The organism is Microcoleus sp. D3_18_C2, assembly GCF_036702395.1.
GTDB lineage: Bacteria > Cyanobacteriota > Cyanobacteriia > Cyanobacteriales > Microcoleaceae > Microcoleus.
On sequence record NZ_JAUBTG010000009.1, the window covers coordinates 1 to 104,725 of the forward strand.

Below are 104,725 nucleotides of genomic sequence, written 5' to 3' on the forward strand. Positions count from 1 at the left end.
TGCCCAAAAATAGCTCAAAACCTCTGCCCTAGTATTTTTGGGTATTTATACTCATTGCAAAAGTGACACGCTCCCAATAAATACCTCCTCAAGAAATTCTTTAACAACCATGTAAAACCTGAGTTTACGTGGATTAAAGAGGCAGGTATTTGCCAAAAAATTACCCAGTATGCGTTTGATAACCTTGGGGATTCTTTCTCTAGATTCTTCTCAAAAAAAGGTGGCTATCCCAAATTCAAGAAGAAGGGGCATCACGATTCTTTCACTATTGATGCGAGTGGTAAGCCTATCCCTGTGGGCGGTACATCTATAAAGTTGCCGACAATCGGCTGGGTAAAAACTCACGAGGGATTGCCTCATACAACTTGCAAGTCAATTACCATTTCGCGCACTGCCGATAGTTGGTTTATCGCATTTGCCTACGAACAACATCATGAACCTACAATCAAAAGTCATGATGTTGTAGGAGTTGATTTGGGAGTCAAAGAGTTAGCTACACTTTCAACTGGCGTAGTATTTCCGAACCCAAAGCACTACAAAGCACATCTCGCAAAACTCAAGAGGTTGTCAAGGGTTCTTGCCAGAAAAGTCAAGGGTTCCGAGAATAGATACAAAGCCAAAATTCAATTAGCAAAGCATCACGCTAAGGTAGCAAATCTTAGAAAAAATACTCGGCATCAAATCACTACTTACTTATGCAAAAACCACGCAAAAATAGTAGTAGAAAATTTGAACGTTTCCGGGATGTTGGCAAATTATAAACTAGCTCAAGTAATAGCTGATTGTGGATTCCATGAATTCAAACGCCAGTTAGAGTACAAGGCTAAAAAGTTTGGCTGTGAAATAATCGTTGCCGACCGATGGTTCCCGTCGAGCAAGACCTGTTCAAACTGTGGACACATCCAAGATATGCCACTCAAAGAAAGGACTTATAACTGTGGAAGTTGTGGTCATTCGATGGACAGAGATTTAAACGCAGCAATTATGTTATCGCGGTTGGCTAAACCGTGAAAGCTTACTGAGGGATAACCGCTCCCATGCTCCCGATGAAGTAAGAAGCAAATGTCTAGACTTGTCTAGTATTTGTGTAGCAGAAATAGAAATTTTCCCAATCTCCTCATCTCCCGCTCTCCCGCTCTTCCGCTCCTCATCTCCTCATCTTTCAATCTCCCCCTTTCCGCATCTCCCCATCTCCCGCTATCCTCATCTCCCGCTATCCTCATCTCCCGCTATCCTCATCTCCCGCTATCCTCATCTCCCGCTATCCCCCTCGCGGAGAGAAGATCCGCCGGATTTGGTATAAAGGGCTTCAATTATTTTGGTTCGTACTGAGCCTTTTTTCTCTTGACAAGTAGATACACTTGTATATGCCTGCGGAAGGAACTTTTGCAGACATCTCGCCATCTCTATCCCTAAGTAAGTTATTTCCTAGGACAGATGGTAATTTTGTCAAATCATTGTTACCTTTTGTAATATATACTAAAGCCAGATGGGAAATCGGGCATCCCGAAACCAACGGTCGATCGCTGAAACAACTTACAAATCTGGTTAATCCAGGTGTTCAGTTTTAAGTCACCTTTACTTACAGAGGAGTCAAAGTCATGAGCCAACCAGCAGAATTGTCTTTGGAACAGCAATTTAGCCTGTGTTCCTTCAAAACACAGGTAAGTGACATGAGCCGCGAACAAGCTCAGGAGTTTTTGGTCAAGCTTTACGAGCAAATGATGCTACGAGAAACCATGTACCGCCATTTTCTGAAACACCACTGGGGTTTAGAACCTAACCCAGGTGTTGAGTAGCCAAGAGTCGCAGTCGGCGACCTCCGTCTCTTACTCTGTTCCCTCAAGCGGAAAGGAGTTGGGGGTGATGGGGCGTCACTCGAAGGCAGAAGCTAGAACGCATCTGTAAAGACGTGAGGAAAATTTGACAATTCCTTTGTGGATTTCACTGAATGTGGAAGTCGATGTCAGCAGTTTGTCGATCGACACCACTGGAGAGTGCAAAGATAATTTATCGCGTCTCAACTCGAAAATTGGACAACTATTAATAAAAAGTGTTAATTTTTTAACCACTTAAAATTTTTAACAAATTCAATATATTTTTGTTTATTTGCAGCGGATGAGGTTTGACAACAATGGCGCTAGTCGGACATCTGAGCGCGACCTCCGACTAGCAAAACCTTTAGTTTTCACATCACAATCCCTAGAACTGGCAACTGTGGCCTCTAGAAAGAGTTATTCCGGCTGACGTTCCAGAGTCGCCTCCATTGTACTTGTCAAGTAATGACCAGACATGATGCCGCTAGATTGGTAGTAGCGGTTCTCATCAACCCGGTGAAGGGTATCAAAACCCGTCCGCCGCTGGCGTTCGTCTCCCAATACCCAATAACGCTGGACGATCGACTGGGGAGCAATCCAACCTTCGCCCTCGACGCGGGCGAGTTCGCTGTGTTGGAGTACAAAAGTATACTGCCGTTCATCACTGTTGAGGTGTCCTCGGTACTGCAAAATAATCTCTTCGCGATCGCCTCCAGGAAATACGAGCTTTGTCACCATACTGAACCAATCTGTTCGGTTCCAGCTCACTAAAGTTTTGCCTTTAACCGTAATTGGCACGCCATTGCGCTCAATCCAGCTTCCTTCGAGCGTCCATTGGCCAGATTCCATTAAAAACGTGTGAGCCACAGTGCTGTTCCTATGCTTTTCCTGCTGGCTACAATGCTGGTGCAACAACGCACAGCCGTTGTCCCTCAGACTCTATGCTATCACGCCCAACTGTGCCAACAAGAGTTAATTTCTCCTAAAAGTACCGATGTCCGGGCACCAGTAACTTGAGGCAGATTGCCGGGAATGCCCCGAACCCGCCATGCGGCTAAAACCGCGAACGCGATCGCCTCTTTAAAATCTACATTCAAGCCTGCCTCTGAAGTAGTCAACACTTGCACTGGATGCAATTGAGATTGCAATCGGCGTTTTAAGTAGAGGTTGTGGCTGCCGCCCCCGCATAGTAAAACTCGATCGGGCATAGCCGGTAAAAAAGTTTGGTAACTGTGAACGATCGAGGCAACAGTCAGTTCTGTCAGAGTAGCCAGCACGTCAGCAGGACTGAGGTTGTAACCTTCGGCCTCGACCAAACACCTGTCAAAATAGTCTACACCAAATAGCTCTCGCCCCGTTGATTTCGGAGGTGGTTGGCGGAAGAACTCTGATGCGAGCCAATCCTCGACTAAAGCTTGACAGGGAGTGCCCGATGCCGCCCAAGCTCCACCTTCGTCGATCGTCTTAGTGCCGCCTGAGAAGTGCTGTACTGCCAAATCTAACAGGGAATTCGCCGGGCCTGTATCCCAGCCCGATATGCCATCCCCAAGACTGAAAATCTCAGACTCGTCATTCTTTCCCCCTTTTCCCCTGGCCGGAAGATAGGTAACATTGCCAATTCCCCCTAGATTTTGGATGCAGAGGCTGATGTTGGGTTCCGCCAGCAGGCAGGCATCAACTATTGACACTAAGGGTGCTCCTTGACCCCCGGCCGCAATGTCTGCCGATCGAAAGTTACTCACCGTAGTAATTCCTGTCAATTCCGCAATTAGCGCGCCCCGCCCGATTTGCAAGCTGTAGCCCATTAACGCACCGGCGCTGTCTTTCTGGGCTTTCCCAGCAGGTCGGTGGTAGACGGTTTGACCGTGAGAGCCGATTAATTCGGCTTTATCATATTCTGCTTGAATTGTCAAGGCTGCCCTGGCAAATTCTTGGGCGATGGCATCATCTAATTGGGCTAGTTCAGCCATTGACAAAGCTGAGCCACTGCAAACCGAGAGAATTTGCGATCGCAAATTAGCAGGATAAGGGAAAGTGTTGCCGGCCACCAATTGCACTTTCAAGTCTGTTTGGGAACCGACCACATCCACCAAAGCAGCATCTATGCCATCCACCGACGTGCCGCTGATCAAACCGATAACGCGGGTCATTCTATTTTAGATTTTAGATTTTAGATTTTAGATTGTTCAATTTTTCGATTTTTCGATTTTAGATGGTCGGGTGCGATCGGGCGATGAATATTATTTGAGGTCGATCGTCACGATCACCACAGTAATATTATCGCGTCCACCTTTATCCTTCGCTGCTTGAATTAAAGCATTTGCAGCGCCCTCGCAGGCGCGAATCGACTTCAGAGGCGAAGCTATCAAAGGATCGGAAAGTTCTTCAGTCAAGCCATCGCTGCAGAGCAGCAAGCGATCCCCAGGCTGCACGTCCACCGGCAAAATATCTATCTCCCGCAAATCATCGCGGCCCAAACACTGGGACAAAACGTGACGCCAAGGATGAGAGCGAGCCTGGTCAGGAGTTAGGGCCTTTCTTTTCACAGCCTGAGCCACCCAAGTCTGGTCTTCAGTAATCTGTTCCAAGCGAGATCCGTGCAGTCGGTACAAGCGAGAGTCCCCGATATTAGCGCACCAGGGTCGGCCCTCATCCCTAAACATGAGAACCACAGCCGTAGTTCCCATATCAGCACGCTCCGGGTGGTCGAGCTGATCCGTCAAAATTGCTTGATTGGCAATTAAAAAAGCCTTTTCCAACAACAGGGGAGAATCCTCTGGCCCTTCCCAATGTTCGAGCAAATAAGATTGAATCGCCTGAGTCGCAATCCGGCTGGCTTCTTGACCTCCGGCGTGTCCTCCCATTCCGTCGGCCACTATGAAAAATCGCCCGTCAGAGTCTATGTAGTACGAATCCTGATTTACGGAACGAACTAGCCCTGTGTCTGTCTTACCTGCGAAAGAGCGTTTCATCAGAAAAAATGGGTCTGAAACCCCGTCCTTGTAGGACGGCTTTACATAGATTTTTGTTAAGACGTACCATCTTACATAAGAGGTGCTACTATGTAAAACAGCACATTTAAAGTAAGCATGACACTAAAAGCCTTCAGCTATCGATTATACCCAACGCCGGAACAGGAAAATTTGTTGCGACGTACTCTGGGTTGTGCTCGTTTGGTCTACAACCGTGCTTTAGCCACAAGGACTGAAGCTTGGTACACAGAACAGAAACGAGTAGGATATGCTGAGACTTCTTCAATGTTAACCGAATGGAAGAAAACTGAAGAACTAGATTTTCTTAACGAAGTTAGCTGCGTGCCTTTGCAGCAATGCTTGAGACATTTACAGACGGCTTACACCAATTTTTTTGATGGGCGAGCAAAATACCCTAACTACAAAAAGAAACGTAACGGTGGCAGCGCAGAATTTACTAAGTCGGCATTTAAGTTCAGAGATGGACAAATCTACTTAGCAAAAAACACACAAGCATTGCCAATTCGCTGGAGCCGTATATTACCTGATGGTGCCATACCATCAACTATTACGGTAAAGCTTGCACCATCGGGCAGGTGGTCAGTTTCTCTACTGGTAGATGTAGAAATTGAAAAATTACCCGAAACAGGTAATCAAGTCGGTATCGATTTGGGAATTACCAGCTTGCTTACCTTGAACACTGGCGAAAAGATTGTCAATCCCAAAGGATTCAAAGCAAAGTATCGCAAACTTAGAAGAGCGCAGAAAGCTTTAAGTCGTAAGCAAAAGGGATCAAATAATCGTTACAAGGCACGACTTAAAGTAGCGAAAGTGTATCAAGAGATCACTGATGCAAGGAAAGATAATCTTCACAAGTTAACGACGCGGTTGGTGCGTGAAAACCAAACCATCGCCGTAGAAGACTTAGCTGTGAAGAATATGGTTAAAAATCGGAAACTCGCCGCTTCTATAAGTGACGCAAGCTGGGGGGAATTGGTCAGACAACTTGATTACAAGTGTGATTGGTATGGTCGCACTTTAATTAAGATTGATCGCTGGTTTCCGAGTTCTAAGCGATGTGGCAATTGTGGCCACATTGTTGACAAGTTGCCGTTAAATATCCGGGAATGGGATTGCCCTAAGTGCGGTACTCACCATGATCGTGATATTAACGCTGCGAAAAATATTTTGGCGGCAGGGCTTGCCGTATCAGTCTGTGGAGCGACTGTAAGACCCCAACAGAGTAAATCTGTTAAGGCTGGTGCGAAATCCCCGTCAGGGAAAGAAGCAGAAACCTAAGTTGTGAGTCTTAGGAATCCTCGCCCTTATAGGGCGGGGTGGATGTCAAATTGTAGATCGTATGATGGTAATCCCATCTTAAAATTTCGGTAAACCCAGTAAATTAAGCAGCACCTGCAAAAAAAACAGGATTTATACCCAAAATCAGAGGTTTAGCTGGCGAAAAACTTAGGCAGCAACCGGGTTTTTCGCCTCAAAGCGCGTAAGTGTTGTAAATTTTAGCAATCTGTGGTATGGCAGCCAAAACTTAACATTCGAGGTCAAATTTTGGCTGGCGAGAAATCTCAAACCTGAAATTTCAAATCCCAAATTGCCCCATTATGACATCCTGTCTAAACGATCGATCCGCTTGAACAAACGCATAAGAGCCAACCCTGCACCCGCAGCCAGCACGGCAACAGCGACAGCCGGCCAGACCTGATTGCTGACAAACAAAATTGTCGCCGACAAAGTAAAAGCACTCATCAGCAAAGCATAATTCGTGCCCATTTGAGCGCTGCTCATCCGGCGGAGCAAACGCTCTGTTTCGGCAGAACGGACGCGAATCCGCAAATCTCCCTGTTCGAGTTTATCAATAGTCTCCTCAATCCGGCGGGGCAAACCCAAAGCACTCGAACTCACCTGAGCCGCCTGACGGCCGATTTCATTAAAAATGCTGCTACTTGTATCATGGCCATTTCCATTAGTCATAAGCTGCATGGCAAAAGGTTGTGCCACCTCCATAAAGTTGAACTCGGGATCTAAACCTCGGCCCACCCCTTCGATGGTGGAAAAAGCTCGCATTACAAAAGTAAAAGTAGCTGGGAAGCGAAAAGGTTGATTGTAGGCAATATCGTAAAGGTCGTCGGTAATCGCGCTCACAGACTGATTTTCAAAAGGCTTGTCCATGAAGTTATCCAGCATATACTGGATGCTGCGGCGCACCGGACTCATATCACCCGTAGGCACCAAGGCTCCCAAATTGATCAGAGAATCCATAATCCGCTGTCCATCCTTGGAAGCAATGCCGTAGAGCGTCTCCATCAGTCCTTCGCGGACGTTCGACTGGATTTGCCCCATCATGCCAAAATCGTAGAAAATCAGACAACCGTCAGCACTAACTGCGATGTTGCCGGGGTGTGGGTCAGCGTGGAAAAAGCCGTCGTTGAGCAACTGGCGCAAATAAGCTTTTGCGCCCAACTGAGCGATTAATTTACGATCGATACCGGCCGCTTCCAAAGCTTCGTAGTGGCTGATTTTAATCCCCGGCAGGTATTCCAAAGTCAGCACTCGCGGAGCCGCGTACCGCCAATAAACCCTCGGCACCCGCACCCAGTCACAGTTGCTAAAATTGCGGCGAAAAGTATCAGCATTGCGGCCTTCATGGAGATAGTCAATTTCCAGCCACAGAATGCGACAGCATTCCTCATAAATCCCCATCCAATCGCGGCCGCGGCCCCACTTAGGATGGTTTTGAAAGTAGCGGGCTATTCCCTTAAGAATTTGCAAATCGATCTCGAACAGTTTCCGCAGTCCCGGCCGCTGCACCTTGACCACCACTTCCGGGCCCGAATGCAGTTGAGCTTTGTGTACCTGACCCAGACTGGCAGCAGCCAGGGGCACCGGGTCAAAGCTGCGGTAGAGTTCTTGAACAGTCTTGCCCAAGTCTTGCTCGACAATTACCTCTAACTGCTCGTAGCTGAAAGCAGGCACTTTATCTTGCAGCTTAGAAAGTTCCTCGACAAACTCTGCGGGGAACAAGTCGGCGCGGGTGGAAAATAATTGGCCGACTTTAATGAAAGTTGGCCCCAAATCCAAGAGTGTTTCTCGAACCCAGATAGCTTGAAAGCGCCGTCTGGCAACTTTCTTTTCTTCAGTCACGCCTCCCCAGTAGCTCCAATTTTTGCTGTCGAGCCACAGCGAAGCCAGCCAGAGCAAGACAAAGGCCCAAATGTCGAAGAAGCGCCGCTTCCGGGAGTATTTTTCGCGATTCCAGCGATAAGCTTTACTTTTGTAGGATTTACTAGGAGTTTTTTGCTCATCGGCTTCGCCAGTGTGCTTGGGGGAGCGCTGGCGATTAACAGAGTCATCAAGGAGAGCAGACACTTGGGTTCCCAAATTGCTTATTTTATGTTGTTGCTTTGATTGAAAGTAGGAGCGCAGGAGCGCAAAGCAGTGCGCTCACGTTGTAAATAATAGTTGTGGTCGAGTCGATCCCTAGGGCAAACTGCTGCGGTAACGCTGCAATTCCGATCGCACCAGAGCCACTTCGGCGCGCAGCTCGTCAATAGTCGCTTGCAAATCAGCGGGATGGATGTCTTGAATGGTGGTGGTGCGATCGGTGCCAGTTCTGGTCTGCATCGCCTCATCCGAAGCTCTATTGGCCCGTTCCACAACTCGATCGGTGAACTGCCGCAGGCGTTCTCTTTGTTCTGCGTCAAATTTGCCGAGTTCAGAGAAAGCGTTGGTGGCCGCGCTTTCTAATTGCTCGTACAGTGCTTCGGCAAGTGCTCTGCCTACAAAAAAAGCATGAACTGGGGGTTTACTCATAAAAAATATTCGGTAAGTGGGAAACTCAGAGTCTTTAGACCTGAGAGGAAAACGACTCGGCGGTTTCAACCGCCTTGAATCCCCTTTCGGGGTTAGAGGGGTATGGTTGCCCCTCCAATGGAGATACAGTTGTCTCCTTCCTCCCTTGCGGGGTAATGTTCGTGCAGACCTGGTTATAAAGGCTTGTTAGACCTGCAACACTGTCGAGCGTGACTTTAAAACTGTTTAATTGCAGATGACAGAGCGGAAAACTGGCGTCGCACTCAAGGAGTGTCGTGACCTGAATAACGTCTCCTCCTGAGAGGGGTCTGGTCAGAACAGCTTGTAAGAAATTACAAGCTCAGTGGCTTTAGCCCTGAGTTCCTGACAAAAAATCTCTGTGCGCTTCCGCAACAAATTATAACTTGCTTGTCCCCGATGATGCTTGCTCCCAAAGGAAGGAATTTTGGGGGAATTGACACTCCCACCCCGAGTGTCGGAGATGGGATTCTTGAGATTTAGAACAGTCTAACGCGCCACGGCGTAGCCCTAAAGCGTCGCTTACACTGGCTCAAATTCGAGGTTGGGGTTGCTTTGTACCAAAATGTTTGCAGCTTGGCAGTATTAATACGCGACATCACACCACCTCAGCGCCGCGCACATATTATAACATAATTTAAATCCAAATAGAAAACAGTCCTGCAATTTTTTGCGGGCATTTAGATTGCCGAGGGAATAGGAAATATTCGATAAACTCAGACGGCGACTGTTGGGATTTTCAGATTCGACGGAAGTTTTTGGAAGATAGTCGTTGGCTAGGTAGGGCCTTATTATCTCAACTACTGAGCGGATATTTGCTGACTCATAAAACCAAGTATTTGTCCGCACTTTTAACCAACAAAAACCATACTAATTTGTCGCAGGTTCGGGAAAAGGCATTGTGGGATCTGCCACAGGGGGTGGTGAATCAGGTGCGATCGAACTATCTGAATAGTTGTCACTGCCGCTTGGTATTGCAGGCTCAGGCGATCGCTCGATCGGCGAGGCTATTACTGGTGACGGGGATTCCGACGACGGCCAGGTTTCAGCGCTAGCACTCTCAGGGGCAGGTGGGGCGGGTGGGGCGGGCGGTTCTGGAGGCAGGGGCGCAACTTCCGGTACCGGTGCGGCTTCTGGTTCGGGCTCTGGCTCGATTTCGGTTTGAGGCTCTGGAATGAGGGACTCAGAAGGCTCCTCTGCGGGTTCTGGCGCCGGGGATGGCTCAGATTCCGCTTCGGGATCTGGGGCGGGAGTTTCCTCGTTTGGAGACTCAGAAAGTTCGGCGCTAGTTTCTGAGGACTCGATTTGTTCGGGAATGTTGCTGCTGTCTAAGGGGGGTTTGGGGAGCTTGTTGAGTTCGATGGGGTAGAGAGGGGTGCTTTCGACAGACGGCTGTCCGAACATCGGCTCTGATAAATCGCGGGATTTGAGCAAATCTTCGAGAGATGGGAAGGATTCAATTTTGGGACTATTACTGAGACTGGTGCTGTTGTAGTGCGATGCTAGGTCAAAACCCATCCAGCCTGCAATTGCAGCCGTTACCACAAATGCCACAAAAGTCAACTGCGGCGGGGGAGGTGCGGGCAATCTTAGACTTTGCTTGCCTTTTCTTTTTACTGATACTCGCTCTGTTTCTTGCAGCATGGTGAGCCAATTTTCCACTGTCTGAGGGCGGTTGTGGGGGTCGATTTCGAGTCCCTGAAGGATGGCTCGCTCGATTCCTGGGCTGAGGTTGGGCTGAAATTGCCGTAAGTCAGTCAAGGGAATGCGATCGCGCAGGGGTGCTGCTACGGGCGCCACGCCGGAGAGTAAGTAGTAGAGGGTGGCGGAGATCGCGTAGATGTCAGTGGCCGATGTACATTTACCGTCATGGAGGTATTGTTCGATCGGCGCGTACCCAGGGGAGAGCAAGTTGGTGTGGGTTTGCTTGGTGCCGGCGGTAAAGCCGCGAGCAATTCCGAAATCTATTAACATTACTACGTGAGAATCGGCTCGCCGGATAATATTTTCTGGCTTGATATCTCCGTGCAGCAATCCGCTGTGGTGAACTGTACTTAAGGCTGAGGCTATTTGCCGAATATAGTGCAGGGCCTGGGCTTCTGGGAGCGGCCCATCGGTTTCGACTATTTGGGCGAGAGTTTGGCCCGGAATGTAGTCCATTGCAATAAAAGACTGTCCGGCTTCTTCAAAAAAGTCGATTACCCTGACTATGTTGGGATGCTGACACCGCGATCGCTGTTGGGCTTCGGCAATAAACTGCTGCTGAAATTGGGCAGATTCTGGGTGTTGGCGCAGACTTTCGTTGAGGGTTTTGAGTACGACGGTTTGGTTTAAATGGGTGTGGATAGCTCGGTAAGTGATGCCGAACCCTCCTATCCCTAAAGTCGCGTTAATTGTGTATTTGCCCTGTTGCAGGACTGTTGCTGGCGCTAAGTTCATCTTCAGTTGATGCCGTTTCCCAAACTATGCTACCGCCTTTGGGTTATTTCGCAGAGTTAGGGGTGAGGTTCGATCGGCGCCCTAGTTTGAGCTTTAGCTCTGCTATATCTTTAATCTTGGCATCCCCACGTCATTTTATCTGTAGTAGCGTGAAACTTAACGCTCCGGCTTTCCAATAATAAAAATCCCGCTCTTGTGGAACGGGAAAGCCATCAGGGTGCATCTATAATATCTGACTCTAACTTGTGGGGGGTACAACCCCTCATTGCTTTAGCAAGTCTTTAAAATTAGCCGATTTTTGTAAAAATTTAGGTTTTATGTTGACTTATGAGCAATCTTATGATCGCTAAGATTGCCGGATGGCGATCTTGAGCTTGGGGAATTGACACTCTCACGTCTGATGTTGCTCCCAGAGTCAAACATTACAGACCAGATTACCTTTTTGGCTCTGATGAAGTTCAGGCGAGCGGCATAAAATAACAAAGAGGCATCGTATGGGGCTTAATCTTGAGACTGCACATGGCTCAAACCTTGTAAATAAAAAGGCTGTAAGCATTCTCCCGACATTTGTAGCCCATAGCCATAAATGCTTCAATCGCTGTTCGCGTTACACAGCAAGGCCTGGAGGCAAGCTCAAGTTCTCCGAAGGGGGGAACTTGAGCTTAAGTTGTCACAAATGGGGTCTTCCTAGTAACGAGAAGCGATAGATTAGCAATTAGCAGCAATTAGTAATTACTTATTCTTTGGTTTGAATATGTCTGTTAAACAATCACATTACGAGACTTTACTAGCAGAGTACAGCGAATCTTCTGCCGCGATCGCCCTGCTGAAAAAATATCGGGTTTACATGGAAATGATTCCGAGTATCCGCCGCGCCCATGAGAGTTTAATCACAATTCCTTTGCCAATTGCGCGCTTGCGGGACGGGGTTTCTTATGCCGGAAGCAGCGGCACTAGCATATCGCCCGGACAGGCAGTTTGTTTGCCCTGCGATTTGGCGATTTTGATGTGCGATCCTGAATGGAAAGTTAAAATTGGAGTGGAAATTTTGATTTTCATTCATCGTCCGGGCGAAGAGTTTTCTGAGTTGCTCGGCCGCTGGCGGCAGTCTCAGGTTTGGCTGGATAAAGGTTACGAATGGGTGATGCCACACCGCTACAGACATATTTACAGCGATGAAGCTGAGGCTGTTCATCCGCTATTTGTTTTGTTTGAGGAAACGCCGGAACTGGTTCAACGGGGTTTGATGGCGGCGGGTTTGCCGTTTGTGGTGGAAAGTTTCGAGTCGGGGAGTGAGGAAGTAGAGGAGGAAGAGTTTCTGGGTAGCGGGGAACTGGGAAGTATTGGTGAAGAGAGTTTTGATTTGTAGGGTGGGTGCGATCGCCTATAGCCATCCTATTGCTTGAAGTAAAGTAGATTTTTTTTTAAACCGCAGAGGGCGCAGAGGGCGCAGAGAAAGAGAAAAGAGAAAAGAGAGAAATATTGATGTTTTTGAATTCCGAATCGGGTTGTTATATGCAGATATTCAAAAATCTTTTGGGTGAGGAAAGGAATGTTTATGCTCCCCCTAGATTCAGGGAGTAACTCTAAAATCTACAATCTAAAATCGAATGACCCATCTAGCTGGGCCGGAAATGTTAGCTCTCATGCTGGCTGCGTCGCCTAATGTAAAGGTGTGTCTTGATATTTTCCCCTCCAGCATGATATCATCAGGCTGCTCTATTTGGTTTGTTAATTTAGATGGGTTGTTAATAGAAAATTTACTAAATGAACCGCAGAGAACGCAGAGACCACAGAGGGGAGAGAAAGAGCAAATTATAATTTATTGATATGAGTATAATTTTCTATTAAACTGGAGCTATTGAAATGATATTGTTAAAACCCTGGCGTTTATTTTTATTAGGTCTAGTTTTTGGGATGGCTGTAATTTTATCAAATTGCGGCACTCCTTCAAACACTGTTAGCAATAATTCTCCAAGTCCGACAACTCCTGCTCCGGTTCCGGCTGGGGCTTTAGTTTACGGTGCGGGCGGGCCGCCGATTAATCTGGAACCGGGAAATATTACTGATGGCAATTCGGTGATTGTTATCGACCAAATTTACAATCGCTTGACTGATTTTAAACCGGGAACTGTGGAAATTGAGCCGAGTCTCGCTACTGAATGGTCAAGTTCTAAAGATGGTAAAACTTGGACTTTTAAGTTGCGTTCCGGGGTAAAGTTTCACGACGGTACGGATTTTGACGCGGAAGCTGTTAAGTTTAATGTGGATCGCTGGTGGGATGCGAAAAATCCTAACGGTTTTCGAGAAGCGGGCAAGAATTATCCGATTTGGAAAAATCTTTTTGCCGGCTTTAAGGGAGAAAAAGATTCTTTAGTAAAAGATGTGACGGTTGTTGATAAGTTTACAATTAAATTTGTTTTAAATCGACCTTTTGCTGCTTTTCCGTCGGCGATTGGGTCGGGTTATTTCGGGATGGCGAGTCCGGCGGCGGTGAAAAAAGCGGGTGCTAAATACGGCACTCCGGGGTCGCTGGCGGTGGGTACGGGGCCTTTTGTGTTTCGGGAATGGCGATCGGGCGATCGCATTGTTTTGGAGAAAAATCCGAATTATTGGAAAACGGGTACGCCAAAAGTCAATCAATTGGTAATTCGTTTTGTTGATGATCCGGCGGCGAGACTGGCTCAGCTACGAGCTGGACAACTTGATTTTACTGTGGATTTAACGCCGGATCAATTGCAAGAAGTTCAGGGAGATCCTAATTTAGAAGCTGTTGTGCGACCTTCTTTTAATGTCGGTTATTTAGCATTAAATCCGAGTTACGAACCTTTGTCAAAACCGGAAGTCAGGCGGGCGATCGCCCAAACAATTAACAAGCCAGCAATAGTCAAAGCTTTCTGGGGAGAACTCGGAAAACATGATTCGCAATTTATCCCGCCTGCGCTGAATTGGGCGGCGTCCGATCGAGTTAAAGATGATGAATTTAACCCACAGCAAGCTAAAGCAATGCTGGCGAAAGCCGGTTATCCGAACGGTTTTGATTTGGATTTGTGGTATATGCCCGTTAGCCGTCCATATTTTCCCACGCCGAAGCCGATTGCTGAGGCTTTGGCGGCGGATTTGAGCGCGATCGGGATTCGGGTAAAATTGCTGACAAAGGATTGGTCTGCTTATTTAGCCGATCGGCTCAAACCTCCCGGCTTTCAAGCTTTTATGTTGGGTTGGACAGGAGATTATGGCGATCCAGACAATTTTTATTATCCTCACTTCGGGCCGGGTTCGACGGCGGATTTGGGAAATTGGAAAAATCCGAAAGTTCTGGAACTTTTGGATCGGGGGAGGGCGAGTGGCGATAAAGCAGCTAGGGCGAAAATTTATGCGGAAGTTAGCGAGATTTTGCATGGGGAAGCTGTGCGTTTGCCGATCGTACATTCACAGCCGCTTTTAGGGAAACGCAAGAATATTCAAGGTTGGATTCCGAGTCCTTTGGGGTCTGAGTCTTTTGAGGATGTTAGTAAGTCTTGAATATGGCAGATTTTCCTTGTATCTAATTGTGTAGGGGCGGGTTTTACCAACAATATAGCCCTAATACCGACAATCTCAAAAACCCGCCCTCTTCTCTTGGTGGTTCCCTAAAAAAGGGCGGGTTTATCTATATTTTTAGTCATGCCAAATATTGCTCATAAAAAAAAACCTACCAATCACATAATAATATGTGAAAAAGCCGTAAAATCCGAGCCGATAGAATCTATATAAAAAACATGATTAATTATATTGTAAAACGTTTACTAGGACTATTGCCCGTCCTTTTCGGAATCACTCTGCTAGTATTTATCTTTTTGCATTTGATACCAGGAGACCCAGCTACAGTGCTTTTGGGAGAACGGGGAACTCCCGAACAGGTGGAAATTTTGAGAGCGAGATTAGGTTTAAATCAGCCTTTACCTTTGCAATATTTTGCGTTTTTATGGAGTTTGCTGTGCTTGGATTTGGGAAATAGCATTATTAGCGGTATCCCCATAATTGATGAAATTACAAGTCGCTGGCCTGCTACTTTTGAACTGTCTGTGGTGGCGATGTTGGTGGCACTGGTTATCGGAATTCCGGCGGGGATTTTGGCTGCTGTTCGGAAAAATAGCTGGCTGGACAATCTAGCGATGAGTGGTTCGTTAATTGGCGTATCTTTGCCGGTGTATTGGTTGGGATTGATGTTGATTTATTTGTTTGCTGTTTATCTGAAATGGCTACCTCCTAGCGGGCGCATTAGTGTAGATTTAGGGTTTGGTTTTAAGTCGATTACGGGTGTTTATGTTTTGGATGCGTTGCTGAGATGGGATTTGGTGGCTTTGCGGGATGCGATCGCCCATTTAATCCTGCCAGCTTTGACTTTAGGAACTATTCCTCTGGCTATTATAGCTCGCATCACTCGTTCTGCGATGCTGGAAGTGCTTTCTCAAGATTACATCCGCACTGCGAGGGCGAAGGGATTGCCGGAATATTGGGTGATTTTGAAACACGCTTTGAAAAATGCGTTTTTGCCGATCGTCACAACTATCGGTTTGCAGTTCGGCACTCTTTTAGGCGGCGCTATTCTGACGGAAACGATTTTCTCGTGGCCGGGAATTGGTTCTTGGATTTATAGCGGTATTCTGACGCGGGATTACCCAATAGTCCAAGGTGGAGTAATTTTTGTGTCTGTGACTTTTGTACTGATTAATCTGGCGGTTGATATTTCCTATGCTTTTTTAGATCCGAGAATTCAGTACCGTTAATTAAAAGGATATCAGACACGAAATGCTTGTTTAACATCCGGCCGCAGCAAGTAGTAAATGCTAGCTACTGCAAAACCCAGAGTTAAAAAATTGACTGCTGTACCGCCGCTGCCAAACATTTTGACAATTTGCGCGAGGGTGGCGATGATATGGACAATTAACGTTCCCGTCCAAGCCCAATTTTTGAGTTGAAACAAACCCCAAGTTAAGAGTAAAGAGAGGAGGCCTAAAATAAAACTAATTCCAGCAAAAATTGCAATGAAGCCGCCAATTACAGTGCCAACTTTTGCCCCGCCGAAAGCCGCACCGAGACCACCAAAAATGCCAGCAAAAAGTAAGATGAACAAGCCGTCAAGGAGGCTGAAAATGCCGCTAATTAGCTGCAAAATTGCCAGAACGGTAACGCTTTGAGGACGATTCATTTTTGTTTATTTTCCATTTTTAAGGGGATTTGGAAAACATTTTACCCTGTTGTGGGCACAGGGCTGATATGGATTCAGGGTTTACGCACCGCTACCCGTGAAACCGGGTTTATGAGAATAAGTGTGTCCATAGTGTGCCGTTGCGAGATTCGCACTGGCATATATCCCGCAGCGAGGGGCTCACGAGTCGGCAATGACCGAGTTTAGTCGATCGCCCGCTGCCCGATCGGCCTTTGTTGCTGCTGAGGATCACGCCCCGATCTCCCAAAAATGATATTATTTATTAAAATATATTTTTATTTGCCAGCAGCCGGGAGCGATTTTGTTTAGATCCACCTCTTTTGGCTGAAAAAACTTAACATTTTTTAATAACTTGCAAAGATTAGCTATAATTGTTTACAGGTGCGGGTTGGGGAACTTTTTTGAAATCACCCGATCGGATGAGTCTGAAAGACGATGCCAAGCATCAGCAAAAATTTTACCTTTAAGGTAATCCTGAGATTAAATTAGGTGAGTCGGTATGATCGTTAGCCCTAAAAAGGAAACTGCTCAGGTCAAGGTGGAAGATACTCAGACTGTAGACACCAATCAGACTGTAGACACCAAGGCCGCAGAGACCAAAATTGCAGATAAAAAAACCGCCCAAAAGCAGTCTCCGAAGAAACCCGCGCGCAAACCGCAGCGGTGGGCGATTGGGTTGGTTGCAGCCGGGTTGCTAGCTGTACCGACCACAATATATATAGCAAAAAGCCGATCGCAGCCGAAAGTAGATGCGATCGCCACTATGACAGTGCCGGTGGAAGCGCAAAACCTCACGGTGCGGATCACGTCTAGCGGCACGGTGCAGCCCGTACAGCGCGTGAATCTCAGCCCCAAAGGCTCCGGCCGGATCGCAGAATTATTTGTCGAACAGGGCGATAAAGTCGAAGCAGGACAAATCGTGGCCCGCATGGAAAGCCGCGATGTAGAAGCTCAACTCGCTCAAGCTAAAGCCCGCGAAGCCAGCGCGCGAGCTAGACTGGCCAAAATCGAAGCAGGAAATCGATCGGAAGACATCGCCAGCGCCCGAGCGCGCTTAGAGCAAGCCGAGGCCAGTCTCGCGCAAGCCCAAGCCGGTAGCCGCGTTGAAGAAGTTGCAGGAGCCAGAGCCCGCTTGCAGCAAACTCAAGCTGGCTTACAGCGACTGCGAGCCGGCAGCCGCGTTGAAGAAGTCAGCCAAGGGCGAGCTCGTTTAGCCCAAGCTCAAGCTCGTTTAGCAGACGCTCAAACTGGTAGTGTAAAACAAGAAATTGCCCAAGCACAAACGCAAATTGACTCGAGTAAAGCCCAAGCCGAACTAACAGCTCAACGGGTGGAACGCAACCGACCTTTAGTTGAAGAAGGTGCTCTGGCTAAAGATAAACTGGATGAATTAATTAAAGAAAATCGCACTGCCCAAGCTAAATTAATAGAATCTCAAAAACGCCTGCAACAACTGCAAGAAAGTCGGGAGTCCCAAATTCAGCAACTGCAAGCTGCTGTGCAAGTCGAGCAGCAAGCATTGAACCAATTGCAAAACGGCACGCGCTCCGAAGAAATTGCGAGAGCCGAAGCAGAAGTTGCCGAAGCTAGAAGCAAATTAGCGCAGCTAGAAAACGGCAACCGTCCAGAAGAAATCGCCAAAGCCGAAGCAGCAGTTGCTGAAGCCAAAAGTCAATTGGCCGCACAAGAAAACGGTTCTCGCCCGGAAGAAATAGCTCAAGCTCAAGCTGAATTAGAGGAAGCTCAAGCTCAAGTACGCTTTCAAGAAGTGCAGTTAGAAGATACGAAAGTTCGCGCTCCTTTTGCTGGAATTATTACCCAAAGATACGCCATTCAAGGAGCTTTTGTAACTCCGGCCACTTCGGCATCGGAAGCTACTTCGGCAACTTCGACATCGATTGTCGCTCTAGCTAGAGATGTGGAGGTTTTGGCGAAAGTCCCGGAGGCTGATATCAGTCAAATTAAATCTGGTCAAGAAGTTGAAATAGTGGCTGATGCTTATCCAGATAAAGTGTTTAAAGGTCGCGTTAAATTAATTGCGCCGGAAGCTGTTAAGGAACGGGATGTGACGCTATTTCAAGTGCGAGTTGCCATTGATACGGGCAAAGATTCGCTGCAATCGGGGATGAATGTAGATTTGAGATTTGTTGGTCAAAAGCTGAGCAATGCTTTAGTTGTGCCGACGGTGGCAATTGTGACTAATAAAGGTCAAACGGGTGTGCTGGTTCCTGATGAGAAACAACAGCCGCAGTTTAAGCCTGTTACGGTTGGATCGACTATTGGCAACAAGATTCAGATTTTGGAGGGTGCAAAAGCGGGCGATCGCGTTTTTACCGAACTTCCTCAAGGTAAAAAGCTGGAGGATATTATCAAGAATCAGAAATAGGGCATAGGGCATGGGCCACAGGGCAGGGGGCCTTATTTATCTCGATCGCTCTAGGGTGTTTTCTTTCCCCGGACATCCCCCCTAACCCCCCTTCTTAAGGGGGGGACAAGAGCAGTCATTCGATTTTAGATTTTAGATTTTAGATTTTGGATTGACTTGCGCGAGATAAATTCGGGGGCTTGAGGATTTTAGATTTTAGATTTTGGATTGATTCCACGGATAAATCCGGGGGCTTGTACCATCAAGAAATTCTTGGTCAAAGTCCCTCTTAATAAGGGGGAGTTAGGGGATCTAGACTCGGCTACAAGCGAGTTTATTATGGGTTTAAATATTAAGTTGACACCAATAATCCCAGTCCCAAATCTAAAATCTAAAATCTAAAATCGAATAATCCAATCCCAAATCGAAAATCGAAAATCTAAAATCGAATAATCCCCAATCTAAAATCGAAAATCTAAAATCTAAAATCGAATTATGGATATTGTTGAAAGCGTCAAAATGGCTGTCACAACTTTGATGGCAAACAAGCTTCGCAGCACCTTGACGATGTTAGGAATTATCATCGGCAATGCTTCTGTCATTTCGATGATCGGTATCGGCGAAGGAGCTCAAACATTTATCGAAGGACAGGTTAACTCTCTGGGTTCAAACTTGCTATTTATTATTCCCGGAAGTCCTGAAGCACAAAGCCGCCCGGTGATTCCGCCCCAGACTTTAGTAGTGGAAGATGCAGAGGCGATCGCATCTCAAGTTGCTTCTGTCGAAGAAGTCGCACCAACTCTCAATGATAGTCAACTCGTTACCTACCGCAACAAAAATGTCTCATCTTCCATTGTCGGAACTACCCCAGAGTTTCTGACAGTCAGAAGCTTTGATGTTGCCCAAGGTCGATTTTTAAACAAATTAGATTTAGAAAGACAGGAAAATGTGGTTGCTTTAGGATCGGAAGCAGCCGAACAATTGTTTGGTAATACACCGCCACTTGGTCAATACATCCGCATCAAAAACTCGACTTTTCAAGTGATTGGTGTCATGCAGGCGAAAGGCTCAAGTTTTGGCGACAATCAAGATATGAATGTTTATTTGCCGCTGACAACAATGGCAAATCGGATCGTAGGTCGCTCGTCTCCCTACGGTACAAAAGTAACATTTATTTCGGTTTCCATTAAAGATGAAAGTATGATGCAAGCAGCCCAATTTCAAATAGAAAATTTGCTCAGGTTGCGTCATAAAATTACAAAAGAAGATGATTTTACTGTTCGCAACCAGAAAGATTTAATGAATACTTTGGGCAGTATTACTGGTGCTTTGACGTTGATGCTGGCTTTCGTGGCGGCAATTTCGCTGTTTGTAGGCGGCATCGGGATTATGAATATCATGCTGGTTTCTGTTACCGAACGCACGAAGGAAATTGGATTGAGAAAGGCGATCGGAGCTTCTCAGCAAGATATCCTAATTCAGTTTATGATCGAGTCTGTGATTTTGTCAGCGGCAGGCGGGGCGATCGGCACTGGATTCGGTATCGGCGGCGTGCTTTTAGTCGCTGCTTTTACTCCCCTGCAAGCTAGTGTTTCCCCAATGGCGATCGCACTTGCAGTCGGTGTTTCCGGCAGTATCGGCTTATTTTTCGGCATCGTACCTGCAAAACAAGCTGCTAAATTAGACCCGATTGTGGCATTGAGAAGTGCTTAAGAAGTCAATAGTCATTAGTCATTAGTCATTGGTTATTTGTTGGTTTCAATTACCAATGCCCGATGCCCGATGCCCGATGCCCGATGCCCAATTCTAAATTTCCAATTCCCAATTCCCAAATTATGAATTTTATTGAAAGCGTCAAAATGGCCGGTCAAACGCTACTAGCCAACAAAACTCGCAGCAGTTTAACAATGATCGGGATGATTGTCGGCAATGCCTCAGTAATTGCGATGATTGGAATTGGAGAAGGAGCTCAAAAATTTGTAGCAGGACAAGTTCAATCCCTGGGTACAAATGTATTAATCGTGAGGCCTGGAGTTCCCAACGCGAGGCGAAGTACCATCTCAAGTGCGCCTCAAACTCTCGTATTGCCAGACGCAAAGGCGATCGCAACTCAAGTCCCATCCGTTCAAGGCGTGTCAGCAGAACTTAACAGTTCTGAAATAGTTCGCTACAGCAACAAAAATGTTTCGTCTCTAATTTTTGGCACAATTCCAGAGTTTCTAGAAGTTAGAAGCTTTGAAATGGCAAAAGGGCGGTTTTTGACCGAACTTGATGTTAAGCAAAGTAACCAAGTTGTAGTGCTCGGTTCAGAATTAGCCGAGAAACTTTTTGGCAATACAAATCCCTTGGGCGAACAAGTGCGGATCAAAAATGTCAGCGTCAAAGTAATTGGAGTATTGGCGCCCAAAGGCACATCTTTTGGTACGAATTTTGATAATTCCGCCGCTGTGCCGATCACCACAATGGCCAATCGCATAGTCGGGCGCAAATCTCCCTACGGTTTGGCTGTCACGTCGATATTTATTTCGATTAAAGATGAATCGCAAATGGACGCGGCGCAATTTCAGGTAGAAAACTTGCTGAGATTGCGGCACAAAATTACTACCGAAGATGATTTTACTGTCAGAAATCAGAAAGATTTAATGGCAAGAATGGGGGCCATTTCCGGCGCTTTGACTCTGATGTTAACTGCTGTTGCCAGCATTTCCCTATTAGTCGGCGGAATTGGGATTATGAACATTATGCTTGTGTCCGTTAGCGAACGCACTCAGGAAATTGGGCTCAGAAAGGCGATCGGCGCATCTCAACAAGATATCTTGTTTCAATTTATTGTCGAAGCTGTGATTTTATCCGCTGCCGGAGGGATAGTCGGTACTTGCGTAGGTGTCGGTGGTATCTTGCTTGTAGGTAATTTCACGCCTTTGCAAGCTGGAATATCACCCGTGGCGATCGCCCTTGCTGTCAGTGTATCCGGTGCAGTAGGCCTCTTCTTCGGCGTTGTCCCCGCCCGCCAAGCCGCCAAACTCGACCCGATCGCAGCTTTGAGGAGTGCTTAATAAATATCTACTTAGTCCGTTACACAATCCGCTCATTTATGATATGGGAATAGGGGTTATATAAAAATTTAAAAAAAATGTTTTTTTGTAAAGATTTAACAAAATGGGACTGTTTGAGGAACTTTTTTAAAGAGTATTTTGACTTACATTTACAGCGCAAAAGTTCATCAAAAACCCATTAAATGTTAAAGATTTAATAAACCTTTATTGTGGCGTTTGCTTACGAACAACAAAGTTTAATAATATTAAATCTGGGGTAAACAGACTTAAGCATCTACAGAGTTTACGAAACCTTTGCGATTTAATCAAAATATCCAATAAATCAACATGGCATCCCTGACCCCTAGTCCTCAATTTGACTATCTCGAAGGAACCACCCAACCAGACAGATTTAACGCTTTGGATGGCAACGACATAATTTATGCCAACAGCGGAGACGACTATCTCGAAGGCGATGTCGGCAAAGACAAAATCTGCGGCGACCAAGGCAACGATACTATCATTGGCGGTGCAGACGACGACATCCTCTGGGGAGGCAAAGGCAGCGACCTAATTGGTGGCGATTCCGGCAACGATCTCATCTACGCGGGCGCCGGTAGCGATACCGTGAGCGGCGGCACAGGCGATGATATATTTGCCATTGCTAAAGGCAGCGGCGGCCCAACTTTAGCCACAGCCGATAACATCGCCGACTTCGGCAACGGCAATGACAAAATTCGATTGCTAGACGGCCTGGGCTTTGAAGATTTAAACATCCAGCAAGGCACCGGCGCTAACAGCAACAGCACCATAATTCAAGACAAACTCACGGGCGAGTATTTAGTAGTATTACCGGGAGTCAACAGCAACACAATCAACCGCGACCAATTCACCAATCAGCTATCGGGAAACCCTGTCATTGAGTGGAACGGAGTCATGCTGAATGCAGTGCGGACAGCCAACAGTGCGCCTCCTCTGGCCTCCCGCAACATGGCAATGGTTCACGCAGCCATTTACGATGCTGTTAACTCGATCGGCAAAAAATACAGCCCTTACCAGGTCAACATAGATGCACCAGCAGGCACATCAGCAGAAGCTGCCACCGCCGCAGCCGCCCATCGCGTCTTAGTCAGCGTCTACCCAGCGCAAGCAGCCACATTCAACGAAGTATACGCATCGTCTTTAGCTAAAATTACCGATGGCAAAGCTAAAGAAGACGGGATTGCCCTCGGACAGCAAGTTGCCGACCAAATTATCAGTTTGCGGAATACAGACGGCATCGCCAAAGTAGTGGAGTACAACCCCTCAAGCAACCTTGGCAGTTGGGTTCCGACTCCCCCCGCCCTTGCCGCCCCGCTGGCACCACAGTGGGGAGAAGTTACTCCCTTTGCCATGACTAGCGGTTCTCAGTTCCGCCCGCCCGGCCCGCCCGCCCTTGACAGCGCGAAGTACGCAGAGGAAGTTAACTACGTCCAAGAAATCGGCAAAAGTGACAGCCTCACACGCACCCCAGACCAAACAGTCATCGCCAAATTCTGGGCCAACGGCGCTGGGACGTTTACCCCTCCGGGTCACTGGAACCAAATCGCCGAAGAAACAGCGACTCTCACTGGTCAATCCTTAGAAGATAGCGCCCGCTTATTCGCCCTGCTGAATATTGCTCTCGCCGATGCAGCTATTAGTTGCTGGGATGCCAAGTACCAGTACAATTTATGGCGGCCGCTGACAGCTATCCGCCAAGCTGACACAGACAACAATCCCAACACGACAGCCGACCCCCTGTGGACGCCTCTGCTAACTACTCCGCCGTTCCCTGAGTATACCTCGGGCCACAGTACCTTTAGTGGTGCCGCCGATCCTGTTATGAGTGCTGTATTTGGTTCAGATTACGGCTTTGCCGATCGAGGCGATCCATCTGTCAACACTTTGCGAACCTACGAGAACTTCAGCGAAGCGGCCGACGAATCGGGTATAAGTCGAATTTACGGAGGGATTCATTTCATGAGTGCTAACGTAAATGGTTTGAGTGCGGGTAGAAATCTGGGGAATTATGTTCTCCAGAATTTCTTAACAGCCTAGGAAAGTTGGGACGGGTTTACGAGATTGCTGAGATGTTGCACCATTTTCAATAATCTTTTTAGGAACAGGCAAGATGCCTGTTCCACAAGAAATCAACTCTTTGTGGAACAGGCATCTTGCCTGTTCCTAATTATTCCAGCAGTTCTACAGTGCCGAGATACCCGTCTACTCGCACTTTTTGACCGTCTCGGAAGCGAGTTGTAGCTTCAGCAATATTCATAACTGCGGGAATTTTGTACTCGCGAGCGATTATTGCTCCGTGAGATAGTTGGCCGCCAACTTCGGCGATAATTGCTGTTGCTCCTAATAGCAGCGGTGCCCAACCTGCATCGGTGTAAGGAACTACTGCGATCGCATTTTCTCCTAAATCCGTGCTCGCAGTGCGGCAAATCTTGACAAAGCCTTCGACACTACCAATACTTGCTGGAATTCCCTGGATGATATTAGTTTCCGATGTTGCGGAGTCGATCGCCCTTGTCTGAGAATTCGGCAGCAAATTGCCGTAGACTACAGGGGGAATCGGGCGATCGCGATCGGCTTTTAACTGTTGGCGCCTTTGGCTAATTGTATCCTGAAAAGAAACACTCGCGCCGCTGCGAATCCACTGCTGAATTTCCCCAAATTCCAGATAAAAAATATCCCCGCTTTCCTGAAACACCTGCATTGCCAATCCGCAAGCTTCAATCTCCAAAAAAGTCCACCGTAAATGAGCCAACAACCGCGCGTAAATTTCGCTAATCTCGTTTTTGACAAGCGCTCTTTCTTGACATTTATCTAATCGCCACTTCTGCGAAAAAGTCAATTTTGTTTCACGCTTTTCAACTAAATTATTTTCGGCTTTTTGAGCCATATTTATTAGCAACTTTTGATAAACTTCCGGTTGTTCTCGCCAAGTAGGAACAGCAATATCCGTTCCCACCTCGCTCAAATATCCGTAAATATCAAGCCACTTTTCCAAATCTGCTTGTAAAGCCGGAGTTTCCGCAAATGTCTGTGCTAAATCTGCGACTGAACCAGTTTCGTCAGACTGCGAAACACCAGCTTGTCGCAATTTCTGAGCCAACTGCTGTAAAGCTCGCACCGAAGCAATTTCAGGAGCGCTGTCATTAGCCAGCCAGTCATCATTAACGCGAAAAATTGCCTTGCGAATAGCCAGCCCGATCGGCCCTAATATATTGTAGTAAGTAATCGGTTTCAGCCACTCCTGAATTTGCTCCGCTCTCTCCAACAATTCCAACAAATATTGATAATCGAGCCTTGGGCATTGGGCATTGGGCATTAATATTTCTTCTTCGCTCCAACCTCTTCCTTCTTCCTTCTTCCCTCTTCCTTCTTCCTTCTCCAAACTTTGCAGTGCCGGGAGGAAAATAGAACTACGATCGCCCTTAAATTCTGCATTGAGCGCCCTTTCTCGCTGCACCAGACGCCACAAACCAGGCAAAGAAGGCAAAATCTTCCCCAAAGGTGGCTTGCCCATCTTTTGCCCTCTCAGCAAAAATTCCAAACCCTGCTCCGGCAATCCCATCATCCGAAAAATTTCGCCCAACAAAGTCGCATTAAAATAGGCGTGAGAACCCAGCAAAGTTGCCGTTTCATTAAAGTTTAAGCCACTGGCGCGATCGCCCAAAACCACCTTGAAAATCTCCCCCCAAACCCCGCAAGTCAGCGGCCGATTAATCGACCAAGTTAGCGGGCGAATTGCACCGGGAATCACTTCTGCTGCAATAGTGCGCGTCCAAAAAGGCTGCAAATTAGTAATCGGGCGGCTTTGCAAAATCCAAACTTTTTCCCCGTCCCAACTCCACTCAATATCCTGCGGAATTCCGTGAAAAAATGCTTCAATTGCTTGGGCTTGTTTCACCAATTCTGCTAAAATGGATTGATCAATAATTGAATTACTTTGAACTTCAGTTAATTTTTTTTCTAATAATTCAGGTTGACTAAAATCAATTTCTAAATGAACCGGAGTACATTGTCCGCCGACAACAGCTTCTGCTCCTCCCGGTAAAGCTTCTATAATTACCTGGGAACCGCCATCTAAAGGATTGCGACTGAACATCACTCCCGCAAATTCGCTGTCAATATAAGGCTGAATTAATACAGCCATTTTGGTGTCTGGCAATTGTCGCTGTCGGCGGTAAGCCACAGCTTCGGAAGTCCAATAAGACTGGCGGCAGCGATTAATGCCGTCGAGTAATTCTGCTTCAGTGAAAACAGGGCCAATAGTTTGATATTGTCCGGCGGCTGAACTCGTATCGCCATCTTCTCCCGCAGCAGAAGAACGCACAATCATTCGATTTTGGATTTTGGATTTTAGATTTTGAATCAAAGCATGGGGAATTGACAATTCATCACTATTTCCTCGATACCCGATGCCCGATGCCCCATGCCCGATGCCCGCTTCTTGTGATAATATCCAACCAGCAGGTACGTTAAATCCGGCTCGTTTGAGTTGAGACAATTTAGCCGCTTTATCACCGCAGATTGCAGCATCTAACGAGTCATCAAGAGAAAACAATTGTTCTGATTTAGATAAAGCCATATCATCACCTTGACTGAAATTAATTGCTGCTAACAACAAAGCTAATCCTGCTGCTGCTAAAAATTCCGGCATTGATTGTCGCCACACCCAAACCCAGATTGGGGTACACAGACACCCGCAACGGGAAGCAAAGAGTCTCGCCCGATCGCCCTCACCCCACCACCGCTGTGCCAAACCCCACACCAGCAGCCCCCAAATGCCCGATGATACAGCCACCGGCGGCGAAAATACCAAAAGACCCCAAACAGCATTGGTCACGCCTCCACCTCCGGCGATCGCATATCTGCCCGCAACTAGAGGAATTAACAGGGCAAGTGCGATCGCAGGTGCATCCGGGAAGCAAAATCGCCCCGCCAAAACCGGCAAAATACCCCTGGCAATTTCCGCCAACACCGCAGCAATTCCCGCTAATTTCCCGCCGTGAATGAAAGCTGCAGACACTCCCACATTCCCCGTGCCCAGCGCCCTCAAATCTCGGCGGCTAAACACTCGCACCGCCCATCCCGTTAGCGGTAAAGCACCCAGGCTGAAACTCGCAGCCAACAGCAATGCTATTGTCCCCAACGGCATAAAATCTGCTCTCCTATTTTCAACCTCTAAACATTATGACGGCAATTCTGTCAATTTTTCTGTCTTCCGATATATCAACAAAACGGCATTAGCACTTAAGATAATGTAAAAGTAGAGTAGATAAGGATTTAGCCTAATGATAGATATCAGCGTGACCACTCCCATAGCAGTTGTTGTTGCACCGCTCAAGCGAGTAATGATTGAGCTGCTGATGCAGCAGCCAGCGCCGGAATTAAGTATCAGCTTGGCGACTCCAATAGGAGTTCTTATTGTTGGCTTTCTTGCCGCAGTTACGATCGGGTCGATCGCCTGGTACAACTCCAAGCGCCCACCCGGTTGGGAATCCAAAGAACGCCCTGATTTTGTACCGAAAGTTGATAAAGACGATTTGATTGCTGATGTTTCTGACTCCAAAGGTAAATAAAACAAAGTTTCTTTAGAGGAATAAAAGCAGGACTTGTGCATTAATTAATGAGAAAACTCGGTCAGTGCGAGTTTGTCATTGCCAGCCGGAGCGCTGCAATTTCAATGGTTCATTTTCCCATTTTTTGCACAAGTCCTAGAAATTTAAAATCCCCATCTAAAATATCAAATATCGGTAATGTGCGCCCTAAGCATCCTAAATATACAGGGCTTACGAAAAAAGTAAGTAGTTTTACATGATACATATAACGTAAGGTGCGCCATAAGCACCATAGATATACAGGACTTACGAAAAAAGTAATTTTAGAGGATTAATATAGGGTAAGGTGCGTCCAGCGCACCTAGAGATTCTGCGTCCAAGACAGATATAGAATTTCTGGATAAATACTTGTGAATATAGTGTAGGGGCTATTCTGAAAAAACCCCTACAAATCGGCGATACCGCGCCAGTTATGCTAGCTTATTTTTGCAGCGGATTGAGTTTCGTAACCGAGCTTTCCTTGGCATCTTCAGCGCTATCTTTCAGGAAAGCAGAAGCATCCTTAAAGGCGGCGCCTACTCTCTCTAAAATATTGGCATCGGGATCGCTGCGATCGAATACGGGTTGAGCCTTAGCCGGCTGTCCGTCTGGCGCTTCTAACAGAGTTTTATCTCCGCCGAGTTCGAGGTCGAACTTGTCAGTTTCCATCGGTGCAGAACCCGGATAAAGCAGCTTTGAGGAATTAGATTCAGCGGTAGTCGCAGCCAGGAGACGATCGCCGATAATCGCCAAATCAGCCCGATTCTTTTCTGCTTGAGCAGGGGACTGATTTACTTTAGGATCTGTGGAGGTTTTATAATTCGTGTATCCATCACCGCCACCCTTGTGAGGGTTATTCATTCCTCCAGCTTGAACGGGAGGATTCTCAGGCCGAGCTCCTCGAACATCGCCCGCATTGCAAGCGGTACTGGTAAACAGCAGCACACCTGCCATAAATACAGTCAACAATTGACTCAAAAATTGACCGATACGCAGTCTTTTAAAAAAAGCAGTTACAGTGTTCACAAAACTTTTCCAAATTTTTACTACTACTTGTTAAGAGTAAAAGTTAAGTCCCCATCCCTGCCTCTAACGGCGGTGATACTTTGGTGCCAGTTGCTATCGACTTTTTTATAACTTTAGAGGGATTTCATCAACGGCGGCTATTTTTCCAAAGCCAAGCATAATCATAGGGTGCGCCAGTTCCAATAGTTGGAGGAATTGAAGAGTTTTTTGTTTCTGACCCACCCTACAAGCTCCTAATTAGGGAATTGTTCGACTTTCGCTTCAGCTTGCAAAGTTAGCACACCAGATTCCACATTTAGCTGCTGAATTCGCAGGGACATTCCCTCAATTTCAAAATTTCGCAAGTTTAAAACCTCACCAGCTTTGTCCGCCAAAGCTTCAGTTAACTCCGGCGAAAATTCCTTGTTTTCGGGATACTCGACATCCTGAAGAGAAATTGCCCAACCGCCCGCTGCGATCTCAGGTTTTGCTGTAAAATAAATTTTTTCATTGGAGGCAGTTTCCTGCACCCATATCTCAGCATTTAAAGCGATTTTTCCGGCTAGCAATTGGCACTCAATAGTTTTAACGTCTATTGTCCGCAGTTGTCCGTCAACAGTAACTTTTAAGTTTTTCAGTTTCCTGCTGATGTATTCGGAATTAAAAGCGCGGTTGATATCGCTTTCTGTTAAAACTGCGCGCGCCCCACCGAAGGCAGGCCCGTTCAGTTCAATTTTGCCAAACATAGCGGTGAGGGGATTGACAGCAATATCCTTGACGTGAATTTGCAATTCTTCCACGCGCAAATCTTGCTGCATTACCAACCCTGTGCCCTCAACGGCAACGGCCTCTACTGAGCCCTGGGCTAGCTGGATCGGATCGGTGTTGACTGTGACAGACAAAGTTTCGGATTCGTCTAATTTGCTCGTAATAGCAATCTCTGCCACTTTGTCGATCGCCTGTTCCCCTAAACTTCTATTTTGTTGAAGCACGCTCAGAATTCCTAATAATATTGTTTTCAAAATAGTAGTTAATACCTAAGTCATTTACCGTCTTCCTCTCGGCTGGTTTCTCGTCTGAAAAAAACTTAGCCAAAGACAGAGGGTTTCCAGAAAATTGCTAAAATTAATCAGGTAGTCTTCGGCGCACTCTACATTGCCCGAAAGCATCCAGCATACAAGCCCCCAGATTCATTCCGAAAGCAGACTCAGGACCGGTGAAATAAGAAACCTGTATCCGATGAAACTTGCCGAACGTATTTATCGGTGGGGTCAATGCTTCAATTCTAAAATCTAAAATCTAAAATCTAAAATCTAAAATCGATTGACTCGGTTGCAAAGCGGTGAAAACTCAAAAACTCGGATTTTTGCCAAAAGTCTTTTCGAGAAGTTCGATCGCCCGGTACAATTAAGTTAAGAGCCGGCACCGCCATTTGCAATGAATCCAGAATCAACTCTCGCTAGACTACAAGCTACACTTCCCGACGGAAAACTGCCTTCTAGCTACGGGGTATACTTCAAAAACACCCTAGTAGCCCTATGTCACGCCCTAGAAGACCACATCTTGCAAACCAGTGGCGGGGACAAGAGCGAACTCCAACCCTTAGTTTTGGTAACGTTTCAGCAGGGTAAATGGTATTTACAGGAAGCCGATCGCTACCTAGATATTGCTAATGCCTCTAGGCGCGTTGTCATAGGTGCAGTAGCCGACAGCGGTTTCGCTACCCACAAAACCGGGCAATTAGAAAATGTATCTTTAATAAATCTCGATGAAAACGACCCCATAATCCAAGAATGGAATTTAATCATCCTCGCCCCGACATACAAAGCAATGGTGCTTTGTCGCGAACTTTCAGATCGGGAATACTTGCCCGAGGGCAAGCCAGAAGTAGATACAGAACGAAAGTTCTACGGTTTGTGGTCGTTTGACCAGTCTTTGGTGTCGGCTGCAGCAGAAATTTTTATAGAACAGACGCGACATTACAACTCTCCTCTGGCAGACACTTTGCTGGAAATGCACCACGAAATCCTGGCAACCAAAGGCCCGCCCTTGGCCGACATTAGTGGCGTGGTATCGCGGATAGTCACTTACCTGCAAAGTTCTCAGCAGCAAATGGTAGCAATTAACCGCCAAACCCGCGAGTTGTGGGAATTGGAAGGTCAAGCTTTGCGTGTCAGTCGTAATTTGAACGCTAACAAACTTCAAGCTTTTCTGCGAATGGCCCAGCGCGTGGACGAACGCGATACCTCAAATCCTACAGCGTCCTTGCAGGTGGCGGCTTTGTCGGAAACTTTGGGTCAACTGCTGGATTTGCCGGCTTTGCAGTTGCGGAGGCTGCGGCTGGCTGGATTGCTATTTCGAGTCGGCTTAATTTCGGCCCCGAATGAGGTGTTCGATCGCACTCCCGATGCTTTTGACGAAGCAACTTTCTCGTTTTGGCGCGATCGCAGTTTCATTGGTTCCCAACTGCTGCAAGCAATGCCGGAACTAGCACCTGTAGCGGAAATTGTCAAGCATAAACTTGAATATTGGGACGGCAGCGGCAGGCCAGAGGGTTTGCGAGCCGAAGCGATACCGATGACTTCGCGGATTTTGGGGTTAGTCGCTTATTTTCAAGAACTGACTCAACCACGTGGCGATCGTCCGGCTTTGAGTTTGAGCGAAGCTTTGGAACAGTGCCGCGAACTGTCGGGCACTCGCTTCGATCCGGCTTTGCTGGAAACTCTCAGCAACGTCGTCAGAATGACAGAAATTGGTTTGATGGAGTTACCAACTCGCCCAAGCCAACTGCCTAACGTGTGGTTGGAGGAGGGCGATCGAACGACCTCGGCCGCTCCGGCATTATAAAATAACTCGACTGTTGACTGTTGACTGTTGACTGTTGACTGTTGACTGTTGACTGTTAACCAACAACTGACAACCAACAACTGACAACTGACTAATGACTAATGACCTCGAAGCCATACGCAAAGGCAAAATTTTGATGTTGGCCGGCACTGATTTAGCCGGCCAAGACTTAGCGGGAGCGGATCTCGCCGGTGCTAACTTGTCTCAAGCCAACTTGAGTGGAACTAATCTCGCCGGCGCTAACTTGCAGCGGGCAGTATTGCGAGCCAACCTCCGCGGCGCTGACTTGAGCGGCGCCAACCTGCGAGGGGCAGATTTTCGGAATGCCGATTTGCGGGGAGCTTCCTTCGCTAACGCTTTAGTCCGCGACGCCAGTTTTGGGGGTGCTTTTTTGACGGGGGCATCCATCGGCAATTTGGATTTGAGCGGTGTCGATTTGCGCGGCGCCGATTTGCGGGGCGCTGCTTTGGCTAGGGCAATTTTGCTTGGTGCCGATTTGAGCCATGCCAATTTATCCGGCGCTGATTTATCGGGAGCTGACTTGGAAGAAGCGATCCTGAATGGAGCCGTACTGCGCGGCGCTAACTTGACCGGGGCTAATTTGCTTTGCGCCATGATGGAACAAACCCTTTGGGATGGAGCTTTGCTCGATCGCGCCTGTCTCCAAGGCACCCCCCTGAGCCCTTAAATTTCAACAATGTTGTTTTGAAGACAGACAAAAAACAAGATCTGCTTATGAGGTGAATAAGCACAAGCAATTTTTACATTTCTTAATATGAGGTTATAATGGCGACTGTAGATGAGCAAACGAATAAATGGTAGCAGCTTTGTTTAGCGGTACATCCTTTCAAGGTCAAAGTGGCGATCGCCTTGTTAGTAAAGTAGCAGGAGCTGCGATCGCAGCCTTATTCAAGCGTTCTGAAAAGGCCGAGGCCAACATCCGAGTCGAACCAGTAGCCAAACTCTTGCAGGGAAGCATCGACGGTTTCGACTTCGTTGGCAAAGGTATGTTGATGTACAACGGCCTTCGCATAGAAGTGATGGAACTCTATCTGCAAGCACTCTCCATTGATTTTGGGGCGATTTTTGCAGGTCAAGTGAAATTACGGCAGCCTACCCAGGCAAATATGCGAGTAGTCTTAAGTCGATCGGATTTAACCACCTCATTCAATACACCTTTTGTAGTTGAAAAACTCCAGAAGCTGAAGTACCAAGAGCAATCTCTGCACTTTCAAAACACTGAAGTCAGCTTCGGAACCGACAAATCAATTCGGCTTCAGTCCGAAATTACCGTAGGCGAGGCCAGCGAACCGGTCAAAATAGATATTACAGCTCAGTTGCAAGTAGAAGACAGACGCAAAATCCAATTTGTCAGCGTTACTTACGGCGGTGACGAGCAAGCAGTAGACTTGGGTCAAGCTATAATTGCCCACGTAAATAACTTGCTAGACTTAGACAAATTTGCCTTAGAAGGCACTCAACTGCGAGTAGACCGCTGCCGAGTTCAGAACGACGAGCTGGTTTTCTACGGTTGGGCTGGTATCGAACAGTTCCCCAAAGGCAAGCGCTAAACCTCAGCAAGCTGAGGTTTGCCCAGCCATCTAGTTTGGAAAAAGAGCATTTTTTAGTTAGCAAACAACCCGCACCGGCGGGTTTTGCTTTAGATTTTAGATGGGAGGAAAAATCTAAGATATAAAATCTCGCATCTAAAGTCGATCGACGCAAAATCAGCACTGAGGTTGATTCGATCTGGCAAATTATTTTGATAGATTTAAATAATAAATTAAACCACCCTCAAGAATAAAGATGCTCGGATTTTATTTATTTTGTATCTACGTTGCAGTCTTGTCCGTGTTGGCCGGGCCGAACCACCGCGGGTCTGAGAAATGGTGGGTAGAAATTGTCACCGATTTGCCCCACTGTACCTACTATTTTGGCCCCTTCGACACCGACAAAGAAGCCTCCAGCAATATTCCCGGCTACGTCGAAGACCTCGAAAGCGAGGGAGCTAAAAGGGTTAGTATCCGCATCAAACGCTGTCAGCCTTCGCATCTTACCATTTGCGAAGAAGAATTATCAGCAACTGTAGAGATTTAAAAAAGTTGAGTTTTGACTTAACTCAAACCTCAACAATAATATAAACACACTCTTCTTCTAGTCCTTACCTTGCGGACTTTGTATGTCTAGCAGTGACTTACAGCCACCCAGCCTAAAACTCTCCTCCACCAAAATGCTGATTTGATGCAGCACTTACTCTCAAAAATTACCTGCGTCAAATCAGCACTGAGGATGAGGCGATCGAGTTATTTGCCCGGATAAGTTGATAAGAGTAAACACTACTTAAGTATTCCCAGAGGTAAATATGTTTGAAATCTCTATGTTGGGTATGTTTTTCACGGCTTTTTGGCTACTAGGTCAACCTACTAGCAGCACTCGACGCGACGAATGGTGGGTAGAAGTTGATACAGATTCGCCAAAGCGTACCTATTACTTTGGGCCCTATGACAGCAGAGAGGAAGCTTCTGACAAATCGACCGGCTACATCCGAGACCTGGAAAACAAAGGAGCTAAAAAAATTACCATCAACCTCAAACAAGGTAGCCAACCTACTCAGCTAAGAGCTAGTGAAGAGTCTTGAGAAGGTGGGAAACTGCCAATTACGGGCGAAGAAAAGTTGACTTATTAACAGGGTATTTTTCAAATGAGATCGCGCTGGCATACAGTAGGGACACAACAATGCTGTGTCCCGATGAAATAGTGAAGAAAGGGTATTATCTGCGTCCGAGAAATGCACGCTTTTTCAATTAAAACAGCAGGAGTCCCGCAGTCTAACGGTACTCCGGTGAGTGACGGGAGGAATGCGCGTGAGGCTCAAGAGCTGAACAAATTATCTATAAAAACAACAGAATTTCTTCCATACGTAATACAATATTGTCATGAAACAAGTCCTGACAGTATCTACAATTATTTATGTTATGCCTGGGAATTGTCACCCTTGATTTAAAACATCGATTTTAACTAGATAAAGAGAAAAGCCGATCGCCAAAAGATACAATTAAAGTGCGATCGGCTAATTGCGAGAGCCATTTTTCCGGTATTCCCCCCTCCCCGTAAAAAGCCCCCGCCAACTGTCCGTAAACCGCACCAGTTGTATCCGCATCGTCGCCCAAATTCACAGCCAACAAACAGCCTTCGGCAAAAGAAGAACTGTTGTAAAACGCCCAAAGTGCCGCCTCCAAAGACTTGACAACATAACCAGTACCTTTAATTTCAGGAGGTTGTCGCAATTTAAAAGAACCCGTCGCAATCTCATCAATCTCTGCTACCAGCGGATTTGCGGCCCAATATCCCGAAATAGGACAATATCTTTCCGACAGCAACACATCTTTAGCAACTCCATTCACCGCCCCCGCAATTAAAGCACCCAAATAACGGCAAGCATCCACACAAGTAGCAGCAGCGTGAGTAGTTCTCGAACTTTCTCCAGATTTTTCTATGACTTCCAAAGGATTTGTAGCATAAAACAAAGGCACGGGAGCCAAACGCATAATCGAACCGTTGCCAGCAGTCTGAGCATCGGTAAAACCGCAGTAAGGTTTTCTTGTATCTTCAAACTTCCAAAGAGCTTGCTGAACCGTATTGCCAATATCAAAACACTCGCCCGTACTGCTCAAATGTCCGTCTCGCCACCACCGCAAATAAGTTTCTAACTGATGGACTGGATCGAAACCTTGCTTCTCAATCAAACTTTGGGCCAAACAAAGCGCCATCGAAGTATCATCCGTCCACTCACCCGGTTGCAGTCGAAACGGGCCACCGCCAATCATATCGTTAATAGGTGTAAAAGTTCCGGGGCGACAGAACTCTAAACTTGTTCCCAAAGCATCGCCAACTGCCAAACCGAGAAGACTGCCGCGATAACGTTCAATTTATTGCATAACGTAATTAAAAATCAATAATTAGTAAGCCCGTTATTATTGAATTATCATATAGCAATCCTTGCAGGAGTCGTGAATTTTTTACCCCTCCCCAACTCTCCCCGAACTCGCGGGGACGGAGTAAGAAATTCACAAATGATGCGAGGATTGCTATAGCTTGTCAAAACTATTTCTCTCTTCTCCTCTCTATTCTCTTTCTCTGTGTCCTCTGCGCCCTCTGCGGTTAATAAAAAAAATCTTGTTCACAAACGAAGCTGAGCCAAAAGACCGATCGAGCTAATATTGATGTTAACCTGTCCCTACCTGAACTCAGACCTGTCCATGACACCCGATGCCACCGCCGGAGCCGCTGCCGCCCCTCAATCAACACCCGAAGTCAGCTTGGAGCTGCAAGTCAGACTCAAAACCGAAGATGGACAGCTACTGTTGCTACTCCCCCCAGAAACCAATAGCGAACCCGCAACAGCCTCCGCCTCGACTTGGACTGAACTTTGGCAGCAGCTAAAAGTCAGACTGAACGCAGGAGAACGCTTTTGGCAGCCAAACGCAGAAGTACAATTGATGGGGAACGATCGACTTTTAGATATCCGCCAACTGCAAGAAATCGCCGATGCCCTCTCCGAAGTGGAACTGCAACTCAAACGAGTCCACACCAGTCGCCGCCAAACCGCCGTTGCCGCAGCTACAGCAGGCTATTGTGTAGAACAGCAGCCTCCGGTTTCTTCCCTGAATAAAGCCGCCGCTGAAAAACCGCAATCGCTGGCGGAACCTTTATATTTGCAGATGACAGTGCGATCGGGCGTAGAAATTCGCCATCCGGGCACCGTCGTACTTTTGGGAGACGTAAATCCCGGCGGCTCAGTCATCGCCGGAGGCGATATCCTAGTTTGGGGCCGTTTGCGGGGAGTCGTGCACGCCGGTGCCGGTGGCAACACCAAAAGCGTGATTATGACCTTGCAGATGGAACCGATGGTGATTAGGATTGCTAAGTATGTTGCCAGAGGCCCAGAAACCTCACCCGCTCAGTTTTTCCCGGAAGTCGCCTATGTGACGCCCCAAGGGATTCGGATCGGTAGAGCCTCTGATTTTGACAAATCGCAGTTAGTCGGGGGTAATGAGTAATCGGTAATTGGTAATTGGGAATTGGTAATGGGTAATTTGTAATACTATTTCTTTTTAAGCCTGCACTTGATAATTTTTCCCTTGGCTAAATCAGCCACTAAAGGACGATTTTAAAATTAAGTGCAGTTTCATATAGAATTAGTATTACAAGGACAGTTTTGAGTGTTAAGTTAATTCACTGAATAACAAATTACTGCCAACTTCCCAAATAATAATTGCTAATTATCAACCAATAATAAAATCAATTACCAATTCCCAATTACCAATTCCCAATTACCAGTTACTAATTCCCAATCATCAATTCCCAATAAATCTAAAATCGCTTATGGCTCGCATTATTGTTGTTACATCAGGGAAAGGCGGGGTAGGAAAAACCACCTCCACAGCCAATCTCGGCATGGCTTTAGCTAAGCGGGGGCGCAACGTTGCTGTAATTGATGCCGATTTCGGTCTCAGAAATTTAGACTTGCTGCTAGGCTTAGAAAATCGGATTGTTTACACGGCATTAGAAGTTCTCGCTGGAGAGTGCCGATTAGAGCAAGCTTTGGTGAAAGATAAGCGGCAGCCGCGCTTGGTGCTGTTGCCGGCTGCCCAAACTCGGATGAAAGATGCCATCAGCGCCCAGCAAATGAAGCAGCTTGTGGGGATGTTGGGAGCAAAATACGACTATATTTTGATCGACTCTCCTGCTGGCATTGAACAAGGTTTTCAAAATGCGATCGCGCCGGCTCAAGAAGGGATAATTGTCACCACTCCCGAAATCGCTGCTGTCCGCGATGCCGATCGAGTCATCGGCCTGCTGGAAGCCAACAACGTCAAGAAAATCAACCTGATCGTCAACCGGATCAGACCCGCAATGGTGCTGGCAAATGATATGATGTCGGTGCAAGACGTGCGGGAAATCCTCGCCATTCCGCTGTTAGGCGTGGTTCCCGACGACGAGCGCGTCATCGTTTCCACCAACCGAGGCGAACCATTAGTATTGTCGGAAACGGCCTCTTTAGCTGGAACTGCCTTCGACAATATTGCCCGCCGCTTAGAAGGCGAAAAAGTTGATTTTCTAGATCTCAATCCCCATCGAGAAAACTTCTTTACTCGCCTCCGCAAGTTCTTAAATACTAAAATTATGTGATGTGCTGCAATATGGGCGATCGATCTTTAACAGCAGCGACTTCATCAAAAAAACTAGCCCAAATTTTCCCCCAGTGACACCAGTTCCCAAAAAGAATGAAACTGTAGGTCAACTTTAAACCATTAGGGAATGAGTGATTCCCCAATCGAAAATCGAAAATCGTATAACGTTTTCTATGCCTAACCCTTGACAAATCAGCCTGACCCATGATACACACACTTCTCGAACGACTTTTCCCGCGCACCCCTGACAACAGCCGCGACGAGGTAAAACGGCGCCTCAAACTGGTTCTAGCCCACGATCGCTCAGAACTCAGCCCAGAAATGGTTGAGTCGATGCGCCGAGAAATTCTAGAGGTGGTGTCTCGCTACGTGGAAATCGATACCACTGGGTCTGAGTTCTCGCTGGAGAGCGACCAGCGGGCCACAGCACTAATTGCAAATCTTCCGATCCGGCGAGTCAGGATCGAGCATCCACCGGAGAATTTGCCCAAGAATTTGCCCCCGAATCGGCCCGAAAATCGACCCGAATATGTACCGGAGTATGTAGTCGAAATTCTCCCCGACACTACGGAGTGATAGGGATTGAGATTTTATTGTCAGGCAAAGAGTTCGATTCGAGCCGATCGGCATTTAAATTAAACTATAGCAACCGCTTTCGTCGGTTAGAAAATAGACTACAATTAGTGGCCAGTTTTGCAGAGCGAGCGCGCCGACTTTTGGGCCCAAACTGTACATTTATACATCCTTCATCAGGTCATCCGAGCGATCGAGTTAAATGGCATGAAAAAAATCGAAGTTGCTCAAGAGTTGGGCCTCCGTCGCAACACCATCGACGCCACAAGTCGATGGTATTGCATCACAGGAGACTTCCAAGCGGAGGGCCTTGTGGAAACGGCCTGGTAATGGTCACTTGCATCACAAAACAGAGTCAAGTTCCGAGAGTTCAAAATACACAAGCACAATAACCCAAGTTGAGAATACACAACTGTGGGAGGCAGGGCATGATTACTTTGTACTCAGACCCAAAAAATAATTAAGAGTTGTCATCCCTATTGACATCTGCACAGTTAGCTAATATTCTTATTATTTAAGATTAAAAATTCTACAACTATTTCCAGCAAAAACTTAAAAAAGTTTTCAAGTCCGCGCCTCCCTCCATAACCACTTCTAATAAAGAGGAAGATTGAATCATGGCAGTATCTCTGAGCAAAGGACAACGGATATCGCTTGAGAAAATTTCACCCGGTCTCTCAGAAGTATTCATAGGACTGGGATGGGACGTTAAAGCTACAGACACGGGCTCTGACTTTGACCTAGACTCATCATTGTTCCTCTTAGGTGCTAACGAAAAATTAATTTCTGACAACCACTTCATTTTTTACAACAATCTCACAAGTCCAGATCCCGACAAATCAGTGCAGCACCTGGGAGATAATCTCACGGGGGCCGGCGAGGGGGATGATGAAGTTATCAAAATCAACCTCAAAAAAGTGCCTAATGATGTCCAAAAAATTCTTGTAACTGTAACCATCCATGAAGCACAGCAACGCCGTCAAAATTTTGGTCAGGTGCAAAATGCCTTCGTGCGGCTCGTTAATGCCCAAACACAACAGGAAGCTGTTCGCTATGACCTGGTAGAAGATTATTCCATAGAGACAGCACTGATCATGGCTGAACTCTACCGGAAAGACGGCGAGTGGCGTCTCAATGCAGTGGGCTCAGGTTATCAAGGTGGTTTACAAGCATTACTCGATCGCTATAGCTAAAAGGTAAAACACATGGGAATTAACCTACAAAAAGGACAGCGCATCTCGCTTTCCAAAGAAGCACCCGGGCTAACAAAACTGATGTGCGGATTAGGGTGGGATGTGGCGAAACGCTCCGGTGGAGGTTTGTTTGGGGCTTTTAGCAGTGATCCCGATTATGACCTGGATGCCTCAGTGATTTGTTTAGATGGAAATGACAAAGTGAATGATATGACCAATATCGTTTATTTTGGCAATCTCTCCCACCGTTCAGGAGCTATTACGCATCTAGGTGATAATTTGACTGGAGCGGGAGAGGGAGATGACGAGCAAATTCTCGTCGATTTATCTCGAATTCCCTCGCAAATTGTCAAACTGGTTTTTACAGTTAACATTTACGATTGCATTGCACGCAAGCAAGACTTCGGACAAGTTCAAAATGCGTTTGTGCGTTTGGTTAATACGTCTAATAATCAAGAACTTGCAAAATACAACCTCTCAGGTTCTGAATACAAAGGCATGACGGGGATGCTGATGGCAGAAATCTACAAGCATAATAATGAGTGGAAAATGGCAGCCATCGGTAACGGTGTTAAGGTTAATGGGTTACAGGAACTTGTGAAAACCTATGCTTAACAACTCCTTCGGTACATAGATGCTCCTTACTTGCTGGAATCAGAAGTGGACAACAACGATGAATACCCTTTGTTTTGTTGAAATACCTGAAGTAATCAGCGTAATTTACATGAGATGAAAAATACGTTATGTTACGAGAAAAAATTCCTACACTCAGTCAATGTCGCTGTACGATCGCCTAGACTTAACCAAACACAATCGCAAGCTAAAACTCCCCCTCTCTCAACGGCTAAACCTGACTAGAACCCCCAAACTCTGCTGTCACGGCTGTCGTTCCCGTATCCACCCTCAGTGGGAGTTTTGCCCTTCCTGTGGAATAGTTCTAATTGATAATGATAGCGATTTTCGCCGTTGTATTTGGGTAGATGTATCAGGAATGGATGTCGCACCCGAAAATAAAGAAGCGATCTTTTCCCTACTGATGGACGCTTTCTCCAAACTCTACGGCGCATTTAGAAGCATCAAGGTATTTTTGACCTCCGAGCCCCCCGATCGCAAAGAGTGGGGCGAAGATTTTACTCATGTTTATATATTCGTTGATAGCCAGCCGGTTGACTATCTCGGCGTGGCTAGCTTCAAATCGGCAATGGTTACAGATCGGGCGATTATTCGGATTGACCAAGTATTCTATGCTTCTTACAATGCCAGCCTTAGTCTCAATCAACTATCTAACTTAATTGCAAATACCATTGCCCATGAAATAGGACATACACTAGGACTCGATCATTCTGCACTTCCGACCGATGTCATGCACAATGGACTCCTTCATACTGTTCATAGCTTAATGCCTCCCTCATTTCACCCAGAGCAAATAAACTCCATGAACAATGCTATTCGCAGATATCAAGCCTTGAATAATTGATGGGCTAGAACCAGGAAATAGCTGAATTTAGAGATCGAATTCCACAGGATTAATGCCCACAGCATGGCAAGCTTCTTTGACAACCTTCTTTTCATCTTTGTCAAAATTACCATCCGCACCACCGATAATAATGCCAATTTGGATGACGGCACGACCTTGGTCTAGTTTTTTATTAAGTTTCCCTATCGCTTGGATAGCCTCAATTTTACCAAAATCGAAGTCCTGTGAGAGCTTCTCACAATAAAAATCAAATTTTTGCTTCAACTCCGACGCCGGAAAAATTTGGAGTGTTTCATTGGAAATTATTAGAGCCGCCGTTTTTTGTCTTTCCTCGGTATTGATAGTGCCATCAGCAGCAGCAATCAATGCACATATTGCCATTGAGGCATCAGCAAAATCATTATTTTTAAACTTGGAAATATTGGTTTGCAGAGAAACATTGATTTGTGATACGTTCTGCTTTAATTTCTCCCAGAAAGTCATTTTTTCTCCTATTTGGTGAATGAGATATGATGTTTGCGACCGGAGTCACAGTAATCTAAGCTGCTCTTAACTTGCCAAGCAATTGCCAGACCCTGTAAGATCCTTAAGTTGATGAATTACACTCCTGTAGTGTATCATGGTTCTTGAGGTTTTAGATTGATCAAGTCAATCTTCATAACTAATCGCTCTTTCATAGGTTTTTTCGTGGTCTATCTTACTTAATAACTAATCGCTCTTTCGAGAGGATCTTGTAACTGAAGTTCTAAGGGTCGGTCAGAGCGAATTTCTAAACCAGGTAAGTCATGTTTGACTAACATTTTTTCGCCTGTTTCAGCAGTTGCCGACGGCCATAGTACCCAGCGACTGCCAGGGGAAAGAGTGCTTAAAGTTGCAGAGTTTTGAGTCAGCCAAATTATCGGCAGTTTCGACCGATTATCGATCGCATCTTCCCCAGCATTAACCGCCGCTAAAGTTTCCAAAACTACCCGGTTCCCCGAAACAAGTCCAGTCCCGGCAGTCCAAAGTTTGACGTTTAACAGGCGCTTGCTAGCATAGAAGTAAAGAGACGCAGCTACTGTCACGGCTCGTTCAAATTCTTCTGGCTGCCACGCCGCAGCGCTGTCGAGAGCAATAATAATTTCTTGACCGCCGGCTGCAACTTCTAACTCTCTCACCCGCAGTTCTCCGTAGCGGGCGCTGGTGCGCCAGTGAATCAGGCGGGTGGGGTCTCCGTGGCGGTAAGGTCTCAGGTTGCGGGTGAGACCTTCGGTAGCAGTTTGCGATCGACTGCGATTGTAAAATTGCGGGCTGTCTTCTTGACCGATGCGATCGATCAAAGGACAAGTGCTCAACGGCAAAACCTTTGGATACACAACCGCCACCGCTTTGACTGCGCGACTGCGTCTGCACCAAAACAACCCTAAAGGTGCCGCCGTCCTCAAGTTTACCTCTTGCCAACGATAGACGCCGCGCTGCCGGACTTCCAGATAGTATGTATCCCTGTATATACTGTTCGGCTCTATGACTTCGATCGGGCGGACAACCGGTTCTCCCAATACAAACGGCAAGATGTCTATCACTTGCAACAAAGTCTTAGGTTGGCGGGCGCGATTTTCGATTTCTAGTTCGACGGTGATTCGATCGCCCGCACTCACCGGTTCGATCGGGCGGCGACGGACTTCCAAGGCACGGAGCGATTTTCCCGGCAAAACCGCCGCTACTGCCAACAGCGCCAAACCCCCACCGCTGAGCACGTACAGCCACCCAGACATTGTATTAGTCGCCGACCCAAAAAAGAAAACCGTCATCCCCGACAGCAGCCAACCGGCGTAGGCAGGGGTAACAGCACGATTTTCGAGCCAGTCGGCAATTTTGTGACCGATGTTCATAGGAGTTAAAATTGTTAATTACTCGATCGCCCAATCAAGCCTAATTGTAAAATATTCTCAGCATTTAACACCGAATTAGCTGCGAGGGATTAGATTATAAATCGGGCATTTTTTCGCAATAAATCTACATTGACCCGCCCAAAAACGGATACCCTGCCACGTACACTCAGTCAGGGTCGATGCCCAAATTTTAGACTCTAGTTCCTGCTCCCAGATTAATCTGTGGAGTAAATCTAAAATCTAAAATCTAAAATCTAAAATCGATTGACTGGAGACCAAAAAATGAACCCATTAAACAATCCTACACCCGTTCAACCAGAGGCTCAAGGCCGCCGACGAACACCGCCACCGCCCCCGCCCTTGGCTGCAACTCCCGCACCGCCTCCAGCGCCGAGTGTGCCCCCCGCAGCCCAGCAGCAGCGGCCTGTTGAGACACCCGTCAGTACGATCGAACAAATGGTCAGAGATGCCCATGCAGCGAGCGCTTCCGACATTCACATTCGAGTCGGCCAACTACCTCGGTTTCGGATTCGGGGCGTGATGCAAGTAGCAACTAACCACCCCAAAGTAACCCCAGAAATTTTTGAAAATTACCTAGCCGAAATTCTCACCCCCGAACAGAGAAAACAGTTTGCAACTACCAAGGAATTAGACTCAGCAATTTTTTACCCTGGCTTCGTGCGGTGTCGGCTAAACTGTTTTGATTCCCTCAGCGGCGGTGCCATAGTATTGCGGTTGATTAGTTTGGAAATACCTACTATCGATTCCTTGAGGTTGCCAGAAGTTCTCAAAAATATCATTTTGCGATCGCAGGGATTAATATTGGTTACAGGGCCTACCGGTTCGGGGAAATCCACAACCGTAGCTGCGATGATCGACCACCTCAATCAGATGGAGCAAAAGCACGTAGTTACAATTGAAGACCCGATCGAATTCATTCATCCTTCTAAAAAATGCTTGGTCAGCCAGCGGGAAGTCGGCTTGCATACCCACGAGTTTCAGCAGGCTTTGCGCGCAGTTTTGCGGGAAGATCCCGATGTAATTCTGATCGGGGAAATGCGCGACAGAGTTACCATCAATACAGCTTTGCAAGCAGCTCAAACTGGTCACTTAGTATTGGGAACTCTCCACACTCGCAGCGCCATTAACGCTATTAATCGGTTGTTGAACCTCTACCCACCTGAAGAACAACAGGCGATGCGGCTTCAAATTTGCGATTCTTTAGTAGCGGTAATTGCCCAACTTTTGCTGCCAACAGTTGACAACCGTCGGGTAGCAGTTCACGATATTTTGGTGAATACACCTGCTATGCACGATTACTTGATGAAAGGTGCTGATGATGAAGCTTTCCGGTTGATGGAACATGATACTTACGAAGGAATGCAGATTATCAACCAAGGTCTTTACAAACTGGTGCTAGAAGGCAGAGTGACGATCGAAGAAGCAGCAAAAACTTCTCCTGAAGCCAGCGATTTAGACCGCCGCTTGCGGACAGGAGGCTACGATGTTGCCGACGCTCGCGGCTTTGAAGGCAGCAAAAAAGAACGCACCGTTCGCGCCTAGTAGCAGCACACATACAGGGGTAGGCACTGCAGGACTACCCCACCCCTCAAGTAACAAGATTTTGAGCAGACGGAAATATTTGATTAAGATTTTTGTGCGTATTTTTACTTAAGCTTCACTTTCATTTAGTAACAAAAAATACATTTTAATTAAATAGTAAAGTGCTAGAATCAATGTCTAGTGTATTGTTAAGTTTTTTAAATGTAGACCCTACTTTACATAAACTTTAAAATTACGTGAAAACTCACAGGTTATTGCAAAGAAATAGTAAAGATATGTTCAGAGTATTGGCAGCAATCAGCAATTTAAGTATATAGTTGTAGTGACAAATTTTCGACAGAAAACATTCCGACTTAGCCGATATTTGCAGCTCGCAGAAGTAAGCAGGTTACAAAAGGGCTTAATAAAACTACAAGCCGAGCCGATCGCGTGTCTTTCCCATTAACTAGCTTTTCGTCGTCGAAAAAATCCTAAAACCCACCAGAATTTTAAAGATTCTGTTCCTCGAAAATTTGTTTAACAACGCGCTTATCAGCAAGGGTATTTCTAGAATTTAAAGGAGAAAAAAAAGTGAAGAGTGCATTTAACCAAAGAGAAGTGTTTGAAGGTGCCAGCAAAGCGGAAATAATCGATCGCATCCAGCAGCTAGTTCGCCCCGGTTCCCCGGAACCCCAAGATCCTGAAATCCTCGCGGCCTTACAAACTCTCACCGCACAGCTAATCTCCGCCTATCAAGCAGACGGACAATTAGAAAGCGAACCTTTTAGCGACGTGCGCGATCGCACTATTCACCTATACGCATCCGCCTGCAGCAGCCAAATCAAAGGAAAAACCATCCTCATCACCGGTGGAGAAGGATGTGTCGGTCGTTTCTTAATCGCAAAACTCTTCGAATTAGGCGCAACTAAAATCATTTCCGCAGACAACGCCCGATGTCACAACCCCGAAGAAAATCTCCCGCTTTTTACCAGAGAAGGTGCTGTAACTTTCTATGCCGCCGACATTCGCAACCTCGACGCGCTCAAACACATATTTGAGGTAGAAAAACCAGCAATTGTTTTTCACCTAGCAGCCCAACGCCAACCCGGACTAGCTGAAATCAAAATCCGAGAAACAGTTACAACCAGCCTGTTAGGATGTAAACACATCATCCAACTCTGCGAAGAATACGGCGTAGAACATTGCATCTTCTCTTCTACAGGCAAAACATCTCGATATTTTACAACCGAAGTTTACGCCGCCTCGAAAAAGTTTGCCGAATGGCAATTTGCTAAAGCAGCTCAAGAAGGAGATGTCACTTACGGGATGGTTCGCTTTACCCATATGTTGGAAAATAGCTTGTTCTGCGAGCAAATGTCCAAAAAAGTAGAGCAAGGTAAAACTGTCAACGTTCACGCTCCCCACCGTTACGTAACTGCTCAAAATCTGGTCGAAGCCGTACATTTATTGCTGAATTCTTTGGTTGTGTCCGTTCCCGGCAAACTGAAGTTTGTCGCAGTAAGTAATCTCGGTTGGCCGACAGAAACCTTGGAAGTAGCTCTTTATAAAATTCTTGAATCAGGCAAAAATCTGCCGATTTATTTTCAAGGACTTTTGCCGGGATATGAAGAACCGTTTTTCCTAGGACAGTTTGACTGGAAAAAGCCTACAGACATTCACCTCCTAATTAATGTCTTGGAAGATCCTTTTAGAAGTGTTAACGATGCTGGCGACATGGTGAGTGTAGAATTAGCTCCTTTTTCTTTGCCCGTATTAGATAAACAAGTTTCAAAGCTGGAAAGCTTAATCATCGATCCAGATTTCCCCGAAGTGCAAATCAAGCACGCTCTTGTCGCAGCGGAAAAAGAAGTCATTGCTTCCTCTTTTGCGTGGAGTGCGCCTGAAGACTTGTTGAAGATTTTGCAGTGGGGAATCAATCCCAAGAAATTGCAAGGTTACGGAACAGAAATCGCTGACTATAGCGAGATTATCGAACTCCTCCTGCAAGGAATTTGCGGGCGACTTAGCCAAGAAGTCTTGCACAATGCTGGAGTTACGGCAGATGAGTTTGATGACTTAGTTGAGAGTCTTTCTACCCTGGATTCGATTCAAGCAGAAGTGGGATATTTGCGATCGATATCGAGATATCTAAGAGAATTTGCACCCCCCGCACAGTTCACCACCAAAAAATCTGAACCTGTTGCTATCCGCGATGCAGCGTAGCTTGAACATAGTTTTGAGTTGGGAGATTACTTCCTGAGTTCCCACCCACAGGGGATGAGTTATATCAATTCCGGTTGCACGAGCGAAATGATTGTTGACTGTTGACTGTTGACTGTTGAAGGATGGGTCTAAAAACTGAATGGTTAAGTGTTAACTCTTGACTCGATTTTATTATTCCCCTGCAACCGGATTTGATGTTAAACATCGACTAAGTGTTTAGTGGATTAAAAATAGAACACGTAGAAACCTGGTTTCTTTTTGAAACCGGGTTTCTCCAGTCTGGGCTTGTTTGATGTTTAATTAAATTGAGTGACTTAACATTGTCAGAATTGACATGATATGATCTTACTGGAAACCGCACAACCGCAATCAAATTAATTTTTAGTGAGGAGGCTAGTCCTAATATTTTTAGGAGGACTTAAGTTCTCACAACAAATGTGAGAAGGGTGATTGTTGGCGGGCATGATATAATCATACTTTAGATAGCGTGGCGCAGTGAGTTAACAAAGATGCAATAAGATTAAATACACTCAATGAACGCAAAAAATAAAATTAAATTAAGGTACTAGAATTGTGGAAATTAATCAGCTAATGTTCCTATTGATTGATGTTGTGCTATTGGCGATCGCCCTGATCCTTCTAATTCCCGTTGCAGTTCTATTTCTAGAATGCAGTGCAGCTTTCTTGTCCGGCGAGGGCGAGACAGCGGAAACTAAAGCGCCCCGCCCCAAAGTAGCAGTTTTAATTCCCGCTTACAACGAAGCAGCAGGAATTGCCGCCACCATCTCCACCATATTGCCACAGCTAACACCTCAAGACCGCCTCTTAGTGATTGCGGACAACTGTACGGACGCCACGGCAGAAATCGCCCGTAACTGCGGTGCAAGTGCGATCGAGCGCCAAGACACACAACGCAAGGGCAAAGGATACGCACTGGATTTTGGCTTGCAGTCGATCGAATCCGACCCCCCAGAAGTAGTCATCATGGTTGACGCCGACTGCATCTGTGGGCCAGACTCTATAGAAAAATTAGCCAGGGTTGCAGTTGCTCAACAAAGACCAGTGCAAGCAACTTATCTCATGGAACAGCCACCAAATCCTACTCCCAAAGATTCCATTTCTGCTTTAGCATTTCTTGTGAAAAACTTAGTCCGTCCCAGCGGATTAAAACAGTTAGGATTCCCATCATTACTAACAGGTACTGGCATGGCTTTTCCCTGGTCGATAATTCGATCGGTGTCCCTAGCAAGCAGTAATATTGTTGAAGATATGCAGATGAGTTTGGATTTGGCGATCGCCGGACACCCAACAGTATTCTGCCCCGAAGCCAACGTCACCGGCTGTTTGCCACAGCAGCAGCAAGCAGCTAAAAGTCAAAGAACCAGGTGGGAACACGGTCACATACAGACATTGTTAACTCAAACTCCCCGGCTGACAGCAGCTTCAGTCGAACAAAAACGTTTTGACTTATTGGCGATCGCCCTCGACTTATCCGTCCCTCCCCTATCGCTTTTAGTCGCGATCTGGCTAGCTGCTTTTGCCACCTCTTTACTAGCAGCAATTTTGGGAACATCCTCAATTCCCGCCGTCTTGTTAGCAGTACAAGGATTGCTGATTTTAGTTTCAATTGTCGGCGCTTGGGCAAAATTCGGGCGTGCCGATATTTCTGGCTCAACTCTCTTATCTGTACCTTTTTACATCCTTTGGAAAATCCCTTTGTATCTAGGTTTTCTCCTGAAGCGGCAAACTAAATGGGTGCGGACAGAACGCGATGTTTAATATTGAAATTGAGAATTTTTAACCCCAGATATCAGCAGATAAACACAGATGAACGCAGATATAATTGTATCTGCGTTCATCGGCGTTTATCGGCGGTTAAAAAAACATATATAAAAACTTAGGGATGAGAATTAAATAAAATCCACTTTTCATGACTGTTGTGGGATGGGCCTAAGAGCCCGCCCAGAAAGGACGGGCTCTTAGGCCCATCCCACAAGAAAAAAGGGAAATTATTTAATTGACGATCCTTACAAAAAGTTCACTGCTTCACGGGAATTTCAATCACAAACTCAGCCCCCTCACCGGGCGCGGAAAAGCACATTAGCTTCCCGCCGTGTTTCTCTACCACAATCTGATAACTTATACTCAACCCTAAACCAGTACCTTTTCCCACAGCTTTTGTAGTAAAGAAAGGGTCAAATATTCGCGATCGTACTTCCTCCGTCATCCCCCGACCATTATCAGCAATATAAATTCTCACCAAGTTTAGGTCGCATACCTCAGTCCGAATCTTAATCCTTCGCTCAAAAATTGGAGATAAAGGATTTTCTAGTTGGGCAGTTGTCTCCGGTCGCCCAACTCCTAACTCCACTGCATCAATTGCATTGCTCAAAATATTCATAAACACCTGATTTAACCCAGAAGCATAACAATTTACGTTCGGCAGTTGACCGTATTCTTTAACTACCTCAACCCCATGTCCGAGTGCATCCTTTTTCAACCTGTGCTGCAAAATTAGCAGAGTCGAATCAATCCCGGAGTGAACATCCACTGGTTTCATCTCGGCTTCATCCAGGCGTGAGAAATTCCGCAGCGACAGCACAATATTGCGAACGCGATCGACCCCAACCTGCATTGATTTTAGAATTTTAGGCAAATCTTCTTGAATAAAAGCCAGGTCAATATCTTCTGTTCTAGCAACAATCTCAGGATTAGCATTCGGGTAAGACTCCTGGTACAGCTCAATCAATCCCAGCAGCTCCGAGCTATAATCGCTAGCATGGAGAACATTGCCATAAATGAAATTAATCGGATTATTAATTTCGTGAGCAACCCCCGCCACCAACTGTCCCAAAGAAGACATTTTTTCAGTTTGAATTAGTTGAGTCTGCGTCGAGCGTAATTGGGACAAAGTAACTTCTAATTGTGTCGCTTTTTCTCTCAATTGCCCCTCAGACAGTCGCAAAGCATCCTCCGCTAACTTGCGATCCGTAATGTCCTGTATCGTCCCAAATAACTTAATCACCTTACCGCCATCAAAAATAGCTTGCGCCTTAAGATAAATATATCTGACAGCTCCATCAGCGCGCAAAATTCTCATCTCATAATCGCAAGGATTTCCTAATAGACTAATCTGCTCTACTGCCTCTAACCACAACTTTAGGTCATCTGGATGAATTTGCTTCCTCTGTTCTAAAATAGTCGGTTCTGGTAGTTTAGGGTCAAGGCCAAAAATTCGGAATACTTCCTCCGACCAAGTTAATTTATCCCCCTCCAAATCAAATTCCCAGTTGCCTAGGTGCGCCAGTTTTTGAGCTTCTTGCAGCTTAGCTTCTTTAGTCTTTAATTCCTGCGTGCGCTCTTCCACTCTCACCTCCAGCGTCCGGGAATAATCCTCCAACTGTTCCTTAGCCTCCGACAAATTAGCAACAAGTACCGCATTTTCTAGAGAGATGGCAGCTTGGGAAGAAAGTATTTTCAAAACTTCCAACCTAGTTGGAGAAAACGCTTCAGTAGCTAAATTATTTTCCAGATAAAGGAGACCTACGAGTTTGCTTTGATTCAGAATAGGAGTACAAAGCGCAGATTTCACTTGCTGCCTTTTAATATAGGGATCGTCTGTAAATAGACCTTCTCTAGCAGCCTGACTTAAAACTACATCTAAGTGCGTTTTTTCAACATAATTAATCACGGTTATTGGCAAAACATCTGCAGGAGATACTCTAGGGCATTGTTCAACTGCAACATCGGAAGACTCCACCGATGCCGCTGCTTGAATCAGCAATTTGCCTGCCTTGGGCATCAACAGAAAACCTTTTTGTGCCCCAGCATTCTCGATCGCCATTTTCATTAATTTTTCTAACAACTTGTCTAACACAATTTCACTAGCTAGTGCTTGAGATGCTTTAACAACAGTTGTCAAATCCAATAAACTGCTGTGACTGCTGCTCGTGCTATAATTAGTGCTAGTAATAGTTCGATCTCCGCTGGCTCTTCCTGCCGATACAGGGGGTAAAGAAATCGGATATTCTGACTCCAAATGTTTGACCTTGGCGGTTGCTCCCCAATGAATATAGCCGTAGTAAGCATCTATTAGATAACTCTGAGCCACTTTGTTTCGACCGCGAGCCAGATAAAATTCTGCCGCGCGTTCGTTGGCTAGCGCTTCTTCGTGGATGTATTCATTTTCCGAAGCTCCTTTCACTGCTCGATCGTAATACAGAGCAGCTTTTTCATATTGTCCCAATACTCGCGCTTTCTCTGCCTCTACCAAGTCATATTTATGCTGATAATTCCTCGGAGATTTCACAGCCCAATGCTTCATTTTTTTCTGAAGCGAAGCAACTTTTTTTAAGTATTTTTTCTGTTCAAATTTTGAAGCTGTGGGATACAAAGCTAAGAGTGCTAGGGAATAGTAAAAATTGTGGAGGGGAACATACATCATGCCCATCACAGCCTCAGAATAATTTGATGCCATAATGGCATTTTCAGCAGATATTGCATAATCTTTAAATAGGTAATTTAGCCATAACTTAGACAAATGTACTAGAAATATTACCAGATTATTTTGACCATCTCTTAATCTTGGTAGCATAGTTTCTTCATTAAAATTGTCGCCAGTCAATAGGCAAGGATTGGCTGTTTTACCTTGTAAGTTTAAGACAACTTGTGATCCAACTCTGGCTTGATAAATCATAAATTCATTCTTATAATTCACCAACATTTGAATATAGTGACTCTGCTTAGTCTCCACCGACTCCAGAGGTTCCCCACTCAAAAATATATAATTGCTGTAAAAACTAGCACAATAACAAGCATTGTTGACATCTCCCGTTTCCAGTCCACTCTGAATACCCTCAAGTAAACCGCTAAGACTTTCCGTGACGTGTTCAGACCAGTGACGGATAAAACCATTAAAAATTAGTGAAATTTGAGAGTTGTACAAGTTGGTGTGGAATCGTTCTAAAAGTGCCTGAGCCATTTGACCGTATCGGTATCCAGAATCCATATCGCCTAACACCCCACACTGGAGCGAAGCATAGTTTGAATACCCAACACTAGATAGTGGCGTATTCCCGTACTTAAGAGAAAGAGTAACAATTTTAAAAGCGATCAGTGGGAACATATCGGGTAATGCTATAAAAGCAGCCGGAACCATATTCGTTAAAATCCGTATAGCCGCAATTTTATTAGGGTCAGTCATTGGTGGCAGTTGTAATAAATCCTCAATCTGCTTATTTCTTAAAGCTAGTTTTGTGCGAAATAGCTCCATTAAAATATTGAGTCTTTGTGGATTTTTAGGTATGTACACTCCCAGCATTTTCAAAGCTTCTAGAGCTATATCTATCGAAGCTTGGGCTTGATTTTGATTGAAGTGAAAAATAACTTTTAGCTCATAAACGGGGAGTTTGTCTAGCAATTTTTTGGCGCGGGACATAATAACATTTGATAGGTAAAATGAGCGCTCAAAATCGGTATTTATATAGGAAGCTTCCAGTGCTTCGGAATGGATTTCCATGATTAAATCGTAGTGACTCTGCCAAACCCCATCGGGTAGAAGTTCTAGACCTGCATTAAAATATTTTAGCGCTGCTTGATAGGCGGCACAAGCCTTAGCTTTCTTACCTGCTATGAGATTCAATTTAGCTAGTTCAATTCGCTGTTCCTGATTTGTGATGAATTCCACCCCGATATTGAGTTGGTTGACAATATCAAAGATATTTTCTGCTATCTCCGATGCCGTAGGGGCGGTGCCCCCGTGCCGGCCGTGCAATAGCATGAAGCCGATTTTTAAGTGAGTTTGTTTTTTCTCGGAGTCAGGGATGAGAGAATAGGCGGCTTGCTGTACGCGATCGTGCAAAAACCTGTAATCAATTGAGCGTTGCATAATTGCGGGATGATTTTGATTGTTTTGTGGGATGGGCGTCCCGCCCCTTCGGTGTGTTTTCACGATTTCCTCATCAAACATCGGAATTTTGTAAGCATCGCTCATTGGCAGAATTAAACCAGCTTGAAGTGCATCCCATAAATCTGCCGCCGTTTCCGAGCCTGATTTTTCCCGAACAATTGCCAAATTTTCTAAATTAAAATGGTTGCCCATACAAGCAGCTAATTTTAATACTTGCTGCGTCTCCCCCGGCAGTTGTTGCAGATTCCGAGCAACTAATTCAACGACACTGTAATCTGCAATACCAGCGACTTCAATTTCCGTGATGTCCCACTGCCATGCACCAATAGTGAAATCAAAAACTAATAGTTGTTCAGAGTGAATAGTTGAAATAAGTTGAGTCAGAAAAAATGGATTTCCGCCAGTTTTATTAAAAATTAACTCCGTCAAAGACTTTAAGTTTTCAGTTTGATTACCCAAAGTATCGCATACTAGCTCATTGACGCTGCTCAAATCTAAACATGGGAGGATAATTTGATGCACTGCAGCACCAGTCTGTTGAATATTTTCGACAGTTTGAACTAACGGATGAGTCGAATTCACTTCGTTATCTCGATAGGCTCCTATCAGTAAAAAATATCGGCTATCCAGGTCAGTAACTAATTCCTGAATCAATTTTAAGGAAGCTAAATCTGCCCACTGCAAATCATCCAAAAATAGAACTAATGGATGTTCGGATCGGGCAAACATATTCATGAATTCTTTGAACAATCGATTAAAGCGATTTTGAGATTCTGTCGGCCCCAATTTGGGAACAGAAGGCTGCGAACCAATGATTATTTCGACTGAAGGAACAACATCAATAATAATTGCACCGTTATTACCCAGCCGTGACAAAAGCTTTTCTTTCCAAATTACCAAATCTTCTGAGCTTTTTGTGAATAACTGCTGCATCAATGACTCAAACGCTTGAGTTATTGCAGCATAAGGAATATCCCGCTTAAATTGGTCAAATTTCCCAGCAATAAAATAACCCCGCTGCCTGACAATTGGTTTGTGGATTTCACTGACAACTGATGTTTTACCGATGCCTGAGTAACCGCTTACCAACACCATCTCTGTATTCCCAAAGCTGACTCGCTCGAATGATGCCATCAAATCAGCGACTTCTTGTGTGCGACCGTAGAGTTTTTGGGGAATCAAAAATTGACCAGATTTGTCAAGTGTCCCTGGAATGAAATTTTCAATTTTGCCAGTAGTTTGTAGCTGAGTTAGACAATTTTCCAGGTCTGCTTTTACTCCAAAGGCACTTTGATATCTGTCTTCGGCATTTTTAGCTAGTAGTTTCATGACAAGGGATGAAATTATCTGCGGGACTTGATTGTTTAGTTGATGGGGAGGAACTGGCGTCACCGCAATGTGGCTGTGAATTAATTCTAAGGGGTCGGTTGAATTAAAAGGCAACTCTCCTGTTAGCATTTCATAAAAGGTGATGCCTAGAGAGTACAAGTCAGTCCGGTAGTCGAGGTCTCGGTTCATCCGACCAGTTTGCTCTGGGGATATATAGCCTAGAGTGCCTTCTAGCACCATAGTATTGCTATTTTGGTGGACTTCTCTCGATAGGCGCGTCGCCATGCTAAAGTCGGTAATTTTTACTTGTTTGAAATCTGGTGTTATGATAATATTTGAGGGTTTTATATCTTTATGAATAATCTGATTTTGATGCACTTCTCCGAGAGTTTGAGCCACTTGAATAGCTAGTGGCAAAAATTTCTGAAGTTTAATGCTTTTACCCGCTTGATGGTGCTTGAGAGATTGACCGCCACAATCTTCTAAGATCAGAGCGAAACTGTTGTTATATTTTTCTAAGCTATGGGGTTTGACAATCCCTTCGAGTTTGAGATTCGAGCTAATTTTGTATTCATGTCTCAAACGGGTAATTTCTTCTATTGTAGGGTACTCGGTATTGAGTGTTTTAATAATGACTGACGCTCGATCAGATTCCCTGACAGCGCGATAAATGATGGACTTCACACCAAGTTGAACAACTTCTGTGATTTTGTAACCGGGAAGTGTATTCATGGCTTTTATTCTGTGACGAAATTTTTAGTAAACATTGCGCTTGATATCGATCGAATCTCTGGCGAACTATACCTAAGTATTTTTTGTAAATTTGGTAACTGGGGATACCTTACAACCTAAGTAATTACTCAGGGATTTTTTAGATAGCGAGATGCCTAAACTTTGAAAGTGTCTGGACGGGCGGACAGCCAAACATCTGGTTTGAACTCCGACTTAATCATGTACGGTCTGACACCTCACCCAGTTAATTGCCATATTGTAACAAATTCTGTGATGCCGATCGCACACATGACAGACAAATTTTTATATACTCAAGGTTTTGCTCAACGTTTGAGTCCGCTAACCAACAACGAAGGGGACGCCCGGAGGACGAAAACGCAGGTTTAGGCGATCGAGAACATAATTAAACGTGATGTCAAACACAACAATTATTGATTTAAATCACATTTGCGTCGTGATTAAGTTACTAGCCTATAGATTCATTAATCAGGTGCATCACAATGGAAGAAGTCCTAGAATTGATTGAAAAGAAGAAGCAAGAATTTGCTAAAGCAGAGCTATTTGAGTTTATGCGAGACAAAAGCATAGACCCAAGACAACGCCTAGCTTTCGCTCCCTGCATTGCTCACTTTGCAATGAGTTTTGGTGAATTGAACCAGTCTATTTTCCGAGAAGAACCAACCAACGATCCTCTTCAGGCAATGATCAACAATCATACTTACGAAGACGATCATCACTGGTTGTGGTTTTTGGCCGACATGGAAACACTGGGTATTAATAACAAATCCTTGAAGTTCAGCGATGCTTTGAATTTTGTCTGGAGCGAACAACTAAAAGCTTCACGGTTGGTAACATATCAAATTTTTCGATACGCTTTTGGAGCCAGTCCAATCACTAAGCTAGCAATCCTGGAAGTGGTAGAAGCATCGGGTAACGTGTTCTTGTCAGCGACAGCATCAATTGCCGAAGAACTCCAATCAATTACTAAAAAGGAGCTTATCTATTTTGGCTATTTTCATTTGGATGTGGAAACAGGTCATACTACAGGGACGCCGGATGTTGAGCAATCGATCAAAAACATACCACTGACTATTGAGAGCCGTCAAGAGATTTTTGAGATAGTTGAAAATTTGTTTGAAATTTTCACGAAACAGATCGATCAACTTCTGGTTTATGCAAAAACCCATAGTTTTGACCAACCTTTTACCGAACCCCGCGAGATTTTGCAACCTTTAAAAGCTGCGTAGCTTACGAGATGTAAACTTTGGTACTTTTAGAACCAGATCGATCTTAGAATTAGACAAAGTCTATTACTTACAAGGAGACCTATCATGTCACAACTTAACAGCACTTCTTCTACGATAATGAATGAACTAGAACCGAATTTGATCCACACTTGGACTGAGAATCTGGATATTGCTCACACTTGGACTGAGAATCTGGATATTGCTCACACTTGGACTGAGAATTTGGAGATTTCTCACACTTCTCCCATAGCTGAAGATGAGAAAGTAGTGGGATAAAATCTGTTGGAAACTGAAAGGTTGCACTAATGTTAATTGGGGCTTTTTCGTGGGTGGGGGCGGGTTTACTTAACCTGTTTGTACCATTTAACGCGGTTGGTGAACCCGCCCCTACAAGTTCTTGGGAATGGTGGAACATCTCAAATAAAACCTGTTGAAAATAACTATTTAGCCTCGCTCATTTGGAGGCTGAATAGTTAGAAATTTTTCTCGTAAATACCCAAATTCAGCATCTACTATCTCTCTGTGATATGAGCCATTACGACGTTGTAATTGTGGGCGGCGGCCCCGCTGGGAGCACTGCTGGCACTCTGATCAAGAAATACAATCCCAATCTGAGCGTGCTAATCCTAGAGAAAGAAAAATTCCCTCGCGATCACGTTGGGGAAAGTCAATTGCCTCAAATTAGTGATGTGCTTCAAGAAATGGGATGTTGGGACAAAGTAGAAGCAGCCGACTTCCCAATTAAAATCGGTGCTACCTATCGCTGGGGAACAGATCCAAATCCTTGGGATTTTAATTTTATCAAGCCTGAACAGTTTAAAGATGAACAGCGTCCTGCTAAATTTGAGGGACAGAGACGGCAAACTGCTTTCCAAGTCGATCGAGCAAAATATGACGAAATTTTGCTGCGTCACGCGGAAGAAATGGGATGTTTAGTAAGAGAAGAAACCCCCGTTGTTAAAGTAGATACAGAGGGCGATCGCATTACCACCCTGCACCTGCGGCAAGAACAAATAACTGCCCGCTACTACATCGACGCCTCCGGCCACATCGGCGTGCTGCGGCGAGTTTTAGGAATTGAAACACACTGCCCGACGCGGTTGCAAAATATCGCTATCTGGGACTACTGGACAAACGCTGAATGGGCCGATAAAATTGGCGTTGGTGGCACCCGCGTACAGGTAATGAGTTTGAGTCACGGGTGGATTTGGTTTATTCCCTTGGGCCCCACTCGCACCAGTATCGGCTTTATTTGCCCTGCGGAACATTACAAGCAGATGAAACAGCGGCCAGAGGAGATATATTCTCAAGCACTCAACAGCGAACCCCGCATCAGCAAGTTAATCGCTAATGCTACCAGTACCGGAAAGATTGAAACTACAAAAGATTGGTCATTTTTGGCTGATAGAACAGTAGGAGAAAACTGGTTTTTGGTCGGAGAAGCTGCTGGTTTTGCCGATCCAATTTTAGCTGCTGGCATGACTTTAGCTCACACAGGTGCCCGTGAAGTCGCTTACACAATTTTGGAACTAGAGCAGCAGAAGCACGAGGCTAACTGGCTGAAAACTCAATACGATCACAATCAGCGCAGCCGAGTTAAAAAGCACATTCGGTTCGCGGATTACTGGTACGCTGCTAACGGTCAGTTCACTGATTTACAAGAGCATTCTAGGGAAATCGCGCGGGATTCTGGGTTGAATTTAAGCCCGGAAAAAGCTTTTCAGTGGTTGGCTCAAGGCGGATTCACGAATGATATTTTGGGTCAAGCTGTGATTGCTGGATTTGATTTGGGTTCTATGAAACAGGTGATGCAACGCTTCTCGCAGCAGGAGGTTCCGTGGCTACTTTCGGCATACAATGTGTTTCAGTTAGATTTATTGGATGCGGAAGTCGAGTTTGTAGCTGTTTATGATGCTGGTCAAATTAGCAAGATCAAGTGTTATGTGAAGAACGGTCAGCGCTTGCCTGTTACAGGTTTATATGGTTTGCTGATTGACATTTTGGGCCGCACTCAGTACATTGAACAAATTTATCGGCAGTTGGTACTGCTGTTTAAGGAACGTTTTTCTGTGCAACACGCACGAGTAGCTCTTCATCAAGCCCTTGGTTGTTTGGAGGTGATGGTGAGTTCTGGTATTGTCAAGGCGATATTAAACCCGGAGTTGTCTAAGTTGAATATTTCCATACCTATGGAAGGTGAGTTAATTCACACTCACAGGGATGTGAATTAAGGCGCTACCAGAAAGCTTGACCCCAAACCATCTCAAGTCTTAAAAACAAAAAGTCTGAAGCTGGAAAATTCCAACTTCAGACTTTTACTAACTCCCCGGGTAGGATTTGAACCTACGACCAATCGGTTACACTTATCCCAACGTTTCCGAAGGGGGCGGACTATTTCATCATCCCTACAAATCATGTTTGTGATTTGTCGTCGGATGTCGGGCGCTATGAGATTTATTGGTTAGGCTCCTCATCTCTAGTCTCTGCACCTTTCCGGCTACTTGCGATCGTAACCGCTGCCTTTCGCCAGACTTGGCTCAAGATTGCCGCCACCCGAAGTGCTGCGGTTTCCTTGAATTCACCCGATTTTTCAGTATCCGTTACCGGATAGAGCTGCTATGTCACTAGGGCTTTTGGTTGATACCAAAGGCTTGCATTCATTACAGCCGACCGCTCTGCCACTGAGCTACCGAGGATTGGGGGTTTTTGTTACCCACATTTACTAACAATAGCTGAACTTCCTCGATTTGGCAAGGCCTTTGAGAAACTTTTTTTTTGTCAGACAGGGAGCGGGTTTCAGCAGCTAATGCAGCCCCATTCTCAACTTGGCGAGGCGCTGCTGGGATTCTGGATCGAGGGAACTGGCGAGAAAGCGACTGGAATTTTGTTTGCGGGATTTGTGTCGGCGCTCGCTGCGGCGGGCGGTGGATTCTACGTCAGCCGCTAGTTGTTCGGCGGACATCCATTCGGCACCGTAGCCGACTACGGTCAATTGCTGCGCTCGGTCTGAGGTGGCGACAATCATGCGGCCTTTGCCTTTGACCGATCGCAACTCGTAGCGCAAACTAGCACAAGATTTTTCAATATAAGTATCTGCTGTCTGACCGAAGTCAGTGTAGTGCACTGATAAATTTTTAGTAATAATTTCTTTAACGCCGGGAGTATCTCGATAGTGGGCGTCAAACACCAGCCTGGCCTCAAAATCTTGAACGGCGCTGTAGTTAACTAAAACCTCAATCAACTCGCGGCGAGCTGTTTCGAGTTCGTCGCGATCGCGCTTCTCTCGGAGTCGAGGCCAAAGTCCAATTATGTTATAGCCGTCTACAAGTAAAACTGCTTGTGATACATAGGGTGACATGGTTCAAGGCTGAAGAGCTCCAGCACGTATAGGACATTATTTGCATTGTTCATCAAAGCTTTTGTTCAATAATATTACCTATTGATGTGTAATTGCTAGGTTACATCGCAATAATTAAACCCCCCAGAGCCAGCTTTACCTGAGTTTTGGGGGGTTAGATTCATCTATAAATTTTCCGGATTATTCGGCAGATTCCAGTGGGACGGGCGATGGCTTACGCCCCGCTTCGCTACGTACAACTGTCGGCAGGGATATTTTCTCAACAGCAGGAGTACAACCGAGCCACTGCACCGACAACTGAGCAAACTGCTGCGGGGGGCCGCTCACGCAAAAACGAGTCGGTAGCGCCGTACCAGGATTTCGCAGCCCCAAAAGCTCCAATTCTCTGGCTGCAGCCGCCACCACCCGTACCGCAGGATCGATCAATGTCACCCCAGCAGGCAAAAGCGATCGAACCACAGGAGCCAACAGCGGATAATGAGTGCAGCCGTAAATCAGCGTATCGATGCGCTGCTGAATCAAAGGAGCCAAATATTCCCTAGCCACCTCACAAGTATAAGGATCGTGAATCCGGTTTTGCTCCACCAGTGGCACAAAAGCCGGACAGCTAACCTGCCACACCAGGCAAGAATCGTCCATCTCCAAAATCGCATTTCGATAAGCATTGCTAGCAGCCGTAGCAGGAGTTGCGATGACCCCGATCCGCTTGCCTTGCTGCACTGCTGCCTGCGCCCCCGGCAGAATTACTCCCAGCACCGGGATATCAAATTCAGCCTGCACCATCTCCATCGCCAAAGCAGAACTGGTGTTGCAGGCCATAATGACCATTTTCACATCCTGTTCCACCAACCAGGCCATAATTTCGCGGACAAACTCCACAATTTCTGACGGGGTGCGAGTGCCGTAAGGCAGCCTCGCGGTATCTCCAAAATAAAGTATCGATTCGTTGGGCAATTGTTGGTACAACTGGGTCAAAACAGTCAAACCGCCCACGCCGCTGTCAAAAATACCGATTCTTTGTTGTCCAGAGTCTGTTGTCATTTGTCAATAGTTAGTTGTCAGTTGGCAGTTGGCAGTTGTTAGTTGGCAGTTGGCAGTTGGTATTAGTCAACAGTTAACCGTCAACCGTCAACCGTCAACCGTCAACAGCCCATTATCTTTGTTGAAGATAAAGCAAAATGCCGCGAGCGATCGAAGCCGCCATTTGACTGCGGTAAGCTGGGTCAGAAAGCCTAGCAGCATCCTCAGCACCCGTCACAAAACCCACCTCCAGCAAAACAGAAGGCATAGAAGTCTTCCTCAAAACATAAAATCGCGCCTGTCGCACTCGGCGGTCATTCGCCCCCGTCCCCTCCAAAATACTGGCGTGAATCACCCTGGCCAAATCTTGGCCGTTATTGAAATAATAAGTCTCAATCCCATTGATATCCGGCCGACTCATATTAATCGCATTAGCGTGAATGCTGACAAACAAAGTAGCATTCACCCGTTCCGCCAAAGAAACTCTGGGATCCAGGTCGATTTCCCTGTCGTCAGTCCGAGTCATCACCGCCTGCACCCCTTGCTGTTCCAGCAGCCTCGCCACCTGAAGCGAGATATCCAAAACAATCTCCTTTTCCAGAATGCCCTGAATCCCGACTGCCCCCGGATCGCGGCCACCGTGACCAGGATCGATTACTATTACGGCGCGGCGGTTAGAAGCTTGGGGCAACTCATCGGTTCCGAAAGTCCTTCTCGGCAAAGGCTGCAAATTGGGAGTGCGAGTCAAAGGCTGCGCGCTAGCATTCGACGATCGCAACTGCAAAGACAGCAACTGCGGGTTGGGTCTCGTCACCCTGCCTACCTCTACCCCCGATCGCGGCTGCACCCAAATCACCACAGTCTCCGCATCTTCTTGGCTGGCACTAAACGATACAGGACTGTTGGCATCGAGCTGAGGAATTTCGCCCGTCAGCACACTAGAGGCGATCCTAATCCAGTAAGCTCTCGACCCCTGATCCCACCCGCTGCTATAGGAGACTTGGCGGTCAGTTCTGACCACCAGTTGGGTGCCGTTACTGGCTAAATCAATTGACTGAACTCTCGCTAAATTTCCTTGAGCTTGTCTAGCCGGAGGGTCTACAGTCAGGCGGCGGGGAACCGAGGGCTGTCGTACTACACTTCCAGGCAATAGCACAACCCCGCCCAAATTGCTCACTGACGCCCGCCACTGAGTATTAGGACTCTTCATCCGCAAAGTCACGCGGGTAACGGGCGGGTCTGTTGGCAGTTGCCGGACTTCAATCTTGTCAACCCCGTGCTGACCGTTCGTTTGAGGCTGTTGGCTGCTTAGGGCCGGAGCTAAAGTAGCTCCTTCAATATCGAGGGTAGCGATGTCCCCAGCGCGACTTTGTTCAAAATTAATTTGGGGGCGACGGCCCTGGGTGCGGACTAAAAAACCGTCCGCCGTCACCTGAACGTTTTGAACTACAGTCGCCTGGGCTGACTCGGCTTGGGATGCTGAAGGTTCAACTGATAACCTTTCTCCCCCTGGCTCTGAAATCGGATTTTGAGTTTCTGCCCGCACCGGCGTTGGCAAATCCACTGTCCACTCGCTCGGAGAAATACCCCGGAATTTTACTTGCTGAGGGTCTATAGTAAACCCGTCTCTGATCTCGACCACAATTCTGGTCGTATTGTTGTCAAACTGCCCTACCCGCACCGATTCGATCGCTCCTGAGAGCGGTCTGCTGACCGAGGGACGACCCAGACTCGTCCCCGGCAAGTCGATTACCAACCGCATCGGGTTGAAGATCAGTTGAGCCTTGGGTTGTACTCCCCCGTCTGTTGTAATGTAAAGCCGGTTCTCTGAAGCATCAAACCGCCAAGATTGCAGTCTAGCTGCTTCGGCGGCTCCGGCGAGCAAAAATACACTTAAGAAACTCGGTAGTAGCCAGTGGAATTTCACGACAGTTTTTTCCTCGTTTGCGTTACTGCCAAAAGCTGGAAGGGCGCTGCTTGCCCTCAGAGGCTTTCAGCAGTTAGCCGCCAGCAGACCGGGGGCACGGGGGCCGTCAGTTGTTGGCTAAATTGACTTTTTTATGCGTTAACAGGCTCCAAAATGCCAGATACCGGCATTTTTGAACTTTCCCGTATACTTGGGGGCGATCGGTTATAAGCAGACTGAAAGATTGTGGACACAAGGGAAGGTATTTATTTTTAGGAGCAAGAGACAAGGTGTTTCTTGAAGTTAGAAGGTACAAGTTAGAAGGTAGAATTTTACCTTTCTTCCAGGGAGGGGTTTCATAGCTCTTTAATGTTGGCGAATATCGTTACGGCTAGGGTTATAATCCGCTTTACACTTGCGTTTTGTTCTAACTTTTCCTAAACTACCTCAATAACTTAACAACTTACCTCGACAACAATCCGGATTTCCAAGATTTAGGTAACTTTTCAATACCGGCAAATGTTAGTCCCAGACAAACTAACATTTTTTTTGGAAAAAGCTTTTTTGCTAACTTTTTTGCTAACACATTGACAGTTAAATACAACTACATATCGCCCCTACTCTTTTTTTTCTGATTTTTAAAATCAGGGATTTTCGGTGCTGCTTGAAACTTAGTGGGGCGATCGCGATCGCGCCCGCCAATTTAACACTATGATAGCTAGTCCATGTTTTCAGCAGTAACGGGAGAGTTTTGTGTGTTACTTGGGCCGGCAATGCTTTGTACTTTAGACTCTTTTTGAGTGTTCGATCGACAGCCAGAGCATTGGTTGGTTGACCTGAGAAAAAGTTTTGACCGTAGATATAGTAGTTATCGCAGTTGTAAAGTTTGTTGGACAGCAAAGACAATCGATCGGCTTCTGGGTAAAACCTGTGATTTGGTTTAATGACTTGCCTTTCGACTAACTGCATAACTTGGATCTGTACTACCAGTTAGAGAAGATACACTATCTTGGTGATTGTGTCAATCTCTGAGCTTCTCAAAGAAGCAACCATCAATAACAGTAGATACATGACATCACAGAAAGACGGAGACTTACTTTGCTCCATGAGTCGTCCACCTAAAATGCGACAAGGGGGCGGACGCTATAACCGAGGCGGATATATCGAGCTCCGCGAGTACCGCCAACGGATTAGCGTCTGGGAAATTGTCGCCAATAAATAAGTTGCCCGACAGGGCATCCTTGTTTTTAGGACTAATATTCATAGCCATCAGCCTTATGAATAGTTGTCAGATGTTTTGGATGCACGTCAAAACATTTGTCTCTTGCGGTTAGCTTAAAACTTGGTCTAAACCGAATTGCAATTCTGCCTGTGTAGCTTCCTGCATATTTTCCAGTGAGGACGTTAGCTTTCACCAAGTCCCCAGTTTGAAAACCCATGAATAACTTTTGCGCCGGTGCATGACGAATGGGGAACCCAAATCTGTCGGTTCCGCAGCGCTGTCTTCTTCCGTGTCCCTTAGCCTTAATTAGCAAAGGTTTCACGCTATTTAGCAGTAGTCTTTCGGGAGTTGATTCCCCGACACAAGCTGCATCAGTCCAATGCTGTTTTTCTATTCCCCTGGTTTGGCGGTTGAATTTTGTTCGTCCCCCTGAACCCAATTCCACGGGCAGTCCGGTTAACTGTAGTCTTCTGTATAGCTCCCAACGAGTAGCATTGACGGCTGCTGCATCCAGTAGAGGTGTCTTGGCTTGGGCTAGTATCCGCTGAAGGATTTCAAGTTTTTTCTTGAGAAATTCTTCAACGGGTTTACTTCCCTTGGCTTGGTTGCAGGAATGGCAACTAAGACACAGATTGCTGACCCGATTACTTCCTCCCTTAGACTTGGCGAGAATATGCTCAACCTCGAAAGGAACATTTGTCGCACCGCAATAAGCGCACTTCCTATTCCATTTTTGCAGTAAATATTCCTTAATTTCAAAACCGAATAATTCGCCCCTTTGATATTCGATTCCAGAAATTTCAGGATTCTGGAACTGTTGTAAATCGAAACGCACCAATTCTTGAGAAATGGCGGTAACGGGACAGACCTTTCTGATTCGCCTAACCCAGGTTTCAATATTGGCAACACGGCTATCAAGAGATGGTGGCAACCATCCTGTTTTACGGGTTCTGTTTAAAAAACGGGGTTGGCGGTAACGGGTCTTTCTGTTGCGACGCCATCTTCTGAGCGAGCTGCGAGATTCGAGAGCCTCTTTAATTTGTTGCCCTCGGTGAGCAATTTCTAATGCGTTCGTGACGCGACCAGTTTGCTCTTGAACCACGGCAATACCCGTAGTTTTGCTACCTGGGTCAATTTTGATTCGGTGACAGTGAGTTACCGAATCTTCGAGAATCCTATCCTGTAAAACAATGGTAAACGGATAGCGTTTAAAAACCTTAGCCCTCCCTTTTTTCAATAGTTCTCTTGCCCGTGCCCGGTGGCATGGGTCAAGAGGTTTCAAGTTTTTATCTAGGACAAATGTACGCATTACTGCATCACTCAATTTCTTGGTTAAGTTTGCCTCGACGATGTTAAGACTCGGTACTATCTGAGCAACACTGGCTTTCCCTTAATCACCTGTTTAATTGCTCGGTTGTAGAGCTTGAAACTGGCACGCATTTCAAGGTACGAAGTTTAACGCTTGGTCTTAACGCCTGCTAGTCAAGAACTAGCCGTCTGGTCAACAGGCTTTTTCAAGCCCACACCAGACCCTTCGGGTTGGTGTGCGGTAGTTGACGTCTAATCAACAGTGCTGCAATTCGCTCTCGCCCATAGGTGCAAAATTCCGGCTCATCCAGTTCAAAATGGCTTGATTTACTTGTTCCGGGCATTCATCCTGGGGACAGTGGCCCGCATTGTCTAATTCAACTAGCTCTAAATAATTGGGGTTGCATTCGACAAATTGGTGGGGTCGGGCGAACCGAGGGGGAATCATCCGGTCTTGTTTGCCCCAAATTAACAGCATGGGGATTGTTAAATTTCGCAGCACAGTCTTGACACTGGGGCAAAATTGTGTACTCCCTACAGCTTTAAATAAAGCGCAGAAGGCGCGGGCTGCTCCCCGATCGCCCGCTGGCCCTGCTAGAATTTCAACTAATTCGTCGGTGACAGCTTCGGGGTTGGAGTAGGCAAAGCCAACCCAGCGACGGACAAAGGAAGGCTTGCGGGCAAAATAAAACAGAGGCCTGAGTATGATCGGAGAAACAAACAAACTTTCAACCGTTTCGATCGCCGGAAGCAGCCATCCAGGCACCGCCTCGGCTCGCACAGAGGGGTCTGGGAGGCTAATCATCACCGTGCCGGCCACCATGTCCGGGTGAGCCGCCGCTACGGCCAGACAAATTAGTGAGCCGATCGAGTTTCCTGCCAATATTACTGGCTCTCTGATAAAAGTTAGCCAAAAATCATAAACTTGATCGACCCACAAAGAGACAGAGTAGTCGATCGGAGCTTTTTGGGAAGCGCCAAACCCTAACAAATCCAAGGCGTAAACCGTTTGGTTTTCGGCGAGTTGGGCGAGATTTTGTCGCCAGTGTCCGATCGAAGCTCCAAACCCGTGCAGTAAAATAATCGGCGTTCCCGATGCGCGCGGGGCCATTGGTTTGGCCCCAGAATCTTGAAATTCCAGCGCGCCTTGATTTCGTACCCTATCGGGCCGCAAATAAGTGTAGCGAGTTTGCCAGCCCCGCCACATCCAGTCTCGTTGAGTTCCCACCCGTTGGTGCCACAGCAGAGAATTTGTCAATTTTGCCTCAGCTCGCAACATAAATTTACACTTGGTTATACCTATTCTACAAGGCAAATCAGGCGACTTGGGGGAGTTGCCAGACCGGGGGAGATGGGCTAGCAAAAGCGGTTGTACCTCATCCTTCAACTTTTACCCTGAATTTTTGACGGTTTTGTCATCGATCGGGCCTGGGAGCGGGCGATCGTGTGTGAAGTTAAAATAAAACTAGGCAGAAACTCAGCCAGACTGAGTAGAATAGCAAGTATTGTAAGAATTCATTTACGATCGTCCAAATATTCCCCAAGGCTTTAGCGGAGGGGGCACAGGGCGCGGTAGTACGTCCGGTAAGGGTAACACCTTATAAAACAGTTCGATCGTCAATCGTGAAAAATTGACCGCTCAAACCTGTAACTATCAAGAAGCTTCGCTATTAAACTACTGCTTGTAAAACCATTCATGCCTGTGATTGAAAGAAGACAAAATCGCAACCTACCCCAGATCAACGAAAATATTCGATACCCCAAAATCCGGGTAATCGATACCGACGGCGCGCAACTAGGGATATTGACACCTGCAGAAGCGCTGCGCCTCGCCGAAGAAAAAGAACTCGATCTCGTACTTGTCAGCGACAAAGCTGACCCGCCCGTATGCCGGGTAATGGACTATGGGAAGTACAAATTCGAGCAGGAAAAGAAAGCGCGAGAAGCAAAGCGGAAGCAGCACACTGCCGATGTTAAAGAAGTGAAGATGCGCTACAAAATTGAAGAACACGACTACCAAGTGCGCCTCAAACTAGCAGACCGCTTTATCAAATCTGGGGACAAAGTAAAAGCCACGATCATGTTCAGAGGTCGGGAAATCCAACACAGCAACCTAGCAGAGGACTTGCTTAAGCGCATGGCCACAGATTTGCAGGAAATCGCAGAAGTGCAGCAAGCCCCCAAAAAAGAAGGACGCAGTATGATGATGCTGCTGTCGCCAAAGAAAGTATAAATAGATAGTCATTAGTGAGCAGTCATCAGTCATAAACTGGTGACTGATAGCTGATGACTTCGGAAGTTAGTCAGGAATAAGCTACCACACAGGGAAATCAACGCTGCATGGAAAATTTTCAAATCAGCGGTTCGGCGGGAGTAAGACAAGGAGTGCTGCGATCGCTCAACCTGCGATCGGAAGAAGTAGAGCGAACCGTACTGATGTTCCTCGTCTACACTCTAACCTCCGTCGGGCTGATCTGGCTGGAACTCAGCACAGTAGGTCTTTTTCTAGATGAATTTGGTGCAGACAAAATGCCCTGGATTTATATAGCCAGCGCGTTTATAGGTTCTGGCTTGGGATTTGTCTACTCGTGGCTGCAAAAAATCCTGCCGCTAAGGCGCACCGTAGTGGTTGTTCTGGCAATGATGTCGATACCGCTATTTTTATTTCGATTCGGGATCGGCTACGAAAATACTAAGATAGCTGGCGTCAGCATCGCTTTTATTACTATTTTTTTGATGTGGCTGTGGGTAGAAGCTTGCTATGTCCTCAACGACCTTAATACTTCTATCACTTCCAACCAACTGTTTAATATTAGAGAAATCAAGCGCACCTATCCGCTAGTCAGTAGCGGCTATCTAGTAGCTGGAGTAGTCAGCGGATTTTCTCTGCCTGTTTTGCTGTACGTAGTCGGACTCAAAAACGTTACCCTCATATCGGGGTTGATGGTGGCGATCGGCTCGGTGTTGCTGTACTACCTCACGGAAAAATACAGCCAAGCATTCCCGGAAACGGCTCACTGGACGGATGATGATGATGAAGACGACGACCAAGAAGAATTTACCGCCCGCAAAGTTACAGGCCCACTTCAAAAATACGCCGTACCTCTAGTCAGTTTTTTCATCCTCGCAGAAGTCGTCTACGTGCTGGTAGATTTCCAATTCTACAGCCAGCTAGAATACCAAAACCCGGGGGACGGAGCTAGCTGGATCGCTAGCTTCTTGGGCATTTATGAAGGCATACAAGGCCTGTTTCAAGTGGCGACTCAGTGGTTCGCTTCGAGCCGGTTGGTGGAAAGAATCGGTGTATTCGTGACGGCGATGATTTTGCCGGCGGGCATCGCTATACTCGGAGTGCTGACCATAGGAGCCTCTCTCGGCCAGCTAGTATCTGTGTTCATCGGGCTAATATTGCTGAGATTTTTAGACGAACTGCTGCACTACACGCTTTTGGAAACTGTTAGCCCGGTTTTATTTCAACCGATTCCCGACAATATTCGATCGGGCATTCAAACTCTGGTCAACGGTGTGGGCGAACCTTTGTCCTGCGGAGCTACAGGAGTAGGCATCCTGATTATGCTGTGGGTGACAGGCAAGATACTCCCCCAGCAAGACGAAAATGTATTTCACGACCAGCAAAGCTTGATATTTATTGGCGTGATCGTCATATTGGCACTGTTGTGGGTGTTTGTCGTATGGTTGATCCGCTCTCAATACGTGGGTTTGTTGGTCAAAAGTGCGGAGCGGGGGCGCTTGGGCGTCACAGACGTTGACCTCAAAGCTCTCAAGCGCGCAGTGGTGGAAACTCTACAAAAGCCGGGGGGCGAAGATGAAAAGCGCTCTTGCATAGAACTCCTGACGCAAATTGACCCCAAAAATGTCGGAGAAGTTCTGGCTCCCCTCCTCGATTCGCTGTCCCCTGGTTTGCAGCGCCAGAGCTTGGAAACGATGCTGCAACACCCGAACCCCGCCTATTTAGAATCAGTCCGCGCACTCTCGCAGCAATCCTTGCCGCCGGAGGTTCTGGCCTTGGCTTTGCGCTACATCTGGCTGACGGAAGCTGAACCGAATATTGAGAGCTTGCGGCCTTACTTGCAGCCGACGGTCGATCCGGTGGTGCGGGGGACTGCTGCTGCTTTAATTATGAGAAGGGGCGATCGCCTGCAAAAGGCAGAGGCTACTAATACGCTGCGCCAAATGCTGACGCACAAACAAGAGCGGGAACGTGTTATGGGGACGCGGGCTCTGGGAGAAGCTGATTATTTGCAAGGACTGCGGCTGCATATCCCCAATCTGTTGCAAGATGAATCTCTGCGAGTGCGCTGCGCTCTGTTAGACGTGATTTCGTCTACTCATTCGGAAGAATATTATCCTTCGCTGTTGCGCGGACTTGGTTACAAATCGACTAGGGAAGCGGCTTTGCAGGCTATAGTCAAACTTCACAACGATGCCATTCCTTTGCTCGTTTATTTGGCTGAGGATATCCACAAGTCGGATTTGGTCAGGTTGCAAGCTTGGACGGCTCTGGGTCAAATTGGGACAAATGAGGCGATCGACATTTTGGTGAGCAATTTGATGACGGCTTGGGGAACGACGAGGCGCAATATCCTCCGCATCCTGTTGAAAATGCCTTCGGAAGCGGGGATAGAAGGGGTTCTAGACCGCATCGGCCGTAGCGGCTTGGAAACTCTTATCGAACAGGAGTTAATGTTTATCGGTCAAATTTATGCAGCTCTAGTAGATTTTTCTGGGGTAACAACCTACGGCAATTTCTCGGATCGGGAAGCCAACAGCACCGGAGCACCTGGGAACGATACGGCTCAATTGTTGCAGCGGGCTCTGGCGGGATTGGAAGCTGATGCTAGGGAGCGGTGTTTTTTGCTGATGAAGTTTCTTTATCCGCTGGACACGGTACAAGCCGCTGCTTTCAACATCGCTTCTGGCCAACCTTCTTTGGTTGCGAGGGGATTGGAAATTCTCGATAATACTGTGGATATAGCTAGGAAGCGATCGCTCATCAATTTGTTAGACCAACACTCGGAAAGAGAAAAATTGAGCAACCTCTCGGAATTGATGGTTTACAAACCTCTAGCGCCTAGCGATCGTTTGCGCCGCTTGCTAGAATTGCGCCACTTCCTTTCCGATTGGGCCTTGGCCTGCTGCTTTCACTTGGCGAGACAAGCGCGCTGGAGTCTTACGGCTCAACAAACTCTTGTCTGTCTGCAGCACCCGACGGGTTTTGTCCGCGAAGCAGTGTTAGCCTATTTGAAAATAGCCTCGCCGCGGGCTTTGGTCGAATTGTTGCCCAGGCTGCAAAATGACCCCGATAATTTGGTATCCGCTCAAGTTGAAGAAATGATGGCAGAGTTGGGTGCTGGGGGGAAAAGGTAAAGAAGGAAGAAGGAAGAGGGATGAGGGAACAAAAAGAAACTATGCCCAATGCCCAATGCCCAATGCCCAATGCCTCTTCCTCTTCCTTTGTTTAAGTTTAAATTAATCATTGCATCTCATTATGTTAACAAGCGTCGAACGCCTATTGTTTGTGAGGGAGGTTCCGATTTTTAAGGAACTGCGGGATGATTTTCTCGTGCGTCTAGCATCGGTAATGGATGAACTTTCATTTCCTTCTAAGCACAGGATTTTTACGGAAGGACAAGAAGGTCGATCTCTCTATATTTTGGTATCGGGAACGGTGCGGGTGCATATAGGCGATCGGGATTTGGCACAGTTGAAAGCGGGGGCTTGTTTCGGGGAAATGTCGCTGTTTGATGCAGAACCTCGATCGGCTTCTATTTCTACTCTCGAACAATCCGAGTGTTTGATGCTGACTCAAATGCAGCTATACGATGCGATTGATGAAACGCCGGGAATTGCGGTGAATATTATTCGCTTGCTGTCGCGCCGGATTCGGGAGTTGAATCAAAAGTTGAATGCTAAAGAAGCGATGATGCCTCCTACAGAGACTGTGAGAGTTCCTGAAATGCGATGAAATTGGGGAATTGAGAATTGTGTTTTTAGTCGATCGGTAATTCTGCACAATTTATCTTCTGTAAGGTGCCAATAGCGCACAATTTTTCTGGCTAGTGTCCGCTATTTGCACCTCATACTATATTTACAAAAAAAATGTAACTATAGACAACCCCCAAACCCGAATATTCATCAGTCATAGCCAATCTAAAATCTAAAAACTAAAATCTAAAAACTAAAATCTAAAAACTAAAATCTAAAATGGCATGACTATCGCCAATAAGGTCGGCCCTTCCAAAAAACTCCCACCGTAACTCCGATGAGTGCAGCTTCCGATAAACTTGCTAATAAAGGAGGGATGGGTAGGAATGACTTTAACACCAAACCCAAGAGCACGCAGAAAACTAAAACCCACAAACTAATTCGGTTGAGCAAAAATTGTTGTTGCCAATACTCTAAAAAGTACACTGCTAAAGCTCCCATTCCCAGTGCAGCAACGAAAGGTATCAATGTCCCGAGGGAGGAGCCGTAAAGAAGCGTCACGACGTTGCGGATTGGCCGCGATTGCGTGAAACCCCAGGCTAAAAATAGCTCCACTCCAATCACGATTGAGTTGACGAGGGCGGAAATTTGCAGCATTTCTCGCCAAGGTAAAAGTTTTAAGCGCCGCAGAAAATTGTTCACGATCGGCAGATTAGGTAGGTTGCTTTGATTTTATAACAGTTTTGCCCTGGCGATCGACCTTTGATGACAATTTGTGAAGTAAAATAAAGATATAGAGCAGTCTCTTGACAAATTCACCCAGAGTACCTGCCTATTAATTGTTGGAACCGCGAAAGGAAAAAAGTTATGGTGGAGAACACTGTCGATTGTGCTGTAGCTTGCGTCAATGGCTGCATTCTGGGCGACAAGTGCCCGAAGCGGGAATACGCAGAAGCAACGTCCAACTTTATTGAAAATACTTCTCTGGATAAAATGCTAGAAATAGCAGAGGAAGCGGTGAGAAGGAAACGGACGGAACCCCCCAAATGGGTAATTCCTGATTTTCCCGAATAGAATTAACATCCCCATTAAAAAGCGATCGCCCTTATCAAACGGGCGATCGCTTTTTGTATTCCCAATGAAATAGCTGCTCAGAATCAATATATTTCCTGGGATAGAAGCTAAAAGCTTAAATAGCAATTACAATGTCATTTAATGATAGCCATTGGCAATTACTAAAAATAATTCAGCTCAAGCGAAATTCGGACATTTTTAATTTAATTGAGTTCAAAAACAAACAGGAGCAAGTCTCGTGGCACAGCAAAAGGAACGCAACGCAAAAACAACAAGAGATGGTGATAATTTGGGCGAATTGCCTCAAGAAATTACCGAATCTTACGGTACAGGCGTCATCGATCAACCGGGAGTGAGCCAAGACGACATAACAACTCTGCAGGACAGCAGTTCGGAATACTCTTCCACTTCCCAAATCGGCGGCGAGGACGGCGATCCGGCTGCGGAACAAGAAAGTGCCACGGGCGAGCAATCTGTGGGCGGAACCGCGCCTACTCCAGACCTGGATATGGTTGATGAACTCGGAGCCGCTGCGGGCATAGAGATGCCGGATGGGGCTATTTTGCACACAACAGATATGCTGGAACATCGAGATGAAAGCCGGTGGGAATTAGACCCGAGTTCTGCGGAAGATTATCAGGAACGACCGGATTTCTAGGTCGATTTTTTACAAAAAAATAGATAGTATAATAGGAGCGGGTTCACCAGTATCCATACTTCATATCCGAAGTATTTGTAAATCCGCCCCTCCTCACTTTTGCTCTCGCAACACATATCCAACTCCCCGAACCGTATGCAGCAGGCGTTTTGAGTTACTTGCTTCTAATTTAATCCGTAACGCACGGATATACACTTCAATAATGTTTGACTCTCCCATAAAATCGTAACCCCAAACTTTTTCTAAAATTCGGTCACGGGTAATGACTTGACGGGAATTTTGCAGCATAAATTCTAACAAATCAAACTCTTTGGCAGTGAGTTCAATTAGTTGACTGCCTCGATAAACTTCACGGGTTAAACCGTTCAATATTAGGTCTTCAAATTGTAAATTATCCGGGTCATTTGCTTGAGATCGGCGCAGACGTGCTTTAACTCTCGCGAGGAGTTCTTCCATACTGAAAGGCTTAGTAACATAATCATCGGCTCCAGCATTTAATCCCGTCACGCGATCGGGTACTTCATCTTTTGCTGTCAGCATAATTATTGGTACTTGAACACCAGTCGATCGCAACCTTAAACAGATGTCTAATCCAGAGATGCCGGGAAGCATCCAATCTAAAATTAATAAATCCGCTTGAGCATCACGAGCGATCGTTAATCCATCCAATCCGTTTGGGGCGACAGTGACGTGATATCCTTCAAGACTAAGTTCAGATTCGATGAACTTTGCCAGTTTAGGGTCATCTTCAACAAGGAGTATGCGATCGCTCATAGCTGCGGATTCCAGACAGGTAAGGTGATAGTAAAAATACTACCTTCTCCCGGTTTAGATCGGAGCGTAATACGTCCTTCCATGCCTTCGATCAGGCTTTTGGCGATCGCCAATCCCAGCCCTGTACCGTCTCTAGAGCGCGTCATTGACTCATCCACCCGGTAAAATCGCTCAAAAATCCGGTTTTGATGGGGGAGAGAAATACCAATTCCGCGATCGCCCACATGAATCATCACCTGCTGTTCCCTCTTTTCTAATACTAACTCAACTGGTTGTTCGGGAGCAGAATACTTGATTGCATTATCGACTAAGTTAATTAACACCTGTTGTAAACGATCCTGATCCGCACAGGCTACAACATCCTCATCATTTGACACGAAAATAATTTTTCGATTGCTAACTTTTTGACTCATCTGGGCAACCTCAGCCACCAGAGTATTCAGCATCACCGGATTCAAACGAAAGTGCAAGTTGCCACTATCAGCCCTTGCCAAATCCAGCAAATCTTCTAACATCCGAATCGTGCGTTCAGTTTCCCCAACGGCTGTTTCCAGTGCTTGTTGCTGATAGTCACTTAAGTTAGTGCTGCGTCGCAGCAAACTTTGTAAATAACCAACTACAACCGTCAGAGGAGTGCGTAATTCGTGGGAAACATTACCGACAAATTGGCGTTGTTGCTCCCAGGAACCAGATAAGCGAAACAACATCTCATTAAAGGTTTGTGCTAGTCCTAAAATCTCATCAGGAGCCTGATGCAGTTGGAGTTTTGCCGCCTGCAAATTATCAGCAGACAAAGTGCTAGCTACCTGACTCATATGTTCCAAAGGATGGAGAGCATGACGAATGCGACTGGCGATGGCCAACATTAACACTAAGATTACCACAACACTGACAACAATTAGACTGCGAATCCCATCATTTAATTGACGTTGCTCATCAGTGATATCTTGAGAGAAATATACCGTACCCAGTAACTCATTTTTAATCCTCAGAGTTCTGCTACAGATCACCAAATAGCGATCGCCCACCTGAACAAAAGTAGGCTCAGCAGGTACTTCGGTCAACGAGATCATCTTCGTAATCTTAGAAGATTGCAGATCCATATCAGGTGAATTCACCAAAAGCATCCCATCATTTCGCTTCACCCACACCATAATTCCTCCTGTGGAAGCTTTATGGACGCTTCGGGTTAAGCCAATTTCTAGTGAACCCATTTCACTATAAAGCTCAACCTGTTCGGGAAAGCGTATTCCAATGTATTCCAGGGTTTTTTTATGGGCACCGACTAAATTTTGCGACCTTTGCCAGCCGGCCCAAAATGCCACACTGCTAAGTCCTATAATCGAGAGTACCAGCAATTCCAGTGTCAGGCGAAACTGAAGCGAAGAGGTGGAAATTCGCTTGCCAGTGAGAGGGTTGATAGCGACTATAAATTGGGGAATGAGCTTCATTATATCGTCAGGTAGCGAGGAGACTTAAGCATTAAAATTAGGAAAAATTCCAACTAGATTGTTCCTGGACGCACTGTACAGTCAGAAACCGGGTTTTTTTACGAAAATCCTTCGTTATAGCCAGGAGATTCGCTAAAAAACCCGGTTTATTTGGTATGATTGCGTCTAGGACTATAGCTCCAAAAAATCATTAGAATGCACCCTTAAAAGTTTTCCGCAGTACCTTTAATCTGGTTAAACTCAAATCGTCGATCGTAATCTGTTACACCATAAAGATTAAAACTAATGGTTGGTTGATCTCCCAGTGCTTCCACATGATGAATCGCATCTGGCATTAAGCACAAAACGTCACCAGGGGCAAGCAAAATATCGCCCACTGTTGTGATTTTATCGGGAAACTTGCGAGTTGGCGATCGCTGCCAAAAAGTATTTTTCTCCTGTCCATCAAGTAGCGCCACCAGTCCCCAACTGGCATGATTGTGAATCGGAGAAACAGCACCCGGAGCCCAAGCCACCAACTGCACCGTCAGAGGAAAAAATGGTTCATCATACAGTGTTTGTACGGCCCAGCCTGTCTCAGAGTCAGGCTCAAGGAGAGCAATTTGAAACCAGGAAGAACTATCTAACAACCTGCGGACAAGGGGACAAATTGCCTGGAGTCGTAAATAATCATCACTAATTTGCTCTAATACATCTTCCAAGTCAGTTAAAAAGCGGTAAAGTCGGTAGGGATGAGTCAAATCTTCAATTTGACTTGTAGCCTCAAAAATACTGCACTGTCCATCATCAGTCACTAACCAGTCTTTTCCTGTCATAATTTCTCAACTCGCGATTAAATTACTGCACTACTAAGTTTCTCATCAGCAATCTTGGGTTGAGAAACCAGATATCTAGCAAGAAACCCGGTTGCTAAGCCAAGAGTGTATCAAGGACTCTTAAGGATAGTCAGGGTTAATCTCCACTCTATAAGAAATTCCGGGTAACTAGATGATGCGTTCCTAATTTCCCGATGAATTTTTGCTGAATAAAGGGACGTATAAAGTATTCAGAGTTTTATCTCTCATCCATCTCTTCCTCATCTAGCACTCATTTTCTTGAGCATTAATGTAAATAACCTCAAAGCTTGAGGACAACAACAAGCCAGCATAATTCCCAGAGAGCAAGAACTCTCAAGCAAACATCTGGCGTGGAATTACTAACAATTTATCTGGAAATTAGACACATGAAAGTAAAATACATTACTACGATCGCCATTGCCGCCATTCTCGGTTTGGTAACAACTAATGTTAGCTACGGCAACTTCAAGGCATCAACAAACTCAAACTCTACAACGGTTTCATCCAAGGTTGCACAATCCAATCCTTGTGCGGGTAAAGCCAATCCTTGTGCTGGTAAAGCCAATCCTTGTGCGGGTAAAGCCAATCCTTGTGCGGGTAAAGCCAATCCTTGTGCGGGCAAAAGCAGCACAGCAACCGTTCATCCTGAATTTTACACCGAAAAAGGTGTGGCTCTTGATGGTCAGGATGTTGTAGCCTATTTCACCCAAAGCAAATTAGTTATGGGAGTTAGCCAATTTAAACATAATTGGGGTGGAACAACTTGGATGTTTGCTAATGCAGCAAACCGTGATATGTTTGCTAAAAATCCTGAAAAGTATGCTCCTCAATACGGTGGATATTGCGCCCAGGGAACCAGTGAAGGGCATCTTGTTGTCACTCAGCCTGACGCCTGGAAAATCGTTAATGGGAAGCTTTATCTCAACTACGACAAGAAAGTACAAGCACAGTGGATGGGGGATATTCCTGGTCACATTGCTTCAGGAAACAAAAATTGGCCTGCTATTCTGAATAACAAAGAACTGTTCCGCTAAGGAATGAGAATTAAATAACTTCCACAAGTTTGTGGGATGGGCGTCCCGTCCGTCCGTTTTGGACGGGCGGGACGCCCATCCCACTTTCAAGAGTGGAAGTTATTTAGTTCTCATTCCTTAACAAGCTGTACCTCACACAATTGACAACTGCTATATTTTCTGAGCGAGCAAAATATTGGGTGACTTATCCTTCATAAAGCGTGTTGGTAGTCAGGACTTCAGTTGTATCTATGCCGATGAACAATTACTATTAGTCCTGACTACCAAATTCCTGTGCTTAGATCGCCGGATATGATATTATGTATCGCAAAAACCGGGTTAATGAAGCCAACTCTCCTCAAGAAAAAGGTGATCTATGGAATTTAAAGATTTTCTGGGTTTGCTGCATCCTATTTTAGCTGTAGCGATTGTTTTTCCTATGCTTGGTGTTGTTCTCAATATGGCGTGGCAAACTATGCAGCGTCGCAAGCAAATTGCGATCGACACCAAGAGCAAAATTCCACCTGTAGTCGGTTCAGAACACGTCAAAGCAGGTCGAATTCTGTCAGGTTCTGTGGTAGGAGTGACGTTGGTGGGTCTAGCCTACCCGATTTTTGAGCATATTTTGAGCAAGGATGTTTGGAGCAAAAACTCGTTTCAGGTCATTTTCATTGTGCTGATGTTTGTTGCAACTGTGGGTTCTTTGGTCATGCTATATCGAGCGACACCCGCTTTATGGCGCGGCATATTTTCGACCCTAACAGGTACGGGTTTGGTGATTCTTGGCACTCAGGATGGCGTTTATCGGCGAACCAATGAATGGTATTGGTCTCACTACTACATTGGCATCGCCGCTGCGCTAATTATGGTTTTTTCCCTTGCCATCATTGAAGACATTTACAAAGACCGTTCAAATCGCTGGCGCACTATCCATGTCATCTTGAACTCGATCGCCGTGCTGCTCTTTCTGGGACAGGGAATGACCGGAACCAGGGATTTATTAGAAATTCCTCTTAACTGGCAGAAACCCTATATTTATACCTGTGATTTCACCAATAAGACCTGCCCAAAACCGTGAGCGATCGCATTACTTTGAGATTCAAGTCTAAAATTAGTATAAATTAGAAGGGCGGGACACCCCACAAGAAATTTCATGTATTGTGAAACAGGCATCTTGCCTGTTTTTAAGATGTGATGTATTGTGGAACAGGCATCTTGCCTGTTTTTAAGATGTGATGTATTGTGGAACAGGCATCTTGCCTGTTCTTGAGATCAGAATGTTGCAATATCTCACTCACTACCAATCAGTCACCAATCTTAATCATTGCGAGTCAAACCCTGAAGACTAACTTGCAAAATCGACAAACCCAAAATTAGCAAAAACAAAACCAGCCCGATCGTACAAGCATAGCCAATTTCCAAATCCTTAAAAGCCCGTTCGTAAAGATAATAAACAACAGTCTTAGAATTATTGCGAGGGCCGCCCTGAGTCATAATATAAACTTCTTCAAAAACCTTAGTAGCAGAAATCGCCGAAATTACCGCAACCAAAACTAAATACGGCTTCATCAGCGGCACAGTAATATCCCAGTGCTTTCCCAAACCATCAGAACCATCAATAGCAGCCGCCTCATAAAGTTCTGCCGGAATAGCTTGCAGCCCTGCCAAATAAATTACCATGTAATAGCCCAATCCTTTCCAGATAGTAACTGCCATGACGCTAAAGATTGCTAACTTCGGATTAGCCAGCCAAGAAACAGGAGGTAAACCCAACAATTCCCCCAACTGATTCAGCAGTCCAGTCTCAGCAAACAGCCACTTCCAAGCAATCCCAGCGACAACCATGGAAATCACCGCCGGCGTGTAGTAGGCTGCACGAAACCAGTTCATCCCCTTAAGTTTTTGGTTGCACAAAATCGCCATTCCCAACGGTAGAACAACCAATACAGGCACAACGCAGGTGAGATACAGCAGCGTATTCGTCAAAGTTTGCCAAAATACTCGATCGCCCCACAACCTCTCAAAATTCTTTAAACCCACCCACTGCGGCATTTGAGTTAAATCATATTCGTAGTTGGTAAAACTCAAATAAAAAGCTTGTACCGCAGGCCACAAAACAGTCAAACTCAAAATAAATAAAGCAGGTAGCAAAAACAAATAAGGAGTCAGGTTTCGTCGCAAAAAAGTCAAAGGCATAAATTAGTTATTAGTTATTAGTTATTACTCGTTCCCAGGCCGAGCCTGGGAACCAGTTATCTCTTAGTCTGCGGAGGCAGACTTCGTTTGTGTAGACGCGGTTTCAACCGCCGAGTAATAAGGGATTAACACTTATTTAACTCCAGAAAACAAAGCCTGCCAGTCTCCCGGAGAACTGGCATTTTCCCCCTCTTTCACCTCAAAAGTAACGTTGCAAGCTTGCGGTTGTTCCAAAGCCTCCACGCACAATTCTGCAATATCTTCCCGACTGACTTTGCCCCTAATATTGTCTCCTTGCTCAAATATTAAAGCTTTGCCTCCCGCTTCTTCTGTCAAAGCGCAAGGTCTGACAACAGTATAAGGTATGCCGCTCGATCGCACGCAATCCTCCCCTTTCAACTTCCAAGTCAAAATCCCCCCCAACATATCATTCATCCTGACAGCAGGCGGTTCTTCTTCCAAGTTAATTCCCGGTCGGCCAGGGCGGGTAACTCCTGCCGAACTCACCATCACAAATCGCGGCAAAGTCTGTCCCCCATCAGCTTTAATAGATTCTAACTCCAGTTGAAAAATACCCGGTGTAAATTTCGGGTTGAGCGCGCCATCATATTCAAACTTGCTCAACATTAACTGAAAAGAAAAAATAGTGCTGGCATCAAATTTAGAGCCATCTTTGACAGTTTTGGCGCGGAATACTGGGATTAACTCATCAAAGGGAACAGTGATAGTAATCCAGATATTGTAAACAGTATCAAACGAATAGCAATAGCCAATTCCATCCCATTTAGCTTCGCTGCGAACAATCAATTTGTAGCGCTTGCCGTCTCCTTTGACACGTAGTTGGAGACCGCTAAATCCTGCGAGATTGAGGGGAGGATCGAAGTTGCGGGTACGCACCGAAGCAAAGCCGCCCGAGTTGGCAGTAGAAACATTGCCTGTGAAGATAGCTGTATTGTCTGTAAGTACGATCGAACTTTCGCTAGTGCCGCCCATCACGATATCGTCTAGCGCACCCCAAGTTTCTTTTAAATCTTGGCTGGGTTTTGTGAAGTCAAAAATTATTTTTTCGCCTGCTTTAATTAGCTGGCGGCGAACGGCTTGCACTAAATTATTGAGGCCTTTGTATTCGACTATTTCGGGAACATCCACAACTTCCGGCATATAAAATTTGATGCCTTGATAATATTTTTCCCGCGTTGGAGTGTCTCCTTCTACTGGTTGAACTTTGGTGCCAGTACAGCAGATAACTGCTTCTATGCCCTCGGTTACTAGCGGTGTTAGGGTTTCTGGGAGAGTGATATCTCCTTCGACTAATTCGACATTTTTGCCGAGAATTTCTGTTGCTCTTTTAGCATCTCTGACGAGGGCTCGCACTCTATATCCCCGCTGTTGCAGCCGCTTGACAACTCGCTTCCCGACGCCGCCGGTAGCACCGGCTACCAGTATCAGTTTGGGTTGGTCTTTTTTAGTTTTGCTGCTGCTTCCAAAGAGTTGTTGCAGCCAGCTAATGCTGCCAATGAAGGGAATGACGCCGAAATAAGCCAAGGTTTTGAGAAACCGGCCGGCATCCCATTGGGCGGTTTTTTTTTCAGTCATACTAGCTTCCTCTGAATTGGCTCAAATCTACTTAGCTGCTTTTGTATTTTAATCTAATTTTCGATTTTTGAATTGGGGCGATTTCCTAGCCTTTGGGATAGATTCGCTAGCGCGGACTTTTTTTCACTTGACAATGGGTGTGGGGTGAGTTTGGCTCAAGGGAATCTCAATAATCAACTCGGTACCCTCTCCGGGGGCAGAAATGCAAGTCAATTTGCCACCGTGTTGTTCTAGCACAATTTCGTGGCTAATCGCCAAACCTATCCCCGCACCTTTGCCCACCTGTTTTGTGGTAAAAAACGGCTCAAAAATTTTCTGGCGCACTTTTTCTTCCATGCCCCAACCGTTGTCCTCGATCCGAACTGCTACGGCTTTTTTCCCCGGACAAAGTTCAGTCACAATCCGAATTTGTCCGTACTTAACTGGCTCTTCTTTGTCCCCGCCGTGCGACGATAAGTTATTGTTGACAAAGGCATCTTCGAGAGCATCAATGGCATTTGCCAGTACATTCATAAATACTTGGTTGATTTGAACTGGGTAACACTCAACAAAAGGCAGAGAACCATATTCTTTGATGAGATGAATTGCGGGGCGATCGGGCTTCGGTTTTAGTCGATTACTCAAAATCAACAAAGCGCTATCCAATCCGTCGTGAATGTCAACTGGTTTAATCTCTGCTTCGTCAATTCTAGAGAAGTTTCGCAGCGACTGAACTATCTCGCGGATGCGGTTAGCTCCTACTTTCATTGAACCCAGCAATTTCGGTAAGTCTTCAACTATGAACTCTAATTCTACTGCTTCTATTTGTGCTTCAATTTCTGGCGAAGGCGACGGATAGTGCTGGTTGTAAAGCTGCAATAAATTGATCATTTTTTGACTGTATTCATTAGCATAGCTAAGATTGCCGTAGATGAAGTTAATCGGGTTAGTGACTTCATAAGCTACTGCCGCCACCAACTGTCCCAAGCTTGACATTCTTTCGCTTTGCACCAATTGAGTCTGCGCCCGCTTCAGCTCGGACATCGCTGTTTTTAAATGAGCAGTTTTTTCCCGTTCTCTGGCGACTGATGCTTCTAGTGCTGTATTTAATTTTTCGAGTTTATCGACTTGACACAGCACTATATTAATCATTGCTTTTTTCAGTTCCAATGCAGCTTCTATTTCGCATTGTTTCCAAGGCAACGATTTGTACCTCACATTTTCTTTCCACAGCTCGAAGGATTTCCGAGGAGACAGTCGAGGGTTGCCATCTTCATCGGTTTCCACTGGTTTGTTGGGGTTGCCCGCCCAATTTACGGTCTTAATTACTTCCGGGCGAAACCACAAAACGTATATTTTCTGAGTCGGAGATATTGCTATGGCCAAACACCCGCTGGCTGTGTCTTTAAATTCCTCAGCTTCTGGATAGCATTTGGTGAGCGAGTCCGTATAAAAAATTTCTTGTTTGAGGTTATTTTGCACCCAATTAGTTAAGTATTTGAGCGCTTCTCCTTGAGGTGTTTGCCCTACTTGATAGCACTTGTCTCCAAATACTATTGCGGCTCCCTGGGCGTTGACTGCTTCTAGCAAATTCTGCTGACATTTAACTAACACTTCTGACAAGTTGTCGGACGTGGATATGTCTTCAAAAATCTTGGTTTGAATGGATTTTAAGTGTAGTTTGTAGTCGTAGTCTTCGTTTCCTTCTTTTGATTGCAGTTCTAAGGACATTACTTGCCCGATAAATTCGCAGGCGGCGCGCAATTCATAGTTGAGGTATTTTGGTGTATAGTTGTGGCAAGCAATCAATCCCCACAGTTTTTTGTCTTTGATTAACGAGATTGACATCGAAGCTGCAACGCCCATATTTTGCAGGTATTCTATGTGAATGGGAGAAACGCTTCTCAATACGCTGAAACTCAGGTCTCGCGGCTGGGTCGTGAGAGCATTATTTCCTGAAACAAGGGGGACTGGTTGATAATTAATATCTGGGATTAACCTCAGCCAATTTAACGCATACAGTTGTCGGGCTTGTTTGGGAATATCTGAACTTGGGTAGTTTAATCCTAAGAAAGGACTCAGCATTTCTGCTTTGTCTTCAGCGATTACAGCGCCGTTGCCTTCGTGGTCAAATTGATAGACCATAACTCTATCAAAACCCGATATTTTTCTGACTTCTTCTACAGTTATTTGAGATAATTCTTTGAGATTTTTGGCGCTTTGAATTTTGCTGATAGTAGATCTCACTGAATGATAAAAACTAAAAACTGAAAGATTTTCTGGGCTGGTGGCCAATTCCAACTCGACCATCAATACTTCTTCTACTCGGTGGAGGATGCAGTCAAATTCTAAATATTTACCTTTGTTTATGACAGAGAGTTTAATGGGATTAACGGTTTTTAAGTTTTCATTACACAAACAAAGCTTGAGTTTTTTGAGTTGAACTCTATTGAAGAATAAGCTCAAATTTCGACCGATCGCACTTTCGGGCTCTACTCCTAACAAATCTTGCGTATTTTCACTGACTTGCAGTATTTCTAGTTCAGGTTCTCGTACAACAAGTAGCACCCCGTGTGGCTGAATCAGCCCCGATATGTGAATCTGTTCTCTGTCGCAGTTTGTCAAGTCAACTTCTTCGAGTGCGGGAATTGTGATTTGTAGATCCATTTTCTTTGTCTTCCGCTGTAAAATGTCGAGAGGGTTCTAATGATTTGAGATTTGAGAGCCAAGTGGCTTTTCTATGATAATCTCATATTGTTCGATCGCATAACGGATCGATCCCTGGACGGACACTGAGAATCAATCAAGAATCAATCATCCGATCATCAGCGAATCAAAAAAGATTTAGTCGAAAATCAGCCTGCAGTATTTGTTGCTGTGAGACCAGCCTCAGCTTTCTATAAATTTTACCGACTTGGCTCCTATATACTATCGCTTCCCGATGTTAATTATCATAGCAATTGTTGCGATTCTTCAAGTATGTTTAATAATTTTCCAAAACTTTAATATTTGTGGTAAAATTTTCCCTGCTGGAAAAGGGGGAGAGAAATGCGTCTCCAGAACGGCCTACTTACTGAAATATTAAGTTAAGGTAAGGGTGACAAGATATGAAAGTCAAGTCACGCTAAGCTCTTTAAGTATACCCAACAGGCCAGACATTTAGACTGATGCTCGACTTCAATACAGTTACTGAATTTTCTCATACCTACTGCATAGCTATCTGTGCCTTTTTAGTTCCGGCAAACTTGCTGACTACTTTGCAGACAGCGATTTTGACAGGACTAAACCGACCTCGAATGCAAATTTGGGCGTCTGTGGTTGTCGCCAGCCTTTGGGCTACAGCAATGATATTTCACGTTTTTACCTGGTTCGCGATCGGGGTAGTAATGCCTCCGACATACATCTTGCTAGTTATGGCAATCACTTGTCTGACAATCAATGTCTGGGCGATCGCTCATCCTGCAAGCATGATGCAATTAATTCGAGTTGCGGTATCAGTTGTTAGGGGATATTTCCGAAGGAAGAAGGATGTAGTTGTCTAAAAACTTAAAAAAAATGGCAGGGGGTAATGTGAAAAAAATCAGGGAAAATATGGGTTTCCGAAGATTTTTTCGAGAGGCAAATCGTGCTTCCGAGGGCTGAGTTTTCAGCGGTTATTCCGGTTCGCGATCGCGACAATCATCTGTTTCCGGGCCGCGGGGATGGATCGTGCAGTTGAGCAGGTAGCCCCCGTCGCTTCTGCCGTAATAGTAGCGGCATCCGATGCAAATTGCGGGAGGTTCGATCGCACTTTGGTAAAGCGGATAATCTCCAGTCGCCAGCAGCGAAAAGTCGCGCTGCGTCTGAACATTCCCGATAATAGCGCCGGAGAGTTCGACAGCTTGGCGGATGTTTTCGATCCTGGTGTAAGGCGGCAGGTAAATGTCAATACAAAGGCGTATCCCCTGGCTATCCTGATCGTGGCGGGTAATAGTGCCTCCGAGCAAACCGACGCGCGAAGCAATAGTCGAGGAAAATTCGCTCAGGGAGGTGCAGTAACCGGAGAAAACGTGAATATGTTCGTCCGTAGTAGCTCTCACCGTCAGGCGAGTGGGAATTCGCAATCTCAGGTAAGCGTCGAGTTCGTCAAAAACTGGTTCGGCGATGGATAGCATTTGGTTTGCGTCTTCGTGCTTGAGCCCAAAACCCTTAGAAACCTTGGACACGAGGGCGGCTAAAATATCAAAAACTTCGGTTAAGAGCGATTGTAGCCTGCTATCAATGGCGATCGGACATTCTCTCAGCAGCTTTAAATAATCCTCCAACCGATGAGCCATGCGCTGAATGCTGCTAAATCCGAGCATAGCTGCTCCCCCTTTTATCGAGTGCGAGGCTCGGATGAGCTGGTGTATTCTTTGGGGATCTGCCAGGGTGTTTTGGATATCTTGCAAGCCTGGTTCGATAATTTGGATCTGTTCTGTGGCTTCTTCGATAAAGTAGCCGATGATCCGCTGTAGTTGTTCTGGCAGCATAATTTTATTCTCCTAAAGGCAACCGAGTATTATTAGTCATTAGTCAGACATTTGATAGTTTGGAACTGATATTTAACTGACGAGTTATTTTTGTTTTTAAGCCCTGATTTGTTTTATTCTGACTCACGGCAACTGTAGTGGCAATGTCGAAAACTTTTAACTCTTAAGTGTTGACAGTAATTTTTTTGGCTCCGACGGTAGCGGTTGCTACACCCAACAACAGCACCGCAGCACCTGCGAGTACCGCCGGCGCCGGCATTTCCCCAAACAGCAAATAACCCAACCAACTCGCCGCCACCGGTTCAAACAAGATGGCAAGAGTTACCAGAGTTGGGGAAATCTGCATTACAGCCCAGTTCAAAATGGTGTGGCCGACTAACTGAGGCAAAGCTGCCGTTAACAAAATATAAAAATATACAATGTCGGGGTAATTAGTATAAGTAGTGCCGAAGGCGAAGGGGAGAGGCAGCAGGACGATCGCAGCAATAGTATAGGCGATCGCGATATAGCCACCAATTCCCAGTCCCCGGCGCTGAGCTTCCCGCCCCAGCAGCAAATACAAGCTGACAGCCCAGGAACCAGCCAGAGCAAGGAAATCGCCCAGCAGTTGGCTGCTGCCAGCATTAGCTGCGCCCGCACTTCCAAGGGCGATCGCCATTCCCCCAGTCAGGGCTATAGTAATGCCAGCGATCGACATTTTGCTGAGTTTTTCGCCGAACCAGAAACGCGACAAAAGCGCTACCCAGACAGGATTAGTGGTGACAAGGGCTGTCGAGGCGGCGATCGAAGTATAAGAAAGTGAGGTAATCCAGAGGGCAAAATGCAGGGCGAGACACAAACCCGCAGCCGCAGCATAGCGCCGAGCTCCCGGTTGCAGGGTGTTCCACTGAATTTTTCGCCAAGCCGGAAGCAGAATTAAAGCAGATAAAGTCAGACGAGAGGCCGCGAGCACCAGACTGAAACCCAAACCGCCCGCCCCTGCTGAAAAGTTAGCCAGCCGAATTAAGATTGAGGAAGTTGAGACGGCTAAAACGCCGATAATTAATACTAGGGCGATCGACCAATTAGGCGTTTGTTTCGGAAGATTCATTTTTTAGGCATTGGGCATTGGCTAAACAGGGCATTGGGAAAATTTACAAAGCAATTTTCGCACAAATTATGAATAATTTCTCTTCTCTTCTTCTCCTCTCCTCTTCTCTCTTCCTTCGCGTCTTAGCGCTAACGCGCCGCATCGCTAACGCGCCTTCGCGGTTCGTTAAAAAAGCCCGATCGCCAAATGAAAAATTGCTATACTCAAGAAATATTAACCTAGAGCGCGCCTAAAATTACCTGACCTCTGTTATAGTTTCAATATCGCAGTATGGGCAGGGCGGGTTTATGAGATTGTAGATTATGGGCAATTATTGTTGGCGAACCCGCCCCTACAAAAATTAACATCACACAAGTCCGAATCATCTCGTTTCCGGTTGCATCGGTATTGTTCAAATGTCCAAACAGTTAACTGTTAACAGTCAACAGTCAACAGCTAACAGTCAACAGTCAACTGTCATTCCGGTTGAACCGGAATTGATATTACAATTTATAACTATCTATGGCTCCTACAGTTTTGATTACAGGCGCTTCTCAAGGAAGCGGCAAAGCAACAGCAATTTTATTTGCAAGTAAAGGTTACGATGTAGTTATGGTAGCTCGCCAGTCTGAGAGATTGGCAGCAGCAGCGGCTCAAGTGCAGCGAGAAGGCACTTCCGCTGTAGCTATTCCGGGGGATGTTGGCGACATTCACCAAGTGCGGGCGATCGTCCAAAAAGCCCTAGATACCTGCGGCAACATCGATGTTTTAGTTAACAATGCTGGCATTTGTCTCACGGGGGCGATCGAGCACACTACCTCCGAAGACTGGCAGCAATTAATGAATACCAATTTTTGGGGATGCGTTAACACAATTCAAGAAATGTTGCCACATTTTTTGGAACGAAAAACCGGGACAATCGTCAATGTTGGTTCAATTGGTGGCAAAATGCCTTTGCCTCAAATGACTGCTTATTGTGCCAGCAAATATGCAGTAACAGGTTTAACAGAAACTTTGCGATTGGAATTAGCGCCTCAAGGTATTCACGTTTGCGCCGTGCATCCGGGCCTGATTAACAGCGATTTTTTAGAAAGAGCTCAATTTCGCGATCGAGACGAACCCGCAGTCGAATCGCGCCGCCAGCAAATGAGCAAAATGCTGAAATCTGAGTGGGCAACTCAGCCAGAAGATATTGCTAAAGCTATCTGGGATGCTGTGAAAAATCAGCGTGCAGAAGTTACCGTCGGCCCTGCTTTTTTGGCATCGGAAGCTTATCGGTTATTTCCCGGTTTGATGCAGTGGGCAATGGGAAATGGCAAGTTATGAGACTAATTGGTAATTGCTATAGCAATCCTAAATGATTTGTGTAATTCTTGTAGGGGCAACCCCCCCGTGGTTGCCCCGATGCAGGCTGGGGTAGGCACTATTAGCACTACCCCTAAATATTTTTACAACTGATGCGAGGATTGCTATAATTGGTAATTGCTAATTGGTAAGGTGCGCCACAAGCACCCGACAAATTATTAGTAACGCGCATCATTTCTAGGGGTATGTTCACCTGAATATATACAACTAAAGAAAGAGACTGTGAAAGTCGATCGAGCACTATAATGGCAAACAAACCAGGAAATACACCATGCAAATCAAAGCACTTGCAGTTACAAAAACAGGCGGATTGCTTGAAGAATACAAATTCGATGTCGAACCTCCAAAAGTACATGAATGTATTATCAAAGTTTTAGCCTGCGGCATTTGTCACTCTGACTTGCACATGATTGACAATGACTGGGGTCAATCAAAATATCCCCTCGTTCCGGGCCACGAAGTTATCGGAGAAGTGGCAGAAATAGGGCCGCAAGTGACTCATTTAAAAGTGGGCGATCGCGTTGGTGTCGGCTGGCAAAGGTCGTCTTGTTTGCAGTGCCACGACTGCTTGCGCGGTAACGAAAATCTCTGCGATGAAAACCAGGGATTAATTGTTACAGGGCCGGGCGGTTTTGCCGATTATTTGATGGTAGATTCCCGCTTTGCTTTTCCTATTCCCAAAGGCATCGATTCCAACGTAGCGGGGCCGCTGTTGTGCGGCGGAATTACGGTTTACGCCGGTTTGCGAAATGCGGGGATGAGTTCTGGGCAAGAAATTGGCATTCTTGGCATCGGCGGTTTGGGACACATGGCGGTGCAATTTGCCAAAAAATTAGGCAACCGAGTTACAGTTTTTACTACTTCCCAAGATAAGGCAGAATTTGCACATAAAATGGGGGCGGACGAAGCTATTGTAGTAGGAAAAGGCGAAGTTCCTCAAGCCCCCAGCAGCAAATTAGATATTTTGTTGAGCACTGTTCCTGCTTCTTTAGATTGGGTTCCGTACATTGATTTTCTCGATTCTAACGGTGCGCTTGCTTTTGTGGGAGTTCCCGACGAACCTTTGAGCATTCCGTTATTTTCGCTGCTGGTAAAGCAACGCCGAATTGTGAGTTCTCTCATCGGCGGTCGCGCTATGATTAATGAAATGCTGGCAATTGCAGAGAAGTTTGAGATTGAGCCAATTGTTGAAGTTTTTGCGATCGCACAAGCGAATGAAGCAATGCAGAAAGTCCGGGACAATCAAGTGCGCTATCGCGCAGTTTTGACGATGAGTTAGATAATGGGTAATGGGTAAGGTGCGCCCGGTCGCACCCTACTAGAGATATATAAGCAACGAATTAAAGCAAAGAATTAGCATTAATAAAACGATCGTTTAAATCGGCTGGGGTCACATTCAAAACAGTACCCAACAACGCATTAGTAAAACCAAATCTAATATTAGTAGCTTCCACACGGCCGTTGCCATCGGGATCGAGACTTCGCTGGGAAATGCCACCCTTGGCTAACAAACTCGTTCCCCCCGCTATAGTTGCAGGATTGATCAGCAGCAGTCTCGGATCGTTCAAGCTATAGCTTACCTCTTCCAATGATATATTGCTGCTGGTAAATGCCACACTAATGCCAATCGAATCGCTAGACTTATCAAAATCCACAATTACCGCGTCAGGAACTTCAATTCCAACTACTCGGATTCCCGCTTGATCGACTCTAAAAACAAATACATCATTCCCTGCACCACCTTGGTAAATATCCACATCTCTGTCGCCAATTAAAGTATCATTACCGTCTCCGCCCACTAACAAATCAACACCTTGTCCTCCGCGCAACAAATCATTTCCCGCACCCCCATCAAGGAAATCGCTATTTCTATCTCCTGTCAAGAAATCGTCGCCAGTTTCTCCCAAAACATCGTCATCATCTTTGCCGGCGTAAATAGAATCATTGCCGACACCGCCTAACAGACTGTCTTTACCATCGTTGCCGAAAATCCGTTCTGCATCTGACGATCCCCTGACAGTATCATTGCCGCCCACCATCCAAAGTCCCCCAGGAAAACTAGCAAGTTGTCCTGGTGCAAGTGTAATATTTTCAGGAGAATTGTCTCCTACCAAACGAGAGATGCCTGAATTATCTGGGGTGAGTACCATAGTTGTAAACTTTGTGCGATGTGATTATGGATATTTTGCAATATTCTACAGTTTATTAGGGTGCGCCAGAACACAGTTACTTCCTGACTCGCGATCGAGCAATGGCTGGCGCACCCTACTAGATAGCTCGATCGCTCCATCTTGACACAAGCCTGATGGAAATACCCTAGATTAAAATAAAAGTTAAAATTTGAGCCGATGCCAATTATCTTAGTTGAAGACTTGAGCAAAGTTTATCCAGTAGCGATTAAAGAACCGGGACTTAAAGGAACAGTGCGACACTTTTTTAGTCGCACTTACCGCAATATCAAAGCAGTTGAGGGCGTCTCTTTCAGTATTGAACCGGGGGAATTCGTGGGGTTTCTCGGCGCTAACGGTGCGGGCAAAACTACTACGCTGAAAATGCTGACGGGTTTGATTTATCCGTCTGCGGGTACGGTGAGTGTGTGCGATCGTACTCCTTTCCGTCGCGAAGCCGATTTTCTGCAAAAAATCACCTTAGTGATGGGGCAGAAACAGCAGTTAATTTGGGATTTACCTGTGCTTGACTCTCTGCGAATCAATGCCGCTGTCTACGGCATTCCCGATGCAGATTATCGACGGCGAGTCGGAGAATTAACAGAGATGCTGTCACTAGAAGGCAAGTTAAATCAGCCTGTACGAAAGCTTTCTTTAGGCGAACGCATGAAAGCTGAATTGATGGCGGCGCTGCTGCACCAGCCGGAGGTATTATTTTTAGATGAACCGACTTTAGGTTTGGATATAAACGCACAGTTTAGCGTCAGGCAATTTCTGCGAGAATATAACGAGCGCTATCAAGCAACGGTGCTGTTGACGAGTCATTACATGGCTGACATTACGGCTTTGTGCAAGCGCGTTTTGTTAATCCATGAAGGGCAATTAGTTTATGATGGCAGTTTAGACGGATTGCTCGACAGGTTTGCACCTTATCGGGAAGTTCAGGTAAAATTAGCTAAGCCGCTGGAAAAAGATAGTGCTTTTGCTTACGGCGAGGTAGAATCTATTGAGGGACAATCGGTACGATTTTTGGTGAAAAGGGAAGAGCTGACGGTGAGCGTGGCGAAGATTTTGGCGGAGTTAGAAGTGATAGATTTGACTGTTACCGATCCGCCAATTGAAGAGGTAATTGGTAGAGTTTTTCGCACGGGAAAAGTGTAATGTTTTTGGCTGGGTTGATTCTCCATAGCAGGCAAGATATCTGTTCCACTAGATTTTCAATGTTTTGTGGAACGGGCATCTTGCCCGTTGCTAAAACAGAAAAATTGAACAGGCAAGATGCCTGTTCCACTAGATTTTCAATATTTTGTGGAACGGGCATCTTGCCCGTTGCTAAAACCGTTGCTAAAACAGAAAAATTGAACAGGCAAGATGCCTGTTCCACAAGAGTTTCAATATTTTGTGGAACGGGCATCTTGCCCGTTGCTAAAACAGAAAAATTAAATCTAGAATTGATATGAACAGAATTGTGAGAATTGCTAAAACTTTGCTAGTTACCTACTACGCTTATATGCTCGAATACCGGGCGGAGTTGTTTTTGTGGGCGCTGTCGGGAGCTTTGCCGTTTATCTTGATGGGTGTCTGGATGCAGGCGGCCGAAACTGGTCAATTTGGGCTGAATTCGATCGACTTTGCTCGTTATTTTCTAGCGGCTTTCATTGTCAGGCAAACAAATGTAGTTTGGGTGATTTGGGAGTTTGAAAAGGAAGTAGTCCAAGGCAGGCTATCTAATAAATTGTTGCAGCCTCTCGATCCCGTATGGCACCACTTCGTATCTCACATTTCCGAAAGGTTTGCGAGGCTGCCGTTTGTATTGGGATTAGTGCTGCTGTTTTTTGCACTTTACCCGCAGGCTTTTTGGCTGCCAAGTTTTGGCAGGTTTTTGCTGTTTTTGCTGGTTATCGTCTTGGCTTTTTGCTTGCGGTTTATTATACAGTATACCTTTGCGCTGTTTGCTTTTTGGCTGGAAAGGGCAAGTGCGATCGAGCAATTCTGGTTTCTAATTTACCTGTTTTTATCGGGACTTATCGCGCCACTAGAAGTGTTTCCCGCACCCGTGCGCGAAGTAGTTTTGTGGACGCCGTTTCCTTATTTGATTCATTTTCCCGCTTCTATCTTGATAGGATTACCCGTAGATTTAGGCCGCGGTTTGTTGGTAATGTTGGGTTGGAGTGCGGTGTTTTTTGTGTGGAATCGCTGGCTTTGGCGGCAGGGTTTGAAGCAGTATTCGGGCATGGGCGCTTAAATAATAATTAAGAATTAGAAAACTGTAAGGTGCGTCACAGTAAAAATATTAATCGTTTTGTCAAAAAGACTTACTTGACGCACCCTACTTAACTGTGGAGTAAATCTAAAATCTAAAATCTAAAATCGACTAACGCACCCCACTTAACTGTGGAGTAAATCTAAAATCTAAAATCTAAAATCTAAAATCGGTCGATCGCACATATCATGCAAAAATGCAATCGGAAGTATTCGACAATTGCATAAATCTCCATTTTTTGTATCTATAAGTACAAAAGTTTATAATAAATTCTTATATTAATTAACCCAACGACTGATAAACGGGATAAAATAGATTCTCATGACAGCCAAAAAAAACCTCATTGTAATCGGCAATGGCATGGTAGGTCACAAGTTCCTGGAGTTAATGGTGAGCTCGGATGCTGCCAAACACTGGAATTTAATTACTTTTTGTGAAGAACCGCGCGTTGCTTACGATCGCGTAAACCTCAGCGGATTTTTCTCTGGCAAAACAGCGGGAGATTTATCTTTAGTTGCACCGGGATTTTATCAACAAAACGGCATCCAGATTCACATTGGCGACAAAGCAGTCGCCATTAATCGGGAACAAAAAACAGTCTCTTCAGCCAACGGTTTAGAAGTTCCCTACGACAAAATTGTTCTCGCGACCGGTTCCTATCCATTTGTGCCATCAATTCAAGGCAAAGACGCTACAGGAACTTTTGTTTACCGGACAATTGACGACCTGGAAGCGATGTCCGATTACGCTAAAAATTGCAAAACAGGTGTAGTAATTGGCGGCGGTTTGTTAGGTCTAGAATGTGCTAATGCTCTGCAAAATATGGGCTTGAAAACTCACGTTGTTGAGTTTGCCTCGCGGCTGATGCCCGTGCAAGTTGACGAAATTGGCGGGGCAATTCTCCGCAGCAAAATAGAAGATTTGGGGGTTTCGGTTCATATCAGCAAATCTACCACAGAAATTGTCAGTGAAGATGGCAAAGTTACTAAAATGCTGTTTGCTGACGGTTCGGAATTAGCAACAGATATGATTGTGTTTTCTGCTGGCATTCGGCCCCGCGACGAAATTGCCAGAAGTTGCGGTATAGAAGTAGGTGAACGCGGCGGCATTTTGATTAATGATAGCTGCCAAACCTCCGATCCTGACATTTATGCGATCGGAGAATGCGCCCTGTATCAAAATCGCATCTACGGCTTAGTTGCGCCTGGGTATACAATGGCAAGCGTAGCAGCAGATATTTTGAGCCGTGTAGCGGATGACGGACAAGATGCCCGTCCCACAAGCACTTTTACAGGTGCGGATATGTCCACTAAACTCAAATTATTGGGAGTGGATGTCGCTAGTTTTGGAGAGCCTTTTCCCAAGTCGGGCGATGCTAAAGAAATTGTTGTCACTGACACATTCCAAGGCATTTACAAAAAATTAGTTTTAAATCAAGACGGCAGCCGAATTTTAGGCGGAATTCTCGTGGGAGATGCTTCGGCTTACGGCACTTTGCTGCAATTCATGCAAAATGAAATTGCTCTGCCGCCGCATCCCGAAGATTTATTAATGCCACCGCGAGAAGGGGGAGCACCGGCGGGTTTTGGAGTTGACAGTTTGCCGGATTCTGCTCAAATTTGTTCTTGCAATAATGTTACCAAAGGGCAGATTTGTGCAGCGATTCGCGAGCATAATTTAACCGATGTTGCCAGCGTCAAGAAATGCACTCAAGCGGGGACGGGCTGCGGCGGCTGCGTGCCTTTGGTGACGGATATCTTCAAGGCGGAGATGAAGAAAGCTGGGTTTGCAGTCAAAAATAATCTCTGCGAACATTTTGAATATTCTCGTCAAGAATTGTACCATTTAGTGCGTTCTCAAGAGATTAAAACCTTTGAGGAGTTGATTGAAAGACACGGCAAAGGTAAGGGCTGCGAAATTTGCAAGCCTGCTGTTAGTTCGATGCTGGCTTCTACTTGGAATGACCATATTTTAGAGAAGTCTCACGTCGGTTTGCAAGATACGAACGATTACTTTTTGGCAAACATTCAGCGCGACGGTACTTATTCGGTGGTGCCACGAATACCGGGGGGAGAAATTACGCCGGATAAGTTGATTGTTTTGGGTGAAGTTGCCAGGGATTTTGGGCTTTATACTAAGATTACTGGCGGGCAACGGATTGATTTGTTTGGAGCTCGTGTGGATCAATTGCCGCATATTTGGCGGCGGTTGATTGATGCGGGATTTGAGTCGGGACACGCTTACGGTAAGGCTCTGCGTACTGTAAAATCTTGTGTTGGTAGCACTTGGTGCCGCTTTGGGGTGCAGGATTCAACGAGTTTGGCGATCGAAGTTGAATTGCGGTATCGTGGTTTGCGATCGCCCCACAAGCTCAAATCTGCTGTCTCTGGTTGCACTCGCGAATGCGCGGAAGCTCAAAGCAAGGACTTTGGGATAATTGCGACAGAGAATGGTTGGAATTTGTATGTGTGTGGCAACGGCGGTATTAAGCCACAGCACGCGGTTTTGCTGGCGACGGATATCGATAAGGAAACGCTGATTAAGTATATCGATCGATTCTTGGTTTTCTACATCCGCACCGCCGACAGATTGGAACGCACTGCTACTTGGTTGAACAAACTTGAGGGCGGAATTGAATATTTGAAACAGGTAATAATTGAGGATTCTCTGGGCATTTGTGCTGAATTAGAAGCGCAGATGGAACATTTAGTGAATACTTATCAATGTGAGTGGAAAACGACGATTGAAGACCCACAAAAGGTGCAGCGATTCCAGCATTTTGTGAATTCCGATTTGCCCGATCCGAGTATTGTTCGTGTTGCGGAACGGGGACAAACGCGGCCGGCTAACGAACATGAAAAGGCTCTGGCTGGAGTTTCGGAATAACCCATATAATCGGGTTTCCAAGCAGAGCCTAGGAAACCCGGAGATCCCCCCTAGCCCCCCTTAATAAGGGGGGAACAAGAACACTAGATTGAAGTAAATTAATCTCGTTCCCAGGCAGAGCCTGGGAATGAAGTCCCGGAGGCTCTGCCTCCTCTAACCGTAAGCCAGAGCCTCCTTCCGCGAGGCGAGGCAGAGCCTCGAAACCTACGTTCCCAGCCGGAGACTGGGAACGAGATTGAAGTAAAATAACAGGAAAAGAAAATGGTTCAATCATTACAAGTTTCGGATACTGTGACTACTTGGGTAGATGTGTGTTCTCTGGATGCGATCGCCCCTTATACTGGAGTTTGCGCTTTAGTTAAAGGCGAACAAGTGGCAATTTTCCGAGTGGGAAACGGGGATGAAGTTTATGCGCTTAGCAATTATGACCCGTTTAGCAAAGCTTTTGTTTTGTCGCGGGGAATTGTGGGCGATCGCAACGGCACTCTCAAAGTTGCTTCTCCCATTTACAAACAAAACTTTAGTCTGACTACCGGGCAATGTCTGGATGATGAAACGGTAAAGATTCCTACTTTTGCGGTTCGGGTTGTAGCCGATCGCGTCCAAGTAGCTGTTAGTTAGATTCAGCGGCTTAATTGTTCGATCGCCATCCGCCACCACCTAACATTTCTGTGGGTGCTGGCGGATTTTGCATTAGGGCCCTCCCGACTCAGTATTTTTCGTATAAAATAGAGTCGATTGGCTCCATACTCCACGCTCGCTCAAAAAAATCTCAATTAATATCCGAGCTGATGCGAGGATGGTCAATGCAAACAAACTTAAGGGGCAGGGTATCGGTATGTTGTTAAAAAAACTTGTTTCCGAAAATAATCCCCAGATTGTAGCAGAGTTAATCCATGCCCAACTCAAAATCGGTCAACTGACTTGGGGCGAACTCAACATACAAGTTTTCGGCCAGCACTGGCGGGACGAATCTTTGCACGAAGTCCTCAGAGAAATTGCAGCTAAGCTCGACAAAGAAACAGCGAGCCAAATTATAGAATATCTCACAGATCAGAACGGTCAACAAGAAAAATTTATTAATTTGTTTTTAGCAGCGCAATGCTTGTTAAAAGTTGAAAATGATATTAATAAAAAAACTGCCAAAAAACTGTTAAACGCTTTAAAAAAGTTATCGCAATACGGTACGGGTTTCCTGATTCTTTATCAAAGCGCTCAAGAATTGCAGGAAACTTATCAAATTCGCAATCGATCGATCGCAGCGATCGCCCAAACTTGGAAAAACGACCCGCAAACCCTGCCCTGGCTGAAAATACTCGCTCACTCCACCGACTGTGGCGAAGTCCGATCCACAGCAGTCGAAGCAATAGCCCGTGGTTGGCCAGATCAGCCAGAAATTTACCTGATGCTCAAAAACCTCGCCAAATCAGATCCAAGCTGGGCAGTGCGATCGACCTGTGCGCGAGAAATGGCTTGTGGTTGGCCCGACACGAGCGATACCTTGCCGCTGCTGAGTGCCCTGGCTATGTCAGATCAAAGTCCCGCAGTCCGCACCGCAGCACTCGAACAGTTGGCCTCTAATTGGCCCGATCGCACAGATACCTTGCTGCTGCTGAGAACCGCCGCCGAATCCGACGAAAATTTGGGAGTGCGAGTCTGTGCGTGGCAAGAAATAGCCAGAGGTTGGCACAGCCTTTTAGGCACGGCCTCCCTGCTCAAAAACCTTGCCCAGACAGGAAGTTCTATCCTGCGAACCGTAGCGGTGCGGGAGTTGGCAGCGGGCTGGCCCGCCGCAGCCGACGTTTGCCTGCTGCTGAAAACCCTAGCCGAATCTGACAGCAGTAAAGAAGTGCGGACAGCAGCCTTAGAAGAATTGGCCTCGCACTGGCCCGACGAACCAGACATTTACCCGCTGCTGAAGACTAAAGCCGAGTCCGACGCGAGTTCCAGCGTCCGGCGCTCAGCAGTGCAAGCAATAGCCTCTGGCTGGCCAGGGAACCCCGAAACTCTGACTTTTTTGAAAAATATAGCATTGGGCGATCGCGACGCCGACCTGCGAGAAATAGCCCTACAACAGATAGCCGCAGGTTGGCCCGATCACCCAGAAACCCTGCCCCTGCTGCAAAAAATAGCTGATTCCGAGGATTACTGGACTGTGCGGCAAGTAGTAGTGGAGGCTGTCGCCGCACTGGCATCAGGCAGTCTCGAAATCTTTGGCTGGTTGCAAAATCTCGCCGCGTCTGACAGACACCTGAACGTCCGAGAAACTGCGGTGGCAGAGATCGCAAAACGCTGGTCTCATCGGGGCGAGACGCTGCCTTTCCTCAAAAGCCGGGTCGAGTATGAGCATGATTCTCACCTGCTGAGCGTGCTGGTGCGATCGATCGTGCGGGGGTGGCCCGACGCCCCGGAAACCTTGTCTTGGCTGAAAATTCAGCTCGATTCTGGGGAAGCGCTAGTGCGGGAAGCGGCGGTGCTTGAACTCGCTTACAACTGGCCAGACAATCCTGAAACTTGGATGCTGCTGGAGGCTAAAGCAGAGGGCGATGAGAGTCCCGCTGTCAGGCAAATCGCTTTGCAAAAGTTAGCGCGCGGGTGGACAAATCAGTCTCAAACTTTCGAGTGGCTCAAAAGTAGAGCTCAAAAGGATGAAGATTCGCAGGTGCGGGCGATCGCCCTGGTAGAGTTAATGCGGGGATGGAAAGATGAGCCGGGAATGTTTGAGTTTTTGCGCGATCGGGCTTTGAGCGATCCTGACAATCAAAACGGTTCTTTTCCTTACAATCCCAGGTTTACAGCACTCGAAGCGATTATCGAACATTATCCCGAAAATCCGGGAGTTGTGCCGTTGTTGCGAGCTCTTGCAGTTTCCGACGCAGAAGAGCAAGTGCGGGCCTTAGCGAGTCGCCGACTACGCAGCCAAGACTGGTAAACCGAAATAATATCATCAATCTCTGAGTCCTAGGTCTCAAAAAATTAGTGAGGTGTAATCCATGTGTACTATAATCTATCCCTAGCCGTTTGCACAGGTAGCGAGGGATAAACGAAGGTGGTCAGTTCTAATAAAGCTTTGAACATGATGCAACCCTCCCTAGACGTTGTAGGTGAGACACAACAAATTAGGGAGCAAGAGTTAAAACCTTTAACACAAGGTTTTCAACTGCAATATTCTCATGCTCATGGGCAACTTTATCAAGGTAATTCAATCGATTGGCTTAAATTTATTGAGCCTGAGAGTGTTAATTTGATTTTTGCCGATCCACCTTATAACATTAAGAAAGCAGATTGGGATCGCTTTGAGAATCAAGAGCAGTACATTGAATGGTCACTTCAATGGGTTAGCGAAGCTTCGCGTATTCTCAAATCAACAGGGTCTCTATATATTTGTGGATTTTCTGAAATTTTAGCTGATCTAAAACGTCCAGCATCCAAGTATTTTAAGAGTTGCCGTTGGTTAATCTGGCACTATAAAAATAAAGCGAATTTAGGTAACGATTGGGGGCGTTCCCATGAAAGCATTCTTCACTTTCGTAAATCTGATTGCCTCAAACTAAATATTGACGATGTACGAATTCCCTATGGCGCACATACTTTAAAATATCCTTCACATCCGCAAGCGAAAACAAGTGCTTATGCACAAGGCTCAACAAAGCAACACCATAACTGGACACCAAATCCAAAAGGTGCAAAGCCTAAAGATGTAATAGAGATTCCCACTACTTGTAACGGTATGGGTGAAACAACACCTCACCCGACGCAAAAACCCGAAGAGTTATTAAGAAAATTTGTTCTTGCGTCTTCTAATGAAGGGGATGTGGTTATCGATCCATTTTCAGGTTCAGGAACAACTCTCGTTGTTGCAGAACAACTAAATCGTTATTGGATGGGATGCGATCTGAATATGGAATACAACGATTGGGCATTCAGACGTATAGAAAATGTTCGTCGTATGACAAAAGAAGAATGGATATCTCTAGATCGTAAAAATGCAGAAAGACGGGAATCTATACGATGACATTAACAGATTTAGTCAATCATGCAACGGACAAAAAACGCTTTCAAAATATTCAGGATTATATAAATTTTTGTAAGAGCTATCTAAAATTTATTGAAACGGGTTTGCAAGCTAGAATTGTTTCGCAGAACGAGAATCACTACCAGTTTTATCAGTATCAGACTGATGGCTATTACAATATTACGCGCCCAATTAATACATCTTTGATGTATGAGGTATCTGTATTTGAAACTAATTCTGTTCAATTTTTACAAGCTCTTGAACAGTTGCGTGATAGAGAGTTACCTGATGATGGATTGAGGCAAGTTTTAATTTGTACCATATACACGATGCAGCAATCAATAGGCGCTGCTCTGGATGCACTACCTTCAGGAAAATCTAATCAAGCTCGTAAAGTAAATGGGGATCTTTTTGAGCGTTTAATCTGTCTCATAATTTCCGCTCTAAATATAGATTGTGTCGCTGGAACAGCACAGGTTCCAGTTAAAGACGACAACGATGGAATTTTGTTTCATAGCAGTTATCAACACGACTTGTTGATCAGCAAAGAAGATGAACTCAAAATTATTGGTTCGGTAAAAACCTCCAGTAAAGATCGTATTGACAAAATTTTTGTAGATAAGTTTTTGTACAATAAATTGACCAATACCGATGTACCTCATATTGCAATTTTCCTCAACGATGTGCAAAGAAAGAAAACGAAGCAACAGCATCGCTATGGCATTAATGCTACCTTTTTGCCGGGGCATTTCAAAGCTTATACTATTAAGCTCAATCCATTGGATGGTGTGTATTATTGCGATATTCGACCGAATATGATTACAGATCCGTTGCTCTCACAGCACATTCAAACTATCGATCATTTTTTCTATGACGATCTTTGGAATTTGCTCAATAGAGATGGACAGTCCCTAGAAGAGGTAGAAATAGAAGAAGACGAAAACGAGGAAAGCGAAGAATAGTGAAGCAAGCGCAGGCTAACAAACCGTTTAATTGCCACAACATGCCGATCGCATACCGCACCGCTTCCCCCATCATCGAACAACGATCGCACTCCGAAGCCCTTTTCTCCCACATAAGCAACTGTTCCCGAAAAGCTTGGTATTGCTTAGCCTGCTGCACGATGCTTGCAGTTTCCGACACAGAAGACTCAGTGCGGGTATTAGCCACTCTGCAGCTTCAAGGGTTAACAATTAAATGTTAATAATCGGTCAAAAGGGCGATCGCATACCGCACCGCTTCCCCCATCATCGAACCGCGAACGCGATCGGACGCCGTTTTCTCCCACGCGAGCAACTGTTCCCGAAAAGCCGGGTCTTGCTTCGCCCGCTGCACGATCGCCTGACTGATAACTTTCTTTTGAATCTGCTCTGTCGGGATACCTTGCTGCTTCAAATAATCCAACAGCCGCTGCACGCTTTCAGAGAATTTATCCGGCGTCTGAGACATCAAAATAAACGAAATTTGGCGCACCATTCGCTGGTAGATTTCCTGTCTTCTGAGCAATACTTCCTTTTGGCTCGGCTCCGCATTGTTACTAGGAACAGCCAAGTCTAGCAAACTCAAAATTTCAGCGCCCTTGGCTAAAACCTTTTCCAACATATCTGGATAAATCTCCAAAATGCGATCGCCCAAAATCTTGCCGTTCACCAAACGGTTCGCACTCAGCCGCAATAAACTTTGTTCTCCCGCCGACTCAAAAAATTGAACGTTGAATTTGAGTTCGTGGCTTTCCAACTCCACCCGACGCAGCGTAAAAACCAAAGCTTCCCAATTAGGAGATTCCTCAAAACACACCTTGACAATAGAACTGTCCTCTTGATGCTGCCGCCCCAATTCCCCCGACTCAAAATCGCGATCGATCGGCAAGCGATTTGCCGCAACTTTCGCAGTATAATCAAACTCAGTAAAAACATAGCTGCAGTCAACTCTCGACAGATCGACATCTTGAACTTGCCAATTTTGAATGCAGCAACCCGTAAGCTGGGTTCCCTCCAAATTCGTCCGAATCAAACGGCACTCAATCAAACAAGCTTCTCTTAAATCCGCCTCACCCAACATCGCATCCATCAAATAAGCGCCACTCAAATCAGCTTTCCGCAAATCAGCACTTCGCAAATTAGCTTCGCTCAAATCTGCTCGCAGCAAATACACTCCTTGCAGGTTAGCTCGCAGCAAAAGCGCCTTCTTAAAACTCGCTTTCAATAAATAAGAACCCGCCAGATTAGCTCGACTCAAATCAGCGTTATCCAGCACCGCCTCAGTCAAATCCGCCCCCGCCAGCACAGCTCGGTGCAAGTCAGCGCCCGTCAGATTTGCCGATCGCATTTGAGCGCCATTCAAGTCAGCTTCAATCAAATTTACACCGATTAAAATTGCCGATCGCAAATTCGCTTCCACCAAATGCGCTTCCCGCAAATTAGCACCCGTTAAATTAGCACCAACAAGACTGGCGCGGTTGAGATTCGCCTCCATCAATTCCGCCTCCATCAACTTCGCGCCGTCGAGTTTAGCCCCAGCCAAATTAATTTGGTCAGATTTAACTCCTTGAAGATTAGCACCGCCCAAATCCGCTTCCGGAAACGCGGCCCAATTGAGTTCTGCGGCTTCCAAACAAGCAAGGCGCAAATCCGCTTTAGCAAGATTTGCCCCGCTCAAATTTGCCCCGCTCAGATTCGCCCCAGCCAGCCCCACACTGCGGAGATCCGCGCGCCGCAAACAAGCCCCTATCAACTTGGCATTGCTCAAAAAAGACCAGCTCAAATTAGCACCGGTCAAGTTAGCACCAGTGAGGTCTATTTCTCGCAGGTTAACACCGCTTAAACTAGCGCCGCTAAGGTCAATGTGACCAAAGTTGCGCTCTCCCTGTTGATAGCGCTGTAAAAATTCTTGTGTTTGCATTCCGCAGATTGGGGGGCTGGCAATTTAGCTGTTTTAGGACGCGCGGGTCAATCGATTTTAGATTTTAGATTTTAGATTTTAGATTAAAGCATTGACCCCACAGATAAATACGTTCGCCAATTTTCATCGGATACAGGTTTTTTATTTCTGGACGGATGAATCACGTGGCGGGTATCCTGGATGCGAGGGGGTCAATAACTTGAACTGTAAGGTACGCACGGAACACGAGCGGGCTAAGCACGGGAACACTACTCCTACTACTTACTGTAATAACTCATGTCCTCCGGGCGATCAGTGCGTACTTTACCCCTATAGATGGCAGTTCAAAGGATTTGGTGCGTAACTTCTATTTCTACTACCAGTTTTACAGACTTTTGTAACTTCAAGTAGCCGAGTTCATATCTAATACGCTGGGAGCATCTTATATTTGGAAAAATACTTCTTCTGGCTCCTTCCTTCTTCCTGTTTTCTTCTGCCTCCTGCCTCCAAACTCCTGCCTCCAAACTCCAATTTTGGGCTTGGTTGCTTTCATTGAGATGCTCCCCATACACTGCCCCGCCGGAGAGTGTTTTTACCTAAAGCGCTGCAATTCTTGCTGTAAGTGTTTTCCCCATTTAGTCGCTAGAGGAATTTCTGTAAAAGGAACCTGCACCGCAGCAGCATCTTTCAACAAAAATTCGAGGGCGATTGGACTTCCCGAATTCGGCGGCGACTCTAAATCAACTGCCTGAGAGTTGACTAACAACCGCAGCGACTGCACGTCTTTTAAAGAAAAAGTTTGCAAATTTACAGGCCCGCTGCGAGTAGGTTTTCCCCAAGTTAAACAGTCTTCTTGCTGACCGAGTACAGCATAAATATCGTACTTGGCTTTAGCGAATTGTTCTGCCCAGACGCGATACGCTTCCAGCTTTTGATACTCGTTCCACCCTGCCCAAGCCAGCCCGATAAAGATTGCCAGCAGGGGCAGCCACATTAAACCTCTTTCCATGCAATACCCTTGTTGAAAATACTCGCTTGTTCTGTTTCTCATCTTCTCTAATGATACAATTAATTGAACTCCTAAAACTTGCTCTGCAATTTAAACTAGAAATTAGAGCAATTTTTGATCGAGCAACAGCCACAGCCGAAAAATACCAAACGCCCGCGTGCGAGATATCCACAAGCCACAGCAAGGAAAACTGGCGCGGGCAGTGAAAATTGGGTTATTGTGGTGAACACGCCTTCCCTAAACGGACGATCGGCAATGAAAAAGTTTTTCCTTCTGTGCTTATTTTTAATCGGGCTCGGCTGGGCGATTTCTAATTTCCCAGGACTTGCTACTCAAGGCACTTACGACTCGATTGTGCTGGATTTCCGCGAAGATTTGGGTGCTGCTGAGATTGCGAAAGAAGTAAATGCGATCGCCCAACAGTACCAAGTCGCACCGCAACTCAACAGCGAATTCTCAGCGGCAGACAATGTATATGTAGTTAAGGGCGATCGCACTTTGCTAAACGCCCTGAGAAAATCAAATTTGGCTAAAGATACCGAATACATTGAACCGAACTACGTCTACAGCGCTTTCGAGATTCCCAACGACCCCATGTATACCAAGCAGTGGAATCTCCGCAGTATCAATGTAGAATCTGCCTGGAACGAAACCAAAGGCAGCGGCACAACAGTAGCGATAATTGACACGGGTATTACTCCAGTCGCTGACTTAAAAGAAACCAAATTTGTACCGGGCTACGACTTTGTAAACGATCGCGCCGAAGCCTACGATGACAACGGCCACGGTACTCACGTCGCAGGTACTGTCGCCCAATCAACTAACAACAATTACGGCGTTGCGGGCATCGCCTACGAAGCAGCTTTAATGCCGCTAAAAGTGTTAAGCGGCAGCGGTGGCGGCACGGTTTCCGACATCGCCGAAGCAATTAAATTTGCTGCTGACAACGGCGCCGATGTTATCAACATGAGTCTCGGTGGCGGCGGTGAAAGTCAGTTAATGTCCGAGGCGATCGACTACGCCCACTCTAAAGGCGTTGTCATCATCGCAGCCGCCGGCAACTCCGGCGACAGTTCCGCTTCCTATCCCGCCCGCTATCCCCACGTCATCGGCGTTTCCGCCCTCGGCCCCGACGACGAAAAAGCCTCTTACTCCAATTTCGGCGCAGGGGTTGACATTGCAGCCCCCGGCGGTTCTGAAATGGGCAAAATCCTACAAAGTACGATCGACCCGGAAACCGGCGCCGAAGTCTTTGAAGGCTACCAAGGCACTAGCATGGCTTCTCCCCACGTTGCAGCCGTTGCAGCCCTTGTCAAGGCTTCCGGTATCACAGAACCAGACGCAATTCGCAGCGTACTCTTGCAGTCGTCGCGAACTGTCACTGAAGATCCCTTAAACCATTTTGGTTCAGGACACCTAGACGCAGCCGCAGCAGTTCAGCTAGCCCAGCGCGGACAAATCAACTTCCGCGATTTTTTCCGCTGGCTGCGCGATAACGGCTATCTCAACCCCCGCTTTTGGATTGACGGCGGCGCAGTCGCCCTGTTGCCTAAAATTGCAATGGTGCTCGGTTCTTACCTGCTGGCTTTCTTGATGCGGAATTATTTCCCCTTCGCCTGGACTTGGGGCTTTTCCGGTGGCTTGATTGCTGGTAGTTCTGGGTTCTTTTTCCTGCGGAACTTGTTTGTATTTGACTTGCCGCAGTGGCCGATGCGGGTGATGGGCAGTTCTATTCCCGAACTCGGCGGTGCAATTACTGGCAGCAGTATGCTGAATCCCTTTTTTGCTAGCGTTTTGATTCCTGGGATTTTGATTGCTTTGCTGTTGGGACATCAACAGTGGAAGTGGATCGCGATCGCCATTTCGATCGGCTTTGCTAGCAGTTTAGCGGTGAATGCTTTTGTGTCTCCCGCAGTCTGGGGATTGGGCACAGGTTTATTATCACAAACATTCTTGATTGTCAATGCTTTTCTGTGTTTCGGACTGGCGCGTTTAGCAATTAAAACAGAGGTGCGATCGGCATGAGTATTACTGTCAAAGGCAAAATTGAACGCAAAGGATTAGGCCCGGGCACTTGGGCTTTGGTTGGCGAAGATGGGGAAACTTACGAACTTAAGAATGCTCCTTCTGAGTTGAAAAAAGCTGATTTGAAAGTCAGTGTCAAAGGTGAAGTCCGCAAGGATGTGATGACTTTTGCTATGATCGGCCCGGTGCTTGAGGTGCAGTCTTTTGATGTGTTGTAGGTCGATCGACTAATCCAGCTTTCGAGCAAAAAAAACCCCGGCCAAAATTGGCTGGGGTTTATTAATCAGGGTGCATCTTTATTTACTTTCCAGTGGCTAGGACGATGTTCGGGATCAATTTGATTTTTAACCGCCGATGTACGCAGATTAACGCGGATAATTATTGATTTATTGAAATTTTGTGGTTTTGACTGCAATACGAAAAAAAAACCCGGCCAAAATTGGTCGGGAGTTAATTAATCAGGGTGCATCTACTAATTTAGTCTCCGGTTCGAGGTGCACCTGTTCGGGACAGTTTGAGAAAATTTTTGATAATTAGCGATTTTGGCTGTAATAAGCTGCTGTGCATCTAATTTGACAGTCAATTTTTCTACAATTATTGTGGGACGGGCATCTTGCCCGTCTCTGTACTCAATTTAGATGCGTAGCAGCTTACGACAAAAAAAACCCGGCCAAAATTGGTCGGGAGTTAATTAATCAGGGTGCATCTACTAATTTAGTCTCCGGTTCGAGGTG

83 protein-coding genes and 1 pseudogene are annotated in these 104,725 nt (G+C 46.0%); 51 read left to right on the plus strand and 33 right to left on the minus strand.

Annotated elements, in window-relative coordinates; genetic code table 11:
• Positions 1-108: 108 nt before the first annotated feature.
• Both QUA88_RS08230 and QUA88_RS08235 read left to right on the plus strand, forming a co-directional pair.
• Positions 109-1,011, plus strand: a pseudogene (locus tag QUA88_RS08230) (RNA-guided endonuclease InsQ/TnpB family protein); the annotation flags it as partial.
• A gap of 590 nt (positions 1,012-1,601) precedes the next feature.
• Positions 1,602-1,799: an NblA/ycf18 family protein gene (locus tag QUA88_RS08235; protein WP_006635253.1), complete on the plus strand. Its 198-nt coding sequence runs from the start codon at positions 1,602-1,604 to the stop codon at positions 1,797-1,799.
• Between the two features lie 435 nt (positions 1,800-2,234).
• Here QUA88_RS08235 and QUA88_RS08240 read toward each other — a convergent pair whose 3' ends face one another.
• From QUA88_RS08240 to QUA88_RS08250, 3 genes are all read right to left on the minus strand, one after another.
• Positions 2,235-2,684: a hypothetical protein gene (locus QUA88_RS08240; RefSeq protein ID WP_333056052.1), complete on the minus strand. Its 450-nt coding sequence runs from the start codon at positions 2,682-2,684 to the stop codon at positions 2,235-2,237.
• Positions 2,685-2,764: 80 nt separating this feature from the next.
• Positions 2,765-3,967 carry an anhydro-N-acetylmuramic acid kinase gene (locus QUA88_RS08245; protein ID WP_333056053.1) on the minus strand — a complete coding sequence of 401 codons (1,203 nt, stop codon included), beginning with the start codon at positions 3,965-3,967 and terminating at the stop codon, positions 2,765-2,767.
• A 90-nt stretch (positions 3,968-4,057) separates the two neighbouring features.
• Complete coding sequence (locus QUA88_RS08250; protein WP_333056054.1) at positions 4,058-4,789, minus strand: PP2C family serine/threonine-protein phosphatase; 732 nt, start codon at positions 4,787-4,789, stop codon at positions 4,058-4,060.
• A gap of 117 nt (positions 4,790-4,906) precedes the next feature.
• Here QUA88_RS08250 and QUA88_RS08255 point away from each other — a divergent pair, with 117 nt between their 5' ends.
• Complete coding sequence (locus tag QUA88_RS08255) at positions 4,907-6,088, plus strand: RNA-guided endonuclease TnpB family protein (RefSeq protein ID WP_333056055.1); 1,182 nt, start codon at positions 4,907-4,909, stop codon at positions 6,086-6,088.
• 318 nt (positions 6,089-6,406) lie between these two features.
• Here QUA88_RS08255 and QUA88_RS08260 read toward each other — a convergent pair whose 3' ends face one another.
• From QUA88_RS08260 to QUA88_RS08270, 3 genes are all read right to left on the minus strand, one after another.
• On the minus strand, positions 6,407-8,173 hold the full coding sequence (locus QUA88_RS08260) for an AarF/ABC1/UbiB kinase family protein (protein WP_333056056.1): 1,767 nt from the start codon (positions 8,171-8,173) through the stop codon (positions 6,407-6,409).
• 111 nt (positions 8,174-8,284) lie between these two features.
• Positions 8,285-8,617 (minus strand): DUF6825 family protein, encoded by a 333-nt coding sequence (locus tag QUA88_RS08265; RefSeq protein WP_333056057.1) that lies wholly within the window; start codon positions 8,615-8,617, stop codon positions 8,285-8,287.
• Between the two features lie 888 nt (positions 8,618-9,505).
• Entirely contained in the window at positions 9,506-11,074 is a 1,569-nt protein-coding gene (locus QUA88_RS08270; protein WP_333056058.1) for a serine/threonine-protein kinase, read from the minus strand.
• A gap of 754 nt (positions 11,075-11,828) precedes the next feature.
• Between QUA88_RS08270 and QUA88_RS08275 the strand changes: the two genes are divergently transcribed.
• From QUA88_RS08275 to QUA88_RS08290, 4 genes are all read left to right on the plus strand, one after another.
• Positions 11,829-12,443, plus strand: coding sequence for a hypothetical protein (locus QUA88_RS08275; RefSeq protein WP_333056059.1), 615 nt, complete (start codon positions 11,829-11,831; stop codon positions 12,441-12,443).
• A 241-nt stretch (positions 12,444-12,684) separates the two neighbouring features.
• Entirely contained in the window at positions 12,685-12,903 is a 219-nt protein-coding gene (locus tag QUA88_RS08280) for a hypothetical protein (RefSeq protein WP_333209475.1), read from the plus strand.
• A 37-nt stretch (positions 12,904-12,940) separates the two neighbouring features.
• Complete coding sequence (locus QUA88_RS08285; protein WP_333209477.1) at positions 12,941-14,599, plus strand: ABC transporter substrate-binding protein; 1,659 nt, start codon at positions 12,941-12,943, stop codon at positions 14,597-14,599.
• A 236-nt stretch (positions 14,600-14,835) separates the two neighbouring features.
• On the plus strand, positions 14,836-15,846 hold the full coding sequence (locus QUA88_RS08290) for an ABC transporter permease (RefSeq protein WP_333056061.1): 1,011 nt from the start codon (positions 14,836-14,838) through the stop codon (positions 15,844-15,846).
• An 11-nt stretch (positions 15,847-15,857) separates the two neighbouring features.
• On the opposite strand, the gene QUA88_RS08295 is transcribed toward QUA88_RS08290, so the two are convergent.
• A complete protein-coding gene (locus tag QUA88_RS08295) occupies positions 15,858-16,268 on the minus strand; it encodes a hypothetical protein (protein WP_333056062.1) in 411 nt (136 codons plus the stop codon).
• Positions 16,269-16,788: 520 nt separating this feature from the next.
• Between QUA88_RS08295 and QUA88_RS08300 the strand changes: the two genes are divergently transcribed.
• The 4 genes from QUA88_RS08300 (at position 16,789) to QUA88_RS08315 (ending at position 23,768) form a co-directional block, all read left to right on the plus strand.
• Entirely contained in the window at positions 16,789-18,675 is a 1,887-nt protein-coding gene (locus tag QUA88_RS08300; protein WP_333056063.1) for an efflux RND transporter periplasmic adaptor subunit, read from the plus strand.
• A 474-nt stretch (positions 18,676-19,149) separates the two neighbouring features.
• On the plus strand, positions 19,150-20,367 hold the full coding sequence (locus tag QUA88_RS08305) for an ABC transporter permease (protein ID WP_333056064.1): 1,218 nt from the start codon (positions 19,150-19,152) through the stop codon (positions 20,365-20,367).
• Between the two features lie 122 nt (positions 20,368-20,489).
• Entirely contained in the window at positions 20,490-21,710 is a 1,221-nt protein-coding gene (locus QUA88_RS08310) for an ABC transporter permease (RefSeq protein ID WP_333056109.1), read from the plus strand.
• Positions 21,711-22,037: 327 nt separating this feature from the next.
• The gene (locus QUA88_RS08315) at positions 22,038-23,768 is read left to right on the plus strand and encodes a chemotaxis protein CheB (protein ID WP_333056065.1); all 1,731 of its coding nucleotides are present in this window, start codon (positions 22,038-22,040) and stop codon (positions 23,766-23,768) included.
• A 130-nt stretch (positions 23,769-23,898) separates the two neighbouring features.
• Here the strand turns inward: QUA88_RS08315 and QUA88_RS08320 are convergent, their stop codons facing one another.
• Positions 23,899-26,880 carry a glycerol-3-phosphate acyltransferase gene (locus tag QUA88_RS08320; protein ID WP_333271191.1) on the minus strand — a complete coding sequence of 994 codons (2,982 nt, stop codon included), beginning with the start codon at positions 26,878-26,880 and terminating at the stop codon, positions 23,899-23,901.
• 211 nt (positions 26,881-27,091) lie between these two features.
• Between QUA88_RS08320 and psb35 the strand changes: the two genes are divergently transcribed.
• The gene (psb35, locus tag QUA88_RS08325; protein WP_333271282.1) at positions 27,092-27,304 is read left to right on the plus strand and encodes a photosystem II assembly protein Psb35; all 213 of its coding nucleotides are present in this window, start codon (positions 27,092-27,094) and stop codon (positions 27,302-27,304) included.
• A 459-nt stretch (positions 27,305-27,763) separates the two neighbouring features.
• Here psb35 and QUA88_RS08330 read toward each other — a convergent pair whose 3' ends face one another.
• Both QUA88_RS08330 and QUA88_RS08335 read right to left on the minus strand, forming a co-directional pair.
• Positions 27,764-28,348, minus strand: a complete 585-nt coding sequence (locus tag QUA88_RS08330) for a DUF6658 family protein (protein ID WP_333232072.1) — start codon at positions 28,346-28,348, stop codon at positions 27,764-27,766.
• Positions 28,349-28,581: 233 nt separating this feature from the next.
• Positions 28,582-29,349: a DUF2993 domain-containing protein gene (locus QUA88_RS08335; protein WP_333271194.1), complete on the minus strand. Its 768-nt coding sequence runs from the start codon at positions 29,347-29,349 to the stop codon at positions 28,582-28,584.
• Between the two features lie 415 nt (positions 29,350-29,764).
• On the opposite strand from QUA88_RS08335, the gene QUA88_RS08340 reads away from it, so the two are divergent.
• The 5 genes from QUA88_RS08340 to QUA88_RS08360 all read left to right on the plus strand — a co-directional run bounded on the left by QUA88_RS08340 (position 29,765) and on the right by QUA88_RS08360 (position 33,812).
• Positions 29,765-31,174 (plus strand): HD domain-containing phosphohydrolase, encoded by a 1,410-nt coding sequence (locus tag QUA88_RS08340; RefSeq protein ID WP_333056069.1) that lies wholly within the window; start codon positions 29,765-29,767, stop codon positions 31,172-31,174.
• Between the two features lie 94 nt (positions 31,175-31,268).
• Positions 31,269-31,862 (plus strand): pentapeptide repeat-containing protein, encoded by a 594-nt coding sequence (locus QUA88_RS08345; protein ID WP_333056070.1) that lies wholly within the window; start codon positions 31,269-31,271, stop codon positions 31,860-31,862.
• Between the two features lie 127 nt (positions 31,863-31,989).
• Positions 31,990-32,745, plus strand: coding sequence for a DUF2993 domain-containing protein (locus QUA88_RS08350; RefSeq protein ID WP_333056071.1), 756 nt, complete (start codon positions 31,990-31,992; stop codon positions 32,743-32,745).
• A 235-nt stretch (positions 32,746-32,980) separates the two neighbouring features.
• Entirely contained in the window at positions 32,981-33,271 is a 291-nt protein-coding gene (locus QUA88_RS08355; protein ID WP_333056072.1) for a DUF1816 domain-containing protein, read from the plus strand.
• Between the two features lie 265 nt (positions 33,272-33,536).
• The gene (locus tag QUA88_RS08360; protein WP_333056073.1) at positions 33,537-33,812 is read left to right on the plus strand and encodes a DUF1816 domain-containing protein; all 276 of its coding nucleotides are present in this window, start codon (positions 33,537-33,539) and stop codon (positions 33,810-33,812) included.
• Positions 33,813-34,188: 376 nt separating this feature from the next.
• On the opposite strand, the gene QUA88_RS08365 is transcribed toward QUA88_RS08360, so the two are convergent.
• Positions 34,189-35,103: an ADP-ribosylglycohydrolase family protein gene (locus QUA88_RS08365; protein WP_333232132.1), complete on the minus strand. Its 915-nt coding sequence runs from the start codon at positions 35,101-35,103 to the stop codon at positions 34,189-34,191.
• Positions 35,104-35,433: 330 nt separating this feature from the next.
• Between QUA88_RS08365 and minC the strand changes: the two genes are divergently transcribed.
• The 7 genes from minC (at position 35,434) to QUA88_RS08400 (ending at position 40,611) form a co-directional block, all read left to right on the plus strand.
• Positions 35,434-36,234 carry a septum site-determining protein MinC gene (gene minC / locus QUA88_RS08370; RefSeq protein ID WP_333056111.1) on the plus strand — a complete coding sequence of 267 codons (801 nt, stop codon included), beginning with the start codon at positions 35,434-35,436 and terminating at the stop codon, positions 36,232-36,234.
• Between the two features lie 325 nt (positions 36,235-36,559).
• Positions 36,560-37,366 (plus strand): septum site-determining protein MinD, encoded by an 807-nt coding sequence (gene minD, locus QUA88_RS08375; RefSeq protein WP_333056075.1) that lies wholly within the window; start codon positions 36,560-36,562, stop codon positions 37,364-37,366.
• A 206-nt stretch (positions 37,367-37,572) separates the two neighbouring features.
• Positions 37,573-37,944 (plus strand): cell division topological specificity factor MinE, encoded by a 372-nt coding sequence (gene minE / locus QUA88_RS08380; protein ID WP_333056077.1) that lies wholly within the window; start codon positions 37,573-37,575, stop codon positions 37,942-37,944.
• 117 nt (positions 37,945-38,061) lie between these two features.
• Positions 38,062-38,271 (plus strand): hypothetical protein, encoded by a 210-nt coding sequence (locus QUA88_RS08385; protein ID WP_333056078.1) that lies wholly within the window; start codon positions 38,062-38,064, stop codon positions 38,269-38,271.
• A gap of 287 nt (positions 38,272-38,558) precedes the next feature.
• Positions 38,559-39,134, plus strand: a complete 576-nt coding sequence (locus QUA88_RS08390; RefSeq protein ID WP_333056080.1) for a TerD family protein — start codon at positions 38,559-38,561, stop codon at positions 39,132-39,134.
• Between the two features lie 12 nt (positions 39,135-39,146).
• Entirely contained in the window at positions 39,147-39,749 is a 603-nt protein-coding gene (locus QUA88_RS08395) for a TerD family protein (protein WP_333271202.1), read from the plus strand.
• 160 nt (positions 39,750-39,909) lie between these two features.
• Positions 39,910-40,611, plus strand: a complete 702-nt coding sequence (locus QUA88_RS08400) for a zinc-dependent metalloprotease family protein (protein WP_333056082.1) — start codon at positions 39,910-39,912, stop codon at positions 40,609-40,611.
• Between the two features lie 27 nt (positions 40,612-40,638).
• On the opposite strand, the gene QUA88_RS08405 is transcribed toward QUA88_RS08400, so the two are convergent.
• Both QUA88_RS08405 and QUA88_RS08410 read right to left on the minus strand, forming a co-directional pair.
• Complete coding sequence (locus QUA88_RS08405) at positions 40,639-41,094, minus strand: TerB family tellurite resistance protein (protein WP_333056083.1); 456 nt, start codon at positions 41,092-41,094, stop codon at positions 40,639-40,641.
• Between the two features lie 218 nt (positions 41,095-41,312).
• Positions 41,313-42,482, minus strand: a complete 1,170-nt coding sequence (locus QUA88_RS08410) for a DUF58 domain-containing protein (RefSeq protein ID WP_333056084.1) — start codon at positions 42,480-42,482, stop codon at positions 41,313-41,315.
• Positions 42,483-42,764: 282 nt separating this feature from the next.
• Here QUA88_RS08410 and QUA88_RS08415 point away from each other — a divergent pair, with 282 nt between their 5' ends.
• The 3 genes from QUA88_RS08415 to QUA88_RS08425 all read left to right on the plus strand — a co-directional run bounded on the left by QUA88_RS08415 (position 42,765) and on the right by QUA88_RS08425 (position 48,026).
• The gene (locus QUA88_RS08415; RefSeq protein ID WP_333056086.1) at positions 42,765-44,045 is read left to right on the plus strand and encodes a PilT/PilU family type 4a pilus ATPase; all 1,281 of its coding nucleotides are present in this window, start codon (positions 42,765-42,767) and stop codon (positions 44,043-44,045) included.
• Between the two features lie 570 nt (positions 44,046-44,615).
• Positions 44,616-46,247, plus strand: coding sequence for a polysaccharide biosynthesis protein (locus tag QUA88_RS08420; RefSeq protein ID WP_333056087.1), 1,632 nt, complete (start codon positions 44,616-44,618; stop codon positions 46,245-46,247).
• 573 nt (positions 46,248-46,820) lie between these two features.
• A complete protein-coding gene (locus QUA88_RS08425) occupies positions 46,821-48,026 on the plus strand; it encodes a glycosyltransferase family 2 protein (RefSeq protein ID WP_333209497.1) in 1,206 nt (401 codons plus the stop codon).
• A gap of 259 nt (positions 48,027-48,285) precedes the next feature.
• Here the strand turns inward: QUA88_RS08425 and QUA88_RS08430 are convergent, their stop codons facing one another.
• Positions 48,286-54,216 (minus strand): AAA family ATPase, encoded by a 5,931-nt coding sequence (locus QUA88_RS08430; RefSeq protein ID WP_333056089.1) that lies wholly within the window; start codon positions 54,214-54,216, stop codon positions 48,286-48,288.
• A 162-nt stretch (positions 54,217-54,378) separates the two neighbouring features.
• Between QUA88_RS08430 and QUA88_RS08435 the strand changes: the two genes are divergently transcribed.
• The 4 genes from QUA88_RS08435 to QUA88_RS08450 all read left to right on the plus strand — a co-directional run bounded on the left by QUA88_RS08435 (position 54,379) and on the right by QUA88_RS08450 (position 57,694).
• Entirely contained in the window at positions 54,379-54,603 is a 225-nt protein-coding gene (locus tag QUA88_RS08435) for a hypothetical protein (RefSeq protein WP_333260511.1), read from the plus strand.
• A gap of 131 nt (positions 54,604-54,734) precedes the next feature.
• On the plus strand, positions 54,735-55,463 hold the full coding sequence (locus QUA88_RS08440; RefSeq protein WP_333271207.1) for a hypothetical protein: 729 nt from the start codon (positions 54,735-54,737) through the stop codon (positions 55,461-55,463).
• Positions 55,464-55,547: 84 nt separating this feature from the next.
• On the plus strand, positions 55,548-55,739 hold the full coding sequence (locus QUA88_RS08445) for a hypothetical protein (protein ID WP_333056091.1): 192 nt from the start codon (positions 55,548-55,550) through the stop codon (positions 55,737-55,739).
• A 251-nt stretch (positions 55,740-55,990) separates the two neighbouring features.
• Positions 55,991-57,694 carry an NAD(P)/FAD-dependent oxidoreductase gene (locus QUA88_RS08450; protein WP_333056092.1) on the plus strand — a complete coding sequence of 568 codons (1,704 nt, stop codon included), beginning with the start codon at positions 55,991-55,993 and terminating at the stop codon, positions 57,692-57,694.
• 572 nt (positions 57,695-58,266) lie between these two features.
• Here the strand turns inward: QUA88_RS08450 and QUA88_RS08455 are convergent.
• The 4 genes from QUA88_RS08455 to QUA88_RS08470 all read right to left on the minus strand — a co-directional run bounded on the left by QUA88_RS08455 (position 58,267) and on the right by QUA88_RS08470 (position 62,716).
• The gene (locus QUA88_RS08455) at positions 58,267-58,821 is read right to left on the minus strand and encodes an NYN domain-containing protein (protein WP_006635267.1); all 555 of its coding nucleotides are present in this window, start codon (positions 58,819-58,821) and stop codon (positions 58,267-58,269) included.
• Between the two features lie 180 nt (positions 58,822-59,001).
• Positions 59,002-59,862 carry a glutamate racemase gene (murI, locus tag QUA88_RS08460; protein ID WP_333056093.1) on the minus strand — a complete coding sequence of 287 codons (861 nt, stop codon included), beginning with the start codon at positions 59,860-59,862 and terminating at the stop codon, positions 59,002-59,004.
• A gap of 112 nt (positions 59,863-59,974) precedes the next feature.
• Positions 59,975-61,768, minus strand: coding sequence for an N-acetylmuramoyl-L-alanine amidase (locus tag QUA88_RS08465; RefSeq protein WP_333232083.1), 1,794 nt, complete (start codon positions 61,766-61,768; stop codon positions 59,975-59,977).
• 573 nt (positions 61,769-62,341) lie between these two features.
• A complete protein-coding gene (locus QUA88_RS08470) occupies positions 62,342-62,716 on the minus strand; it encodes a hypothetical protein (protein WP_333232085.1) in 375 nt (124 codons plus the stop codon).
• A gap of 49 nt (positions 62,717-62,765) precedes the next feature.
• Between QUA88_RS08470 and QUA88_RS08475 the strand changes: the two genes are divergently transcribed.
• Positions 62,766-62,969: a hypothetical protein gene (locus QUA88_RS08475; protein ID WP_333056096.1), complete on the plus strand. Its 204-nt coding sequence runs from the start codon at positions 62,766-62,768 to the stop codon at positions 62,967-62,969.
• A gap of 31 nt (positions 62,970-63,000) precedes the next feature.
• Here QUA88_RS08475 and iscB read toward each other — a convergent pair whose 3' ends face one another.
• Both iscB and QUA88_RS08485 read right to left on the minus strand, forming a co-directional pair.
• Positions 63,001-64,278 carry an RNA-guided endonuclease IscB gene (iscB, locus tag QUA88_RS08480; RefSeq protein ID WP_333056097.1) on the minus strand — a complete coding sequence of 426 codons (1,278 nt, stop codon included), beginning with the start codon at positions 64,276-64,278 and terminating at the stop codon, positions 63,001-63,003.
• A gap of 255 nt (positions 64,279-64,533) precedes the next feature.
• On the minus strand, positions 64,534-65,556 hold the full coding sequence (locus QUA88_RS08485) for an alpha/beta fold hydrolase (protein WP_333232087.1): 1,023 nt from the start codon (positions 65,554-65,556) through the stop codon (positions 64,534-64,536).
• Between the two features lie 417 nt (positions 65,557-65,973).
• Here QUA88_RS08485 and infC point away from each other — a divergent pair, with 417 nt between their 5' ends.
• The 3 genes from infC (at position 65,974) to QUA88_RS08500 (ending at position 70,263) form a co-directional block, all read left to right on the plus strand.
• Positions 65,974-66,510 (plus strand): translation initiation factor IF-3, encoded by a 537-nt coding sequence (gene infC, locus QUA88_RS08490; RefSeq protein ID WP_006635262.1) that lies wholly within the window; start codon positions 65,974-65,976, stop codon positions 66,508-66,510.
• A gap of 107 nt (positions 66,511-66,617) precedes the next feature.
• Complete coding sequence (locus QUA88_RS08495; protein WP_333056100.1) at positions 66,618-69,665, plus strand: HEAT repeat domain-containing protein; 3,048 nt, start codon at positions 66,618-66,620, stop codon at positions 69,663-69,665.
• A 121-nt stretch (positions 69,666-69,786) separates the two neighbouring features.
• Positions 69,787-70,263 carry a Crp/Fnr family transcriptional regulator gene (locus QUA88_RS08500; RefSeq protein WP_190660410.1) on the plus strand — a complete coding sequence of 159 codons (477 nt, stop codon included), beginning with the start codon at positions 69,787-69,789 and terminating at the stop codon, positions 70,261-70,263.
• A 248-nt stretch (positions 70,264-70,511) separates the two neighbouring features.
• Here the strand turns inward: QUA88_RS08500 and QUA88_RS08505 are convergent, their stop codons facing one another.
• Positions 70,512-70,925, minus strand: coding sequence for a peptide chain release factor 1 (locus QUA88_RS08505; RefSeq protein WP_333056101.1), 414 nt, complete (start codon positions 70,923-70,925; stop codon positions 70,512-70,514).
• Between the two features lie 165 nt (positions 70,926-71,090).
• Between QUA88_RS08505 and QUA88_RS08510 the strand changes: the two genes are divergently transcribed.
• Positions 71,091-71,297 carry a hypothetical protein gene (locus QUA88_RS08510; RefSeq protein WP_333056102.1) on the plus strand — a complete coding sequence of 69 codons (207 nt, stop codon included), beginning with the start codon at positions 71,091-71,093 and terminating at the stop codon, positions 71,295-71,297.
• Positions 71,298-71,535: 238 nt separating this feature from the next.
• The gene (locus tag QUA88_RS08515) at positions 71,536-71,955 is read left to right on the plus strand and encodes a DUF6335 family protein (RefSeq protein ID WP_333056103.1); all 420 of its coding nucleotides are present in this window, start codon (positions 71,536-71,538) and stop codon (positions 71,953-71,955) included.
• Positions 71,956-72,048: 93 nt separating this feature from the next.
• Here the strand turns inward: QUA88_RS08515 and QUA88_RS08520 are convergent, their stop codons facing one another.
• The 3 genes from QUA88_RS08520 to QUA88_RS08530 all read right to left on the minus strand — a co-directional run bounded on the left by QUA88_RS08520 (position 72,049) and on the right by QUA88_RS08530 (position 74,995).
• On the minus strand, positions 72,049-72,729 hold the full coding sequence (locus QUA88_RS08520; RefSeq protein ID WP_333056104.1) for a response regulator transcription factor: 681 nt from the start codon (positions 72,727-72,729) through the stop codon (positions 72,049-72,051).
• A complete protein-coding gene (locus tag QUA88_RS08525; RefSeq protein ID WP_333056106.1) occupies positions 72,726-74,180 on the minus strand; it encodes a HAMP domain-containing sensor histidine kinase in 1,455 nt (484 codons plus the stop codon). The genes QUA88_RS08520 and QUA88_RS08525 overlap by 4 nt, the downstream gene beginning before the upstream one ends.
• A gap of 203 nt (positions 74,181-74,383) precedes the next feature.
• Entirely contained in the window at positions 74,384-74,995 is a 612-nt protein-coding gene (locus QUA88_RS08530) for a cupin (RefSeq protein WP_333056107.1), read from the minus strand.
• Between the two features lie 407 nt (positions 74,996-75,402).
• Between QUA88_RS08530 and QUA88_RS08535 the strand changes: the two genes are divergently transcribed.
• A complete protein-coding gene (locus tag QUA88_RS08535) occupies positions 75,403-76,050 on the plus strand; it encodes a YHS domain-containing (seleno)protein (RefSeq protein ID WP_333232092.1) in 648 nt (215 codons plus the stop codon).
• A gap of 355 nt (positions 76,051-76,405) precedes the next feature.
• A complete protein-coding gene (locus tag QUA88_RS08540) occupies positions 76,406-77,107 on the plus strand; it encodes a DUF4079 domain-containing protein (protein WP_333057407.1) in 702 nt (233 codons plus the stop codon).
• A gap of 239 nt (positions 77,108-77,346) precedes the next feature.
• Here the strand turns inward: QUA88_RS08540 and QUA88_RS08545 are convergent, their stop codons facing one another.
• The 3 genes from QUA88_RS08545 to QUA88_RS08555 form a co-directional block, all read right to left on the minus strand.
• The gene (locus QUA88_RS08545; RefSeq protein ID WP_333271216.1) at positions 77,347-78,225 is read right to left on the minus strand and encodes a sugar ABC transporter permease; all 879 of its coding nucleotides are present in this window, start codon (positions 78,223-78,225) and stop codon (positions 77,347-77,349) included.
• Between the two features lie 132 nt (positions 78,226-78,357).
• Positions 78,358-79,821, minus strand: coding sequence for a CIA30 family protein (locus QUA88_RS08550; RefSeq protein ID WP_333271219.1), 1,464 nt, complete (start codon positions 79,819-79,821; stop codon positions 78,358-78,360).
• 123 nt (positions 79,822-79,944) lie between these two features.
• Complete coding sequence (locus QUA88_RS08555; RefSeq protein WP_333260492.1) at positions 79,945-82,467, minus strand: ATP-binding protein; 2,523 nt, start codon at positions 82,465-82,467, stop codon at positions 79,945-79,947.
• 500 nt (positions 82,468-82,967) lie between these two features.
• Here QUA88_RS08555 and QUA88_RS08560 point away from each other — a divergent pair, with 500 nt between their 5' ends.
• Entirely contained in the window at positions 82,968-83,342 is a 375-nt protein-coding gene (locus tag QUA88_RS08560) for a hypothetical protein (RefSeq protein WP_333057411.1), read from the plus strand.
• A gap of 111 nt (positions 83,343-83,453) precedes the next feature.
• Here the strand turns inward: QUA88_RS08560 and QUA88_RS08565 are convergent, their stop codons facing one another.
• A complete protein-coding gene (locus QUA88_RS08565; protein ID WP_333245547.1) occupies positions 83,454-84,311 on the minus strand; it encodes an Hpt domain-containing protein in 858 nt (285 codons plus the stop codon).
• A 163-nt stretch (positions 84,312-84,474) separates the two neighbouring features.
• Positions 84,475-85,401, minus strand: a complete 927-nt coding sequence (locus QUA88_RS08570) for a DMT family transporter (protein WP_333260485.1) — start codon at positions 85,399-85,401, stop codon at positions 84,475-84,477.
• 501 nt (positions 85,402-85,902) lie between these two features.
• Between QUA88_RS08570 and QUA88_RS08575 the strand changes: the two genes are divergently transcribed.
• Positions 85,903-86,706: an SDR family oxidoreductase gene (locus QUA88_RS08575; protein ID WP_333271223.1), complete on the plus strand. Its 804-nt coding sequence runs from the start codon at positions 85,903-85,905 to the stop codon at positions 86,704-86,706.
• A gap of 112 nt (positions 86,707-86,818) precedes the next feature.
• Here QUA88_RS08575 and QUA88_RS08580 read toward each other — a convergent pair whose 3' ends face one another.
• Entirely contained in the window at positions 86,819-87,001 is a 183-nt protein-coding gene (locus tag QUA88_RS08580) for a hypothetical protein (protein ID WP_333057415.1), read from the minus strand.
• Between the two features lie 15 nt (positions 87,002-87,016).
• On the opposite strand from QUA88_RS08580, the gene QUA88_RS08585 reads away from it, so the two are divergent.
• Entirely contained in the window at positions 87,017-88,024 is a 1,008-nt protein-coding gene (locus tag QUA88_RS08585; RefSeq protein WP_333057417.1) for an NAD(P)-dependent alcohol dehydrogenase, read from the plus strand.
• Positions 88,025-88,085: 61 nt separating this feature from the next.
• Here the strand turns inward: QUA88_RS08585 and QUA88_RS08590 are convergent, their stop codons facing one another.
• Entirely contained in the window at positions 88,086-88,895 is an 810-nt protein-coding gene (locus QUA88_RS08590; protein WP_333057419.1) for a calcium-binding protein, read from the minus strand.
• Positions 88,896-89,093: 198 nt separating this feature from the next.
• On the opposite strand from QUA88_RS08590, the gene QUA88_RS08595 reads away from it, so the two are divergent.
• The 7 genes from QUA88_RS08595 (at position 89,094) to QUA88_RS08625 (ending at position 99,039) form a co-directional block, all read left to right on the plus strand.
• A complete protein-coding gene (locus QUA88_RS08595; RefSeq protein ID WP_333057420.1) occupies positions 89,094-90,074 on the plus strand; it encodes an ATP-binding cassette domain-containing protein in 981 nt (326 codons plus the stop codon).
• Between the two features lie 295 nt (positions 90,075-90,369).
• Complete coding sequence (locus QUA88_RS08600) at positions 90,370-91,158, plus strand: ABC-2 family transporter protein (protein ID WP_333057421.1); 789 nt, start codon at positions 90,370-90,372, stop codon at positions 91,156-91,158.
• A gap of 339 nt (positions 91,159-91,497) precedes the next feature.
• Complete coding sequence (gene nirB / locus QUA88_RS08605) at positions 91,498-94,062, plus strand: nitrite reductase large subunit NirB (RefSeq protein ID WP_333232106.1); 2,565 nt, start codon at positions 91,498-91,500, stop codon at positions 94,060-94,062.
• A 261-nt stretch (positions 94,063-94,323) separates the two neighbouring features.
• Positions 94,324-94,683 carry a nitrite reductase small subunit NirD gene (gene nirD / locus QUA88_RS08610; protein ID WP_333057424.1) on the plus strand — a complete coding sequence of 120 codons (360 nt, stop codon included), beginning with the start codon at positions 94,324-94,326 and terminating at the stop codon, positions 94,681-94,683.
• A 217-nt stretch (positions 94,684-94,900) separates the two neighbouring features.
• Positions 94,901-96,994: a HEAT repeat domain-containing protein gene (locus QUA88_RS08615; protein WP_333271229.1), complete on the plus strand. Its 2,094-nt coding sequence runs from the start codon at positions 94,901-94,903 to the stop codon at positions 96,992-96,994.
• Between the two features lie 117 nt (positions 96,995-97,111).
• A complete protein-coding gene (locus QUA88_RS08620; protein WP_333271232.1) occupies positions 97,112-98,077 on the plus strand; it encodes a site-specific DNA-methyltransferase in 966 nt (321 codons plus the stop codon).
• Positions 98,074-99,039 carry a hypothetical protein gene (locus tag QUA88_RS08625; protein ID WP_333271235.1) on the plus strand — a complete coding sequence of 322 codons (966 nt, stop codon included), beginning with the start codon at positions 98,074-98,076 and terminating at the stop codon, positions 99,037-99,039. Before QUA88_RS08620 ends, QUA88_RS08625 begins: the two co-directional genes overlap by 4 nt.
• 238 nt (positions 99,040-99,277) lie before the next feature.
• Here the strand turns inward: QUA88_RS08625 and QUA88_RS08630 are convergent, their stop codons facing one another.
• Entirely contained in the window at positions 99,278-100,978 is a 1,701-nt protein-coding gene (locus tag QUA88_RS08630; protein ID WP_333271238.1) for a pentapeptide repeat-containing protein, read from the minus strand.
• Positions 100,979-101,549: 571 nt separating this feature from the next.
• Positions 101,550-101,966 carry a hypothetical protein gene (locus tag QUA88_RS08635; protein ID WP_333057452.1) on the minus strand — a complete coding sequence of 139 codons (417 nt, stop codon included), beginning with the start codon at positions 101,964-101,966 and terminating at the stop codon, positions 101,550-101,552.
• A gap of 255 nt (positions 101,967-102,221) precedes the next feature.
• On the opposite strand from QUA88_RS08635, the gene QUA88_RS08640 reads away from it, so the two are divergent.
• A complete protein-coding gene (locus QUA88_RS08640) occupies positions 102,222-103,991 on the plus strand; it encodes a S8 family peptidase (RefSeq protein ID WP_333232134.1) in 1,770 nt (589 codons plus the stop codon).
• Positions 103,988-104,209, plus strand: coding sequence for a hypothetical protein (locus QUA88_RS08645; RefSeq protein ID WP_333057430.1), 222 nt, complete (start codon positions 103,988-103,990; stop codon positions 104,207-104,209). Before QUA88_RS08640 ends, QUA88_RS08645 begins: the two co-directional genes overlap by 4 nt.
• The last annotated feature ends 516 nt before the right edge of the window (positions 104,210-104,725 follow it).

Bases quoted from the DNA above. Each gene is read 5' to 3' on its own strand.
- QUA88_RS08235 (WP_006635253.1), top strand. From the start codon at position 1,602: ATGAGCCAACCAGCAGAATTGTCTTTGGAACAGCAATTTAGCCTGTGT.
- QUA88_RS08245 (WP_333056053.1), bottom strand. From the start codon at position 3,967: ATGACCCGCGTTATCGGTTTGATCAGCGGCACGTCGGTGGATGGCATA.
- QUA88_RS08250 (WP_333056054.1), bottom strand. From the start codon at position 4,789: ATGAAACGCTCTTTCGCAGGTAAGACAGACACAGGGCTAGTTCGTTCC.
- QUA88_RS08255 (WP_333056055.1), top strand. From the start codon at position 4,907: ATGACACTAAAAGCCTTCAGCTATCGATTATACCCAACGCCGGAACAG.
- QUA88_RS08265 (WP_333056057.1), bottom strand. From the start codon at position 8,617: ATGAGTAAACCCCCAGTTCATGCTTTTTTTGTAGGCAGAGCACTTGCC.
- QUA88_RS08270 (WP_333056058.1), bottom strand. From the start codon at position 11,074: ATGAACTTAGCGCCAGCAACAGTCCTGCAACAGGGCAAATACACAATT.
- QUA88_RS08275 (WP_333056059.1), top strand. From the start codon at position 11,829: ATGTCTGTTAAACAATCACATTACGAGACTTTACTAGCAGAGTACAGC.
- QUA88_RS08280 (WP_333209475.1), top strand. From the start codon at position 12,685: ATGACCCATCTAGCTGGGCCGGAAATGTTAGCTCTCATGCTGGCTGCG.
- QUA88_RS08285 (WP_333209477.1), top strand. From the start codon at position 12,941: ATGATATTGTTAAAACCCTGGCGTTTATTTTTATTAGGTCTAGTTTTT.
- QUA88_RS08290 (WP_333056061.1), top strand. From the start codon at position 14,836: ATGATTAATTATATTGTAAAACGTTTACTAGGACTATTGCCCGTCCTT.
- QUA88_RS08295 (WP_333056062.1), bottom strand. From the start codon at position 16,268: ATGAATCGTCCTCAAAGCGTTACCGTTCTGGCAATTTTGCAGCTAATT.
- QUA88_RS08300 (WP_333056063.1), top strand. From the start codon at position 16,789: ATGATCGTTAGCCCTAAAAAGGAAACTGCTCAGGTCAAGGTGGAAGAT.
- QUA88_RS08305 (WP_333056064.1), top strand. From the start codon at position 19,150: ATGGATATTGTTGAAAGCGTCAAAATGGCTGTCACAACTTTGATGGCA.
- QUA88_RS08310 (WP_333056109.1), top strand. From the start codon at position 20,490: ATGAATTTTATTGAAAGCGTCAAAATGGCCGGTCAAACGCTACTAGCC.
- QUA88_RS08315 (WP_333056065.1), top strand. From the start codon at position 22,038: ATGGCATCCCTGACCCCTAGTCCTCAATTTGACTATCTCGAAGGAACC.
- QUA88_RS08320 (WP_333271191.1), bottom strand. From the start codon at position 26,880: ATGCCGTTGGGGACAATAGCATTGCTGTTGGCTGCGAGTTTCAGCCTG.
- psb35 (WP_333271282.1), top strand. From the start codon at position 27,092: ATGCAGCAGCCAGCGCCGGAATTAAGTATCAGCTTGGCGACTCCAATA.
- QUA88_RS08340 (WP_333056069.1), top strand. From the start codon at position 29,765: ATGAATCCAGAATCAACTCTCGCTAGACTACAAGCTACACTTCCCGAC.
- QUA88_RS08345 (WP_333056070.1), top strand. From the start codon at position 31,269: ATGACTAATGACCTCGAAGCCATACGCAAAGGCAAAATTTTGATGTTG.
- QUA88_RS08350 (WP_333056071.1), top strand. From the start codon at position 31,990: ATGGTAGCAGCTTTGTTTAGCGGTACATCCTTTCAAGGTCAAAGTGGC.
- QUA88_RS08355 (WP_333056072.1), top strand. From the start codon at position 32,981: ATGCTCGGATTTTATTTATTTTGTATCTACGTTGCAGTCTTGTCCGTG.
- QUA88_RS08360 (WP_333056073.1), top strand. From the start codon at position 33,537: ATGTTTGAAATCTCTATGTTGGGTATGTTTTTCACGGCTTTTTGGCTA.
- minC (WP_333056111.1), top strand. From the start codon at position 35,434: ATGACACCCGATGCCACCGCCGGAGCCGCTGCCGCCCCTCAATCAACA.
- minD (WP_333056075.1), top strand. From the start codon at position 36,560: ATGGCTCGCATTATTGTTGTTACATCAGGGAAAGGCGGGGTAGGAAAA.
- minE (WP_333056077.1), top strand. From the start codon at position 37,573: ATGATACACACACTTCTCGAACGACTTTTCCCGCGCACCCCTGACAAC.
- QUA88_RS08390 (WP_333056080.1), top strand. From the start codon at position 38,559: ATGGCAGTATCTCTGAGCAAAGGACAACGGATATCGCTTGAGAAAATT.
- QUA88_RS08395 (WP_333271202.1), top strand. From the start codon at position 39,147: ATGGGAATTAACCTACAAAAAGGACAGCGCATCTCGCTTTCCAAAGAA.
- QUA88_RS08400 (WP_333056082.1), top strand. From the start codon at position 39,910: ATGTCGCTGTACGATCGCCTAGACTTAACCAAACACAATCGCAAGCTA.
- QUA88_RS08405 (WP_333056083.1), bottom strand. From the start codon at position 41,094: ATGACTTTCTGGGAGAAATTAAAGCAGAACGTATCACAAATCAATGTT.
- QUA88_RS08410 (WP_333056084.1), bottom strand. From the start codon at position 42,482: ATGAACATCGGTCACAAAATTGCCGACTGGCTCGAAAATCGTGCTGTT.
- QUA88_RS08415 (WP_333056086.1), top strand. From the start codon at position 42,765: ATGAACCCATTAAACAATCCTACACCCGTTCAACCAGAGGCTCAAGGC.
- QUA88_RS08430 (WP_333056089.1), bottom strand. From the start codon at position 54,216: ATGAATACACTTCCCGGTTACAAAATCACAGAAGTTGTTCAACTTGGT.
- QUA88_RS08445 (WP_333056091.1), top strand. From the start codon at position 55,548: ATGTCACAACTTAACAGCACTTCTTCTACGATAATGAATGAACTAGAA.
- QUA88_RS08450 (WP_333056092.1), top strand. From the start codon at position 55,991: ATGAGCCATTACGACGTTGTAATTGTGGGCGGCGGCCCCGCTGGGAGC.
- QUA88_RS08455 (WP_006635267.1), bottom strand. From the start codon at position 58,821: ATGTCACCCTATGTATCACAAGCAGTTTTACTTGTAGACGGCTATAAC.
- murI (WP_333056093.1), bottom strand. From the start codon at position 59,862: ATGACAACAGACTCTGGACAACAAAGAATCGGTATTTTTGACAGCGGC.
- QUA88_RS08470 (WP_333232085.1), bottom strand. From the start codon at position 62,716: ATGCAGTTAGTCGAAAGGCAAGTCATTAAACCAAATCACAGGTTTTAC.
- iscB (WP_333056097.1), bottom strand. From the start codon at position 64,278: ATGCGTACATTTGTCCTAGATAAAAACTTGAAACCTCTTGACCCATGC.
- QUA88_RS08485 (WP_333232087.1), bottom strand. From the start codon at position 65,556: ATGTTGCGAGCTGAGGCAAAATTGACAAATTCTCTGCTGTGGCACCAA.
- infC (WP_006635262.1), top strand. From the start codon at position 65,974: ATGCCTGTGATTGAAAGAAGACAAAATCGCAACCTACCCCAGATCAAC.
- QUA88_RS08495 (WP_333056100.1), top strand. From the start codon at position 66,618: ATGGAAAATTTTCAAATCAGCGGTTCGGCGGGAGTAAGACAAGGAGTG.
- QUA88_RS08500 (WP_190660410.1), top strand. From the start codon at position 69,787: ATGTTAACAAGCGTCGAACGCCTATTGTTTGTGAGGGAGGTTCCGATT.
- QUA88_RS08510 (WP_333056102.1), top strand. From the start codon at position 71,091: ATGGTGGAGAACACTGTCGATTGTGCTGTAGCTTGCGTCAATGGCTGC.
- QUA88_RS08520 (WP_333056104.1), bottom strand. From the start codon at position 72,729: ATGAGCGATCGCATACTCCTTGTTGAAGATGACCCTAAACTGGCAAAG.
- QUA88_RS08525 (WP_333056106.1), bottom strand. From the start codon at position 74,180: ATGAAGCTCATTCCCCAATTTATAGTCGCTATCAACCCTCTCACTGGC.
- QUA88_RS08530 (WP_333056107.1), bottom strand. From the start codon at position 74,995: ATGACAGGAAAAGACTGGTTAGTGACTGATGATGGACAGTGCAGTATT.
- QUA88_RS08535 (WP_333232092.1), top strand. From the start codon at position 75,403: ATGAAAGTAAAATACATTACTACGATCGCCATTGCCGCCATTCTCGGT.
- QUA88_RS08540 (WP_333057407.1), top strand. From the start codon at position 76,406: ATGGAATTTAAAGATTTTCTGGGTTTGCTGCATCCTATTTTAGCTGTA.
- QUA88_RS08545 (WP_333271216.1), bottom strand. From the start codon at position 78,225: ATGCCTTTGACTTTTTTGCGACGAAACCTGACTCCTTATTTGTTTTTG.
- QUA88_RS08550 (WP_333271219.1), bottom strand. From the start codon at position 79,821: ATGACTGAAAAAAAAACCGCCCAATGGGATGCCGGCCGGTTTCTCAAA.
- QUA88_RS08555 (WP_333260492.1), bottom strand. From the start codon at position 82,467: ATGGATCTACAAATCACAATTCCCGCACTCGAAGAAGTTGACTTGACA.
- QUA88_RS08560 (WP_333057411.1), top strand. From the start codon at position 82,968: ATGCTCGACTTCAATACAGTTACTGAATTTTCTCATACCTACTGCATA.
- QUA88_RS08565 (WP_333245547.1), bottom strand. From the start codon at position 84,311: ATGCTGCCAGAACAACTACAGCGGATCATCGGCTACTTTATCGAAGAA.
- QUA88_RS08570 (WP_333260485.1), bottom strand. From the start codon at position 85,401: ATGAATCTTCCGAAACAAACGCCTAATTGGTCGATCGCCCTAGTATTA.
- QUA88_RS08575 (WP_333271223.1), top strand. From the start codon at position 85,903: ATGGCTCCTACAGTTTTGATTACAGGCGCTTCTCAAGGAAGCGGCAAA.
- QUA88_RS08585 (WP_333057417.1), top strand. From the start codon at position 87,017: ATGCAAATCAAAGCACTTGCAGTTACAAAAACAGGCGGATTGCTTGAA.
- QUA88_RS08590 (WP_333057419.1), bottom strand. From the start codon at position 88,895: ATGGTACTCACCCCAGATAATTCAGGCATCTCTCGTTTGGTAGGAGAC.
- QUA88_RS08595 (WP_333057420.1), top strand. From the start codon at position 89,094: ATGCCAATTATCTTAGTTGAAGACTTGAGCAAAGTTTATCCAGTAGCG.
- QUA88_RS08600 (WP_333057421.1), top strand. From the start codon at position 90,370: ATGAACAGAATTGTGAGAATTGCTAAAACTTTGCTAGTTACCTACTAC.
- nirB (WP_333232106.1), top strand. From the start codon at position 91,498: ATGACAGCCAAAAAAAACCTCATTGTAATCGGCAATGGCATGGTAGGT.
- nirD (WP_333057424.1), top strand. From the start codon at position 94,324: ATGGTTCAATCATTACAAGTTTCGGATACTGTGACTACTTGGGTAGAT.
- QUA88_RS08615 (WP_333271229.1), top strand. From the start codon at position 94,901: ATGTTGTTAAAAAAACTTGTTTCCGAAAATAATCCCCAGATTGTAGCA.
- QUA88_RS08625 (WP_333271235.1), top strand. From the start codon at position 98,074: ATGACATTAACAGATTTAGTCAATCATGCAACGGACAAAAAACGCTTT.
- QUA88_RS08630 (WP_333271238.1), bottom strand. From the start codon at position 100,978: ATGCAAACACAAGAATTTTTACAGCGCTATCAACAGGGAGAGCGCAAC.
- QUA88_RS08635 (WP_333057452.1), bottom strand. From the start codon at position 101,966: ATGGAAAGAGGTTTAATGTGGCTGCCCCTGCTGGCAATCTTTATCGGG.
- QUA88_RS08640 (WP_333232134.1), top strand. From the start codon at position 102,222: ATGAAAAAGTTTTTCCTTCTGTGCTTATTTTTAATCGGGCTCGGCTGG.
- QUA88_RS08645 (WP_333057430.1), top strand. From the start codon at position 103,988: ATGAGTATTACTGTCAAAGGCAAAATTGAACGCAAAGGATTAGGCCCG.